Here is a 115343-nt window from a genome sequence, read left to right as displayed (position 1 = left end):
GAGCGTAGGATATGGATATAGCGACAATCAGATGATTCATGAAAAAAGTTTCAGTCTGAGCGCACAGGGAATGGAAGACTTTAATAAGATTACTGCGGAAGGGTTTTATAGATGGGAATTTGCTCCTAAACAGAAATTAAGTCTTCGACTATTTGCCGGATATTTCCTAAGAAACGATACCCGAAACAACTTGTTTGATTATGGAATTTCCAGGGTTTCAAACTATACATTTTCCTACAATCTTTTAGGGGAAAGTGCCAGCAGCGGACTTCTGTCGCAACAGTTTATTCTAGCCGACGGAGGGTTTAAGTCATTTATCCCCGGTACTGTTAACCAATGGATCACATCTGCCAATGTGGATTCCAGCGTTTGGAAAATTTTTCATGTTTATGCTGATGCAGGAATATATAAAAACAAAGATATGCCTGCAAAATTCATTTGGGACACCGGAGTTAAGGTGAGAATCATTCCGGATTTCCTGGAGGTTTATTTCCCTATACAATCTTCCTTAGGGTTTGAACCATCATTCAAGGATTATGCAAAGAGAATCAGATACACCTTGGTTCTTAATCTTGGATCAATCATCAACGCAGCGAGAAGAGGATGGTATTAAAATAAAAGAACAGCTTACAGTAAGCTGTTCTTTCTTTATCAAATTTATTTAAAAACTAATCTTTAATGATTTTTTGTGAAATAGGAGCATTATTAATTGTTCCTGTTACAATATATGTTCCCTTGGGAAGTTCTGTAATATCAAGATAGGTGGCAAATTTTGTGGGCGCTTTTTTAACAACTTGTCTAAATGTATCATATAATTTCACATCCTTTACTTCCATTCCGAAGACAATTCTGCCATCTTTTATAAATGGGTTCTGTACAAAGCCTGACTTAGCTGACCCTTCAAGGGAAAAGTCCAACATATTATCACTATTACCCTCCATGTTTCTTTTGATTGCTACCGTTGATGTTGGAGAAGGAGCAGGCCCATCTCCTTTAAATTGATCAGCGTTGGCACCATAGCCTACAAAATCTAATACGTTGGAAGAAGCAGGATTTGTAACCTGAACAATATTCCCTGCCAAAGCAATCTTTCCGGAGACGCTTGATATTCTAATCCCTGTAGTTTTATTAGTACTTCCATCAAAATTAGTAATGTTGGTTGCTATAAAATCAGGTGTTGGCAAGCTTTCAGTTCCTCCCTCTATTGCAGCTTCCTGAATAAGATACGTTTGCTCAGGACCCAGTGTAAAATCCGGTAAGGTATGATATTGAGTAAAAGCACCTATTGCCGGAGCATACTGTATACTGGCACCCGTTAAGGAAACCAGCGTCGTGCCTATATTTTTAAGCACAATATAATTATTCTTTAAAATAGCTCCTGAACTAGCATTGCCGCCATAGATCTCATTGATCACAATTTGTGCATTTGCTGAGGCTGTCACCCATATTAATCCAACAATAGTAAAGATTTTTTTCATCATAATAATTTTAGAGGTAAGTTGTGGTAAAAATATCAAAAACAATACCATCTGATTGGGAAATTTACAAAAAAAACATCATAAATAAGTATACTTTCATGAGCAAATGATCAGTTCATTGTAATAAAAAAATCCGACCATTTCTTTGAAATGGCCGGACTGTATTTTGATCTGAAAACCTGATTAGTCTTTCAAGATTTTTTGAGATACCAATTGGTTGTTTACTGTACCTGTTACGATATAGTTACCTTTTGCCAATTCAGAAACGCTTACTGTTTCATTTTGTTTTACAGAAGCTGTTTTTACAACTTGCCCTGCCATGTTGAAAACTTTTACATCCTTAGCATCTGCACCGAAAGTAATTCCGTTGTTTTTAACCAGAGTGTTTTTAACAAAGTTTACAGTCTTCGCTTTGTTAGTATCTGAAACAGCTAGAGATCCAGTAGCAACCGTTTTGATAACGATATTATCTAGGTAAGCTCTATAAGAAGTATTTAAAGTTTCGAATGTAACTGTTGAATTTGCCTGTCCTCCTGTGAAAGTCACTGTTTTAGACTCAGGAGTCCCACTCATTACTGCAGTATAAGCTATCGTTTGATTTGCCAAATTAGTAACTTTTACAACAATAGTACTTGAAGGAGCAGTCCATCCTTTAACATCAAAAGTGATTACTACATTTCCTCCATCAGTAGATAAGTCCAAAGACTTTGAAGTCATTGTTCCGATAACAGAAGATGTACCTAATTTAGCCATACCGCCTGCGCTGTATACTTTCGAACCAGCAGGAAAGTTGGCTACAGGAGGAAGAGGGTTTGTAGAAGTTCCCGGGTTGTAAACATCTGTTGCATCAGGAGCATTAGCACCCGTTGAAGCTGTATTTCCACCTGCTGTGTAAGCAGCAAAGTTTTCAGATAAAACAACTGTTTGTTGAGCATTTGCCATAAAAGCTACAGCTGTAACGCTTAAAATAGTAAAGATCTTTTTCATAAAATAATTTTTTTTAAAATTTATATTGTAAAAGTACAAAAAAAACGCCCCTTTAAAAGATTAGGGTGATATAATTAACAATTTATTAAAATTACCTTTTAATAATTTTCTCAGAAACGGCTTTGCCATTAATATTTCCCGTCACCAAATAAATCCCACTCTGTAGACTTTCTACATTTACAGATCCATTTTCAATAACGGAAGCTTTTTTTACAACCTGTCCGTTTGTATTAAAAATTTTAATATCAGATTGGGCCCCAAAATAAATTTCTTTGTCTACAGAAGTATTCTTTACAAAAGTCTTTGTAGACAATTTTGTATCATGTACAGCAAGACCTGCTTCGGTAACAACTTTGATCTCATCAATAAAGAATCGCTTTGATGTAGCTGCGGCTGAGAATTTTAATTTCGTGCTTGAGGTACCACCTACTATATTTACAGAATATTCAGAAAACGAAGAATTCACTAAAATGAAACTATTTGTTCCACTAATGCTTCCACCACCTGTAATCGTAACGGTAAGTCTGGTATTATCGTTACTGTATCCGGCAGCCTTAAAGGTTAAAGTTGCATTTCCGGAAAGCCCGTTTAAAGTTGGAGTTGTTACAGCCCCTACACTATTGGAAGAACCAGCTTTGATACATTGTGCTGCTCCACCTGCTCCGGAAAAAACCCAGCCAGCAGATGAATAATTATTTAATGAACTTGTTCCTATATTCCCTGACCATGTATTATCATTTCCTCCTGTACCGTTTAAATCATCAAAGGTTGCGTTGAAAATAGTGGTCTGGGCAAAGGCTAATGTTGCACATAAAGCTGTTGCAAATAACGAATAAAGTTTTTTCATGGTTTTTAAATTTAATTATCAATAATTTGAACCACTAAATTACATCTATTTTTAAGGCATTCACAATAATTGGATTAATTTTCTGTTAATAATGCTAAACATCTTAGCATTAACATTTTTTAATTACTTTTACCAATTATTTTTCAGGAATTGCGGAATTTTTTTATCCTATTTGTTTTATTTTTCTTAGGCATATTTTCAGGAGGTGCTCAGGTATTCTCATGGAAAAATCCTAACGTTCCTGAAGACAGTATTAAAAGAGATAGTATCCTTACAGCAAAGCTTGAACAGGATATTTTTGCAAAAGATACCCTGGATTTTATACGTACCAACAACAGGGTTATTATTGATGAGGCCGTACTGGCTAAAAATGACAAGAAAAGATTTTTAGGAGAGCTTAACTCCAAAGGATCCATTATTCGTGGGATTACATTTGGTAATAACCAGGGGCAGTCTGTACAAAGTTCTATGGACCTTCAGATTTCCGGAAGACTTTCTAAAGATGTTACCATTTTAGCAAGTATTTCAGATCATAACCTCCCTATTCAGGCCGACGGTTACACGCAAACCTTGGAGGAATTTGATAAGATCTATATGCAGCTTAATATTAAGGATAAATCTATTCTTAGAGCCGGACACTTGGATCTTGTAGAACCTAAGAACTATTTTGCCAAGTACCAGCGAAGAAGCATGGGGATACAGTTTCAGACTGAATTTGGAAAAGAAAATAAAACGTTTGTAGATATTTCTGCTGGGGTAGCCCGAAGTGAATTTCACAGAGTCCGTTTTCAAGGTATCGAAGGAAACCAGGGACCCTATCGTTTGACCGGGAAAAACGGAGAACAGTTCATCACTCTTATTTCCGGTTCTGAACAGGTATTTATTGACGGGATTTTGATGAAACGAGGTGAAAACCAGGATTATGTAATCAACTATAACACCGGTGAAGTTACTTTTACCAGTTTCCGTCCTATTTTCCAACAGAATTTTATTACTATTTCTTATAACTATGCCAATAGAAATTACTCAAGATACTTATTCACCGGAAAGCTAGAGCATCAAAGAGAAAAATTCAAGGTTGGGTTGAACTGGTTCATGGAAAATGACAACAAAAATGCCCCTCTTTCCTTAAGTTTATCTAAAGAGGATGAACAGATCCTTGCGAATGCCGGAAATGATCCTAATCTGATGTTTGCACCATCCGGAGTTGTGACGGAGTATGATGTGAATAAAATACTATACCGCCTAAGTCCTGCAGGAAATTTTTATGAATTTTCAACAGATCCAAATGAAACACTTTATACGGTTTCCTTTACTTATTTTGGACCCAATCAAGGGGATTATAAAACGGCACAAACTACCAATAATGGGCGTGTTTTTGAATATGCCGGGCCTAATGCAGGAGACTACAGAGCTGTAAGAAAGCTTCCCTCTCCTCAGAAGTCGCAGGTTTTCTCTCTTAACTCTGAATACTTACTGAATGAAGGTAAAATAGGGACAGATATTTCTTTGAGTAACTATGATGTCAATTTATTCTCATCCAAAGATTCTAATCAGAATATGGGATACGCGTGGCGTATTTTCGGAAATAAAACCTTTACAAAAAGCTCATGGAAAGGAACTCCAAGTTTTGAGTACCAATATATTGATAAACAGTTTCATATTCTTGACCGTATTAATGATGTGGAATTTTCCAGGGATTTTAACTTGGTTCAGGAATTTAATAAAAAAACGCAGAACAGATTTATATTCAGCTTTTTGAATAAATGGAATAATAAGTCTACATTAAATTATCGTGTCAATTATTTGAATGAACAGGATTCTTATAAGGGGCTTAAAAATGATCTGGACTTCGGCTGGATTACAGGAAAATTCTTTACAAAAGGAAATTTATCTTATCTGAATACCACTGCAACGCTTCAGGATACCAAGTTCATTCGTGGAGGAGTGTCTACAGAATTTACCGGCAAAAAAGGAAGCTGGGCAATTGGTGGAAGCATGGAGCATAATGAGAAAAAATACAATGACACTCAGCTTATGGATGTCACAAGTTTCAGTTGGAAAGAACTTTTTGTTCAAAAGAAAATTGGAGACAGTACCCGTACCAAATTGCTTGCAAAAGTATATATGAGAGATAATGACTCTGTACGCGACAACAGGCTTCAGAGCATGAATAATATTTTGGGAATTATGGCGGAAAGTCAGATTATCAAGACAGAAAGAACCTCTTTAAATGCTTTAATTCATTATAGAAAATTCTTTTACCAAAGTGCAGAAGCTAATGTTACCCGAAACAATGACTTTGTTGTAGGAAATATTCTTTACAACCAACAGCTTTTCAGAAACGGTATGCGTCTTCAGGCTTTCTATGAGCTTGGAAACGGACAGGAAGCTCAAAGAGAGTTCCAATACATTAAAGTAACAGATGGACAGGGTGTTTATAAATGGACCGATTATAATGGGGATGGCATTCAGCAACTTGATGAATTTGAAATTGCTGAATATTCTGACTTGGCACAATATATTAGGGTTTACACCAACTCCGTAAGATATATTCCGTCTAATAAGAACAAGATACAGCTTGCTTTGTTTGTTAATCCTGCCATTGTTTTTAATTCTGAAAATGGATTTTTAAAACGCTGGAATTTTAATATTTCTTTAAATTCTCAAAATTCATTCTATAAAAAAGATAAAGTTCTGGTATTAAATCCATTTGAAAAAAATAGTGACCAGATCCTTAAAAATCAAAATATTCTGGCCTCCGTACAATTCAACCCTACAGATAAATCGGGATGGAACGGAAATTATAGATTTATTACCAATGATAACCTCATCAATGCGAATTTTAGCAATGAAGAGCGTGAACAAACCTCTCATTTCCTGAATTTAGGATATTGGTTTAATAAGGAATTCAGAGTAGATTGGGAAAATTCCGTTCATGATATCAAAAACTCTTCACAGCTATTTGCAACAAGAGATTATCGCTTAAATAACTTTGAAACCAAGCCAAAAGCAACTTATAAATTTACAGATGCTCTTCAGACTGAGCTTTCTTCTGCATACCGTCAAAAGAAACGATTAGACGGAGAAGAAATACTAAAGGCATTTGATATTACGGGAACCATCCAATGGGAGTACAGAAAGACTTCTATCCGTGGAAATTTCTCTTTTATCAACAATAACTTTAACGGAAATAATTTCAGTATTGTCGGCAACCAGATGCTTGATGGTCTAAAGCCCGGGAAAAACCAGGTATGGAGTGTATTTATTCAGCAGGCTATTAATTCATTCATCCAATTAAACTTAAATTATGAAGGACGAAATTCTGGCGAAAGAACCATTCATATTGGAAGTATGCAGGTAAAGGCGAGCTTCTAAAAAGCTTCATTATCAAATTATTACAATTAATTTTATATTGAAATTCTATTTCTATTTCGCTATCATTGCGTCCATATCTTCATCACTTACACTAATAGATAATATCATATTTTTCACTATTTAGAATTTTGTAAATTTGCACCATGATAAAAATAGGCAACATAGAACTGCCGGAATTTCCGCTTTTGCTAGCTCCAATGGAAGATGTAAGTGATCCTCCATTCAGACGTTTGTGTAAAATGCACGGTGCAGATTTAATGTATTCAGAATTTATTTCTTCTGAAGGTTTAATTCGTGATGCTATCAAAAGCCGCAAAAAGCTTGATATTTTTGACTATGAAAGACCAGTCGGTATACAAATTTTTGGTGGTGATGAAGAAGCAATGGCCATGTCTGCAAGAATTGTAGAAACGGTAAATCCGGATCTGGTAGACATTAACTTTGGATGCCCTGTAAAAAAGGTGGTCTGCAAAGGTGCCGGAGCAGGCGTGTTGAAAGATATTGATCTTATGGTTCGCCTTACAAAAGCAGTAGTAAGCTCTACTCATCTTCCTGTGACTGTTAAAACCCGTCTAGGCTGGGACAGTACTTCCATCAATATTGATGAAGTAGCAGAACGTTTACAGGAAACAGGAATTAAGGCTCTTACCATCCATGCAAGAACCCGTGCACAGATGTATAAGGGTGAGGCAGACTGGGAACATATTTCAAGAATCAAACAAAATCCTAATATTGAGATTCCTATTTTTGGAAATGGAGATATAGACTCTGGTGAAAAAGCATTGGAGTACAAACAAAAGTATGCTTGTGACGGAATCATGATTGGTCGTGCAGCGATTGGTTACCCTTGGATATTTAATGAAATCAAACATTTCTTTAAAACAGGTGAACGTTTACCTGCTCCAACTATTTCAGACCGATTATTGGCAGTACGTCAACATGCTGAATGGAGTGCAGAATGGAAAGGTGAAAGATTGGGACTGGTTGAAATGAGACAGCATTACAGCAACTATTTCAGAGGGATTCCTCACTTCAAGGATTTTAGAAAAAAATTCCTCGAAGTTTTCACTATGGAAGAAATGGACAGCTTAATCAAAGAAACTCAACAATTCTACGAAGAATATCAAGCTCAGATATAAAACAAAAAACCATCAATTTGATTGATGGTTTTCTTATTTTTATTTGAATATCAAATTTAATATCCTCCTGATGAAGATTCATTTTTAATGAGTGCCAATGCAGAGGAGGTTCCGATTCTCTTTACCCCCATATTAATCATTTTTTCAGCATCTTCAGGAGTTCTTACTCCTCCGGCAGCTTTTACAGGAAGTTTTCCAGCATTATCAATCATGATCTTTACTCCCTCAAATGTTGCCCCATTCGGTTTACCACCTGTTGTTTCATAGAAGCCAGTTGAAGATTTTACAAAAATCCCGGACAATTCGCTTTCAGAGAAGTTTTCTTCTGCCCAGTTAGAAATATTTTTGGTAAGATCTGCAATCTGCTCATCAGTTAATGCTGCAATTTCAATAATCCATTTAGCGATTTTATGATGTTCCAAAGATAATTGGGTACATTTCACAAATTCTTCTTTTACCAATTCTGTATTCCCTTGAAGGTAAGCCGTGTAATTAATAACAAAATCCAATTCATCAGCACCGTCTTCTATTGCTTTTGAAGCTTCTGCAAGCTTTTCATCAACTGAGTACGTTCCCTCATGAAATCCTATTACAGTACCAACTGCAACATTTGAATTTCTTTCATTAATATATTTTTTGATCTCTGCTACATAATCCGGACGGATCATTACGGCAAAAATACCATTATCAATAGCTTCCTGAGCAAGTTTTTTATCTATTTGAAGAGTTTCTTCATGTGAAATACCTGATTGTTCGGGTGTCTTCAAATAAGTTGAATCCAAATATTGGGCTATGTTCATATCGTTATACTTTCAATTGTCTGTAAATACCTTGTTCCAAAGATATGAAAGTTTCTGTTCTTGTTACTCCCTTCAATTTTTGAAGTTTGTTAAGGATTTGCATCAAATGGTCGTTATCCTTACAAAGAACCTTTAAGAATATTGTATAATTACCGGTTGTATAGTGGGCTTCCACTACTTCGTTAATATCATGCAAAGATTTTACCACTTCAGGATAATGACTTGGTTGATCCAAGAATACACCAATGTACGAAATTACCTTATATCCAATTTTTTTAGGATTAAGGAATGAAATTGAGTTTTCAATAACCCCTGCATGTTCCAGTTTCTTAATTCTTTGATGTACCGCAGTGGTGGAAATTCCTACATTCTTTGAGATGTGTGCTAAAGATGTTTTAGCGTTATCCATCAGCATATAGATGATTTCCTTGTCGATTGAATCTAAATGATAGCTTGTGTTGCTCGAATTTTTCATTTTTTTTATAATTTATGTTTTTACTGTAAGTTTTTAAACTTTACAAAAACAGGAAAGTGGTCGCTGTATCCACCTAAATATCGCGTACCGGCATAAGTTCTAAAAGGTCGCCCTTCAAAATTTCTGGTTCTGCTACTGATTTTTTCAGAATTAAATATGTGAGCATCCTGAAAAGCCAGAGTTTTATTGTCAAGAAAGGATCTCGACATAATAATCTGATCATACAGCAGTCCAGACTTATAATGAAAAGTAGAATAATTTCTTGTAGAAAACAACTCCTGAAATGGGTTCATTAAAACCTTTTCATGATCATTGTCATAGAGAATTTGTACTAAATTTTCATCATCCGGATTTTCGTTAAAATCACCACACAATATGACATGCTCCTTACTATCATCTACAATCTTCAGGATCCGTTCCCGGACCTCATTCAGTATAAAGGCTCTTTTAGGTTTATTGACATCTTTCTCGCGTTTAGAGGGAAGGTGAGCGATAAAGACATTAATAATTTCCCCTTTATATTCGATTTTAGAAAAAAGTACGTCCCTAGTTGTATCGTAATTTCCTGTGTTTTTATTTACTATTTCAAAAAAGAAAGTAATGGTTTCAGAATCAATTACCTTTACTTTATTTTTGTCATATAACATGGCTACGTCTACCTTTCTTTCGTCCATAGAATTGTAATGTATAATTCCATATTCTGAATTAAAAGGTTCCATCTCCACAAGATCCTCCAAAACTTTCCTTCCGGAAACTTCAGACAATCCAATTACAAATGGCAATACCCCATTATCCTCCTTCATCAATTGAAATACGTGAGAGATTTTAAAAAGTTTGTTTTTATATCTCTTTTCATCCCAGTTTCTTAAACCTGATTGGGTAGGATCTAATTTATGAACAGGCCTAGGATCGGGTAAAAATAAATTTTCTACATTATAAAAAGAGAACAGTTCCATCAACACAAATTTCTATACTTTAATTAATATGTCCTTTTTTCTAAACGCAAATTTATTATTTTTTTCAAAATTCATTTGATCTATCTATAATATTGAAAAATCAATTTATAACAATAAATATTTCAAATATAATAAAAAATACCAATAAAAACACCTGTATTGAATTGAATTTTCAACCATTTATTTAATTTGTTTCATATATCGAAATCGAAATAACATACAAAACTTAAAATAAATAAAATAAAACCTCAACTTAAAAACAGAAATGTTAATATTTTACTTCCTATTCACAATAATAACAAATATTATTCCATTTGATATATTAGCAGGCTTGATCAATAAAAAAGAGCGTTTCAAAAAAATTTTAAAGGAGATCCGGACGTTTTTCCTTTGTAATTCTTACGGCCTCATCGTGACGCCACTCTTCAATTTTACCCCAATTTCCACTTAATAAGATCTTGGGAACATCCAATCCTTTATAACTTTCGGGTCTTGTATAGATGGGAGGAGACAGAAGATCATCCTGAAAACTGTCTGTCAGAGCGCTTTGCTCATCATTTAGAACTCCGGGAAGCAATCTTATAATAGAATCGGCAAGCACACATGCAGCCAGTTCACCTCCTGTAAGAACGTAGTCTCCTATTGAAATTTCTTTTGTAATATGCAGGTCTCTCACTCTTTGATCAATTCCTTTATAATGTCCACAAAGAAAGATCAGATTATTTTTAATGGAAAGAGAATTGGCAATTTTCTGATTCAAGGTTGCTCCATCAGGAGTCAGATAGATTACCTCATCATAGTCTCTTTGGGATTTAAGTTCTGAAATACATTTGTCTATGGGCTCTATCATCATCACCATTCCTGCACCACCTCCATAGGGTTCATCATCAACTTGCCTATGCTTATTGATTGCCCAGTCTCTTAGATGATGAAAATGTACTTCCGCCAGTCCTTTATCTATTGCTCTTTTCAAAATAGAGGTGTTAAACGGACTTTCCATCAATTCTGGAAGTACGCTTATTATATCAATTCTCATTGTAATGTTCCGTTTTTCTTAGTAGGTATAATAATTAATCTTAAAGAAGAATCTTTGTTGATATAGCTCCACATCCAATTGAAGAATATGGCCAGCTTATTTCGAACGCTCAAAATTAGCATTAAATGGAGAAACATCCAGAAATACCATGCTAAAAATCCCTGAAATTTAATGAATGGTAAATCTACAACGGCTCTGTGCTTTCCAATTGTTGCCAGTGAGCCTTGGTCATCATACTCATACTCGTTCCATTCTCCTGAAGTTTTCTTTAAAAGATTTTTACCTAGATTTTTTGCTTGATTAATCGCTACGTTGGCAACCTGAGGATGTCCTTGCGGATATTTAGGAGTCTCCATATAGGCAATATCTCCGATTGCATAAATATTGTCGTAGCCTTTTATTTTATTATATCGATCTACTATGTATCTGTTTCGCACTAATTTATCTTCGGGAAAGCCATCTATTACATTTCCCGTAACCCCTGCTGCCCAAATTACATTATTAGAGGGTATTTCCTTATCACTTTTCAGATGTACTTTTTCTCCGTCGTAATCTGTAACCACTTCTCCACTCATGAAAGTTACACCAAGATCTTTAAGATACTTTTCTGATTTTTCCTGAGCTTCAGAACTCATTACAGCAAGTGGTTTTTCTGTGGAGCTTACCAGAATAATCTTTAGCTGATCGAAGTTCATATAAGGATAATCCCTTGGAAGAATATCTTTTTTCATTTCAGCAAATGCTCCTGCAAGCTCTACTCCTGTAGGTCCGCTTCCTACAATAACGATATTCCAGTTTCCGTCATCGCTTCTGCTCTTTTCAATAATCAGTTTTTCGAAGGTCATTAAAACGTGATTTCTAATGCTGATTGCTTCCTGAGTATTTTTCATTCCGAAAGCTTTTCCTTCAAGTTCTTTGTTACCGAAAAAATTAGTTTTACAACCTGTTGCGATAATGAGTTTGTCATAAGTGAATTCTGCCTCATCGGTAATCACCTTATTGTTTGCAGCATCAATTTCTCTGACATCTGTCATTCGGAACTGAGTGTTTCTGGATTGCTGAAAAATCTTTCGGAATGGGAAAGAAATATTGGAGGGCTCTATCCTCCCGGAGGCTACCTGATAAAAAAGCGGCTGAAACATATGATGATTCATCCGGTCCAGAACAATTACTTTTTTGTTCTTATTATTCAATGTTTTTGCAAGCTGCAGCCCCGCAAATCCTCCTCCTATAATGATGATTTTTTCGCGTGTTTCCATAATACACAAATTTACTGATTTTATTTAGCAATTAGCAGTGAAAAAAGTTAGTTTTGCAAAACTTTATGACACCAAAAAAGTACACCAAAAAAACTGCCAAACAGATTCATAAGAACCGACGAAAGAATTATTTTTTCCGTCGATGGGTGATATTAGCAATTTTAATAGTTGCTTTAATTGGAACTGGTTTTTATCTTAAACAATCTGTTAGTTACTACTACGCTCTGTACTTCAATAAATTTACTCATAAAAAACTGCACAACAGCGAAAAGGAGGCTTCCCGAATTCAAAGAGTTTTAGCAAATAACCTTGATAAAACCTATGGCTTTGATGTTTCTCACTATCAAAACAGGGAAGATATCAAATGGGACAGTCTAAGTATTGGAAACAAAACGATTCCGTTGGAATTTGTGGTAATGCGTGCCACCATGGGAAACCGCAGTGCAGATAAGCACTTTGATGAATTTTGGGAAATGGCCAAGAAACATAATCTGATCCGTGGAGCCTATCATTTTTACAGAGCTGATGAGGATCCTGTAATTCAAGCCAACAATTTTTTAGCGAATGTAAAATTAGAAAGCGGAGATCTTCCGCCTATTTTGGATATTGAAAAGATCCCTAAGCGTAAAACCAATAAAAAGCTGATTGAAGACCTAAAAGTATGGTGTAAAATTGTGGAAGAAACTTATGGTGAAAAGCCCATTATTTATACCTACTACCACTATTATAAGGATTTTCTGAAAGGAGAATTTGAAGGATATCCATTATGGCTGGCCAATTATAATGATGTCCCTACCCCATCTCCAAATGATCAATGGGATTTTTGGCAATTTACTGAAAACGGAATTGTTCACGGAATTAATACCAAGGTGGATCTTGATGTCTATAATGGAAATTCCTGGTCTTTAAAAAGACTGACATTGGATTGATAGAAAAGAAACAAGAAGACAGAAATAATGACAGTTTAAGCAGGAATTTAATTTGCATTTTTTTTCTCCGGATTATAAATCCTTAAAAATCATATCCAATCCCCGTCTTCTTGTCTTGAATTTTTAATTATTTTTTTTCAAAAAATTCAGAATATCAGCATTCAGTTCATCTGCTTTTTCAAAAGGAACCATGTGTGTAGTATCTTTATAAATCTTCAACTCTGTAGTAGGAATTTGTTTTGCGATAAACTCTGTATGCTCTGGCTTAATGACATCTTTATCTCCAACAATAACCAATACCGGACTTTTTATTTTATTTAAATCATTTTTGCTGATATTGGGCTCTGTAAGCATGATTTTTAAAAGCCTGCGTTCATTGAATGTTTCGGGAACGCCTAATTGATTTAGTTGTGTCATTTGACTTGTAAATCGGTTAAACAATTTTTCTTCAATCCCTTCTGGAAAAGCATTGGCACCCATTATTATTAACTTATTAAGATGATCCGGATATTTCAAAGCGAATTCTAATCCTGTACATCCTCCATCACTCCATCCTGCAATATTCACTTTATCAAGCTTCAGATGGTCTGCCAATGCCTTTACGTCATCTGCAAACAATTTATAAGTAAAATCTTTTTTTGAGATATCCTTACTTTTTCCCTGGCCTCTTGTATCTATTGCAATTACCTTATACTGTTTGGATAAAACCGGAATTTGTTGATAATAATCTTTTATACTTCCTGAATTACCATGAAGCAAAATCAAGGGATCTCCTTCTCCATAAACCTCATAATAAAGATCCAGATCCTTCAATTTCAGATACTTTCCTGCAGATTCATTTTTCCCGTATATGGATTGATCTGCTTCCTGTATATATTTTGAGTTGTCCGAAATCCAATCCTGAAGATCATCATCCGAATATCCGCCCTCATCCTCTTTTGTATTTTTTCCGTTTTTATCCATTTTCACATCGATATTAATAGCCGGTGCAGCAATTGACATCTTCATCCAATCTCCATAAAATTCTCTTATAAAACCAGTTCTGAATAAGGCAGCACTAATTTTAATGCTCCCATTAAACTCTTTTAAAAACTGAATTCCAACAAAAAATTTCCCTTGCACCCAGATATTATGGTCATTAACATCCAGCGTATAGGTACCGTCTTTTATCATATCTTCGGTAAGTTCAACTGTAATTTCCTCATCCAGAATATTTTTATCCGGAAAACCATTTTTCTCACTGTAAATGCTGTATCGCATCAGAACCGGTTCAGTAGAGGTGTAGCGCGCAATATTCAGATTAATATTCTTGATTTTAGATCTTTTCTTTGCATTAAATTCAAGGGCTGTTTCTCCTAAAAAATCCTGTTTACCCATTGCCGGATTTACGGAATATAAGACACTTTTGGTCTTTGTATTGACTCCCCAGTTTTTATCTACCAGCTTTTTGGGCTTAATGGCAATTTCCTTAATGCTTTTAATTTTTTCTTTTAAAAATATTTTCTGCTGGTCATGCTTCTTAAAGTCCTGTACTGTTTCTTTATACAGATCATATCCAGGCACTTCAATCTTTACAATTTGCTGTGGATCTAGCTTTGAAAGATCTATTGAAAAATTTCCTTTTTCATCAGAAATGGTTCCGTTGGTCTTTTTTTCAATCCCTACTTTTACATAAGGAATAGGTTGGTTTTCATTTTTAGAAATAATTGTTCCGGAAATGACTTGTGCATTCAGGGAAGAAACAGCCAAAATAAAGAATAAGGCATTAAGTTTTTTCATGTTAAAAGTTTGATGCAAACTTATTTATTTTGAATGACCAATCTTCATAAGACCTTATTAAATTTGAAGTTATTTTAGTTAAAGTTATTTTAAATGTTCGCCATTAAGGGAAATTTCTTTTCAAAGATTTAAATTTTAACTTATTCCTACAAAATATTCATGATCTCTTCCCATGAGTTTACCCTCTTATATGTTTCATTTTCTATCAGTTCATTATGAGGCTGGGTAAAAATCAGTCTATCACCTGAAAAATGATCTAAATTTTTTGGATAATCATCAATCATTACATCTCCCGACACTACCCTTTTGCTTCCGCAAAGAACAATCTGCTCCCATGTGATGAATGGAAAATGCTCTGCCAGCCAATCATACTTTTCTCTTAGGCTGTTGGGAAACTCCATTCCTGCAGAGACAATGTAGAGTTCATATTTATTGTTTAAATATTCCATCGCTTCACGGCTCCCTTCCATTACAGGCAATGTGCGGAAAAATCCCTCCTCATTCACATGCTTTTTCCCGTTAGGAAAGACCTCTAATTCCGGTTTTCCAATCATGGTACCTACTTCAAGATCTTTTCCGGTATCTCTTTTTTCAAATTGTGCCAACTGATGATACACATCCGCCATTACTCCATCCATATCAACAATTACTTTCTTCATACTTCATTATATTATTTGTTATTAACGATTATTTTTTTCAACTGCTATCAAATTTACTGAATAGTTTTTTCTGAGAGTGGACACAGTTTATTAAAAAATCGTAAATAATCATTTTTATAAAAGAAGTTCCGGAAAGTTTTATGGTTACATTTTCGTATTTTTGCCGTTCTATTCAAAATTAAAATCAAACCATTAATTTCCAATGAATTACGTTTCTGCAGAAAATCTTACCAAATCCTACGGCATCAAAGTTTTGTTTGAAAACATTTCTTTTCACATCAATGAGGGAGACAAAATTGCCATTGTTGCCAAAAACGGAAGTGGAAAATCTACCCTTCTGAAAATTTTAATGGGTAAAGAAATTGCAGACAGTGGTACTGCGATCATCAACAAAGATATCCAGGTTGTTTTATTTGACCAGGAAATTGATTATGATCCTAACCTCAACATTGAGGAATTTATGATGACGCTGGATTCTAAACCCATTCTTGCCCTGAAGAACTACCACAAATCTCTTCATTCCACGGACAATGACTTTATTGAAAAAGCATTATCTGACATGGAAGCTCACAAAGCCTGGGACCTTGAAAATGAAATGAAACAAATCCTTTCTCAGCTTAAGATTACTGATCTTGAAGCAAAAATGGGAACTCTTTCAGGAGGTCAGATCAAGCGTGTGGCACTGGCAAAATTATTAACAGAAACAAGAGCCGAGCACAGACATACTCTACTGATTATGGATGAACCTACCAACCACCTTGATGTGGACATGGTAGAATGGCTTGAAAATTATTTGACCAAAGCAAAAATCACTCTATTACTGGTGACCCACGACAGATATTTCCTAGACAGTGTCTGCGATATTATCTGGGAAATGGAAGACGGAAATCTTTATGTTCATAATGGTTCATATGCCACTTATCTTGAAAATAAAATGATTCGTGAAGACAACCTTAATGCTACCATTGATAAAGCAAATAACCTTTACCGAAAGGAATTGGAATGGATGCGAAGACAGCCTAAAGCAAGAACCACAAAGTCCAAAAGCAGAATTGACTCTTTCTACGAAACAGAAAAAGTGGCTAAAACAGATACCAGAAAACAGGGTCTGGAACTTGACTTTGAGATGAAGCGTCTGGGTAACAAGATTCTTGAACTGAAAAACATTGATAAAAGTTTTGGCAGCAAATTATTATTAAAGGATTTCAGCTATCAATTTCAACGTGGTGAGAAAGTTGGAATTATTGGAAAAAACGGAGCCGGAAAATCCACTCTTCTTAATATCATCCAAGGTTTTGAAAAATATGATAAAGGTGAGATTGAAACCGGAGAAACTATCTCCTTTGGATATTTTGCACAAAAAGGACTTACCTACAAGGAAGATGAACGTGTAATTGATTTTATTAAAGAAATTGCAGAATTCTATCCTTTAGCTAATGGTAGAAGTCTTTCTGCATCTCAGTTTTTGAGATTATTTTTATTTGATGATCAGACGCAATACTCGCCTATCTCAAAATTATCGGGAGGAGAAAAAAGAAGACTGCATTTAATGTATATTCTTTATCAGAATCCTAACTTTTTGATCTTTGATGAACCTACGAATGATCTCGATCTTCCGACATTAACGGTTCTTGAAAATTTTCTTCAACAATTTCAGGGATCTTTGATTATTGTTTCTCACGACAGGTATTTTATGGACAGAATTGTAGATCACGTCCTAGCTTTTGAGGGAGATGGAAAAATAAGAGACTTTGTTGGAAACTTCTCAGAATATCGGGAGGCGAAAAGCCGTGAAGAAGCTCTGGAAAAAAATACAGCTGCAAGACCTGAGCCTGTTAAAGAAACAGTTCCTGTTGTGGAAGCTCCTCAATCTTCGAATGCCCCAAAAAGGAAACTAACCTTTAAGGAACAAAGAGAATTGGAAACCATTGAAAAGGAAATGCCTGAACTGGAAGAACAGCGTGCCAAAATTTTGGACCAACTGAATAATGAAAGCGATTACGAAAAAATAGCCAGTCTTTCCTCTGAACTGGAAATGATTTCCGAAAAACTGGAAAATCATGAGATGAGATGGCTGGAATTACAGGAAGCACTATAAAATTTTGAGCTAAGAATTATGAATTGGTCAGAAACATTTGAACCGATTCATAATTCTTAGTTTATATTAAAGCTTAACCACTTTTTGCTCTTGTGTACTTTTTAGGGAAGCGTCTATAATCTTCATATTCTGAATCACTTCTTTCCCCGGAGAAGGCAATGGATACCCAAAAACAATATGCTCATAGATTTGCTGGTAATAATTCATATAATTTCCGGCCTCACTAGATGTTAGGGTTCTTATCGTTTCAGAATTTTCATTTAGATAATTTAAAATTCCATCCGCCTCTTTCAAAGGCTGCATCCAATCTTCACCATAGACAGGAATTGATCCTGCCACCAGTTCATTCTCCTGATGATCTGTTCTTTCCTGTAAAAAACTACCTTTATCCCCGTGAATGGTATAGGCATAGTGAGCTTCTTTACTAAATACGGATGATTTCAGTCTTACTCTCAAATCATTTGGATAGAATAGCAGAATTTCAAAATAATCATTTGCAAACTCTGCTCCTTTCATGGAAAATACATCCGCAAAAAGCTTTTCCGGATATCCGAAATACTGTACAGCCTGATCCACAAGGTGAGCTCCAAGATCATGGAGAGATCCTGAACCTATCTGATCCGGATTTTCCTTATGCTGCTTCCCACTTGGTGTGGTACGAAAACGATCAAAACGGATTTCAGCTTCTTTAATATTCCCTAGCTTTCCGTCTGCCAAAACCTTTTGTACCTGTAGAAAATCACGATCAAATCTTCTATTCTGATACACACTTAGAAACAGTCCTTTTTCTTCAGCAAGTTTTACCAGTTCTTCAGCTTCGGCAACATTTACTGTAAATGGTTTTTCGACAATAATATTTTTTCCGGCTTCAAGTGCTTTTTTTGCATATTCATAATGTGTTTGCACAGGAGTATTCACAATAACTAGTTCTATATCTGCACTTTGAAGCATTTCTTCTATTGAACGATAGATTGTTGCCTCAGGATATTTTTCTTTGGATTCTTCTTTACTTCTTTCTACCACAGCAGAAATAAAAAACCCAGGATGTTCTTTCAAAAAAGGGGCATGAAAAACTTTGCCACTCATCCCAAAAGCGCAAAGTCCTGCTTTTACCAATTGCATAAATTTATTTTTAAAACAAATATATTCATAAAAAACTCCAGATTCCCCTATTCACAATAACGATAGAAACAATCCATTTATATATCCTTAAAAAGCATGATAAAAGTCATAAATTAATTTTTATTCATTCTAAACAAATACTTACATTTGCGCCTTATTTAAAACTGTTCTACATAAAAATAAAATGAAAAGACAACTACTTTCTTTAGGTCTTCTATTTATCGCTGTTTCAGCAAGTTCTCAGATGAAAAATGCGGAAGCAGATACTATCAGAACCCAAACGATTGAAGACATCAATCTTCATAAAACAGGAAATCCAAACCAGGCGAGGCCATTATCTACAAAGTCAAATCTTACGGTAATGGAAAACCCTCAGCCCATTGCTATTGTTACTCATGAAATCATTGAGCAGCAACAGGCAAAACAACTGAGTGATGTTCTTCAAAATGTGAACGGAATGTACGTTACTTCATCCAGAGGTAATTCTCAGGATAGTTTTGGAGGGCGTGGTTTTATCTTAGGAAATGACAATATTTTCAAGAATGGAGCAAGGATAAACAGTGGAGTTTTCCCTGAAGTAAGTGGTCTTGAAAGAGTGGAAGTATTAAAAGGAGCTAATGCAATGCTTTTTGGTAATGCTGCTGCCGGAGGTATTATTAATATGATTACTAAGAAACCAAAATTCAATTTTGGAGGAAGTATAGGATTAAATGGCGGAAGCTGGAATTCTTACAAACCAACTGTAGATTTTTATGGTCCTTTATCTAAAAATATTGCGTTTAGAATAAATGGAGCGTATGAGTATGCTGAAAGCTTCAGAGATGTTGTTGAATCTGAAAAATACTATTTTAATCCGTCATTCTTATTTAATTTAAGTCCGAAATCCCAATTAATTGTTGAGGCAGATTACCTTAAAAATAATTTCACTCCGGATTTTGGTCTTGGATCTATTATCAATCCTGATGGAAGTTTCAAAATAAACGATTTATTACCTAAAAACGCATTCTTAGGAGCAGACTGGCAATATCAGAACGTAGAACAAGTATCTACCAACGTAACTTTCAACCACCAGTTTAGCGACAGATGGACTTTGAATACCGTTGCTTCATTTCAAAGTTATACTAAAGACTACTACTCTACAGAAAGAGTACAATGGTCATATGACAAGCCGAACAACAGATATTACTGGGTAAGACCTTTAAATAAAACATTTAACGAACAAAATTATACTTCATTACAAGTTAATATTAATGGAGAGTTCAATACAGGAAAAATTAATCACAAGGTTTTAATTGGTACCGATGGGGATTATGGAGTTCAAAATAACTACACTTATACCAACCCAACCGTTTATGGAACTAATGGCAATACCTCAGCTATTAACAATAATCTTTATCTAGATGATCCATCAAGTTGGGCTAGTGGAAAAATGCCTGATGCATCTCTAAAAGACAGAACTAGAATTCCTACTCAGAGATTCGGTATTTACATTCAGGACTTCATCAGCCTTACGAAGCAATTTAAAGTAATTGCAGGTTTAAGATGGTCTTACCTGGAAACAATGACTAACACCAAGAATACCTTTGCAAATAATCTTGGGGATGTTGATCAAAAAAATACAGCTATATCAGACAGAGCGTTTTCTCCTAAAGCAGGTTTAGTCTACATGCCAAATGAAAACCTTTCGGTATTTGCAACGTATACAAACTCTTTTGCTCAAAATACAGGAAAAGATATTTTTGAACAAGCATTAAAACCTACAACAATTGATCAGTATGAAGTAGGGGTAAAGAAAAACCTTTGGAATAATGCATTAGCTGTAAACCTAACAGCCTATCAGATTGTTTATAATAATTATTACCAAACAGCTCCTCAACTAGCAAACGGACAGGCAAATTCAGATTCTTTCTATAAAGAATTTGCAGGAAAAATGAGAAGCCGAGGAGTAGAGCTGGATATTACAGGAAATCCAACAGAGAACTTATCCATCATCGGAGGTTTCTCTTACAATAATTCGGTATATATAGATACACCGGAAGGATTCGGATATGTTGAAAAACAGAGATTGGTAAGAACACCTGCTACAACAGCAAATGCTTCCGTATTCTATAAATTCACTCGTTATGCAAAAGGCTTAAAAGTAGGTGCAGGAGCCTACTTTATCGGAGATAGATTAGCAGGATGGAATGATACAAAAAATGGTTCAACCGGACTGGGTGCAAGAAACGGAATCAGTAGATCATTTGCATTAAAAGATTATACTACTGTAATGGTATCTGTTGGCTACGAATGGAAGAAATTCTCAATTCAAGGGAAAGTGGGTAACCTGTTTAACGTTGAAAACTATAACGTTCACGAGAATTATTCAGTAAACCCGATTATGCCAAGAAATTATTATTTCACATTGACGTACAAACTTTAGAATTAATTACATAATTACTTCTTCATTAAAAGTGGAAATTGCATTTTTGCAGTTTCCACTTTTGAAATTTAAAACAAACAATTAGATATGGATAAGATTAAAGACACGAGAAGTTTCATGAGAATTACACACCGTTATCTGGGGTATTTCCTTGCAGGTATTATGGCGGTGTATGCAGTAAGTGGAATTATTTTGGTCTACAGAGACACCGATTTTCTAAAGAGCGAAAAAAAGTATGAAAAGACTTTATCTGCCAACCTTACTGAAAAAGAACTGAAAAAAGAACTAAAGATGAAAGGCCTTGAAGTGGAAAAGACTGAAGGCAGTGTTCTTCATTTTAAAAAGGGAACTTATGATTCAGCAACTGGGGTAGCAAAGTATTCAAAAATGGAACTTCCTTTTGCACTGGACAAAATGGTTTCTCTTCACAAATCACAATCTAAAGATACCATAGCCCCTCTAAGTGTATTCTTCGGAGTTGCGCTTTTCTTCTTTGTTATTTCGAGTTTCTGGATGTTTAATCCTAAAACAAAAGCATTCAAACGTGGAATTAAGTTTACCATTGCCGGTCTGATCATCTCTGTGATTCTTCTATTTATTTAAATTAAACAAGTAGAAAAAGAGGCAAAAAGTAGTTTTATATACCATATATCTGTTTTTATTTAATATCATTTAATAATAAAAATGGAAATAATTATTTTTTAAACATCATCAAATTCTCTCTTTCGACCATCAACCTCAATTATTTATCATTGCAGAATCGTCAGTTATATTGTTAAAAAATTAAATTGTATATGGCTCATAATGTTAACATTAATTTGGAAAAATTGTCTAAAATTAAGAGTCTGGCATATTTATTGTTTTTTCTATAATTCGTGAATAATAAACATTTAATTATTAAAATAATAAATTATGAAAAAACTTATTTTAACAGGAGTATTAGCTATAGCAGGTTTAACAGCAACTGCAAACGCTCAGATTCAGAAAGGTAATTGGATGGTAGGAAGTAGTTTAGCAACAAGTAATTTTGGATTAAATACAGGTGGTGGATACCAAATTAACCTACAACCAAAAGGAGCTTATTTCATCGAAGATAATCTTGCTATTGGGGGATATGTAAATTTAGGTATTGGCAAATCTTCTAAAGAGTCAAGTACAAGATTTGATTATGGTGTAGGAGCTTTAGGCCGTTATTATCTTTCTCCAGGAGAACAAGGTGTTAACAACTTGTTACATCACGGAAGATGGTTCTTCGAGGGTAACGTAGGTGTTGGTGGATATTCTATCAGCAAAGGAGGTAACTCTACAACAGGTCTTGACTTTGGTGTAGGACCAGGTTACTCTTACTTTATCACTCCAAATATTGGACTAGAAGGGTTAGTAAAATATGCAGGTGTTACAGGTTTCGGAAATACTGGTTTAACTTCTAACATTACTTTTAACCTAGGATTTAGTATTTATTTACCTACTTCAAAAGGTAAGCAAATCATCAACGACGTTAAGTAATCACTGAAATACTTATAAAAAATTGAAAGCGCCCCGGAAATTTTATTTCTGGGGCGCTTTTCGTACAAATTAAAACTAAACTATAAAAAATCAAATAAATCATATATTGGGCTGAGGAGTATATCGTAAATACGGCTTTATCTCAGTAACACCCTTGGGAAATTTTTTTCTGGCATCCTCTGTAGAAATCGCAGGAGGAATAATTACATCATCACCATTTTTCCAGTTCACAGGAGTGGCGACCTGATGAGCATCCACCAATTGCAGAGAATCCAGAACTCTCAAAATTTCATTAAAATTTCTTCCGGTAGAAGCAGGATAAGTAATAATCAACCTTACTTTTTTTGCAGGATCAATAATCAACAAAGACCGAACAGTAGCTGTAGCTGAAGCATTGGGATGAATGAAGTCATACAATTCGGAGATCCTTTTGTCTTTATCAGCAATAATAGGAAACTGTACATCCGTATTTTGGGTTTCATTAATATCTTTCACCCAATTTTGATGATCCTCTACTCCATCTACACTAAGAGCAATAACCTTAGTTCCTCTCTGAGCAAATTCTGATTGCAATTTTGAGGTATAACCAAGCTCTGTAGTGCAAACCGGAGTATAATCTGCCGGGTGTGAAAATAAAATTCCCCAGGAATCTCCCAGATAATCATAAAAATGAATATCACCTAAAGATGATTCTGCCTTAAAGTTGGGTGCTGTATCTCCTAGTTTGATTGACATAATATTTCGTGTTTTTTAGTCTACAAATTTAGTAGACTTTTTGGAACTAGCAAAATTTTTACAGAAAATTTATATCTTTAATGTAAAATTTTATTCATGGAGAAAACCGGACTCAGCTACATTGACGTTGTTTATAAGGTATTGGAAAGCTGGTATGTGACTTTAGCAGAGCTCACCCCTAAATTGATTGTAGGAATTTTGGTATTTACTTTTTTTCTCATTACCAGTAAATACTTAAGCCAAATCTCAGTAAAGTTATTCCATCGATTCTTTCCTAAAAGCCAAAAGGAAAGCTCTTTAGTAACTTTAATCAGTATATTCAGGTTCCTGATTATGCTGTTTGGGACCTTTATTTCTCTTGAGATTATGGGATTCAGTGGTTTTCTCTGGAAGTTTATCGGAAGCTTGGGAGTGGCCGGGGTTATAGCCGGGGTCGCATTAAAAGATCTTGTATCCAGCATCTTTTCAGGAATGCTGATTGGAATTGATAAAGCCTTTAAGGTTGGAGATTACATTACTATTGGTGCTCACTCTGGAACCGTGCAGGAAATTGGTTTTCTGACTACAAAAATATTGACGGATGATGGTAAGAAGGCTTACATTCCTAATCAGGTAGTCTTCAATGCCCCATTTTATAATATTACGGCATCACCACAACGCAGAATTATCTTAAATTTTGAAATACCTGCAGATGAAGACATCAGTAAGGCACAAAAGAGCATTATGGAGGTGGTTCAAAATCTGGACAATGTGGATAAGTTGGATACTGCAGAAGTAATTTTTACGGATCTGAAGCAAGGATCATTTAATCTTCAGGTAAAGTTCTGGATAAAAGTAGGGGCTAACCTGGCACAGATAAAAAGTAAGGCTTATTTGGGCATTAAAGAACGTTTTGATACCGATCATATTCAGTTGGTAACGCCAACGAGTATTAGTATTACTAGCAGTGAGGCTAATCTACCGGAAAATAGCCAAGATAAGTAAGGTATATTTATTTTTATCTCACGCTGATTTTGCTGATGAAGTAAATATGAATAAAAATCTGCGTGATCTGTAGGATCTGCGTGAGAATTTAATCTAAGATATATTTTCTTTATTCTCCCGCTGATTTTGCTGATAAAGCAGATAGAAATAAAAATTTGCGTAATCTGTAGGATCTGCGTGAGAATTTAATCTAAGATATATTTTCTTTATCCTCACGCTGATTTTGCTGATGAAGCAGATAGAAATAAAAATCTGCGTGATCTGTAGGATCTGCGTGAGAATTTAATCTAAGATATATGGCTTTGTTGCCGAAAACGCACAATTTACAAACAAAAAATTGGCATGAAAAACTTTATACCTTTAGCTTTAGAATTAAAAAAACCGTTCCAAAAAATGAAACGGTTTTTTATTTTATTTAAAAATTTTAGATTACGCTAAAACTTCTTTTACTTTGTTTGCAGCTTCTTCTAAAGTAATTGCAGAGTGAACTGGAAGACCAGACTCGTCAATTAATTTTTTAGCTTCTACAGCGTTAGTTCCTTGTAATCTTACGATCAATGGAACTGGAAGGCTCCCCATAGCTTTGTAAGCATCTACAACTCCTTGAGCAACTCTGTCACATCTTACGATACCACCGAAGATGTTAATCAAAATAGCTTTTACGTTTGGATCTCTTAAGATGATTCCGAAAGCAGTTTGTACTCTCTGAGCATCAGCAGTACCACCTACGTCAAGGAAGTTAGCAGGGTTACCACCTGATAATTTGATGATATCCATAGTTGCCATTGCAAGACCAGCACCGTTTACCATACAAGCAACGTTACCATCTAGTTTTACGAAGTTAAGACCAGCTTCACCAGCTTCAACATCGATAGGATCTTCTTCTCTTGTATCTCTTAATTCTGCAAGATCTTTGTGACGGAATAATGAGTTACCATCTAAAGTTACTTTAGCATCAACAGCGATAATTTTGTTATCAGAAGTTTTTAATACAGGGTTGATCTCGAAAAGAGATGCATCAATTCCTGTGTAAGCATTGTAAAGAGATGAAATAAATTTCACAAATTCTTTGAATGCATTTCCTTCAAGACCTAGGTTGAAAGCAATTTTTCTAGCCTGGAAACCTTGAAGACCTAAAGCAGGATCAATAAGTTCATTGTGGATCAAATGAGGAGTTACTTCAGCAACGTGCTCAATATCCATTCCTCCTTCAGTAGAATATACGATTGTATTTTTCCCTTCAGCTCTATCTAAAAGAATAGAAACATAAAATTCTTTAGTTTCTGATTCTCCAGGATAATAAACATCTTCTGCAACCAAAACAGAGTGTACTTTTTTACCTTCAGCAGAAGTTTGTGGAGTTACCAACTGCATTCCGATGATATTCTGAGCGTTTTCTTTAAGTTTATCCATGTTTGGAGAAAACTTAACACCCCCACCTTTACCACGACCACCTGCGTGAATCTGTGCTTTTACAACCCAAGCCTGAGCTCCAGTTTCAGCAGTCAATTTTTCAGCAGCTGCTACAGCTTCTTCTACGTTGTTTGCTACGAAACCACGTTGGATAGCTACTCCATACTTTGATAAAATCTCTTTTGATTGATACTCGTGAAGATTCATATTATTTTTATTATTTTATTTTAATATTTAAAGGTTGACAAATTTACTAAAAACAGATGAAATATCAATTTTTATTTTAAAGAAAGCATTGCATTAGTGGGAGATAAAAATCATATTTCTTCCATAAAAAGCAAGAAAAGACCAGATGCAATTACTCAATAAATTTTTAGCTGACCATTCTCGATTTCTTATTAGATAAATCAATGATCATTATGACATTTATGAAAAAAAAGTTTCCCATAAATCTGTAAATGTATTCTCCTTCTTTAATGAAAAAAGCTCTTCAATTAAGAAAAGCTTTATCGTTATTGTAAAGGAAATTATATTATTCTTCCGATAGTTTTTCCGACTGCGATCCAATGAAAGGAATCTTCGGAGCAAGGAAATATCCAGTAAGGCTGGCAAACAATATCGGTACAAAATAAGTAAATCCAGTAAGTGTTCCCAAAATAATTGTTGTACTCATGGGTGTTCTTGTTACACATGCATTAATCGCCGCCATACAACTAACAATAGCCAAGGTTGTATCTACACTTGGGAATAAATTATGGATAATTAACCCCAATGTTGTCCCTACAAAGAACAGAGGAATAATAAATCCTCCTCTCCAGCCAGAAGTTACTGTAACAGCAATCGCAATTATTTTAAAGATAAGAACAAGGATTAAAAAGTTCAAACCAAAATTCCCGCCTATCAGCTGATTGATTTCGTTATGTCCAAAGTATCTTGTAATCGGGAAATTATAAGCAATAACTCCTAAAATGATTCCGCCTGCTAATGTTTTAATATAAATAGGAAAATTTTTGTATTCAAAAACTTTCTTGAAAAATTTTACAACAAAGATGAAGATCCATCCAAAGATAGTTCCTACTATTCCAAAGGCTGTAGCATAAGCAAAATCATAGACTCCTGTATAGTGGTAAGCTTTCAGATCCCATGTTGCACCAATTCCCAAATGGATAATCAGGGCAAACATTAAGTAGCTAAAACAACTGGCTACCAACGCAGGAATAATTGCTTTATAATATTCAACAGCGTGTTTATGATGCAAAATTTCCAGAGAAAAAAGACTTCCTCCCAGGGGTGCACCAAATAACGCGGTAAAACCTGAAGCCATCCCGGCGATACTTAAAGAACGTAATTCTTCGCCTTTTAATCTGAAAATTTTCCCAAGCCAGGTTCCTGTAGAACCGGTAACCTGTACCAAAGGGGCTTCGGGACCTAAACTTCCCCCAGATGCTACGCAAAAAAGGGAGGAAAGAATCATGGACGGGTTATTTTTCGGTTCCAGCTTTCCTTTATTGAATCTGATGTTATTCACAATCAGATGGATTTCTCCCGGATCACCAATAAAATGGATAACCAGGCCAGCCAGTAAACCACAAATTGCCATGGTAGGAATCACCTGCCATCCTTGAAAATGTCCTAAAAATTCAGTAAAATGTTCAAGTACGATCCAATATCCTCCGGCAATAATACCGCCCACCAGACCTGTAACAGCCCACATGAAAAAAGTACGGCTGAATACAAAAGGATTAAACCTCATCGGTTGATCTAAGAGATTAAATGTTCTGATTAAGCGTCTCCTTCTATTGATTTTCATTTTAATTTATTTTAAAATAGTAAAAGTACCTCATCATTTGTCTTTACTGATAATAAGAGCTTTTACAGTATACTCTTTATTTATTCGAATGTTAATACAATAGGTTGTGCAAAGGTTTGTATAATTGGTTTGCCTTTATAAATCAAAGGTTTTTCCAAACCGCCAATGGCATATAGGAACAATCCGCTGATGATACTAAATTCTGTATCAGATGACTCACTATACTTTACTTTTTTGAACTTCCCATCAACATCAATTGTAAAATTCAACTTACAACGATAGATTCCGCCGGGAAAATCTTCCATTAAATAAACAGGAAAATTCACTGTCAGCTGTTTTTTCAACTCGGCAAGTTGTTGATAATTTTCAACCTCAGCAATATCAACAGATTTCTTTTTCTCTGATTCCAGAGGGATACCCTTTGCTTGGGGTACGTTGCTTTCGATCTGTAATCCGTTGGTTGCTTTAAATGATAGGTTGGGATCTATTTTTCCAATTATTGCCTCTTTGTCATAGATGCTTTGATATAAATCTTTCAGATTTTTTAATTTTTCACCATAAAAAAGTTTATACTTTTGAGCATATAAAGCCTCATCTTTTTTGTAATCATACCGTTTAATGCTATCCGAAAAACACTTTTGTATATCTTTTATTTCTACTAAAATATTTCTGTTTAGCAATTTATTGCCTTGTGCATTTATTTTTTGAACACTTATACAAGAAATCGTGAGAGCAATAACAAGTAATAAAAAACAATGATTCATGGTTTTATTTTTCTGTAAGCAATCTACATAATATATTGTAAATCCTTTTTTTGCCTGAATTGCGCTATTAAATTCTATTTTTAGCAAAATAAAGAATCAACATTCCCCAGCTCAGGATCATCAATAATCCTCCAAGTGGAGTAATAGGGCCGAAAAATTTAAGATTTGCTCCCAAATAATCCTGTAAACTAAGAAAATAGATGCTTACTGAGAATAATAATGTTCCTGCAATCATTAAAATTGAAGTCCATTTTTCTGTGGATGTTTCAAATTTTAAAATATATCCAATGATGAGCAGAAAGAATGCTGCGTACATCTGGTATCTTACTCCGGTTTCAAAACTTTCCAGTCTTTCTACGGATAATATTTTCTTTAATGCATGCGCTCCGAATGCGCCAAGGATTACAGAAAGCATTCCGTAAACAGCTCCAAAAATAAGGGTAATTGTTTTCATTTTATAACTCTTCTAATTCTAGGGTTAAATATTTTTTTGTTTTATAATCCTGCCAGGTTCCGATAATTTTGTTTCCATTCATTTCAGCTTCAACGAATGCTCTTGGAATCCACTGGCTTGAGGCATCATCATAACGGTCGTTTTCAGTGATAGAAATATGATTTCCTTTCAATTGTCCGTCCCACTTAATCAGCTTTTTATTTTTATCATACCAATATTCAGCATTAAAGGAACTCATTCCGGAATTATCACTGTCAGGATAAAAACGCTTGATGAGAACGGTAACGGGATACTTCCCATCAATTTTTCCTTTGTACAGCTTATTTCGGAAACTTGTTTTATCTGTTTTGTCAGAACCTGAAATTAAATTTTGAGCATAGGAACTCCAATATTTATTCAGGTCCTTATAGGGTATTTCAATCTCATGGCTATCCAGATCATCCAAGGCTCTCATTGCGTGGTTGGAACATCTTCCTGCCACAAATGTTATTTTATCTTTTCCAAAATAGTATCTGATATCGTCCAGAGATTGCTCTGTGAAACATCCTTCATACATCCCGATCTGCTCTTCTGTTTCCTCTGTCCTGTTTTTCTGAGATTTTAATTCTTTAAGATAGTCATCTACCCTTTTTTTTACTTTTTGCTGAAGGATCTTTTCAACAATTTTCACTGAACTAGGCTGAAACAAATCCTGAGCATTGATAAAATTCCCTGTTCTCAGATCAAAATTTTTCCAGTCTGAAAAACCTTCAGGATACGCTCCGGAAGCTTCTCCATCCAAACCAATACTTAGAATATTTTTGGGTGTTTCCAGTTTTTTCCAGCTATAGAAATAAACGTAGTTGGAGTAAGAAGTTGTTCCTGTAGAAACCAACTTAAAAGGGTTGCCTCCTGAATTCGGAATATATTCCAGTTCATCGACCTGCAAAAAAGTATTAATTTTATGTTCCACTACCGGATTCTCAGCATAAGAGATTACCGGGAAAGTAGAATCCTCTGTTTTGGGCGGCAAGTTGCTAATCTTTACATTCTTCTGCTGTGAAAAACTTAAGCCGGAAATCAACAGAAAAAATAAAATACTATTTTTCACTATTTTGATTTTAAGTATATTAAAATAAACTTGGCAACCAATGTAGAAATCCCCAGTATGATAAACATATTGGCAAATCTCTTGGAACTTTTAAATCCCTCTAGTGTCGTCTTTTTTAAAAAGAATCCAAAAGCAAGAAATATAAGAGGTAGGATAATCTGTAGCATTAGTTTCCTCTCACTCTGTTAAACTCATTGATCACCTCGTGGTGGCTCACTGTTTTATCTTTAAAGTAGGTCACAAAATGTTGCTTTTCCTCTTCTGTAGCACCCAATTGGTTTAAGATATTCAATAAGTGCATCTTCATGTGCCCCTTCTGAATACCAGTTGTTACCAATGAACGCAATGCTCCGAAGTTTTGGGCTAATCCAGAAACAGCCAGAATACTCATTAATTCCTGAGCAGATGGTTTTCCAAGTAAAGCCAAAGAGAATTTTACCAATGGGTGAAGATTGGTTAACCCGCCTACTACTCCTACAGAAATGGGAAGATCAATCCAGAATCTGAAAACTCCGTTATCTGTTGTACAATGAGTTAACGATCTGTATTGTCCGTCTCTTGCAGCATAAGCATGGGCACACGCTTCTGTTGCTCTAAAGTCATTTCCGGTTGCAATGACTACAGCATCTACCCCATTCATCACCCCTTTATTGTGTGTGGTTGCACGGTAAGGTTCAATTTCTGCTATGGTAACGGCTTGCTTAAATTTAGAAGCAAATTCTTCAGGGGAAATTCCGCTGTCATCCTTTAAATCCTCCATTTTACAAGATACCTCAGCTCTTACAATACAATCAGGGGTAAAGTTGGAAAGAATGTTCATTACAATCTGCAATGAATTTTTCTCCTCCTGAGTAAAGTCTTCGCTGGTAGCCACTTCCTGTCTTAGCGTTTTTCCAAACTGTTCAAGACAAGAATTGATAAAGTTGGCTCCCATTGAGTCTACCGTATCAAAGCTGGCTTTCAACTGGTAGTAATTGGCCATTTCCGCCGTTTTATCAACCAGGCTTATATTCAGGATTCCGCCGCCACGTTTTCTCATATTGGCAGTGATATCGTCTGTTGTCTCCAAAAGCTTTTTCTTTAAACTGAAATTAAAGAAATGTAGCAGCTTGTGAGATTCTACATTGAAAATAAAATGGGTATGTCCTAATTTTTCAGTATTGATAATAGTTGTTTTAAAACCTCCCTTATCAATCCAGAATTTTGCGGCCTTAGAGGCTGCAGCCACTACAGAACTTTCTTCAACAGCCATTGGAAGTGCTACCAGCTTTCCGTCAATTAAAAAGTTCGGAGCAATACCATAAGGCATATAAAAATTGGAAATCGTATTTTCAGAAAACTCATCGTGAAGTTTCTGAAGGTCTGCATCTTCATTCCAATATTGCTTTAATATATTTTGATATTCCTGATTTCCTTCAAGGTATTCGTTTACGAGCCAGTCGATTTTCCCTTGCTTTGGAAGCTTGGAAAAACCTTCGATTGGTTTATGATTCATAATATAAACTTTAATGAGCCGTAAATATAATGATTTTGAGGTTTTATTTTGTTGATAACTTCTATGAAAAAATATTGATATTTATCAATTTTGGAACTAATTTTGAGCCATATTTAGATACAAAATATAACACACCTTTAAAAGCATGAACTTTGACCGCCTTAAAGAAAAGCTTGAAATCCTTGCTGATGCTGCAAAATATGATGTTTCCTGTTCTTCCAGCGGAGGAACAAGAAAAAATAAAAAAGGGGCTTTAGGAGACAGTTCCGTAAGCGGGATTTGTCATACTTATACGGAAGACGGAAGATGTGTGTCTCTTCTGAAGATTTTATTGACCAACCACTGCATCTATGATTGTGCTTACTGTGTATCCCGAAGTTCAAATGATATTAAAAGGGCAGCATTTACAGTAGAGGAAGTTGTAGATTTAACAATTAATTTTTACCGTAGAAATTATATTGAGGGCCTCTTTCTGAGTTCCGGAATCTTCAAGAATGCTGATACTACAATGGAACGCCTAGTAAGGGTTGCTAAAAAACTTCGTCTTGAAGAAAACTTCAATGGGTATATTCACTTAAAATCTATTCCGGGGGCGAGTGATGAACTTATGCAGGAAGCAGCGTTATATGCAGACAGACTATCTGTTAATCTTGAAATTCCTACAGAAAGTGGATTAAAACTTTTGGCTCCGGAAAAAAACAGGCAGGACATGATTAGCCCGATGCGATATATTCAAAAAGGAATTGATCAGTATAAGGATGAAAAAAAACTTTTCAGAACAGTTCCGAAGTTTGCTCCGGCAGGACAATCTACTCAGATGATTGTGGGTGCTACTCAGGAAAATGACCTGCAAATCATTAAGGTTGCTGATCATTTTTACAAGAATTTTAATCTTAAAAGAGTTTATTATTCAGGATATGTTCCCGTTTTAGAGGATAAAAGACTTCCATCTTTAACTACAGAGGTACCAATGTTACGCGAAAACCGTTTGTACCAGTCGGATTGGCTGATGAGATTTTACGGATTTAAGGCCGAAGAGATTCTGGATCCGAGTGTTCCATTTCTTGATCTGGAAATGGATCCCAAGTTGAGCTGGGCACTTAGACACCTGGATCAGTTTCCTGTGAATATTCAGACGGCGGATTACCAGATGATTTTAAGAATCCCGGGGATCGGGGTAAAATCAGCACAAAAAATAGTAAGTGCAAGGCGTTTTCAGATTTTAAATATGGACCACCTGAAAAAACTAGGAACTGCTGTAAACCGGGCAAAGTATTTTATTGACTTTAATACAGGGAACGCCTATTTGAAATATTTAACGGATAAAAACTTCAGAAAATTATTAGTAGGTGGAAGCTCTTCTAAATTTCACAATCAGTTTTCACAGCAATTAAGTTTATTTTAAAGATGAGCACAAAAAAAACTATACATTCCGGTGAGCAATGGAAGAGAGAAATTGAAAAAGAAGTTATCAAGTTTTCTCAACCTCTAATGTCTAATTCAAAATGGGTAAGACTAATTGATACATTAGTTGATAACAATGAAACTGTTCAAAAAATTTTCTTTAAAAAGATTCAGCATGAGAATATGGGAGAATTATACATAGCAGACAACCCTTCTTATGGATTTGAATACTGGCATGCAGGATTCGAGCTCAATAATTCTTTTGGAGAACCTCTACAATTCAATGAAATAGAATTTCTTTCTTTCCCTAGAGTTATTGATTCAAGTTCCTATCAGGATCTAGAAAAGATTTCCATAATTATACAAAACATTGGTGAGTTTTGTTTGGAGTCAGACGAAAATGAATTGAAATTAATCTGCTATAAAAAATAGCAAAGCAACAAAATTGTTACTCTTTCAAATCAAACTATGACAACCCTACTCTACGACGGAAGTTTTGATGGCCTTTTCACAGCGATATTTGAAGTTTTTGAATACCGTTATCAGGATGTGGAAATGGTAAGCAGGGAAAGATTTCATCAGGAAAATATTTTTGCTGAGATCCATGAAGTAATTACCCAAAACAATAAATCTGAAAGGGTTTTAAATAAACTAGAACAAAATCTTGGAAAACAAGGCATTTATAATCTTTTAAAAGTTTTTTTATCGGAGGATTCTGAACTCGAAAAGATAATTCTATCTGTTGTAAGACAGTCTATAAAACAGCCCACAGAAAACATTCTGGAAAACTTTGCTGATGAAGATATTCTGAAAGTCTCAAAGATTTGCAAATCCGTGGGTAGGGAAAGCCACCGAATGACAGCGTTTGTTCGTTTTGAAAAAATGCAGGATAATTTTTTTTTCTCAAAAATTGATCCTGACTTCAATGTTCTTCCTTTAATCAGAAAGCATTTTAAGGATCGATATCAGGATCAGAAATGGATGATCTACGATCTGCGTAGAAACTATGGAATTCTGTATGATCTTGAAAACTGTGATTTCTTTTATCCAGAGGAAAAATTAGACTTAAATAGATATCAGGATAAATTCCATGATGATGAGAAAAACTATCAAACGCTTTGGAAGAGGTATTTTACAAAGACCAATATTGTGGAACGAAAGAATTTGAAACTACATATTCAGCATGTTCCCAAGAGATATTGGAAATATTTGACTGAAAAATGGTAAAGGTCAATTATACTAAAATCCTTTCTCCAATTACTCTGTAATATTTGTAAACCGATCTGAGAGTTTTAATCCATATTCTCATATTGTGGATAACTTTTTTCGATCAAAAATCAGGCTAATTCTCAGAAACACCTTTTACAAAGACATTCCGTAACTCACTCAATAGATGAAAGATATAAGAGTTATTAATCTACAATCCCATATTGTGGATAACTTTTTCGTAGGATAATTGAGCTCGTTTTACGCTTTTTTCTTTTTAAAATTTTGAAAAATATTACCGCAGAAGAAAAAATAAAATTATCTCAATTAAATTTTTAAACCGATGGAAGAACCTTAATCCATATTTCCATATTGTGGATAACTTTTTCAGACCAAAAATTAGACTAATACTCAGAAACACCTTTTACAAAGACATTCCGTAACTCACTCAATGGATGAAAGATATAAGAGTTATTAATCTACAATCCCATATTGTGGATAACTTTTTCGTAGGATAATTGAGCTCGTTTTACGCTTTTTTTCTTTTTAAAATTTTGAAAAATACTGCCTACAGAAGAAAAAATAAAAATCATATTTATTACAATGAAATTTTGAATCGATGGAAAAAAAAATTAATCCATATTTCCATATTGTGGATAACTTTTTTCGATCAAAAAATTAGACTAATTCTCAGAAACACCTTTTACAAAGATATTCCGTAACTTATTCAATTAATGAAAGATATAAGAGTTATTAATCTACAATTTCATATTGTGGATAACTTTTTAGGAGAATAATTCATCAGATTTCAGGCTTATTTTCTTTTTTAAAACTTTGATAAATCCTGTCCGCTGAGGAAAAATCGAGATCATATTTATCCAGTGAAATGGCAGCAACCAAAGAGAAAATTTCAATTGCTTTTTTTGAGTTTGTGGATAACTTTTATTTACGAATGGTACGAAGTGCTTTTTTGACAATATAATTGGTTTCTTTTGTATTACTTTCTCTAAGCCAATCATCACAGGTTTCTATGACAAATTCAGGCTGTGATTTACTTGCATCATTTAGCCAGTTCCCCACGCTGTCCTGTACATATCTCGAGGAATCAGATTTCAAGGGTTCTAAAATTTCCAATGCTAATCCTGGATTTTGTTTTAATTCCAGGATATGTTCACACCACACTCCTCTTGGCCTGGTGGATTCACTTGCAAAACGTCTTACATTTTCATCTTTGTGCAGCGTCCATTCTGACAAGATTGAAAGGCTTTCTGTAAGGTTTTTTGAAATATCCGGCCTTAGCGTCATCCAACAAATTTCCCGTACTCCAAAATGATGATCCGAAGCAAACATCTGGATTCGTTCGAGCTTATCTTTCATGTTAAAAGCAGGGTTTCTTCCCACCGTGTAAGCAGCCCAGCAACGTACCAAATCAGCAGGATGTGTTGATAGGTTGAGCAGAAAATCTTCATCCGTATTTTTGAGTGCAAATTCCAGAATTCCAGTTCCAATGGTTTCATTAACTGTATTGACTGTCTGCTTTTTCAGTTCCTCAACTTTTTTCAGAATAGGTTTTAAATATTCTGTCCGGTTATTCTGGTACAATAAATTTTCCAGCAAGAGCTTTTGATCTACGGCCAGCCATTCTGTAAGATTGGCGGTTTCTATTTCACCTCTATTTAATTGTATCAAAATATCAGCGGGAATATCTTTGATGGAGCGTGCTCCTTTTCGTTTTTCTGTCATAGCGCACTTATTAATTCTTCTACATCTACTCTGTTCATGTAATTTACATCTAAAAATTTATAGGTAACCACTTTATTTTCATCAACTACAAAAACAGCAGGAACCGGTAATTTGTGGTTGGTGTTTTTATTGTAATCTGAAAGATCAATGCCCAGACTTTGATAATAGGGAAGTACAAAATCCTGTAATTGAAAAACAATCCCCAATTTTTCAGCAAAATGATTATCAGTATCCGTCAAAACTTCAAACTCCAGGCTATTTTTTTCAGTCATATTAAATGAATGATCAATATTTTGGGGAGAAATGGCTATCAGTACAGTATTTTTATCTTTTATTCTTGAAAGATTATCCTGCAAAAATTTTAATTCCAAATTGCAGTAAGGACACCAGCTTCCTCTGTAAAAGGCCAAAATCATTTTTCTATTCTTAGAAATTTCCATAGAATTTATTATTTCTCCTCGTGGGTTTAGCAGGGAAAACTCCGGTATTTCCTCACCAATCTGAATGCTATGTTCCTCGATCTTCTTGTTTTTTAAATCCTCAATAGATTGTCCAAATGTTTCTACTATTTCATTTGGAAGTTGTGATGAAAATTCTCTATTCAATTGCTCTATCTGCATGGCCAAAGTAGTATTCATTGTTTTTAATTTATTATTTTTACAAAGGTCTAAAAGCCTTTAGAAATAGGCAATACCGCATATTTTTAACCCATAGGGATCAAAAAGTCAATTTTATGAAAATAAAGGAAAGAGCTGAAGAAAATAAAATCTGTCCATTGGAAGTTGCCGTTAATACCATCAGTGGAAAGTGGAAAATTCCCATTGTTTGGCAGATCAATGAGGGAAAGAAACGTCCCAGTGAATTTTTACGTGGAATTGCCAAGGTAGACAGACGAGTACTTAATCAGCAACTTACTGAAATGGTTGAAGATGGCATTCTTACGAAGCATTCCTTTAATGAACTTCCGCCCAGAGTTGAATATACTCTTACGGATCTGGGTGAAAAGCTTGTTGCCATTCTTTGGCAGTTGAATGATTGGGGAAAACTACTGATTCCAGAAGAAGAACTTAGTGAATAATTTTATTTTTGGTGATTAAACTGATTTTCAGGCAAAAAAAATTCTAAAAAAAAATATTTTCTATCATACATATTACAAAAAACCTCATATTTGTAATTGAATCAAATGAATATGAAAAAAATTATTTCCGGAATGGTTATCGCCATTGTTCTATCAGGCTGTACCAAAGATAAGTCTCCATCGGGCCTTACTTCTCAGGAAACAAAAGATCTACATCAGGAAAGTTCAGTACAAATCAATAAGGATAAAAATACCATCAGAGAACGATTTTCACCTCCTAAAGGTTACGAATGGGTAGATGAAAAATCTGATTCTTTTGGATATTTTATTGAAAATTTTAAGTTGAAGCCCTATGGAAGTCAAATTTTAAAATATGATGGTTCTCCTATTGCCACGCAACATCTTCACGAAGCTATTTTTGATATTGATACTGGAAGTAAAGATTTGCAGCAGTGTGCTGATGCTGTTATCCGTTTAAGAGCTGAATATTTATATAAGATGAAGAGGTTTGATGAAATTAAGTTTCACTTCACGAGCGGTGACCTCCTGAGCTGGAATGACTATAAAAATGGAACAAGAGCCATCGTTAACGGAAATTCTGTAAGCTTCAGAAAAATGTCAGCATTTGATGATTCTTATCATGGCTTCAGAAATTATCTGGATTTGATCTTTAACTATGCAGGAACTATTTCTCTTAACAAGGAAACTAAGCCGGTCATTCAAAATTCAGATTTAAAAACAGGAGACATTCTGATTACTCCCGGAAGTCCGGGCCATATCGTCTTCATTGCAGGGGTTTCTAAAAATAAAGATGGAAAAAAAATATTTTTATTAGGTGAGGGATTTACTCCGGCTCAGTCTATTCATCTTCTGTCTAATCCTTTTAATAAGAATATTTCGCCATGGTATGATCTTGATATCAATGAACAGGAAACCAAAACGGCGCGGTATATTTTCAAACCGACAAACTTCAGAAGCTTTTAATTATTTATATTCAAAACTATTGAAAAGTTACTATGATAATCTGAACTTGTTTTTGTAAATTTGTGTTCGAAATTTTTTACTAGATGAAAGAGAGTGCTGTAAAAAAGATTGCAGTTCTTACTTCGGGAGGTGATTCTCCAGGTATGAATGCTGCATTAAGAGCGGTGGTAAGAACCGCTAATTACTATAATATTGAATGTTACGGAGTAAGGGAAGGCTACAATGGCCTTATCAGCAATGATTTCCTTAAAATGGGAGCCCGTTCTGTAAAAAATATAATCAACCAAGGTGGAACCATTCTAAAGTCTGCCAGATCCGCTGAATTCAGAACCAAGGAAGGGCGTCAGAAAGCCTACGATAACTGCGTAAAGTTTGGTATCGACGGATTGGTATGTATTGGTGGAGACGGAACTTTTACCGGAGCAAAGATCTTCAGTGAAGAATTTGGAATCAGGGTTATTGGTATTCCGGGAACGATCGACAATGATATTTTCGGAACGGATAACACCATAGGATATGATACCGCGTTGAATACTGCTATGGAAGCCATTGATAAAATCCGTGATACGGCAACTTCTCACAATAGAGTTTTCTTTGTAGAGGTGATGGGCCGTGATGCAGGATTTATTGCTTTAAACAGTGGATTGGCAACAGGTGCCCTGGATATTCTTATTCCTGAAAAGAAGGACAGCTTACAGGATCTTTTCTCGAACTTCAGAAAGGCTGAAAAAACAGGAAAAGCTTCCAGTATTGTAGTTGTGGCAGAGGGTGAGAAACTAGGTAGTATTTATGATATTGCCAACAGTACAAAAGAAGAGTTTCCACAATATGATATTCGTATTGCTGTATTAGGTCATATCCAAAGAGGAGGTTCTCCTAGTTGTGCAGACAGAGTATTGGCAAGCAGACTTGGATATGGTGCAGTAGTAGGATTAATGGATGGACAAACCAATGTAATGGCAGGAATGCGTTCCAACGATGTGGTATATACACCTATTGAAGAAGCCATTAAAAAACATAACGAAATCAACAAGGATCTAATGCTGATTTCAGAAATTTTAGCAATCTAATTATTTTTATAAATCTAATAAAAACAAACTATTATGTCAACAATTAAAGTAGGTATCAACGGTTTTGGTAGAATTGGACGTCTTGTTTTCAGAGCAATGACTGAAAGAGACAACATTGAAGTTGTAGGAATCAATGACCTAATCAATGCAGAATACATGGCTTACATGTTAAAATATGATTCTGTACATGGTGTTTTCCCAGGTGAGGTTTCTGTAGAAGGAAATGATCTTGTAGTAAACGGGAAAAGAATCAGAGTAACTGCTGAAAAAGATCCTAACAACCTAAAGTGGAACGAAATTGGTGCTGATTATATCGTAGAATCTACAGGTCTTTTCTTATCTAAAGATTCTGCTCAGGCTCACATTAATGCAGGTGCTAAGAAAGTAATTCTTTCTGCTCCTTCTAAAGATGATACTCCAATGTTCGTAATGGGGGTAAACCACAAGGAACTTACTGATGATATCAAAATTTTATCAAATGCTTCTTGTACTACCAACTGTTTAGCGCCTTTAGCTAAAGTTATCCACGATAAATTCGGAATTGCAGAAGGTTTAATGACAACTGTACACGCTACAACAGCTACTCAAAAAACTGTTGACGGTCCTTCAATGAAAGACTGGAGAGGTGGTAGAGCTGCTCTTAACAACATCATCCCTTCTTCTACAGGTGCTGCTAAAGCGGTAGGAAAAGTAATTCCTTCATTAAACGGTAAATTAACAGGTATGTCTTTCAGAGTACCTACTGTAGACGTTTCTGTAGTTGACCTTACTGTAAGATTAGAAAAAGCTACTTCTTACGATGAGATCTGTGCTGCTATCAAAGAAGCTTCTGAAGGTGAATTGAAAGGTATCCTAGGATATACTGAAGATGCAGTAGTATCTCAGGACTTCGTAGGAGATAAGAGAACTTCTATCTTCGACAAAGATGCTGGTATTATGCTTTCTCCTAACTTCGTGAAACTTGTTTCTTGGTATGACAACGAAATGGGTTACTCTAACAAGTTAGTTGATATGCTTGTACACGCTGCTTCTTTATAATTAAGTAATAAGCAATCTGTAATATAAAACCTTCCCGATGGGAAGGTTTTTTTATTTAGTAATTTATTTTAGTTTTAAAGTATCTTTTTGTTTTGGAGTAAGATTATAAGATAATCCTACAAATCCACCAATTTTGAAATTTCTAGTAAGAAGATCTTCATCTGCCAAAGAATTATTGAGCTGCATTCCTTCCTGATAATTAGCCTTAAGCTCATCTACCATTCGAAAAGAAGGTCCTGCTGTTAGAATTATTTTATTTCTTTTTCCCATAAGAAGACTAACGCCTGGAAAGATTGAATTAAAGCTAAGACCTGTAGTAAATGAAGCTCCTAAAGAAACTCCCCATGCAAAATCAGTTGAATTTCTAAAGCTCGCATGAAAAATCCCTGCAATGGTTGGGTTATATTTATTATTATCTAATCTTTGAATTTGATTGCTGGAATCAAGAGTATACTTTTTATCAATTGTTCCAAAATCAAATACCGTTCCTACACTAAAGTCAAATCTAATACCACCAGTTATATACTCAAAATATCTGAAGCTTTTATCATTATTTATATGGTAAGTATTGGAAAGATTTCTTTTGCTTTTAACTACCACATTAAATTCCAAGTAATCTTCTTCTCCTTGTATTGGAGCAGAAACATATTCGTAGGTCTGTGGCTCTCTAAGCAACCTGTCTAATATTTCTACTTCATTCAATTTCTTTGAAAGATTTATTTTTTGTATAACATCATCTGTTATTTTAATAGACTTTTGAATTCGTTCTACATCTTTCGTCAGCGCAGATCTTAGGACATCATTTTCACTAGAATAATTCAAGTTATCATAATTCAGAAAGGAAATAAAATCATTAACATTTGTAATTAATTCCTGATAAAGTTTTGGATAAACTTTAAATACCCCATAAGCATAATCTATATTTTCTTTGGTAAGGAAAAATGTAGTTTCAATAGGAACCCGCTTCCCTTTCAATAATTCACAATCTTTATTATTGTTGTCTTTTTGACATTTTTTGTAAAGTGCGTTATCTTCCTGATTATTAATAATTGACATATACATAGCATGGCTAAGTTCAGGACTTATCACCTTATCTATATAATTATTGTAATTTTGATTAAGTTTTATAAACTCTCTGGATATATCTATAAAGTTATTGTAAGCTGTATTGAGTTTATTTATTCTTTTATTTATGTTTTCCCTTAGCACGTCCGCATCTGTTGATTTACCAATCAATTGTTTTATTTCATATTGTACTTTCAATGCTTTTTGATTACTGGCATATATGTCATTATTTTTATTCCCAATTTCATTCTGAAGAGAATTTTTATTTTTCTCATAATTTTCATCTCTTAACGATTCATTCATTTTTAATTTCTCAGCCAGGTTATTCCTTTCATTTTCAAACTGTTTAATTTTTAAATCTAAAGAATCTAATTTGAAATATTTTTTTTGGAGGTTTAATATTTCAGGATTAGAATTAGAACTTTTTCCGGGTGATAACAAGGTTACATAACTCTCTTCAAACACAAAACTTTCTTGCATCTTGTAATAATTGTTTTGTTGTATTTCATCCAAAGTTTTCTTTGCAGCCTCTACATCCGTATTTTGATAAGATATTTCCTTATCCTCACTCTTAATTAAAATCTCATAGAAAAATGGATTAATACCTTGTATTTTAAGACTTACAGGTTTTCCTCTTTTTACTTTAAGATCTTTGTTTATAAACTCTCCGCTCGAGAAATCATAAACAACAGTTTGGCTATAAAGTACCGATAAAGGAAATAACAGAAACAGCAATAAAATTTTTGTTTTCATGATTATTTGTTTTTCAGGTTAAAGTTTTTTGATTGAAATAAAGAATAGAAAGCCTCAACCGTAAAAACAGATAGTTTCAGAAATTGAGCTTTCATGATCATTAGTTTCACATAAAGCTACAATAGTTTTAGACTCAATGAAATACCGCAAAAGGGGTATTTTTTTAACATAATTTTATTAATTTTATGAAAACATTAACCATGGATAAGAAATTTATAACCCAGCCCAAAAAGCCGCATCCCCTCACTAAAGTCTGGAATAAGTATCCGGAACTTCTTCAGAATGAGAAAACAATGCTCTCCGTTCCCTCCGTTGAGCGCATTATTGGAGAAGTTTTTGCCCCGGGACAGTTTTATCATTACGTGATCAACTTTGCAGACAGTACTATTTACAACCATCATGAAGATATTCTGAAAATACATGGATTAAGTAAATATCCTGTACACCTCAAGGAAATCATAGACCTCATCCATCCCGATGATCTTGAATTTGTGATGGAAGCCGAAAGAATGTGCATGGATAAAATGAAAGAAATAGGAGCCAATGACTATCTCCCCGAGCTGAAATTCAGCTATTGTTTTCGGATGAAGACCTCAAAAGGCAACTATGAGCTTTTTCATCATCAGTCCCTGCATACATTTAGGGATGAATACGGGAAAATTCTGCAGGCTATTAATATCCATACCAACATTGAGCATATTACCCATCAAAACTCTTACACCGTCTTAATTTCCGGTATCAACGGGCGGGAAGACTTTCATCAGATGCAATGGTTGAAATATGATAAGGCACTCCAGACCACCCCTGCTACCTTTACCAAAAGAGAAGTTGAGATTATCACTTACATTGCAAAAGGATACTCAGCCGGAAAAGTTTCTGAAATTTTGAATATTTCAGAAGAGACCGTACGTACACACAGAAAAAATATTTTGAGGAAATCTAACTGTAAAAATTGTTCAGAACTCATAAAAATGGCCTTTGAGTGGGGATACTTATGATATTTTTTTTTGAACTGATAAATCTCACCAGAGAATTTCGGTGTAAAACTTGTATTTTTATCTGTAAAGGAATGAACAATGATACAACCTCGGTTTAAAGATTCTCCCCATTTTAGAAATTTTTGGGAAAAGGGGAACGGGAAACAACTGATTGAATTTTCCGGTGCTCAGGTGAGCTTTCAGGATTTTGAAAAATTTGCTCCCTTCTTTTATCATGTGGATGAAACCGGTGATGAAGTTGTAAAAGATGTTTATTTTACGAAAAAATTCCATGAAGCTTCAAGGGAAATTGAACATTATATTCGAAACGGTGTTTCTGAAAATGATTCCATTCCTGAAAGTGTAAAAAACCTTTTTGCCCAAACACAGAAAATTCCAAACTGGCTTGATTATAATCTATTAAAAAGCGGCGCAGAACTCTGTATGAGAAGCAATCTGGATTCCTTAATTTCCCTGAGGGATTATTGTCTAATAGGAGGTTATGACTACGCGTATCTCAACAAACCCCTTATTGTTACAGAAGCTTTGAAAAAGGGAGCTGTAAAACGGCTTTCCGAAACTTTGGATTTTTGGGTAAATGCCACTCGCTATGATGCTTTGGAAATTCATGCAAAAGGATATGAATTTGCCATAAAAACCCGCTTGATTCATTCCTACGCAAGGCTTTCCATTAAAAAGCATTATAAAGATTGGGATACTGAAAACTGGGGAGAGCCCATCAATTCCTGGGATATGATGGCTACCTATATTGGTTTCAGCCTTGTTTTCCTCCACAGTCTTCAGAAATTAGGAAATACCTTTTCTATAGAAGAAGAACAGGGAATTTTTCACTTATGGAAATATGTTGGATATTTACTTGGGATTCCGGAACAACTCCTACCCGATGATAAAAAACAGGCTACAGAATATTTTTATTTATGGACCTCTCTTCAGCCGCCGTCTGATAAAGACTCTGTTCTTTTGGCTCATTCTTTACTGAATGAATCTTTGGAAAATCCCATCTTAAAGTTTGAATTCCAAAGGAAAAATCTGAGATATCTTCATATTTGTTGTACCTGGTTTTTATTGGATGATGAAGTTTGTAAAAGATTACAAATTCCTGAGGCTTCCTACAGAAATTTGTTCCCAAAATCTAAAATACTGTTCAATAAAATCTATGACAACCTTGTAAGCCGGGACTCAAGAATTAAAAGAGGAAATAAAGACCAAATGAAAGTATTGAAAGATTATCTGAATATTACTCAGAATTCAAATTTTCATTAAAAGTAACTGTTGAAAATCACGAACGCGCAAAGATTTATATGATTCCTAAATTTTTAAAGAGGAAGTATAAAATTTTTGTACCTTAAAAACATCTGACATTAAAAAAATGGTGTCTTTGCAATTTCCAACAAAAAGAGCTTATCTTATTTAGCAAAACATTTAAAAACACTTTAGATACCACGTCTTGCATCTGCTTCGTTATGAATAAGATCAGCAATAAAAAATTATCATTTTTTAACTTTAAAAACCTGTTTCAGGGATAAATAATATTAGTTTTTGATATTTAAATTATGTATTTTTGAGAAATTATTTTAATAGAGATGAGTAACATTGATGATAAGAAAAAAGCACTCGCATTAGTGCTTGACAAGTTAGATAAAACATACGGAAAGGGAACAGTAATGACTTTGGGTGATGATGCCGTAGACACTACCATAGAAGTAATTCCATCCGGATCTTTAGGATTAGACATCGCATTAGGTATAGGTGGATATCCTAAAGGGAGAATCATTGAAATATATGGTCCTGAATCTTCTGGTAAAACAACATTAACTCTTCACGCTATTGCTGAGGCTCAAAAAGCAGGTGGTATTGCTGCTTTTATTGATGCTGAGCACGCTTTTGACAGAACATATGCTTCAAAACTGGGAATTGATTTAGAAAACCTTATCATTTCTCAACCGGACAATGGGGAGCAAGCTTTAGAAATTGCTGATAACCTTATCCGTTCCGGAGCTATTGATATTGTAGTTATTGACTCTGTAGCAGCTCTTACCCCAAAAGCGGAGATTGAAGGAGAAATGGGAGATTCAAAAATGGGTCTTCATGCAAGATTAATGTCTCAGGCATTAAGAAAACTAACGGCTACGATTTCAAGAACAAAATGTACCGTAATTTTCATTAACCAGTTAAGAGAAAAAATCGGTGTAATGTTCGGTAACCCTGAAACAACTACCGGTGGTAATGCTCTTAAATTCTATGCGTCTGTAAGAATTGATATCAGAAAGGCAAGTGCACCTATCAAACAAGGTGATGAGGCTATCGGAAGCCGTGTGAAAGTGAAGATTGTAAAAAATAAAGTAGCACCTCCTTTCAAACAAGCTGAATTTGACATCATGTATGGAGAAGGAGTTTCCAAGGTTGGAGAAATTCTTGATACAGCAGTAGACATGGGAATCGTGAAGAAAAGCGGATCTTGGTTCAGCTACGAAGAAAGCAAATTAGGACAAGGACGTGATGCCGTAAAAGATGTTTTAAAAGACAACCCTGAGCTTTCCGAAGAATTGGAAAACAAAATCAAGGAAGAATTGAAAAACAAATAATTCATAAAAAAACGGTCTGAATATTCAGACCGTTTTTATTTTTATATCCTTTTTATTATTCTGCAATTTTACCCTGCAGCTGTAAAAGTCCAGCCACTTTCATTCCCTTTGTTAAGGTTTCAAATCTCATATTATCTTGATGAACAAAAACATCAATAGTGAAGAAGTCTTCCCTTTCTTCATGGGTAACTAATTTCAGTTTTACGATATAAGCCTGCACGCTTCCATCCTCAAACAATACTGTTTCCTTGAAATCAATAACCTTACCGATAAAATCAAAGCATGCATAATTAGGAAGATCTTTACTTGGCATATACGTTGTAAATTCTTCACTCATCTTGGTTCCGTCCGGTAAATCAAAATCTTGATGAACATCCAATACAAAGGCAATTCCGCTAAGATTAATTTGTAAATGAGGTTGTACCAAATACTGTTCTCTTTTCTCAGCATAATCTGTAGCAAAGAACCAAACTCCAAAGGTATCTCTCGCAGGCCCCGCTACAATTGCCTCCTCATTGGATGCATTCTCTAGCTCACTGATAACTTTAGTTTCAAAATCCAATGAAAAATCAGTCTTAATTTCCGGATAAATTGTACCAAATTCTTCATTGAAAAGAGTTTTGAATTTCACATCTGCAAACTCCATTTTGCCGGCTTTATTCTCCTCAAAATCAGGTTCGTTGGCCTTACATTCTTTTAAAAGAGTAATCAGACGATCAGCGTAAGAAGGATTATTCTGAAAGTTATCATGTCCAAAAATACCACTCCAGGTATTAATAAGACTAGGTACGTTAGATTTTCTTATTTTGATACCTGCTTCGTTAGTAACTTCAGGGGCCTTTATGGGTTCCATATTAGTAAAATAGTTTTTCCCCTCAACCAACTGAGTGTTCATGATATCATTATTTTCTTCATGAGAGAATTCTACAATTCCTTTATAGGTAATATTATCATTTTCGAAAACATAAGGTAATGCCATCTTATCCTGATTTTCACCTTCAAAGTGATAAGCCATTGTAATAGCCTTAAATTCATTCTCTCTTGTTGCCAGACTGTGATTACCATCATTATCAAATTGTGAGTGATACAAAATCATATAAGATTTAATTTTCCCCTCCTCAAGTTCACTTTCGAACTTCGTTGTCATTCTTTCTATCACCTCTCCAGCTGAAAGAGTGTACCCCTCCTCTGTCACCATGTAGGCAAACCCTTCTACTTCTCCATTTTCTTTTTCAAATGCAGAAATAGGCGCAAGATCACCCCTTAGCTGAAGAGCAATGGAATACATGATGTAATCGTTGTAAATCCTGATTTTTCTGTACTGCTCACTTATTACCACCTCTTCTATTGGCTGCGCCGAAACTTCCGGTATGGTCTCTACCACTTCTTCCACAACTTTCTCAACCACTTTTTCCTCTGGTATTTCATTATATTGAACCGGAGTACTTACATTTTCCTGTCTATTATTCTTTTTCTTAAAAAAATCAAAGATTCCCATATTGTTATTATAATTGGCGGTAAATATAATAAAAGCGATGAATTTGCCCATCATAAAAAAATGCCATTCTGTCAGTTTCTTCGATGTGGTATTTTTTTTGAGAAATATTTGAAAATTAAAAAATCTAAAATATTATGACTAAAGGAAATATTAATGTATCTGTGGAAAATATTTTCCCACTTATTAAAAAATTTCTTTACAGTGACCACGAAATATTCTTAAGAGAATTAATCTCCAATGCAACAGATGCTACCTTAAAATTAAAGCACCTGACAAGCATCGGAGAAGCAAAGGTTGAATACGGAAACCCGAAACTTGAGGTTAAAATTGATAAAGAGCAAAAAACATTACGCATTATAGACCAAGGTATTGGGATGACCGGTGAAGAGGTTGAAAAATACATCAATCAGGTTGCTTTTTCCGGTGCTGAAGAGTTCCTGGAAAAATATAAGGACACCGCCAAAGATTCCGGGATTATTGGACACTTCGGACTGGGATTCTACTCTGCATTTATGGTAGCTGAAAAAGTAGAAATCATTACAAAATCCTATAAAGATGAGCCTGCTGTAAGATGGATATGTGATGGAAGCCCTGAATTTACCCTTGAAGAAACTACTGAAAAAACAGATAGAGGAACAGAAATAATTCTTCATATCGCAGAAGATTCTGTAGAGTTTTTAGAAGAAAGCAAAATCCGTGAATTACTGCTAAAGTATAACAAATTCATGCCTGTTCCTATTAAATTTGGAACAAAAACACATACGCTTCCATTACCGGAAGACGCTCCGGAAGATGCTGTTGCTGAAACTGAAGAAGTGGATAACATTATCAACAATCCGGTACCGGCATGGACAATTTCTCCAAGTGAACTGACAAATGAGGATTACATGAAGTTCTACCATGAGCTTTATCCAATGCAGTTTGAAGAGCCTTTATTCAACATTCACCTGAATGTAGACTACCCTTTCAACCTTACCGGAGTTTTATTCTTTCCTAAATTAAGCAACAACTTAAATATTGATAAGGATAAAATCCAGTTATACCAAAATCAGGTATTCGTAACAGATGAAGTAAAAGGGATCGTTCCTGATTTCTTAATGCTTCTAAGAGGAGTTATTGACTCTCCGGATATTCCATTGAATGTATCCCGTTCTTATCTTCAGGCAGATGGTGCTGTAAAGAAAATTTCTTCTTACATCACTAAAAAAGTAGCCGATAAAATGGCTTCCTTAATCAATGAAAATCGTGAAGATTACGAACAAAAATGGAATGATATCAAGATCGTTATTGAGTATGGAATTATCACGGAAGAAAAGTTTGCTGAAAAGGCAGATAAATTCACCCTATATCCTACAACCGACGGAAAATATTTCCTTTGGAATGAGCTGGTAGAAAAAATTACTCCATCACAAACTGACAAGGATAACAAGCTGGTTATTCTATATGCTACCAATGCGGATGAGCAACACAGCTACATTCAATCTGCAAAAGACAAGGGGTATGAGGTTCTTTTATTAGACTCTCCTATCATTCCACACGTGATTCAAAAACTGGAAACGTCAAAAGAAAATATTTCATTTGCAAGAGTAGATGCAGATCACATCAATAACCTGATCAAAAAAGATGAACCTATTATTTCAAAATTAAATGAAACAGAAAAGGAATCTTTAAAGAAAAATGTAGAAGAAGCTATTCAGGATATTAAATTTACAGTACAACTTGAAGATCTTGACAGCAATGATGCTCCGTTTACAATTACTCAACCTGAATTTATGAGAAGAATGAAAGAAATGCAGGCAACAGGCGGCGGTGGTATGTTCGGAATGGGGGGCTTCCCGGAAATGTACAACCTTGTGGTGAACTCTAACAGTGATCTTTCTAATCAGATCTTAAAAACAGAGAACAATGAGGAAAAAGAAAGCCTGATTAAACACGCACTGGATCTGGCCAAGTTATCTCAAAACCTACTGAAAGGAAAAGACCTGACAGATTTTATACAGAGAAGCTATAAGCAACTTGAAAAATAATATACAAAAGGCTGTTTCATATGAGACAGCCTTTTTTCTTTCTTATATTTTTTCAACTACAAAAGTCACAAAATATTTTAACACTTTAGTATTTTTAAGTGACAAGCTGCATGCATAAAAGGGCGCTTTAGTTTTAAAAATCAAAGACTTTCTTCTTCATATGCGAACTTAGTATATTATTTTTTTGAACTTCTTAAGTGAACTAAGGTGTTAAAACAGAAAGCTTTTGTGACTTTTGTGGTTTAAAAATTCAAAGGGTTTAAATAATAATTTCTATTTCAGTGATAAAAGAAATATCAAGAGAAAATCATCAACTATTCAAGTGAATAATACACATAAAATAAACCTCATCTTCGTTTTCACTTAGTCCTCATCATTTTAAAGGATCTTTTTTCCATTTTTTATTGTATACATTGTGGTTTTTCTCCATTTTTGTATAAAATGTCGGACATGCAAAAAGAAAAATTACGCATCATTAGAAAGCAAAAAGGCTATACACAAAAGCAGGTAGCTGATTTTATCGCAACTGATGTATCTAACTACAGCAGGAAAGAAAGCGGCGATGTAAGAATTATACCTGAAGAATGGGACAAAATTGCCCGATTTTTGGAAGTTCCGCTAGATGAAATTTTTGAAGAAGAGGATGCTAAAATTATAGTTAATAATGATCATCCGGTATTTAATGATAATTCAGGAACTTCTGCTGGATTAATTAATAATCAGAGTAATTATGGAAATATTCCAGGGACTATTATTGAGAATCTACAAGGATATATTGCTTTGTTAAAAGAAGAAAACGAAAGACTTAAGGAGGAGTTAAAAAATCCAAAGGTTAAAAAATAATACGGCTTACAACCGCCATCTTTAAAAGCCATTCATATTGTTTATCAAGATGTAATGGTTTTTTTTGTATCAAAAATTGAAACCATACGACATCTCAAAATTTATTACAACTCCTCCATGGGGTCCCAAAACAACTTTTTAAAATTCTTTATTCTGAGGTTTTCCACAGTAATTCCTTCTTTTTCTAATTTCCCTTGAAATTCTGGTACAGACAACACTCCTGAACTGGAAATCACCCGATGGGCAGGAACATCTTTCGGGCAGCCTCCCATTGCCTTTCCTACATGCCTTGAATGATTGGGATAACCTACTGCCTTAGCAATAGCACCATAGGTAGAAACTCGTCCTTTGGGAATAAGTTTTGCCACTTCGTAAACCTGTTGTTTGAAAATCTCATCCATAATTTATTGAGGTATAGCATCATTTTTGAAGTCCTATAAACTTCATGATGTTTCATTAAAAGATAAAGGTATGAAAAAATCATTTTTCCGATTGCTGAATGTAATCAATAAAAAGATCCTTCCAAAGTTGAGCAACAAAGATCCCAATCAATTGACAAAGATTGAAAAGGGAATTTTGGCGTATCGTTATTTTGTGCTGGTAAATTCGCTGGATTAATTTTTTGTATATAACTATGGTTTGTTGAGAAACACAAAAGGGCAAGACTATTTTAAATAGGTGATGTTTATATGACGCAAAATTTTCTTTACGATAAATTGTATACTGGATTATCAGCAAATAAAAAAGCGCTTCAAAATAAATTGAAACGCTGTTATTTTAATCTCGTTTGAGAAGTCTTTATTTCTTAAGAATTTTCAAGAATGTAAGAGAACATCAATGGTGCACAGATCGTTGCATCACTTTCAACGATGAATTTCGGTGTAGTGATATCAAGTTTACCCCAAGTGATTTTTTCATTTGGAACTGCTCCTGAATATGAACCATAAGATGTGGTAGAGTCAGAAATCTGACAGAAGTAAGACCAGAACGGAATGTCATGCATTTCCATATCCTGATACAACATTGGTACCACACAAATTGGGAAATCTCCTGCAATACCTCCACCAATCTGGAAGAATCCTACTCCTTTTCCAGCTGAGTTTTTAGTATACCAATCTGCAAGATATGTCATATATTCAATACCTGATTTCATTGTAGTAGCGGTAAGCTCTCCTTTGATACAGTAAGAAGCAAAGATGTTACCCATTGTAGAATCTTCCCATCCCGGAACTACGATTGGCAAGTTTGCTTCTGCAGCAGCAATCATCCAAGAGTTTTCTCTAGGAATCTCATAGTACTGCTCCAATACTCCTGAAAGAATCATTTTATACATGAATTCATGCGGGAAATATCTTTCTCCTTTAGCTTCTGCATCTTTCCAGATTTCAACAATATGTTTCTGCAATCTTCTGAATGCTTCTTCTTCAGGGATACAAGTATCGGTAACTCTGTTTAATCCTCTCTCTAATAGATCCCATTCCTGCTGAGGGGTAAGATCTCTATAATCCGGAACTCTTTCATAATGAGAGTGAGCCACAAGATTCATTAAGTCTTCCTCAAGGTTAGCTCCTGTACAAGAGATGAAGTCCACTTTTCCCTGACGGATCATTTCTGCAAGAATTTTCCCCAATTCAGCAGTAGACATTGCTCCTGCCAAAGTGATCATCATTTTCCCACCATCTTTAAGATGTGCAACATACCCTTTAGATGCATCTACCAAAGCAGCTGCATTGAAATGCAGAAAATATTTTTCTATAAATTCAGAAATTGGTTTGTTCATTTTTATAATTTTTGCAAAGATAAAACTTAAAAATGGAATGCAGCCAAAGCACTCGAAGAAAGTATCATAGAGGTTGCTTTTTTATCATTTGTTAAATTAATCTGGGACTGAGCTTTTCATTGTAATTTGTTTGTATACACAAAACCGCAGTGGGTTTTATCTATTGAGGAAATTGTAATCCACAAGCAATCCAAAATTTTCAGCAGGGATCATGTTCAAAATCGAGAGCCATTGCCTTTTCAAACATAAGATCTGCTATTAAAAAAAAGCGGGGCCCAAAATGAGCCGCGCTTTCATTATCATTCAACTAAATAATATTCAACAAAGGTTTATCTTTCCCAGTTTTCTACTTTCAGGATTTCTATTTTTCTTTCACCGTCCCTGAAAGGCCAGTCTATAATATCTCCTACTTTATATCCTACTACAGCCAGTGCTATATCAGAAAGGATAGAATGTTTATTTTTCTTAACCTTTTCCTGAGCTGAGGGAACAAAAATATATTCATGTTCAAAATTCAGGGTATGATCTTTTAAGGTTACTTTTCTCTCCACTGTTACCACATCTTCCGGTAAATCTCTTCTCAAAACCTGCTTGGCTTTTCTAAGTTCTTCAGTTAATTTCTTCTCTTCAGGGATGCTTACTTTTTTTCTTCTAAGAGTATCTTTTATGGCATCATAAATTCCGGTAGTTACAATAATTTGATTGGACATTTTTCAATTTTTTAAGATTAAAATGCAGGTATTCCCGATGATCCAATGCAGAAATCAGGCGTATATCCGCTCATTTCCATGGAAAACCGCAAAAACAATAAATAAAAATCTGGAATATTCCCCTGTCTTGGATCCTGACAGGGCTTAATTGATAAAGTCCTTGGAACTTTTCAGAAAAGAATCTGTATGTAGATAAAGTAATGACAGCAACAAGCCTGCTCTTCGGCGCTCCGTTGATAAAAAGATGGTTGCTGTCATTATAATTGTTATTTCTATTCTTACAAATATAAAGCTTAAAAATGACATGCAGTTCTTTTACCCCGTAAAACCTTAGATTTCGATTAAAATTTGAAACGTCTGTTTTCCTTTTTATCAGAAAGTTTCTTTTTGGTATCCAGGCGCTTTTGCTTTTGTCTTTTCGATGGTTTTGTAGCTGTCCTTTTTTTAGGAATAAATAAGGACTTTTCTACTATTTCCATTATTTTTTCAATTGCCTTATTTTTATTCATCAACTGGGTTCTGCTTTCAGAAACGGTAAGAAATAACCACCCATCTGCATTAATTCTGTTTTTAAGTTTATCCTGAATTAATATTTTCTCATCTTCATTAAAAAAAGCAGAAGTTTCCACTTTCCAAAGCACGGTAACCGCAGTTTCCACCTTATTCACATTTTGTCCTCCTGCTCCACTGCTGCGGGAAGTTTTGAAACTGAGTTCTTTTGAAAAGTCTTTCATTGTTTTAAATTTTGAAATCCAAGATATAACTAAATATTCTCACTAACCATTTTGTATAATTCTATCCTGTTGACCTTTCCATTCGGAGTTCTTGGAATGGTATTGGTAAAAATAATCTCCTTGGGCTTATGGAATTTCTTCTCAAATAATATCTTTGAAATTACTCTCCTTAATTCCTCAGATTCATTTCCCTCAACAATCAGTACTAGCTTCTGTCCCAAACTTTCATCTGGTAAACCTATGAAAATAGCTTCATTAGGGATTTCTTTTTTGACCAAAGTTTCAAGTGCTTCCGGAAAAATTTTCGCGCCTCCGGAATTGATTACGTTGTCTATTCTTCCAAGAAATTTAAATTGCTTATCATTTTTAATTTCAACTAAATCATTAGTTTTTAAAATCTCATCATTTACATTCGGTGCCAGTAGGGTAAGGCAGCCTCTTTCATCCAATGAAATAGATACATTTTCAAAAACAGTAAAATAATCTTCAGATTTCGGCATCAGTTGCTTAAGCCCAATATGGGAAAGAGTTTCTGACATTCCATAGGTTTCAAAGATACGATTGGAACTCTTTAGATTTTTTTGAAGAATTTTATTTTTAAGGCTTTCAGAAACGGCAGCCCCGCCAATGATCAAATTTTTAATCAAATGTAACTGATCCAATGAGTTTTCCACCTGAAGTGGTGTCATCGCACAAAAATCTATTTCTTCTTCCAGATCTTGTACAGGATTTAAAGATGGTTCTGCAATCATTAATTCCAGTTTTCTTTCAATAGAACGCACCATCATCATTTTTCCAGAAATATATTCTACAGGCAGGCACAATAAAGCCTTATCTCCCTCTTTCAATCCCAAAAAATTACAGGTCATTACTGCAGAATTGATCATTTTCTTTTTCTCGATATCGAAAATTTTTGGAACTCCTGTTGACCCTGAAGTCTGCACTTTTACCATTTCACTCCCAGAAAGCCATTCTTCTAAAAAGTTTTCTACTTTTTTTTCAAATTCTGTATTGAATGATAATTTATTAATATTGAGATTATTGAAGTCTATAAGCATGATTGAGATAAATAAAAAGCGATGTAAATTTAAAAAAAACTTTAAAAAGTTCTTGTATCTAAACAAAAAAGCTGTAAATTTGCATCACCAAAATAAAACAGACCTATAGTGTAACGGTAGCACTCCGGTTTTTGGTACCGTCAGTCGGGGTTCGAATCCCTGTGGGTCTACAAACCATCCTTTTTTAGGATGGTTTTTGTTTTTTATAATATCATCTGACTTCTTTAAATTCATTCAATAAGTCAGATGATCTTGATTTAAAAATTACAGCTCGAGATAAATTTAATTAATAAAAACTGAACTCATAATTTTTTTTCAAAACAGTTTTTGCACATAAAGAAAAAATTTGTAAATTTGCACCACCAAAAATAAAACAGACCTATAGTGTAACGGTAGCACTCCGGTTTTTGGTACCGTCAGTCGGGGTTCGAATCCCTGTGGGTCTACAAACCATCCTTTTTTAGGATGGTTTTTGTTTTTTATCTCTACATTCTATTTGAATAATTTACTTTCGTTTCCTCAGTTTGGAAAAAGTGAGTTTTTATTTCTTCAATTCATCAATTTCGTCCTGTATAGACTTAATTCTTTCTCTAAGCTCATGACTTACTTTCCCGGGAATCTTTTTAACCTTTCTTAAATCCAGGGCCAGCATAATGGAAGCTATTCCCATAAAGATGAAGGAAACACCTGTAAGTGTCACTAAGGAAATCCCTGTAAACACAGGATTGAATATCAACAATAGAGAAAAGATGATTCCTCCTACACTGGCAAGGGCTACATTTCCCCAGCTCATTATTTTCATGCTTTTCAGATCAAAGGCAAAGCCCAATAACTGAAAGGAACGAAATAAGAGAGTAAATCCCACCACAAAAGGGAGTACCGTCATTGAAATTTGCGGGTAAGCTATAAGATAGCCGCCTATTGCTGTTGTTAATAATCCGCTCACGAGAAACCAGCCCCATCCTTGCAGGGATTTACTGTTCTGCAGCGAAAAGAATATCTCCGTGATCCCGGAAAAAAGAAATGAAACGCTAAAAAAAATGGAAAGCGTAATATAAGTTGCTAGGGGTACACTAAATATATAAAAACCTAAGATCAAGAAAAGAATTCCAAAAATCAATGGAATATACCAGTGTTTTACTGTGTTGGTAAGAGTTTGAAATAAATTAGCCATTGGAGTGTTTTTTTTGTTCTGCCTACTTTGTTTTGCGGTGTTCGGCTTGTCCGCCTGAGTTTCAAAAACAGATTATAATTTCACTCAAGTTTGAATAATAACCTCTTACCAATTTACAAAAAAAATACAGATACAGCAATCAAACCCTCAGCTAATTATAGAGTTTTTCATCACAAAAAAGCATCATAACAGAATAAATACTATCATGATGCCTTTTAAAAAGTCCAATACTGGATTTTACTTCATTAATTTTCCTTCAGGTTGCTGTTGGGTCACACAATGCACCATTCCCCCATTTTCATATAGATTTCTTACATCTATTCCGATGACTTTTCGGCCTGGGTATTGATCCTGAATAATTTTATTGGCTGTCTGATCATTTGGATCTCCGTAATTAGGCACCAAAACCACCGTATTGGCCACATAGTAATTCACATAAGAACCTTTTTCATCCAGTTGCTTTCCATAGGCAGTCTTTACTTTATTTTTGGTAGCGGGCAGAAATACTTTTTTATATTCCTTACCATCAACATTCGAAGCAGTGTATAATGTATTGATATCTTTATCTGAAAGGCCCAGTTCCAAAAGATCATCTTCTTTCATGGTAACCATGGTATTGTGATTTGCAAACTTCATGAAACCATCAATATGCATATCAGTAACATCCAACCCTGTAACACCGTCCAACCATATTACTTTGGATACCCCATAATAGGTTTCAAACATTTCCTCAGCTTCTTCCTGTGTAATCCCCTTGTTTCTTGTTGCACCTTTTTTCTGGCTGATTACTGAACTTTTACATGCCATCAGTACTCCATTTCCATCAGTTTCTACAGATCCACCTTCATTCACCATTTCTTCATTAAGGTCAATTACCTTTATTCCCAAATCTTTCCCGATACTTTGTGGAATTTCATCACAGTTTTCGAAATCAAATTTTTCGCCCCAGCCATTGAATCCCCAGTCCTCGATCAATACATTTCCTTTGTTATCTTTCACGAAAATAGGTCCGTTATCTCTTACCCAAACATCGTCTGTGGGATAAATCTTAAAGTCCACATTCTTCATGGGAACCTTATTTCCTTCTAAAAGGCTTACAATTCTCTTTTTTTCATCCTCATTATAGGCTATAATGTGGACTTTTTCTCCTGATTGCAGAGCCTTAGTCATATCAATCCAGGTTTGTTCTACTCTTTGACGATAGGTATTCCCGTGCTGATAGTGGTGAGGCCATTGCAGCCAGGTTCCCTCATGACGTGAAGATTCTTCCGGAAAATGATAAGTCTGTGCCATAGTGCATATAAAACTCAATACAAAAGTGAGTGTGAATAATTTGTTCATATAATTAAAATTTTTTTCCAATAAATAATCCAAAGTTAACATCAGTATCAAAGTCGCCTCCTGTTTGAGAAATATTGCTACCTATCCCCCATTGCATTTTTTTCTTATTTTCTAACCCGATACGAATGACCTGACTACTGGATTGGTGTTCCTTAAAACTAAAATCAGACTCTACGATTAGCATACTGTAAAAGTTAAGCTTTTCATTAATCTTCGGTGTATATTCCAATAAGGTGTACAATCCCAACCCAAAATTCTTTGCATCTATAGAGTAGGTAAGCGCCGGAAATACATTAATTCCAAAAACATCATTTTCTTTTCCGTAGGCCAATCCTACAGATGGCATTATATCTTCTCTTGAAATATGAACCCCCGCCGAGACACCCCAGTTTTTTCCAATTCCATAATTAACATTTTGATAAACTTCCGGGTTTACTTTTTTGGTATCATAATCATAAGATATGGTACCCGATGCAAAATAGTTCCATTTCTGATTAAAGTCTTTGCTGTAAATTCCCAGTAACTCGGTTTCTTTATTTCCTGCATAAGCCTGAACAGAAATCTGAGACTTACCATAAAAAGGAAGCAGCAAGGCTAAGAGAAATACTTTTTTTTTCATTGTTCTTTGTCTTTTTATGTTTTACATTATAAATGCCTTTTGTAATCATTTACTGGTGCAAAATTAGATTCTAAAAAAAACAATACTTGTCCTAAAAGGACATTCTAACCATAGAGCGGAAAATAAATATGAGTAACCTCTGAAGCCTCATATTCTTCAATAACCTCTGAATTATCAAGCAAAAATTGTTGGTCAGAAAGCCAATAGCGATAAAATGAACGATAGGTTTCCAAAATATCCCCATAAGGCCCGTAATGGGTAAACTTTACATACCTTCCACCAAAAATATCTCTTTTGAAAAATCCTCTTAATTCATCATCAGATATTACCGCAGCCCCATATCTGCAATGTGAATAACTTGTAATCAAAGGTTGGTCACGAATAATTCCGTAGGCTGCTTCAAATATTTCAGACTCCGGCTCTATTTCTTTCCATAATTCATCAATTTCCTGATTATTATAATCTTCAGCTTTAATAAATTTACAGAAAACTGAGACAGGGTCTTTATATTTAACCTCAAGTTTTAAATCTGCATGATTATTTTCTATAAACTTTTGAAATACCTCTTGCTTTTGTTTTCTTGCCTCTGCCGGAGAAACAGAATATTGCAGTTTAAATGCTTTTGAAAAAGACTGAATGTTGAAATACCCAACCTGCCATGCAATCTCAGAAATACGATCTTCCGTATAGATCAATTTTTTATATGAATTTTCAAGGCGCAGCCTTTTTTGAAATCCTGAAATAGTTTCATTAAAAATTTTGAAAAAAATTCTTTGAAAATTACGGTAAGAGTAATGAGATATAGATTCTATTTCGTAGGCCGTTATCTCCCTATCAAAGTTGGCTTCAATATGGCTGACTATCTTCTGGATATCATTAAAGCTAGATTCCATTACATCTAATATTAAAAATGACAACTCATAAGGAAGAATCTATTTTGAGACCAATAACAAGGATTCAAAATACTTCTTCCTGAAAATTATAAATAATCTACAACCAATTTACGAAAAAACGGCCATAAAAAAGGTGAAAATCATCTATTGACTTTCACCTTTCAAAACATATAAATATGATTTATTATTTTTTAACTGGGCTTGTACAGTTTATACATTACAAATAAAAATCCTATCCAGACCGGAATCAGAATTACCTGAATTTCCATTCCTGTAATGCTCATGAGTCCTAAAATAAGAACAAGGAAAGCAATACAGATATAATTGGATATCGGATAAAATATAGATGGGAATTTCGATTGAATCCCTGAACGATTTATTGATTTCTTGAACTTTAAATGGGTGTAACATATCATCAACCAGTTAATGATTAATGTAGAAACCACAAGTGCCATTAGATATTCAAATGCTTTTTCTGGAACCAATTTATTAATGATAATACAGATTCCTGCAAAGCAAGACGAAATAAGTATTGCATTAATGGGAACTGAATTTTTATTCAATTTTTTCAAAAACTTTGGCGCATTTCCTTGCTGTGATAATCCGAACAGCATTCGGCTATTACTATACACGCTACTGTTATAAACAGATAAAGCAGCAGTTAACACAATAAGATTAAGAACATTTGCAATCAAAGAATTGAATTGAATTACTTTACCAAAAAGACTGAACTCCAATCCGTTTAAGTTTTGAAAAACCATTACAAACGGGCTTGATCCCTCTGTAATTTCTCTCCAAGGACTTAACGAAAACAGGATTACCAAAGCTCCTACATAGAAAATCAAAATCCTGTAAATAACCTGATTGGTTGCCTGTGGAATGGTTTTTTCAGGATTTTTTGCCTCAGCAGCTGTAATCCCGATCAATTCCAAACCTCCAAAAGAGAACATAATCATTGCCATTGCAGCAAATAAACCGGAATATCCGGATTCAGTTTTATTGAATAACCCTTTGGGAAAGAATCCTCCATCATTCCATAAATTGGAAACACTAGCTTTATCACCTCCTGTTCCGCTGGCTAGCAAATAGACTCCGAAGATAATCATTGCGATAATGGCAACTACCTTAATAATGGAAAACCAGAATTCTGTCTCCCCATAAACCTTTACAGAAGCAAGATTCAAGGCATTAATTACTACAAAAAAGAATAAACTGGAAACCCAAAGAGGAATTTCCGGCCACCAAAAATGAATATAATGGCCAATAGCTGTAAGTTCAGCCATGCTTACGAGAATATAGAGAATCCAATAGTTCCATCCTGAGGCAAACCCAGGGAAATTTCCCCAATATTTATAGGCAAAGTGACTAAAGCTTCCCGATACCGGTTCCTGAACAACCATTTCACCAAGTTGGCGCATGATAAAAAAGGCAATAATTCCGGCTAAGGCATACCCTAAAATTACTGATGGGCCAGCCAATACTGCTGCAGGGCCAATTCCCAGAAACAGCCCAGTTCCTATGGCACCACCAAGGGCAATTAATTGTATGTGTCGGTTTGTTAATCCTCTAACTAAAGTTTCATTTTGTTCTGTTTTCTTCTCGCTGTCCATAGAATGAATTATTCGGTCGCTAAATATATAAAAACTTTTAACAGAAATTCTCATTCCATGGGCTAAATTGACAAATGAGGTAAAGCAAAACAGCAAAAATAAATATACAGCCCATCCTATTTACAGGGCAGTCAGAAAATAATAATAAAAAACCAGCCCTGACTCATTGGTCAGGGCTGGTTTTAAAATATATTATCTTATATGTTAAAAGAGTTTCCTCGTTTACTCTTTATCCTCTAAATATTCTTTCGGAATAGAGATATTATTCTTTTTCATATACTCCAAAAGATTTTGGTATTTATCTTCATAGCCGTCATCCGTTCCGCATTTGTGTGAAATACTACAAATATCGGACGGCTTAATGTCTAAAATATCAGATATTTTAGTCAATATCTCCAGATTGATTTTCACCTTAGAATTTTCAATATCTGAATAGGCCTTTTGGGAAATCCCCATTTCAAAAGCCATATACTCTTGCGTAAGATCTTTGCTCCTACGAATTTTCCTGATATTTTGTCCACATACTTTCATCGTTTTTGTTTTAGTAGTTTTTGGTATAGTTTAGAAGTTTATCTATTAGCCATCAACAAAGTTAATAAATACCTTTGGCAAAACATTATACACGTTACATGATATTTATTTTCGGTTGATAAAAAGGCATAAACAGAGCCTATTTTCAGAGAAAATATCACTTCGGTAAACACTATTGGAATTTATGGAGACGCAAAAATTTAATTATGACAATAATATTGTCAGAGCATTCCTCTATGCAACTATCGTATTCGGACTCGTCGGATTTCTGTTGGGGCTTACTGCCGCATTGATGCTTTTTTATCCTGAATTACCTGAATTTTTATTCGGTACAGATGATACCACCATTAAAAGTTTAGCCTCGGGTAATATTCAGGGATTAATTAATACTCAGGGAGCCATGGGCTTTGGAAGGATCAGAATGCTTCACACGAGTGCCGTAATTTTTGCTTTTGTCTGTAACTCCTTTTTCTGTGGTGCTTATTACAGCATGCAGAGACTTCTTAAAACCAGAATGTATAGTGATACTCTTTCATGGATCCACTTCTGGTCTTGGCAGCTAATGATTGTAGCTGTAGTCATTACTTTCCTTATGGGAATCAACACTTCTAAGGAATATGCCGAACATGAGTGGCCAATTGATATATTAATTACATTCTCATGGGTAATTTTCGGAATCAATATGTTCGGAACAATTGCCAAGAGAAGAGTAAGACATTTATATGTAGCGATATGGTTCTATCTGGCAACGTGGATTGCTGTGGCAATGCTTCACATCTTCAATAACCTGGAAGTTCCGTTATCTTTCACAAGCTGGAAATCTTATTCTGTATATGCAGGTGTAAAAGATGCATTAGTACAATGGTGGTATGGGCACAATGCGGTAGCATTCGTATTAACCACACCTGTCTTAGGTCTGATGTATTACTTTATGCCAAAAGCGGCACAACGACCAGTATTCTCATACAAACTATCCATTATTCACTTCTGGTCGTTAATCTTTGTATACCTTTGGGCCGGACCTCACCACCTGCAATATACAGCATTACCAGCATGGGCACAGGCTGTGGGCACAGGATTCTCTATCATGCTTATTGCACCATCTTGGGGTGGGATGCTAAATGGTCTTCTTACCTTAAGAGGAGCCTGGGATAAAGTAAGAGAAAATCCTATCCTTAAATTCTTCGTGGTAGCTGTTACCTGCTATGGTATGGCCACTTTCGAAGGTCCTTTATTGGCGACAAAATCATTAAATAAAATTGGACACTATACAGACTGGGTTATCGGTCACGTACACTTAGGAGCTCTTGGATGGAATGGTTTCATGGCATTCGGAGTAGTATATTATTTGGTTCCAATTATGTGGAGAACACCATTGTGGTCTAAAAAATTAGCCAACTGGCACTTCTGGCTGGGAACATTAGGTATTATTTTCTATGCTGTTCCGATGTATATTTCGGGATTCACACAGGGATTGATGTGGAAACAGTTCAACCCAGACGGAACATTATTGTGGAAAAACTGGTTAGATACTGTAACTGCAATTATCCCATACTTTAAAATGAGATTCTTAGGAGGTATCCTTTATCTTTCCGGAGCAATCCTGATGGTAGTTAATGTTATCAAAACTGTTAAAGCCGGTTCATTCCAGAAAAATGTTCCTGCGGAAGCTCCTGCATTAGCCAACATTGGCGGTACCAGAAAAGAAGGAGAAGGCGTACACCTTTGGTTGGAAAGAACTCCTACTCTGCTTTCTATATTAGCTTTTATTACGATAGCAATTGGCGGACTCGTAGAAATTGTTCCTACTCTATCACTTAAGCAAAGTGTTCCTACCATTACCGCTGTGAAGCCATATACTCCACTGGAGTTGGAAGGAAGAGATTTATATGTTCGTGAGGGATGTAACTCATGTCACTCTCAGATGATCAGACCTTTCCGTGATGAAGTATTGAGGTTTGAAGGGAAAAACGGACAGTATTCCAAAGCAGGAGAATTCATCTATGACAGACCATTCCTTTGGGGGTCTAAGAGAACAGGACCGGATCTTCACAGAGAAGGAGGCAGAAACCCAGACTCATGGCATTTTAAGCATATGTACAACCCAAGAATTACCTCTGCAGGTTCTATCATGCCACGTTTTCCTTGGTTGATTACCAATAAACTGGACCGTACACAAATGGTGGATAAGATGAAGCTGATGAAAAACTCTTTTGATGTACCCTACACGAAAGCTCAGATTGATTCTGCAAATCAATGGGCAGACAATCAGTCTAAAGCCATTGTACAGAGAATTTACTCAGAAGCTACTGATGTAAAAGATCAGATGACCAAAGAAAAAGGAGCTAAAGGAGCTGCCTATGTACCACTTGAACAAAGAGAAATTGTTGCAATGATCGCTTATCTGCAAAGATTAGGGACAGACATTAAAACAACACAAATTCAAACAGCAAGTGTAGAGTAATCATTAAAAATTGATGTAATGAAAACGAGAACCCCTATTTCAATATATATTGCAGCAACGATAGGCTTAACAATTATGGCCTTTGAAATGTTCGCCAGTGATTCAGGATATTTTTCCTCTCCATTTTTCTGGGCATTGATATTGATTGCCATTATACTCCTGATGATCATGAACTCTATTGGAGACATAATTGAAAACGAAAGTTTTAGCAGGCTATCCGAAGAAGAAAAAAAACAGTATCTGGCTGAAAAAAGTGTTCCTTATTATCAAAAGCTTTGGAACTCAGCATTCAAAAAGCAGTCTGTTACTGAAGAAAAAGATATTCTTATTGATCACGGTTTTGATGGAATTACAGAGCTTGACAACTCTCTTCCAAAATGGTGGATTGGTTTATTCTGGTTCGGATGTATATTCTGCGTAGTGTATCTGATGGCCTTTTCTTTCACAGATTACGCTCACCCTGAAGCTGAATACACTAAGGAAACGAAAACCATGTTGGCTTCCATTGAGGAATATGAAAAGACAGCTCCGCAAATCAATCTGGAAACCGCAAAATACAGTGCAGACAATATTGTAGAAGGTCAGGAGCTTTTCAAAACCAACTGCGTAACCTGCCACGGAGATGCCGGAAAAGGAGGTATTGGTCCTAACCTTACCGATACTCATTGGATCAACATCAAAGAAAAAAGTTTATTTAAAAATGTTTTCTGGATGCTTGAAAACGGTTCTCCAAATAATCCTACTATGAGACCTTTCATTAAGGATGGAACCATTACAGGAAGAGATGCCGAAAAAATTGCAGCCTATATTTATCATATCAATCAGGAAACTGCTCCTATTACACCAGCCCAGGGTGGCGCTACTCCGCAGGGAGAAGTCGCAAAATGGGAAAACGGAAACAACTAAAAATTTATTATCTTCTCATATAAACCATGCCAAGCCCCCTTTAGAACTACACTAACATTTGAATATTCATTTTTGCTAACTAACCTTTTCAACATTAAAAATGATTATAAAGGGGGCTTTTTATAAAAATAAAATCCGCACCTTGGCTCGTCTTACTCAACTATTCACTTGACAACTACAACACTAAAAATTCCATAATAGGGCAGCCAAGGCAGGATTTTTGCATTTGCAAAGGGTACCACAACAAAGATCAAATCAAATAGTATTACTATCTTTGTTAGAAACCACATCGCTTTTGAAACAAAAAATCAACACAACAAAAATTTTAAGGCGCACCGCCATCACCATTATTTCAATACTGGTCTTTCTTACCCTGTTGATATTGAGCCTTAGGCTTCCTGCCGTTCAAAATTTCATTAAAGACAAGCTTATTGTTTACCTTGAGAAAAAAATCAAGACCAAAGTAAGCCTTGAAAAAGTCTACATCGGGTTTCCCAACAGTCTTATAATGGAAAACCTTTATCTTAAAGGGCAGGATGTTGACACTCTTTTAGCAGTAAAAAAACTGGATGTAGGTTTACACATGTTAAAGCTCATCAACTCAACGGCAGATATTACTTCTATAGAAATGGAGGGAACACGTGCCAATGTAGTAAGAAAACCGGATGGCAAATTCAATTTCGATTATATTATTGATGCTTTTGCTACCAGTGACAAAGAGGAAAGTTCTTCCAAACCATTCCTTATTTCTCTTGATAAAATTAAATTAAAGGACATTGGAGTTACATTCAACGATCAGCAGTCGAAGAATGATATTAAGCTCTATTTTAAATCTTTTGATACCAGAGTTAAAACCTTTGACCTCAACAAAAATAAATATGCTGTCAACGATATTAACCTTGACGGATTAAAATTAAAGCTAAAACAAGGGATTGTAGAAGAAGTTTCTAAAAAGGTTGAGAAAAAAGTAGATTCTCTCAACGAGAAAAAACCTATGAGTATTGGACTGAGAGGCATCAAGCTTACTCATTTTGACATAGATTATGGTGATGAAAATACCAAGACCTTTGCCAAGGTTTTATTTAAAGAACTAAGTACAAAGGTCAATAAACTTGATCTTGAAAACAACTCCTATAATGTAGCCAATGTATTCCTTTCCGGGGCTGACATTAACGCCAACCTTTATTTGCCTGCACAAAACGCTAATCCTAAAAATAAAAAAGAACCAGAGACTTCAAAAGCTTCTGACCAAGGCAAAGCTATGAGTCTTCTTTTAGGAAAACTGGTTTTGAATGACGTAAAGGCAACTTACAACAATACGGCCATTGCCCCGACCAAACAGGGAATGGACTTCAACCACCTGAATTTTGCTAAAGTGAATGTGGAAGTAAGAAGCTTCAAAATGGAGAATAATACTTTTGCAGGAACAGTTAATTCTGCAGAAATTCGGGAAGCAAGAGGTTTGGATATTCAAAAATTTAATACGGATTTTGTGTATGCAGAAAAAGAAGCTTATCTCAAGGACCTTTATCTACAAACTCCGAAAACAATCTTGCGTGATGAGGTTATTCTAAACTATAACTCAATTGATCAACTTACTTCAAACCTTGGTGCTGTAAAGATTTCAGCCAATATCAAGGATTCTAAAATTGGCTTTTCAGATATTTTAAATTTGGTTCCTACTTTAAGAACTACAGTTCCATTCAATAAGTATCCGAATGCTATATTAAATGTAAACGCTAATGTAAAAGGAAATGTAAATGATCTTTTAATTCAGGATCTTAAAGTCTCAGGGTTGGACCAATTGAGGGTAGCTGCATCGGGAAGAATCAAAAATGCAATGAATCCTGCTCAGTTGTATTATGATGTAAGGATTGGAGAGTTTTCTTCCAATGCCAAAACTATCTTCAATCTTGTTCCGAAAAATACAATCCCATCCAATATTGCGCTTCCGTCCAACTTCAGCGTAAAAGGAAATGCAAAGGGAACTACTAAAATGGTTGCTACAGACCTTAATCTCTACTCTACCCTTGGAAATGCGGCAATCATTGCCAATGTTGATATGCGTAGAAAAAATCATGAGTTGTATGATATAAAAGCTAATCTTCAGGGAGTTCAGGTAGGAAAGATTATTCAGAATAAAGATATAGGCCCCATTACGGCTCAAATTGCTGCAAAAGGAGAAAGTTTTGATTTTAAAAATGCCAATGCAGACTTAAAAGGACATGTTGCCTCTGCAGTGTATAAAGGTTATCGCTATCAAAATATGAATTTAACAGGTAAGATCAATAAAGGAGCTTACCATGTTATTTTAAATTCAAAAGATCCAAATGCAGATTTACAATTAACTGCCTCCGGAATTTATGATGAAAAAAATCCTACCATAAAGGTAAATGGAGAAGTCATCAAGCTGGATGTAAATAAACTGGGCTTCTATGAAAAACCGATGATCCTTGCAGGAAAAATCGATGGAGATTTTACGAGCCTTGATCCTAATAACCTGAATGGTTATTTAAACCTTAAGGACTTTGCATTTTCGGATACCAAGGAGGTTTATCCTGTACAGGAAGTCCATCTGAAAGCTTCTTCAACAACAGACTCTACACAGATTCTTTTCAATTCTCAAATTGCAGATGTTGAGCTGAAAGGGAAATATAAGCTTACTCAGATCTTTGGAGCTTTAACCCAAACGATTAATCAATATTATCAGTTCCAGAAACCGGATAAAAAACAGAAAATTGATCCGGGGCAGCATTTTACATTGAATGCAAAGGTGAAAAATGATGATTTGATCAGAAAATTTGTTCCGGACCTAAAAAGTTTTGAAACGATTAATATCACAGGAAATTATGATGCCGATTCTCAAAAAATTGAAATTGACGGACAAATTCCACAGTTGCTGTATGGTGAAAATACTATTGAGAAAGGTGTTCTAAAAGTAACCAATGAAAATCAGGCGCTGCAATATAGTCTTAATGTTGCAGCTTTAAAAAGTTCAAGCTTTTCCATAAACAAGATTGATATCAATGGAGATGTTGCAGATAATACAATCAACTATAATGTTACTACAAAGGATGACAAGGACGCTACCCGCTTCCTCATTGCCGGGAATGCAAAATCCATGAATGACATTACAGAAGTTTCCCTGAATCCGAATGGTTTAAAACTAAACTATACGGACTGGAATGTTGCTGAAAACAATAAAATCCAAATTAGCAACAAAGGAATACTGGCAGATAATTTCACCTTAACGAATGGAGCCAGCCAAGTCTCCATTCAATCAGAAAGCAATAGCCCAAGTAGCCCTTTAAACATTGCATTAAAGGATTTCAAAATTGAAACTATTACTGAGCTTATTAAAAAAGATACAGTTCTGGCAAGAGGAACCATCAACGGAACGGCCCAGCTAAGGGATGTAACTAAGGATATGACTTTCACTTCTGACTTAAATGTTTCTGATCTGATTGTTTATGGAAGTCCTATTGGAAATCTTGCTGTAAAAGTGAACAATTCTTCACCGAAAATTTTAAATGCTGATATTGCCCTTTCCGGAAACAATAATGATGTGAAAATTCTAGGGGATTACAACACTTCTTCAAGTTCTTTTGATTTGAATATGGCTATCAACCAACTTCAAATGAAGAGTATTCAAGGGTTTTCAATGAATGCTCTTACCAATACGGAAGGATATCTTTCAGGAAATTTAAAGATTACAGGAACTGCTGATAAACCTAATATTTTAGGAAAAGTAAAATTCAATGATGCAGGTCTGGAAATTGCCAAAACAGGCAGTGATTTCAGAAAACTGAATGATGAAATAGATTTTACCAGCCGCGGAATTGAATTCAATAAATTTAAAATCAACGATAAAGACGGAAATGCTTTGGTTGTAGACGGGCAGGTTCTTACCCAAACCTACAGGGATTTTGCGTTTAATCTTAATGTAAATGCCAAGGACTTCAAGGTGGTTAACTCCCAAAAGTCAAATGATGCCATGATGTATGGTATTCTTGCCATAGATGCCGGACTTCGTATTCGTGGAAATCTTGATTTACCAAAAGTGGATGGGAAATTAAGTATTGCTGATAACACAGATTTCACATTTGTTCTTCCTCAGTCTACTCCATCTTTACAGGAAAGAGATGGCATTGTAGAATTTGTAGATCAGGATCAGGTTGTTTTAAATAAAACAGTTAAAGCTGACTCTCTGAATGCTCAAAGCCGTATTAAAGGAATGGATGTTAGCGTTAACATTGAGGTAAGCAAGGAAGCGAAGCTTTCAATTGTTATTGACAAAGCAAATGGTGACTTTGTACAGTTACAGGGAGAGGCAGAACTTACGGGGGGAATTGATCCTTCAGGAAAAACCACGCTAGTCGGAGTATACCAAGTAGAGAAAGGAAGTTATGATCTTTCAGTAAGCTTCCTGAAACGTAAGTTTGATATTCAGAAAGGAAGTACTATCACCTGGACTGGTGAACCTACAATGGCTATAATGGACATTACGGCTGTTTATAAAACAGAAGCCGCTCCTATTGATCTTGTAGAACAACAAATAGGAAGCGACGGCGGTGCATCTATGATAAATCAGTTTAAGCAGAGAATACCATTCAATGCTTTATTAAAAATGAAAGGAGAACTGTTGAAACCTCAACTTAGTTTTGACGTTACTACAGACGAGAAAAATAATTCTGTATCTACAAATGTGAAGGATGTTGTTGATCAAAAACTTGCCCAGCTCAGAACTCAGGAATCTGAATTGAATAAGCAGGTATTTGCATTATTGCTTCTAAACCGTTTTATCGGAGAAAATCCGTTTGAAAGCGGTGCCGGAATGTCTGCAGAAACCATGGCGAGACAGAGTGTGAGTAAAATTTTATCTCAACAGCTTAATAATCTTGCCTCCGGTCTTATTAAAGGGGTGGATCTCAACTTTGGTCTGGATTCTTCTGAAGATTATTCCACCGGACAAAAAAATACAAGAACTGATCTGAATGTAGATATCAGTAAAAAACTGTTGAATGACCGATTGAAAGTAACGGTAGGAAGTAATTTCGGACTGGAAGGGCAAGCCCGCCAAAATGAAAATATGACCAATATTGCAGGTAACGTTTCTGTAGATTACAGTCTTTCTAAGGATGGAAGGTATATGCTGCGTGCTTATCGTAAAGATGAATATCAGGTAGCTCTTCAGGGGCAAATCATAGAAACCGGGGTTGGATTTATCATTACGTTGGATTATGACAAATTCCGGGAGATTTTCCAAAAAACAAGAGAGAAAAAGCCTAAAAAGAATCAAAACAATCAAGTGGTAGAATTTAAATAATGAGTAATATATTCCATACATATTATAAATATCTGTTGGTTTCCGGGCTGGCATCAGCTGTAGTATCCTGCAGCAATACACGATTTTTAAAAGAGAATCAGATGCTCTATACTGGGGCCACTGTAAAAATTGAAAACGATACTATCTCGAAAAAAGAAAAAAAAGAACTTCAGTCTGCACTGGAAGGAAACCTTACCCCCAAACCCAATTCTACTTTCTTGGGAATGCGTCCTAAACTGTATTTCTATAATATAGCCAAGGAACCCAAAAAGGATAAGGGCTTTAATTACTGGCTTAAATACAAAATGGGTGAGAAACCTGTATTGCTGGGAGATGTAGATCGTGAATTCAATAAGGATATCATTGAGAATTATTCTGAGAACAAAGGATATTTCAATGCAAAAGCTACCTATGATACTATTTCTAAGAATAAAAAAGCACAGGTTATATATACGGTAAGACCGGGTGCCAGATATCTTGTTGATGGTGTAAAATTTCAGAAGGATTCTACCCTTATTAATCAGGAAATTCAGAATTTAGCAAACAAAACTCTTCTTAAAAATGGAAGACCGTTTGATCTTGATGTAATTAAAGCAGAAAGAGAAAGGATTGATAATAACCTGAAAGAAAGAGGATTTTATTATTTTCATCCGGATAATATTATTGTGCAGGCAGATAGTACAGTGAACAAAAATCACAAGGTAGAACTGAATGTAAAGCTTAAGGAAAATACACCCAATTTAGCAACCCAGCAATTTAGTATTGATAAGGTTATTGTATTTCCCAATTATAATATTCAGGATGTAAAAGATGGGAAGTACTCTATCCCTATGGACAAGGATTCTCTTGGTAAATATGCCTTTGATGATATCTATGTCATTGATCCGCAGCATAAATTCAAACCAAAGATCTTTGACAGGGCTTTATACTTTAAGAAAGGAGATGTTTACAACCGATCCAACCATAATCTTACCTTAAACCGATTAATTAGTCTTGGTGTATTCAAGTTTGTAAAAAATGAATTTGTAACATCGGATTCCTTAAATCATAAATTTGATGCTTATTATTTATTGACCCCAAGACAAATACAATCATTACGTCTGGAAGCGTTAGGAAGAACAAACTCTGCAAACTACGCGGGTAGTGAGCTTAACCTTAACTGGACTCACAGAAATTTCTTTCGGGGAGCAGAACAATTCAAGGCTGCTATTTATGGAGCTTTCGACTTTCAAATGGGGGGCGCTCAGAATGCCAATAATATTTTCCGTGCGGGGACGAACGTACAGCTTTCCATCCCAAGAATTGTTGCACCATTCCGTTTCCATTCTTCCAGTGAATTTGTTCCCAGAACGAATATCACATTGGGATATGAATTCCAAAACAGGACAAAATATTATACGCTTAATAATTTTACAGGGTCATTTGGATATTTATGGAAAGAAAATGCCAGAAAAGAACATGAGCTGAAAGTAATTGATATTACATTGGTTTCTCCGGCAAAGATTACTCCAGAATACGATTCTATCTCAAAATTTAACCCAGCTATGCAACGAGTGGTAGCAAGGCAACTTATTTTTGGTCCTACCTATTCTTACACCTATACCAATACCATGCTTCCAAAGGCCAATACCATTTATTATAAAGGGACACTTGATCTGGCAGGAAACATCACCGGATTGGCTACAGGAGCTGATGTAAAGAAAGATAAGGAAAGAAAAATTTTCGGGATTCCTTTTAGCCAGTATGTGAAAATTGAAAATGACTTTAGATTCTATCATAAATTTACAGAGAAATCTTCACTAGCCACTAGGTTCATTGGTGGAATTGCTTATCCTTACGGGAATTCGGAGTTTGTTCCTTTTTCCAAACAGTTTTTCTCTGGAGGAAGTAACAGCATCAGGGCATTCAGAGCAAGAACACTGGGCCCCGGAAGTTTTGATCCAAGAACGATAGACGCTGGAACTTATTTTGATCAGTCCGGAGATATTAAACTGGAACTCAATGCAGAATATAGGGCTAATCTTTATAAGTTTTTAAATGCTGCGGTCTTTGTAGATGCAGGAAATATCTGGCTGCTTCATGATGATGAGAAAAGACCAGGAGCAAAATTTACAAAAGATTTTTTGAACGAAATTGCTGTAGGTGCCGGAGTTGGCCTAAGACTTGATTTTTCTATTTTAATTTTAAGATTAGACTTAGCAATGCCTTTGAGAGTACCTTACTATGAAAAAGGAAACAGATGGGCCTTCGATAAAATTAATTTCGGAGATCCAAGCTGGAGAAAAGATAATCTTGTTTTCAATATAGCCATCGGATATCCTTTTTAATATGATCAATAACATTAAATTTTTCTGGGAAGTCCTCAGGGACACATTTACAGAATGGAACAGCTCTTCCGCATCAAAAGATTCGGCAAGTCTGGCTTATTATGCAATCTTTTCTATCCCGGGATTATTGATCATTATTATATGGGTTCTTGGAAATTTCTTTGGTGAGGAAGCTATCCGAGGGCAGATCAGCACTCAAATCAGTGGTATTATGGGGCCTGATGTAGCAAAAAGCATTGAAGGAATGCTTGCGGGTGCCCTAATCGACAAAAAAAATATCTTTATGAAAGCTGTGGGAGTTGGAGCCTTAGTTTTTGGTTCTACTACCCTATTCTTTCAACTTCAGCATACCCTGAATTCGCTTTGGGATGTAGAATCTGCTCCTAAAAAGGCATTGATTAAATTTTTACTGGATAGAGCCAATTCACTAGGTATGATTCTTATTCTGGGCTTTCTACTGATGATTACGATGATCTTATCTTCACTCATCAGTCTTTTTAATACAATTATTACCCAATATTTTGGATTTGAAACCTACCTGCTTGTTGAAGTGGTCAATTTTTCCATTGGATTTGGTCTTGTGATGCTGTTATTTGCCTTAATGTTTAAGGTTCTCCCTGATATTCAGATCACCTGGAAATCCGTTTGGAGAGGAGCATTTCTAACGACAGCACTATTCACCCTGGGTAAATTTTTGCTGAGTCTTTATTTCAGTCAGGTAAAGCCTACTTCCGCTTTCGGAGCTGCCGGAACTGTAATTTTGATTATGATGTGGATCAATTATTCCTGTATGCTGATCTTTTTCGGGGCCAAGTTCACCAAGGTGTATACCTATAAGAAAGGCTATAAGGTTACTCTTTCAAAACATGCCCGATGGAGCGCTGCCAAATTGTATGCAGACAGTCTGAAGCAGACACCCGCTGAGAATAATGAATGATAAGAGATTTGAAGTAAAAAAATAATTACATTTTATATAAATACAAAAAAATCCTCCTGAAAACTCAGGAGGATCTTTTTTTTACATTCTGTTTACTGTTCCAATTCCCAGAAGTCCCAACGATTTTTGGATCGTTTTCGCTGTGATTTCAGATACATTCAAACGGAATTGCTTTATGTTTTCATCATCCTGATTCAGAATCGGATTATTCTGATAGAATGAGTTATATGACTTCACAAGGTCGTATACATAGTTTGCTACTAAAGCAGGGCTTAATGTTTCCGCTGATTTTGCTACTACTGTTTTAAAATTTGCTAGCTGCATAATCAGTTCTTTTTCAAACTGATTTAAAGTCACCTCTGCTGTTTCTTTATATTCAAATTCAGCCTTAGATAATAATGACTGGATACGAGCAAAAGTATATTGAATAAAAGGGCCTGTATTTCCGTTAAAGTCAATACTTTCTGCAGGATTGAAAAGCATTTTTTTCTTCGGATCCACTTTTAGCATGAAATATTTCAATGCCCCCAATCCTACTGTTTCATAGGATATTTCTTTATCTTCATCAGAAAGAGTTTCCAGCTTTCCTAGTTCCTGAGCTTTAGATTTTGCTGTTTCATACATTTCCTGCATCAGGTCATCGGCATCTACTACAGTACCTTCACGGGATTTCATCTTTCCTTCAGGAAGTTCTACCATTCCATAAGAAAGGTGATACAGCTGATCTGCCCACTCATAGCCTAATTTTTTCAGAATCTTAAACAATACCTGGAAGTGATAGTCCTGCTCATTTCCTACAGTATAGATCAATTTTTGAATATCATTTTGCTTAAAACGTTCTACAGCAGTTCCAAGATCCTGTGTCATATAAACAGAAGTTCCATCAGAACGCAATAATAATTTCTGATCAAGCCCTTCATCTGTCAGGTCGCACCAAACAGAACCGTCTTCTTTCTGATACAAAACCCCATTTTCCAAACCTGTCTGGATAAGATCTTTTCCCAGGATGTAGGTATTACTTTCATATTGAACCTGATCAAAGTCAACGCCTAATCTCTTATACGTTTCATTGAATCCTTTGTATACCCAAGAGTTCATTTCTGCCCATAGGTTTCTTACTGTTTCATCACCATTTTCCCAGTCCAAAAGCATTTTTTGAGCTTCCTTAATCATTGGAGCATCTTTTTTAGCCTGTTCTTCAGTAATTCCTTTGCTTACAAGGTCTGCAATTTCAGCCTTATAATTTTTATCAAATTCTACATAGTAGTTTCCAACAAATTTATCTCCTTTTGTATTTATTGTTTCAGGAGTTTCTCCCTTTCCGAATTTCTCCCAAGCCAACATCGACTTACAGATATGAATACCTCGGTCATTAATAATCTGTGTTTTGATCACATCATATCCGGCTTCTTTTAAAATCTGTGCTACAGAGAAACCCAACAGGTTATTTCTGATATGTCCTAAGTGAAGGGGTTTATTGGTATTGGGTGAAGAATATTCTACCATTACAGTAGCATTCTTCTTTTCTATTGTTGAAAAACCGCTATATACAGATCTGAAATTATCTACAAATAATTGATTTTTCACTTTAACATTAAGGAAACCTTTTACGACATTAAAGCTTTCGAAAATGTCCGTCTGCTCTGTCAAAGCCTCACCTAATTCAACCCCAATGCTTTCAGGATTCTTCTTTAATTGTTTAACCAAAGGGAAAGTAACGATGGTAAAGTCACCTTCAAACTCGGTTTTATTTTCCTGAACTTCCAGCTTGATGTCTTTTAACTGATATACATTTAAAATAACGTCTGAAAGCTTTTGTTCTATAATATCTTTAATATTCATGTCTGTAAGTTCTCTTTTTAATAGTCAAGATGATATGCACTTTATAGAAGTGTTTCATCTTCAATTTTGAAGTACAAATATACGGAAATAAAAAAACCGCCCGAAGGCGGCTAGAATATATTAAATGTTAAAACTTGTGTGTTAAAATTTGTCCCAGAATAGTTTGGTTGTTAATTTATCTCCTCCAATAGAAGAAGAAGCAGCTGCATAGTTTGTAGGATTAGTTGTAGTTTCTCTCACAGGATATTGTAATCTCACTGGAACTTTTCCTTCTGCCTGAGAAACAGCTGTAGAAGGTGCTGAAAGAACAGGAAAATCTAATCTTCTATAGAAGTTCCATCCTACCATTCCTTGGTTAAACATTGCAACCCAAGCTTGCTCACCAACAGACTTTTTCCAATTGGCTGCATTATATGGATGAGCAGCCAAGTAGGTAGCAGCATTAGCTGTAGAAACACCCCATTCTACTAATGAAGCATTTACTGCATTAGCATAAGCTACAGCCGGAACACCTCCAATTCCCCATCTTGCAGAAGCTTCTGCAAGATAAAATGCAACTTCTGTATTACTCATAATAACTCCAGGAGTAGTCTCAGTATATGCAAATTTTCCAATGTGACTATTTGTAGCGAAACTGGATGGCGTACCAATAGTTCCACCTTTATAAGGAACAACATTTGTATCAAAAAAAGTTGCTCTTCTTGGGTCAGCATTGGTGTTCATATAATCAACCAAAGTTTTCCCGGCAACAAAATCATTTCTATTACTGGCAACTAAGTTCTCATAAAGTGGATTGAAGTTAGGTGATGAACTTAGATAATTGAACAAACAATTATCTGATGAACTAGTTATTACCCCACTACTGATTGCCTCTTTTGCAGTTGCTTCTGCAAGAGCCGGGTTAGAATCAGCAATACCTATAGCAATTTTTAATAATAAAGAGTTTCCTAATTTCTTCCATTTAGCAACATCTCCACCATAGAATATATCACCTGATGCAAAACTTTCACCAGTAGCATCCATAGAGGCTAAGTCAGCTTTTAATTTTGTGATCAGGTTTGTATATATATCTGCACCTTTATCATATTTAGGCAACGAAGTGATTTCAATACCATTTGACTCGGAATAAGGAATATCTCCATAAGTATCCACTAAAGTTTGATAGATATAAATCTGTTGAACATCTAGAATAGCTAATTGATTTTTTTTTGTTTTGGCCCAAGCACTTTGCTCCGTAGCAGTAGGAACATACTGATTAACAATGTTTTTAGCTTTCACTAAGTTCTGCATTGTATCTACATATAAATCTGACCATACATTATTAGAAATGTTTCTGTTCACAAAGTCATAGTTACTTTCATCTACATAAGTCACCTCTTGCCAATATTGTAGTATTAACCTAAAGTTATTTTCATTCACACTTGGTGTATTCAAATAATCAGCTAATTGCTTTTGAGAATAAGATAACAAAGCTTCCGGCTTAGTGGTATATGCACTGTTTGGGTCCGTATTCAATTCCTCAAAGTTACTACATGATAATGCAACTGCCCCAATGGATAGAACTCCTATATATTTAAATATTTTTTTCATTGTTAATAAAATTTAGAAATTAGCTTTAATACTAAAAGAAAAGACTCTTGATGTTGGCATGACACCAGATTGAAAACCTTGTGCATTTCCTGAGCTGAGTGCTGCTTCCGGATCAGCATATGGTAAGTTTTTATGGATGATCCAAAGGTTATTTCCAATAGCACTGAAAGTAAGTCCTTTAAAGAATGTATTTGCCAGATATTTAGTCGGAATACTGTAAGATATTGCTACTTCTCTTAATTTCACGAAACTTGCATCATATACAAATGCAGAAGCCGGAGCGTATCTATATCCATATAGTCCGTAGTTAGCTCCTGAAACTCTGATATCATTAGGAGAACCATTTGCTTTTACTCCCGGAAGAATTACTCCACCTCCTTGACTGATTGGGTTTCTAATCGGGTTTCCTAAATCATTAGTTCCAACAGTTTCCGGGTATATTCCTGTTGCCAGGCCATAATATTGGTCAAGTGAAAAGATACTTCCTCCTTTTCTCCAATCGATTTGGAAAGATAGCTGGAAATCTTTGTAAGTAAATTTATTTACTAAACCGCCAAACCAGTCGGCCTGCATATTTCCGATCACATTATTTGTAGAAGAAGAAATTAGATATCTACCGTTTGCCCCCACTGTTTTCTGTCCGTTTGTATAAACGAAATCGGTTCCTTTAATAGTCCCATACAAATCATCTAAACTAGCATTAATAGATACCCCTCCCTGAAATGTTCCTAAAGTGATATTCTCATTCCCTGGGGCTAATTTAGTTACTCTTGTTTGTGGATTTGACCAGTTTGCATTAACATCCCATCTGAAATTATCAGATTTTAACGGAGTAACATTCAACGAAATTTCCCAACCATCAGTTCTTAGATTACCCGCATTTTGAAATTTTGTAGCAACACCTGTCCCATAGGATACTGGTAATGCTAAAATCTGATCGAATGCATCATTTCTGAACCAAGCTACATCAAGCCCTATTCTGTTTTTAAAGAATTGAACATTTACCCCTAATTCGGTTTGCTTCGATCTTTGTGGTCTTAAATCAGAATTTTTCTCTGAAGTATTATAATAAATCATTGGCAAGTCCCCAAATGAAGTAGAAGTAAAATATTTGTTTTTCAGTTGGTCTGCTCCAGTATCACTCCCTACCTCTGCATATGAAGCTCTAAATTTACCAAAGTTCATTACAGACCCTTTTAAAAATTCCCAATTGGAAAATACCACACTCGCAGAACCTGAATAGTACCAGTATACATTATTATTCACTGGTAAGGCAGAAGACTGATCTCTTCTTACTGTTCCTTCTAAATAATAAGTCCCCTGATATCCTAAACTGGCCTGAGCAAAAATACCAGCGATCTTCTTAGTAGTATCAATAGTTACTGATTTTGGAGGTGTTGCTTTAGAGTTAGATAGTGTATACAATCCCGGTACATATAAACCTCCTGATGTGGATTGTGAATTACTATAAAAATTGATAACGTTTAAGTTAGTACCAATTAAGGCATTAAAATTTAAGTTATTAAAGTCTTTTTTATAATTCGCAATGAAGTCATAGTTGGTTTCTCTTTGTTTGATCTGCATTACAGCAAAACCAGATGGTTGTTCTAAATCAGTTAGCCCAAATCCCATTAATTCTGGAATTGACCCTACTGCTTTTCTATCTTCCATTCTTTGGGTAAATCCATCTGTACCTACTCTTGCTAATAAATTAAAGTTCTTGGTAACATCATAGCTTAATGAAAAGTTTCCTGCAAATCTTTCTCTGGTGTCCCGTACGGCATTTTCATATACCTGAAAATATGGGTTATTCCAATATGATGGGGTTAAATTATCCGGACTAGCAATATTCCATGTATAGTTATTACCGGAATTCATATAGAAATTCTGCTGATCTTTAAGGTCAACATTTACCGGCCACCATTGTCTAAACCCAGCCATTAGGTTACCACTATATCCCGTTGAGTTTCTTCCTTTCACATTTTGGATTACATATGTTGCCCCAATTGTTGCGGTTAAATTATCAACCAATTTATAGGAAGCATTTCCTGTAATTGTATTTTTATTTAAATATGTATTAGGCATGATATCAGATCCGTTCTGATTGTTAAATGACAACCTGAATGATCCTGTCTCACCACCTTTGGAAAAGGATATTCCATTATTAAAATTAATTCCTTTCTGAAAAAATGTAGAAGGGTCATTCTTTCCCGCCACCCAGGGAGTTGCCTTACCAAAAGTAGATGATCCGGGGATAAAGGCACCATATTGGTATACTAATGAATTTGGATCGAATGCTGCACCATAAGAAGCATCTTCCGTAGTAGGAGCCATAGGTGAACCATTATAGTCTGCAAACTGAGAGTTCTCATTAACGCCATAATAATATCCATACCCTTGCCCATATTGCTTTTGATAAGTAGGGAATGTTTCTTTATTTATGGCAGAAACACTTATGGAAGAATTAAATTCAATTCCGATATTTTTACCTTTCTTACCTTTTTTAGTAGTAATGATGATAGCTCCGTTTTGCGCTCTTGAACCATATAATGCAGTTGCAGCAGCACCTTTCAGGACGTTTAATTCTTCAATATCATTTGGATTAATATCTGAGATGGTGTTTCCAAAGTCATAGCCAGGTCTTCCTTGTGTAGACTGAGCTGAAGTATTGTTATTAGCATTAATCATAGGAACACCATCTATTACAAATAATGGCTGGTTATTTCCTGTTATAGATTTATACCCTCTTAATACAATATCAACGGATCCACCAAAATTAGATACAGATTTAACTTGTAATCCTGACACCTTTCCTGATAAGTTACTTGTGAAATTGCTTGTTGGAGATTTTGTTAAATCACTCGCCGCAACACTTTGAGTAGAATATCCCAGAGCTTTTTTCTCTCTTTTAATCCCAAGTGCAGTTACAACTATACCTTCAATCTCTTTCGTCTGTGTAGTACTATCGCTTTTCTTTTTCTGGGCATTTACAATGCCAAAAGACGAAGACAATACCAAAACAATCAGACTTGCTGTTAGTTTCTTCATATCAAATTAATTTTACGCATCAAATTTGTATTTTTTTTAAAAATTTAACAAACAAAAGACATAAAAACAATAAATAAACCAACAATCAAGTGGAAAAACACTAAAACAACTAATAAAATACATTAAAAATAAAATATTCAATAAAAAAAAATAACATCAATATTTTAATTAATGCTATTTTTTCCACAAATCAACCTGACCACATAACACACTGAATAACTGTCATATATAAATATTAAAAACAAATTTTATTTATAATATTCTTGAAAAAACATGATTGAAAATAAAAAAAACTGCCCGAAAGCAGTTTTATAGTTAAATAAGAATTTTTTATACTTTTCTAAAAACTTATGTCCTTTCAACATTTTCAGGACATAATTCAAAATTTACTGATGTCTACATTCAAATTTTAGTCTCTGAATGGAAGACATTTTTTTAAAATGGGATTAAGGGCAGTCTACCGGATAACATCTTTTTTTAACTGGATCCCAACAACCGCCTGTACCTGTACACCATTCCGGAGCATAACCTCCCTGAATATTTTTCAAATTTTGGATTGACAATTTTTTCAAATTTTTCATATTATTATTTTTTTTTGCGTGAAATTAAATATAATAATTATTTATGAAAATGTAGAGAAAATTTTAGTTAAAAATATCACCAATACACCATTCAACATACTATAAATCAATATAAACAAAAAAAACCACCCGAAGGTGGTTTTAATTTATTATAGATAAAATATTATTTAAAATTTATCCCAGAACACTTTTGCTCCTTGTACATCTCCATCTACAGATCCCCACTGTTTCACACATGCAGCAGCTCTGTGCGCACCGTTTACACTTCCTTCATTAATTGGATAATAAAGTCTTGTAGGTACATCTCTTGTTTCTGGTTTTACAAATACTCTGAAATCTAATCTTCTTGAGAATTCCCATGATTCGAACCCTCTGTTGTGAGTTGCAACCCACGCTTCATTTCCGATTTTCTGTTTCCAGGTTCCTGGTACTGTAGCATAACTATGAGCTAAAAGATAAGCATCACGATCAGCTGCTGGTACTCCCCAAAAATCCATTGAAGCTTTAATACCGTTGGTAAAATAAGTTGCCGCTGTACCTCCAACAGTGTATCCTCTTTCAGCAGCTTCGGCTAACATAAAATTAACTTCTGCAGCATCAAAAAGATAAGCATAATTATCTGGTTTTAAAATTTCAGCATTCACATGCGAGAAAGTTCCGTATACATTTTCAGAACCATACACCCCTCCTACATATTGCCCTGATGGAGCTTTTGTAAAATAGCTGGCACGTCTTGGATCTGATTCTGCGTTCATTGCATCCAAATATACATCGGATGGTATAAAGTCATTTCTACCACTAGATACCATTTCTATAAAGATAGGATTAACAAATGGACCTGCTGATGCAAATTTTAATCCGATATTTTCTGCATTGGTAAGGACAACTCCACTAGTTACAGCACTTTCAACAGTTGATTTTGCCAAAGCGTTATCTACGTCAGCTAAATTTAGACCCAATCTCAGTTTGGTACTATTTATAAATGCTTTAATTTTATTTTTGTCTCCTCCAAAAATGGCATCACTTGCTCCAAAACCTGAAGCAGAAGTAGTTGCCAATAAGGCAAGAGCTGCATCCGCTCTTTTGATAAGGTCAGCATAAATTGTTTTTCCATCATCATAAGCAGGGTTTGGATAGTCATCAACCTTAATAGACTGAGAATATGGAACATCTCCATAAGAATCTACCAATATACTGTATATGTATATTTCTAAGGCTTCAATGGTTGCTATTCTACTTGCTTTTAGAGAAGCATCTCCAATGGTATTGGTTGCAGTTTTTACCTGCTCCAATTTTAATAATTGTGCATACAGGATATTCCAATGATTGTCTGGCACTCGTCTCTTGGGAAGATTATATACAGACTCATCAGTATACTGAGTTTCAGACCATTGTTGTGTAAAGAATCTGAAGATATTAAGGTTTACACTTGGGCTGGTCATTTGTGTTACTAACCCCAATTCCGCTGATGCAAATGTAAATTCAGGATTTACGCTCGCCGGGTTTTTAGTGTCGTCATTTAATGTGGTAATGTCCCTTTCGCATGATATTAAAGCCATGCTCGCTATAAAAAGGCTTAATATTGTTTTTTTCATTTTGACTTCTTTTAAAAATTAACAGTAAAGTTAGCACCAATGGTTCTGGTTGTTGGCATTGCACCAATAGAGTAACCTCTTGAAAGGTTAGCACCTTGTACACCTGTAGCTGAACCTCCTGTATATCCTGCTTCAGGATCTGCATAAGGTAAATTCTTGTGAATAATCCATAGGTTTCTACCAAAGACTCCAAACTTCATCCCTTTGATGAAAGTATTGGCATATAAGCTCTTTGGAACATCAAAATAGATGGCCGCCTCTCTTAGCTTAATGAATGTTGCATCATATACAAATTCTTTTGCTGCATAATTTCCTGTACGTAGTAATGATCCGGACATTGTCTTTATTGGAACATTATTTTGAACATACTGTCCATTTTGCATTACTACCCCTGGCAATATTGCTCCCGGTTCTCTGATCGCCAATGTTTCAGGATAGATACCAGTATCTGTTCCATACAACATATCTCCTGAGAACACGCTTCCTCCCTGCTGTCCATCAATAAGGAAAGTAAATGTAAATGCCTTATAGCTGATGCTGTTTCTTACACTCCATGTATATTGAGGCATGATATTACCAAGCACATTGGTTTTTGATGTAGTAATCATGTATTTCCCTGTATTCGGATCAATGATTCTTTCTCCATCTGGAGAGTATACATAATCAGTTCCCCAAATCTGCCCATAGGCTTCACCTGCAGGAGCATTGAAAGTTACATCATTAACTGCTCTTCCTAACTGTAGGTTTGTCATTCCATCATTAAGGCTTAATACCTTGTTTTTGTTGACAGCCCAGTTCCAGTTCATATCCCATCTGAAGTTTTCATTCTTCACCGGAACGATATTCAATTGAACTTCTATCCCTTTATTTTCCAACTCACCGGCATTAAACCACTTACTTGTGTAACCTGATGCTCCGGATATTGGCACTAATAGAATCTGATCTTTTGAATTTGTTTTGTATAAACTCACATCAAATCCTAATCTGTTGTTAAGGAATCTAGCTTCCATACCTACTTCTACCTCTGTAGATCTTTCAGGTTTTAGGTTTGGATTATTTTTATAACTGTTTGGGTCTACAATAGGAATACCATTGTATAGGTTTTTGATATTTTGAGTATCTATCAATCTGAAGTTATCGGTAGTTTTACCAACTTGAGCCCAGTTTCCTCTCACTTTTAAGAAAGAAAGCCAATCTTGATTGATAAGATTAGATAGCACTACAGATCCTGAAATGGATGGATAAAAATAGACATTATTACCGCTTGGTAAGTTTGAAGATTTATCAACACTTCCGGTACCTTCCAAGAAGTAAGTATCTTTATATCCTAAGGAAATCTGACCATAAGCTCTAGGCAGTGTAGCAGTAGCAGTAAATTCCTGAGTAGGAACAACCTGTCCTGCAGAATTTCTAAGAGCATATAAGCCTGGAACAATTAATCCTGCTCCAGATGGGTCTGGCTGAGTAGAAGCATCAGTTGTTTCAATAGTATTTCTTCTTAGGGAAGTACCTAGTACACCTCCTAAGTTGATCCCATTATCAAACTTCTTGTTATAATTAGCAAATAAATCAAAATTGATTTCATTTGTATACATGTTACCCAAGTAATATCCAGATGAAGCATTTGCCTGTGGATTTAACGTTGATGGTAAACCAGGAACGATTCCGAAAGATTCCGGGTGGCTACCAACAGCTTTTCTAACCTCTGTTTTTTGGTATGCAAAGTCAGATGATAATCTTCCTGTTATAGTAACTGCATTAGAAACTTTATAGTTTAACATTCCATATCCAAAGAATCTGGTTCTGTAATCGCTTTGGTAATTTTGATAACGGTCAAAATATGGGTTGTTCCAATAGGCAGGTGCCTGGAAATTATCTGGATCATCATACCCGTAAGGGTTCCATGTTATATTTTGTCCACCTGTTCCAAAATAGGCATCTCTAAGTTGAAAAATATCAACATTGGTTTGCCACCATTGTCTGAAACCTGTAAGAATATTATCATTATACCCTGTACTGTTTCTACCTACTGTATTCTGCATGGTTAATGAGGAATAAACCGTTGCGGTAAGTTTATCCGTTACTTTGTAATCAAATTTTGCAGAAATCGTGTTCTTCTTTTGTTCAGAATTTGGAAGAACTCCGGTAGTGATAAAGTTATTATAGTTTAACAAGATACCTCCGTTTTCATTTCCTTTTTCAATGGTAACTGAATTGGAAGTAGTTTGTGCACTTTCAAAGAAATCAACAGGTGTATGTTTTGCAGCCACCCAAGGAGTTGCCTTATGATACCCTGATAATTGTGGATACAATGAATACCATTGATAAACCATTAGGTTCGGATCAAACGCAGCCCCTACAGAAGCATCGTTACTTGTTCCTACCACAAGGTCAAGAACTCCGTCCCCATCCACATCTCTTTTCAGAAAAGTAGAAGCCGGGCCATACCCTGCCCCATATTTATTTTGATATTTTGCAAATGTTGATCTATCAATTTCTCCGTATTGATATTCTGTAGAAAGGGTAACACCCCATTCATCATTCTTTCTGGATTTTCCTTTTTTTGTAGTAATTACCACAACCCCGGCAGATGCTCTCTCTCCGTATAGAGCAGAAGCGGCCGCACCTTTCAGTACGTTAACGCTTTCAATATCATTGGGGTTCAAGTCAGAGATCGAGTTACCTCCGTCAAAAATAGTATATGCACCGGAAATAGTGCTGTTGTTGTTACTGATCGGAACACCATCTACTACGAAAAGAGCCTGGTTATTTCCTCCAATGGATTTCATTCCTCTAATCACGACGCTGGAGGCACCTCCGAAGTTGGCACTTGTGACTACCTGAACCCCTGCTGCTTTACCTGCCATCTGACTGGAAACGTTTCCAGTATTCGCTCCTTCTCTCAAAACATCTCCCTTAATTTCCTGAGATGCATATCCAAGTGCTTTTTTCTCTCTTTTAATTCCGAGTGCAGTTACTACCACGCCCTCGATTTCTTTTGTTTTAACAGTGTCTTTCTTTTCTTGCGCATTGGCAACTGCAATAGAAGAAGACAATACTAGAACAAGAAGACCTGTTGTTAGTTTCTTCATATCAAATTAATTTTGTACCCTACAAATTTGTAAAACTTTCTTAACAACACAAAGGAATTTTTAAAAAAAATATAAACTATTCAATAATTACCAATAAAAACAACAACTAATTTATTAAATTAAGTTAAAAACATTCTTTTTAACAAAAACAAAAAAAATTAATCGATATTTTATTTAATAAAAATCAACAGTATCAATTATTGATAACGTCTATAAAGACTCATTCTAAACAAGGTAATAACAATTTGGTTTACAGGTACATAAATCACATTTATTGGAATAAAAACAGGCATTTATCAAAACATACCATGTAACACATAATTTTTCATATCATAAAAAACAGAAGAAAAAAGTTCTAAAGGCAGCGAGGAAGAGATTATAATCGTAATAAAAAAACAGAAAAAATAGGAATAACTTAAGATATCAAAACCATCAATATGACCTTTATAAAAAAACAGATTTATATTTAAAATTATTCATAATTACCAATCGTAAAAAATGGAATTATTATCTAAAATAACCAACATGATTATTCAATAATTTTCCTTTTTATAGATTGATAAAGACATAAAAAGATAGGGCGAATACTTTCGTTTTTCTTTAATTTTACCGTTTTATATCACCTATAAATATGGAATTATTAAAAAAGTGGACGGATGCCTATATTGAAGCAGGATGCGATGAAGTAGGAAGAGGTTGTTTAAGTGGACCGGTTGTAGCAGCAGCCGTTATTTTAGATGATAATTTTCAACAGAATCTAGTAAATGATTCAAAAAAATTAACCTTTAAAACCAGAATGGAACTGGACAGCTATATTAAGGATAATGTAAAAAGCTATGCTATTGCAGAACTTCCTCCTGCATTCATTGATGAACATAATATCCTTAATGCCAGCATTCATGCGATGCATCGCGCATTGGACCAATTAACAATAATACCTGAGCTGATCTTAGTGGATGGGAATAAATTTCACCCTTACAATTATATTCCTCATCAATGTATTATTAAAGGGGATTCAAAGGTTTTATCCATAGCTGCTGCATCTATTCTTGCAAAAAACTATAGAGATAAACTCATGATTGAACTTCATGAAGAATACCCTGAATATGGATGGGCCACCAATTTTGGCTATGCTACAAAAAAACATCAGGAAGCCCTTATTAAGCATGGGCCCACAATACACCACAGGCAGTCCTTCAGACTTAAATATGATTAATAAACTCTGATACTCTTAGAATTTCAGGATATATTCAAATAAAAAAAGAGAAGCAAAATTGCTTCTCTTTTTTGTATGATAGATTATTTCTTTCTATTTTTTTGTTGCTCTTGAGCCTGTTGCTGCTGTTGAGCTTTTTCCATCATTTCTCTCATTCGTTTCTGGAACTTACCTTCCGTCTTAGGCTTTTCTTTATTACTCTGAATCTGTGCATGAATTTTCTTTTCATCCAGAATCACATATTTAATAACAAGAATAATTAAGATGTTAATGGCATTCGAAACAAAATAATACCAAGAAAGACCAGACGCTGAAGTATTCAGGAAGAATAGGAATGTAATCGGGAAGATGTACATTAACACTTTCATGTTTGGCATTCCTTCTTGTTGTGGCTGCTGCATATTTCCTGAAGTCATTACTGTATAAATAAGGATAACAATGGTACATGCCAGTGCAAAAATACTTAAGTGATCTCCAAGGAAAGGAACTTTAAATGGTAACTTGATCAAATCGTCATAAGCTGTTAAGTCTTTTGCAAACCAGAATCCCTGCCCTCTCAAATCTATAAAGTTCGGGAAGAAACGGAACAATGCATAGAAAATCGGAATCTGAACCAGTGCAGGGAAACATCCTGCTAGCTGATTAACCCCCGCCTTTCTGTAAACTTCCATAGTAGCCTGCTGCTTCTTCATTGGATCAGCATCCTTGAACTTAGCATTCACCTCATCAATTTCAGGACGAATTACTTTCATCATTGCACTTAGCTTATGCTGCTTGTACATAATAGGTGAAAGGATTAGTTTCACGATAATTGTCATTAGGAAAATTACCCAACCTGCAGTTAATCCCCAATCAGCAATCAGGTTATACATCGGCATAAAGAAACCACGGTTCATCCACCCGATGAATGACCATCCTAATGGAAGAATCTCATCAAAGTTTTTATCGTAAGATTTCAATAGTTTCAAGTCTAGCGGCATGAAGTACCAAGTAAAGTCTTGATTCAGCTCACTTCCTGTCATCTGAACAAAACCTTCGTAGTTTAATTTTTTCAGATACTCACCTTCTTCAACATTTTCCTGATTTCCTTTACTTTGAGTAAATCCGTTCTTAGCTTCAATAACAGAAGTAAAGAACTGTTGCTTTACTCCAATCCAGTTAAGCGTCTCTTTTTCTTCCTCCATGGTTGTTCTTCCATCATAATCATAATCTTTATAATTATTGAAAGCATAAGAGAATTCTGAGTGAGACTGCTCCTGGGCTCTACCCTTTTCCAAGTTTCTTACACTGTAATCCCAGATAAAATCTGCTTTGTTATCAGAAGTAATATTGGCTAAACCTTGGGTTCTTACTTTAAAATCTAATGTATATTTATCCAATAAAGTATAAATAAACTGGATAACAGCACCATTATAATTTGCTGTCATGGTTACCGCATTTCCGTTAACAGTAGGTGAGAAAACTAAGTTTTTAGTATTAACAACCTTTCCTGTTTTGTCCTTAAACTGGAAACCGTAGTTTGAATTATTTTTATTGATCAGATAAAGCGGAAGATCTGCCTGATCTGTTTTGTGGTCATATGCTTTGTATTCAGAAAGCTGAACTTTAGAAACCTGTCCTCCTAAACTAGAGAATTCAATATTCAATTCTTTGTTTGACAGATTCGCTGTCTGAATGGAGCCAGGAGTTACATTTGGATTGATATTGGTTGCCTGAGTTTGTTTTACGGCATTTTTTACCTGTTCCGTTTTTTGCTGCTGAGCTTTCAACTCCTCTTCTTTTGCCTGTTTGTTCTGGAAATAGAACATAAAGCCGAAGAGAACCAGGCATAAAACCGCGAAACTAATCATCTGCTTCTTATCGATTCCGTTGTTTTGTTGCATTTTATTTTATATTAAAATTTTAAATTTAAAATGTGCGTACTGGTGTACGTAATTTGAGCTGACAAAAATACTGTTTTTTTATCAAAACTCTATGCTTTACTATGTTACTATATAACAAACTCAAGCTGAGAATAATCAGCCTGAGTTTATTAGTAGACGTTTATAATAAAAAATTACCTTATTTCTTTTCGCAAGCCTTAATGAAAGCTCTGAATAAAGGATGTGGTGTAGCTACCGTACTCTTATATTCCGGGTGATACTGAACACCTACATAGAACGGATGATCAGGTAGTTCTAAAGCCTCTACCAATCCTGTCTCAGGGTTTGTACCTGTAGCAAGGAAACCATTCTTTTCAAATTCCTGAAGATAATCACTGTTAAATTCATAACGGTGGCGGTGTCTTTCTGAAATATTTTTGCTTCCGTAGATATCAAATAATTTAGAACCATTTTTTAGGGTACATTTCCAAGCACCAAGACGCATGGTTCCTCCTTTGTCAATTACATTTTTCTGTTCTTCCATTAATGAAATTACAGGATCAGGAGTTGCTGTATCAAATTCCACAGAGTTTGCTTTTGTATGTCCTAAAACATTTCTGGCAAATTCAACGGTCATGATCTGCATTCCTAGACAGATTCCTAACATTGGAATTTTATTCTCTCTAGCATATTTTGCGGTAAGAACTTTTCCTTCAATTCCTCTGTCTCCAAAACCTGGAGCTACAAGGATACCATTCACTCCTTTCAGTACGTCCTTAATGTTTTCTTCTGTAATATCTCCACTGTATACCCATCTTACCTTTACTTCAGTTTCAAGGTCTGCACCAGCATGTTTAAATGCCTCTGCAATAGAAATATACGAATCCTGAAGAGACACATATTTTCCGACCAATGCAATTTCAACAGTTTTCTTAGGGTTCTGGAATTTCTTAAGGAAACTCTTCCAATCCTTAAGATCAGCAACTTTATCACTTTTCAGATCTAGTTCTTTCAATACTACATCATCAAAGTTTTGCTTCTGAAGATACATTGGAACTTCATAGATCGTTTCAAGATCCTTACATTCGATAACATTTTCTAAAGCTACGTTACAGAACTGAGCTAGTTTTGCTCTCTGATCTTTTGGAATTTTATGTTCTGTTCTGCAAACCAATACATCAGCCATAATTCCGCTTTCCATCAATTGACGAACGGAATGCTGTGATGGTTTTGTTTTTAATTCTCCACTTGAAGCCAGATAAGGCAATAATGTAAGGTGAATCACCATAGAATTTTTCTCTCCCAACTCCCATTTCAACTGACGAACAGTTTCAATATAAGGTAAAGATTCAATATCTCCGACAGTTCCTCCGATCTCAGTAATAATGATATCGTAGTTCTGCTTGGAAAGCATTTTAATTCTACGTTTGATTTCGTTAGTAATATGAGGAATTACCTGAACTGTTTTTCCAAGGAAGTCTCCTTTTCTTTCTTTTTCAATTACAGTTTGGTAGATTTTTCCTGTAGTAACGTTGTTATTTTGGGATGTAGGAGCATCAAGATAACGCTCATAGTGGCCTAAATCCAGATCCGTCTCCGCACCATCTTCAGTCACGTAGCACTCTCCGTGCTCATAAGGATTCAATGTTCCCGGGTCGATATTGATATAAGGATCAAGTTTTTGGATCGTTACGTTAAAACCGCGTGATTTTAGCAATAGTCCCAGAGAAGCAGACACGATTCCTTTTCCCAAAGATGAAGTTACACCTCCTGTCACAAAGATGTACTTTGTATTCTTTTTACTCATTAGATTAGGTTTGTGCAAAGTTATGGGAAAAAGAAACACAAAGCAATCTTTTACGTTTTGAAAATGAGAAAACATGCTTCAAACAATTATAAAACCTGATTAAAATTTTTATCTATATTTGATATAAGCGAATGACAAAAAGTAAAAACAACCATGATTTCCGTCTATAAATTAAAACCAAAATTCCAGCAGCTGCTCACTCCTGTTTTATTATTTTTAAATAAAAATGGGATTACTGCCAACCAGATTACCATCAGTTCAATCCTCTTATCAGTAGTAATCGGAGTATTATTTTGGAATGCAGATGTTTCGAAATGGTTTTTCCTAAGCCTTCCTATTGGACTGATTTTGCGAATGGCCCTGAATGCATTGGACGGAATGATGGCCAGAAGATTTAATCAAACCAGCAAATTAGGAGAAGTTTTGAATGAAGTAGGTGATATCGTTTCTGATGTCATTATATTTTTTCCTTTGCTCAAATTTCAATCTGAAAGTTTATACCTGATTGTTATTTTCATTGTTTTAAGTGTTATTAATGAATTTGCAGGACTGATGGGGAAAATTGTAGGAAAAGAACGCCGCTACGATGGTCCTATGGGGAAAAGTGACCGCGCCCTTATGTTAGGATTGTATGGTTTACTGATTTTTTTTGGAGTAAGCATCACCGCTATTTCAAATTATATTTTTGGTATTATTATAATTCTTCTCCTTATCAGTACCTATACCAGACTTAAGAAATCTCTGAATGAAGCCTGAAGAAAATAAATTTGCAGATGTTCCTTTAAGAGTAAAAACATGGATCTATATCATTATTGTTTTCGCTCTCGGAATTTCACATCCTCTTGCCACTGCCATTTTTGTTTCATGGATAGGCGCACAATCTTTCTTTGAATTTTCAAGGATGTTTAAAGTTCATGAAAAACCTATTATTCCATCTTTATTCATTGGAGTTTTACAGTTTTTTCTATTTTACTTTTTAAATATTGAAAATTACTTCGTGTACGGCTCCCTGTTGGGAATTGTTGTATTGCTTTATTTTTTCCTGCTCAAGGCATCTACCCAACAATTGATAGGAATTTTCATGGCTTTAATAGTCTGCCTTTTTGCTTTTCCTCATCTGTTGTGGATAAGAAATACTTCCAATGGTCTGAGCTCCATCATCTTCGTTGTTGTAGTAACAGAATTGAATGACGTTTTTCAGTACCTGATGGGTAAGTTCTTTGGAAAACATAAAATAGTCCCTAAAATTAGCCCTAATAAGACACTGGAGGGGTTTATCGGTGGGGTTTTTCTTACCATAGTATTAAGCAATATTTTAGGTTTTTTTTTACTTCAAACAGATATTATAACCAATAGCATTATTGGATTAACACTGGGAATTTCCGGATTTTGCGGAGATATATTCATGTCCTATTTAAAACGAAAAACAAATGTAAAGGATACGGGTCATCTTCTTCCCGGGCACGGAGGCCTTTTGGATAGAATGGACAGCCTCATTTTCAATGCTCCTTTATTTTTCTGGATATTATCATTTTTGATCAAGAATTAAAATCATGGGCGAAAAATTTAAAAGAGCTGTAATTTTTTCAGGAGGTGGAACAAGGTTAATGATTTACCTTGGAATTTTTGCAGCTCTGGATGAACTGAATATGAAGCCTGATATCCTTATCGCATCATGTGGTGGATCATTTGCAGCAACTGTTATCAATGCTTTTCCGGATCATATTTCAAGAAAAGAATACCTGAAATCTGAGGAATATTTTCAGTTTGTATCAAAAACTACCTTAACAAGACACAGGAAGCTTTCTGAAATAGGGATTTTTTCATTAAAAAAATGCTTTGACAAAAGAAAGGCTCCTTTTATTGAAGATATCTTCAACAGACATCTGGTTGAAATGCCTCAGGATCTTACCGAATGTTTTCCCTCCATAAAAAACACCTTATTTTCAAAAGAAATTCCATCCGTCATCATAGGTTCTGAACTTCTGTTTACCCCAAAGGATTCTCTACAGCTTAGAAATGAAAAAAAACTCTTTCAAAAAATAATTTTCACAGATCCTGAAACCGCCCAAAGAATAGATAAAGAGTACATTATCTCCCAACCCAAGAGCTTTATAAATAGTGCTGTTGAAGAAAGATCAAAAATTATCACCGATTTTTCCATTCTTGAAAGTACCAGAGCTTCTGTTTCGGATATGTTTTATGTAGAACCTCTCTCTCTTCACGATAGATATTTCATGGGCGGAGTAATAGATCTGGTACCTATGGAATTGGCAAGACATCTTTCCCAAGAAGTGATTACGGAAAAAAAGCAATCCTATACTTCAATAGAAGAGGCACTTATTCGTTCTGTTTTTGGATTCAGTGCTAATGAGAGACTGCAGGAAACGGAAAACATAATCTCCGAATTTCAAATTGATACCACCGGAATAAAGCAAGATCTTAAAGGGCATTATCTGGAAAAAAGGATCAACTGGAAAAAGCTGGAGATCGATTTTTCCTTTCCGAAAACGTATCAACAATTTGCAGAGGATATGGAAATGCAGTGGCAATATGGTTTTGATCAAACAATGAAAAATATGAGGGACCAATTATAATTTTTTACACTTAAGTTTTTTTAAGTGACAACCTTTTCGTTTATAAAGTATACTTAAATTTTTGCCCTCAACCAGTTTTTTAATTGATAAGTCTGTTTACACTTAACCGCAAAAGTCACAAAAGGTTTTATTTTTTTAACACTTTAGTACACTTTAGAAAGCGTAAGGAAATACTGCACAATTAAGTTCACATAAGATGAAAATCTTTGATTTTCAACAAAACTTGAGTGTCCTTCCTTGTACACAAAGTATATCACTTAAATAGCTTAAGTGTTTAAAAAGCTTTTGTATATCTTTTGTGGTTTAATAAAAAAGTTTAAACAGCTTTGATAATAAATCCCTCCCATTATCCTACTTTCACTTTTAAAATTTATTTTTACATAAAATTGAAAATCACAAAATACCCATGAATGTTTTTATTGCAGGCGGAACCTCAGGCATCGGCTATTCTCTGGCCAAGCACTATCTTTCAAAAGGATACTGTGTAGGAATCTGTGGAAGAAACCTTGCAAAAATACAGGAGAACAGCTTTAATAATTTACAGGCATATCAGGCAGATGTTTGTGAGATGAATTCCATTTCATCTGCATTAGAGTCTTTTCTGATGGATAAAAAAAAACTGGATATTTTTATTAACTGTGCTGGGAGCTATGCTGAAGATGTGGCAGAAAAGATTTCCTATGAAGAAGCAGAAGAAATGCTTCAGACCAATATTTTAGGGACTGTTAATTGCTTTGAGGCAGCCAGAAAAGCAATGAAAAATCAAAAAAATGGAAGCATAGCAGTTATAGCTTCAGTTTCGGGGATATTAGACTATGAAAACTCCAGCCTTTATACTAAGACGAAAAGATCTGTGATACAGATTGCTGAGGCATACCGCCGCGCATTGAAGCCTTTTGGAATTTCCATTACCACTATTGCTCCCGGATATGTAGATACCGAAAAACTAAGGCAGCTAAACCAAAATGATTTAAATAAAAAACCTTTCCTTACTAATCTGGAAACAGCCACTTATATTATTTCCGAAGCTATTGAAAACAAAGAGAGGTTAATTATTTTCCCAACAAAAATGAAATGGATGATGAGATCGTTATCCCTACTTCCCTCTTCTTTATTAAATATAATCATGTTCAGAAAAGCCAAATGGATGAAAAACGATTAAAAATAAAGCAAAAGATTTATGCACTGATTCTTTGTTCCGTTGTATTCATGTTGGTGTACAATTATACGGCATGGTATATTTCAACATTGGCGGAGGTTCCATCATTCATTTTTGATTTTGAAAAATATATACCTTTCATTCCATGGACAATTATTCCATATATGACAAGCGGATTGTTTTTCTGCGTGGTATTTTTTCTCTGTAAAAGCAAGGAACAGCTTAAGAATTTAACACAAAGAATGATTTTCGTAACCATTCTTTCCGGAATTTGCTTTTTTTTATTTCCCTTACAATTCTCTCTTCCCAAACCTGAAACTAACAATCCTTTTTTGGGATATTCTTTTCAGTTTTTAAAGACTTTTGATTCTCCTTTTAACCAGGCCCCTTCCTTACATATTGCTTATGCCTTTATTTTTTGGACTGTTTTCAGAAATAGAAAAAAAGGAAAGTTTTTTATTATGCTTTGGCTTATTCTTTTGGGAGCTTCCACATTAACGACTTATCAGCATCATTTCATTGACGTCATAACAGGAAGTTTAGCTGCCCATATCAGTTTTATTATCTTTCCTTACCGTAAAAAAGACTTCCGATACAGAAATTTTCAAGTTGCCAATTATTATTTTTTATCAAGCTGGATATTTATTTTGTTCGCCCTATTGTTGAATCAATTTTCAGGGTATCCCGGATTCATTTTACTATGGCCGGCTTTAATGACTTTTTCCATTGGATATCATTATCAAAAAAATAATATTTACTTTTTGAAGGATCAAAATGGAAACATGACGTGGATAAAAAAAATATTTTATACACCATATCTTTTAATGTATCGGGGATTTTGGAAATTTTTAAGGAAAAACAAAAACCCTGCTGGACCTATTCCCCATCTCTATATTTCATCAAGGCCTGATCGTAATATTGTTGAACGATTGAAGATTAATAAAAACACTTTCGTCTATGATTTATCCCCTGAAATGGAGGAAATATCATTATTAAAAGAGCAATCCTCTTATCATTTTCATCCTATTCTGGATATTGGAAGCTTTGATATTGAGGATACCCAAAGACTGATTGCTGAAATTTCTAACCAATATAAACACCTTCCAAAAGATGGGAAGATTCTAATTCATTGTACGATGGGCTTTACCAGAAGTTCTGTTATTGGAATTTTAGTTATCAAAAATATTTTATCTTTACCTTTAGAGGAAGCAATAACCATAATGAAAACCAGCAACAAGAATATGATCATTCATTCTTATCTGCAGGATTTTTTGAAAAAAAATTAAACTATGAACAGCGGACATTTTACGAGTTTTGATAACCATGAGATTTTTTATCGCGAATGGAATTATCAGCCACAACAAAAAAGTATCATCATGATCCACCGTGGTCACGAGCATTCCGAAAGGCTTAATGACATTGCTCAATCCGCACAGTTTTCAAAATACAATATCTTCGCATTTGACCTCCGCGGACATGGTCTTACAAAAACAAAAACCTCATCTGTTTTCATGGATTATGTTCGGGATTTGGATTCGTTTTCCAAGTTTCTTTATTCAAAATATGATGTAAAAATTTCGGATATTTTTGTAGTTGCCAACAGCATTGGTGGAGTGGTTGCTTCTGCCTGGGCCCATGATTTTGCGCCTAAAATTGCAGGAATGGCTCTTCTTGCTCCGGCATTCAGGATCAACCTTATTGTTCCTCTGGCCAATGAAATGATTACTTTGGGAACTAAGCTAAAAAAAGGCTTGATTATCAAAAGCTATGTAAAATCTAAAATGCTTACTCATGACCCCGAGCAACAAAAAGCCTACGATACAGATCCATTGATCTCAAGATCCATTGATGCCGAATTACTCATTGATCTCGCCAAAGCCGGTAAACGTTTAGTAGAAGATGCCGAAGCTATAGACACCCCTACTTTAATCTTAGCCGTTGAAAAAGATCATGTTGTTTTCAATAAGGATCAGAAAATTTTCCATGATAAATTGGATACAGATTTAAAACAATATGAGGTTCTGCCAGATTTCTTTCACGGTATCTTATTTGACTCCGGAAGAGAAAAGGTGTATGATAAAATTGTGGATTTTACAGAAAAATGCTTCAACAGATCTCCAAGACAGTCTAACCTATCACCCGACTCATTTTCTATAAAAGAATATCAGGATCTTCAAAATAATATTGGAAATAATCTGAATTTTAAGCTTCAAAAGCTTTCACTGGGAAACATCGGAAAAATAAGTAACGGAATGGCTATCGGATTAAAATACGGCTTTGACTCCGGTGCTTCATTGGATTATGTGTATCAAAATAAACCAAGTGGAAAATTCGGTTTTGGAAAAATGATGGATAAAAATTACCTCAATGCAATCGGCTGGAGAGGAATTCGTATCAGAAAACAACATTTACTTCAACTTTTAGAACAAAATATTCAAATTCTGAAACAGCAAGGCAGACCTATCAAAATTCTGGATATTGCAGGCGGCACAGGAAATTATTTATTTGACATTAAGAAGAAATATCCGGAAGCTGAGATTGTTATCAATGAATTTGTAAAATCCAATATTGAAATTGGAGAAAGGGTGATTAAGGAAAATAATTATCAAAAAGTCAGGTTTACCAATTTCGATTGTTTCGATCCTGAAACCTATAAAAAACTGGATTTTGAACCTAATATTACAATTGTATCAGGTATTCTGGAACTTTTTGGAGACAATGAAATGGCCAGCAGAGCTATTCGTGGAGTGACTTCCCTCTCAGAAAAAAACTCCTACCTTGTTTACACTGGCCAGCCTTGGCATCCACAACTGAAAATGATCGCCTATGTTTTGAATAATCATCAAAACAAAGATTGGATTATGAGAAGACGTTCACAGAAAGAACTGGACAAAATTATGGCTTTCAATGCCGTTCAAAAAGACAGCATGCTGATTGATAATTTTGGAATTTTTACGGTTTCCTCCGGGAAAATAAATGTTCCGGACTGATTTATTCTTTCCCAAAATTCACCAATGGTATAGACCAGTCATTAACAAAATTATTAAGTATAAAAAAGGCTTTTCAAACTGTTTGAAAAGCCTTTTTTATTATTTATGTAGAAATTATTTCTTAACCAATTCAAGATAAACGCTAATATCAACATCCTTTGCAATACCTGTTCCTGTTGGATCATAATTGATATCATAATCAAGACGATTGATGGTAAATTTCCCCTGAAGTCCCATTACCTCTTTTCCTTCTTTATTTTTTGCTATTCCACCCATTGTTACAGGTATACTGATATCCTTAGTTGTTTCCTTTATTGTCAGTTTTCCGTTTAATACATAAGATCCCTTATCCTTAGCAACAGAAGTGCCTACAAATTTCATATCAGGATATTTTCCGACTGCAAAAAAGTCTTTGCTTTTAAGGTGGTTATCTCTCATCTCCACCCCTGTATTGATGGTTTCTGTAGAAATATTTATATCAAATGCTGCATTATCCAGACTGGTACCTTTTGTTGCAACAGTTCCTCCAAATTTATCAAATCTTCCCTGCACAAAGCTGATTCCCATATGTTTTATGGTAAAATTCACGGAAGAATGCATGGGATCTATTTCCCAATTATTCTGTGCAAAGGAGAAAACGCTTAAAAATGTGAATACAAAGGATAAGAATAGTTTTTTCATTGTAATTATATTTTACATTAATATTTTAATTTTAGCAAAGCTAAGATATGAAAGATATTTCTATCGTTGACCTATGTTATTTTTTGATATTTAAATCCACTTAAATCTCGAAAGAAAAATGCTTTTTTATAACTTCGCAGTATGGCAAAACTGAAAACGGCATATTTCTGTCAAAACTGCGGAACACAATATTCTCAATGGATGGGGCAATGCAAAAATTGTGGAGAATGGAATACCCTGGTGGAAGAAGTTGTGGAAAAGACTTCTCACAAGGCTGTACCATTCTCAAAAACCAAGCAACATGTCATCAATATCATCGAGGTGGAAACCAGTGAAGAACCGAGAATAAAAACTCCGTCTGAAGAACTGAATCGTGTTTTGGGAGGCGGAATTGTATTAGGTTCTGTAACCTTAATTGGTGGTGAACCCGGAATCGGAAAATCTACTCTTTTGCTGCAGCTTGCCTTAAAAATGAAGAAAAAAATCTTCTATGTTTCAGGGGAAGAAAGTGCTTCTCAGATTAAAATGAGAGCTGACAGGCTAACGGATATTCAAAACCCAAACTGTTTTCTTTTCACAGAAACCTCACTGGAAAAAATTCTTCACGAAGCCAAAAAACTGGAACCGGATTTTATGATCATTGATTCTATCCAGACGCTTCAGTCACAACTTATAGAAAGTTCTCCGGGAACAGTATCTCAAATTAGGGAATGTTCCAATGAGATCATTAAATATGCCAAAGAAAACAGCATTCCTGTATTTCTGGTGGGCCACATTACCAAAGACGGCCAAATAGCAGGGCCCAAAGTATTGGAACACATGGTAGATGTAGTTTTGAATTTTGACGGAGACCGAAATCACCTTTTCAGATTGCTGAGAGCTAATAAAAATCGTTTTGGATCTACTTCTGAAATCGGAATCTACGAAATGATCTCCCAAGGATTAAAAGAAATTAAAAATCCATCTGAAATTCTTATCACAAAGAAATTTGAGGAACTTTCAGGAAATTCGGTTGCAGTAACTCTGGAGGGAAACAGACCTATGCTTTTGGAAATTCAGGCTCTGGTAAGTACGGCAGTTTATGGTACTCCGCAGAGAAGCTCTACGGGCTTTGATTCAAAAAGGTTGAATATGCTGTTGGCGGTACTGGAAAAAAGAGCAGGTTTTCAACTTGGGGCAAAGGATGTTTTCCTTAATATTACAGGAGGAATAAAGACTGATGACCCTGCATTGGATTTGGCGGTCATTGCATCTGTACTTTCTTCTAGTGAAGATATTGCTATTTCTGAACATTATTGTTTTGCGGGAGAGATTGGATTAAGTGGAGAGATTCGTCCGGTTGCCCAGGTTGAGCAGAGAATTACCGAAGCTGAAAAGCTGGGATATGAAAAGATATTCGTTTCTAATCTTAATAAAATTCCGAAAAGAAAATTTGGGATTAAGATTGAGGAAGTAAGCAAAATTGAAGATTTCCATGAAAGACTTTTTTAGAAAAAAATAAAAAATGCAACTCGAAAATATTCAGAAGTTTGTGCTTGTACTGCTTTATGGAGGATTAACCTTGCTTTCATTTGCCGTACTGATTAATCCCATGCGCGTTAACAGAAAGGCCAACTTCTTTTTCGGGATGTTTACTTTGTTGTGGTCTAGCTACTGGGTTCTGGATATTTTACATTTTTGTGGGATTTCGCCCCATCCCTTGTTTGCCTATTTTCTTTATGCGCTGCAAATCTTCACTCCCATTCTTCTGTTTTTCAGTGTGGTATTTTTTATCAATCCTGATTACAGATTTAAAAGAGTGGATTTCGTTTGTCTGATTACTCCTGTAATCTACTGGATATTACTTTGCAATATAGAAAACAACCCTGTCATCCGAAGTATTGTAATGCTTATTGATGTTTCTCATAATCTCCCATATATTGCTCTTATTTATTTTAAAATCAGAAAGCATCAAAAGAGAATAGAATCCATTTCAGCCAATACCGAAAATATCGATCTGCAATGGCTAATCAAACTGAGTCTTCTTCTTTTTGTAACCATTATTATAACGGTTGGATATGAACTGTTCAATACTTTTGTGTATAAAATGCATCAGCATCTGGTGATGGATTTACTCTTTTTATTTATTGTTTACAGCACACTATATTATGTACTTCGGCAAAAGGAAATTTATCCGGTAGATAAAAACCAGCGTGAAGAGCTTCTTTCTATAGAACAGGAAAGTGAATCTGACGAAACATCCAGAAAAAAACTAATTTCAGATCATGAATTTGAATCTTTACAACAAAGATTAATCATCTTAATGGAAACAGAAAAACCTTATCTGGATGGTGATCTTAATCTGTTGAAACTATCTGACAAGGTTCAGATGAATGCCCATCAGCTTTCTTATCTTCTCAATAATGGGTTTCAGGAAAACTTCTTTTATTTTGTAAATAAATACAGGGTAGAACATGCAAAGAAAATGCTTACTGATGATTCTTTTCAAAAACTTTCCATATTAGGAATTGCCTTTGAATCCGGCTTCAATTCAAAGACTGCTTTTAATACTATTTTTAAAAAGATGACAGATATGACTCCATCAGAATTTAGAAAAAAATGCAGTGGCACTGCTCACCTCAATAAATCTAAATAAAAATTGTAGAAGTCAGTAAAATTAAAGATCTTAACAGAAGATTTTTAAATGATGAAAACAAATATCCGGGAATATTACAGTAACCTTGCAGAATCCTATGATGACAATCGTTTCGGGAATTCCTATGGAAAATATATTGACCAACAGGAAAGATCGTTTTTAACGTCCTTTTTTCAGGGTAAAAAATATTCCACTGTTTTGGATTTGGGATGTGGAACAGGCCGACTGCTCAATTTTGCTACTCATGGAACAGACTTCAGTGAGAAAATGCTGGATGTTGCCAGACAAAAAAAACCTGAAAAAACCCTTGCTTTAGGAGAAATTTCGGACATTCCTTTTCACAATGAGTTTGATTGTATTTTCTGTTTTCATGTGATTATGCATCAAAATAAGGATGAGACAAAAGCATTTTTAAGTGAATGTTATCAGAAGTTAAATGAAACCGGAACTTTAATTTTCGATTATCCTGTGAAAACCAGAAAAAAAACTGTTTCTCCGCAGGAGGACTGGCATGCCGGCAATAGTTTTTCCGCTTCAGAAATTTTAGAGATGTCAAAAGGTCGTTGGAAAATTAAAAATACAACAGGAATCCTTTTTTTTCCGATTCACAGATTACCGAAATCTTTAAGAAAATTCTTTTTGCCACTGGATATTCTACTTTGCAGGACTTTCCTAAAAAACTGGGCATCCTATCACATTACCGTTTTAGAAAAGATATGAAAAAACAATTGAAAAACTGGATTCCTCATTCATGGAAGCTACAGATAAAGCTTTTGCAACGGTACGTTGATGAAAAGAAAAATAACCATTCTTATCCTAGTGAATATCTTTCAGAAAATATAGGCGAATATTCTGTTAAGCTCCAACAGGTCATTAAAAAGGGAGCTTTTCATCATAATAAAATTCATAATTTAAAAATTGTTGGAAATAAGGTCAATAATCTTGTGATTCATCCCGGTGAGGTATTTTCTTTCTGGAAAATGGTTGGAAAGCCAAGCGAAAAAAATAATTTTAAGGAAGGAAGAAATTTAATCAAAAATAATATTTCAAGTGATTTGGGTGGTGGAATCTGCCAATTTTCTTCAATCTTATATTTCCTGGCTCTTCAGTCCGGGTTGAAGATTTTAGAAAGATTTCCTCATTCTATGGATATTTATAAAGAGGAAGAACGTTTTACTCCTTTGGGTTCAGACTGCACGGTTGTTTATGGCTATAAAGATCTGCAGATTCAAAATCCGTTTGTTTTTCCTGTTCAGCTTAAATGCGTGATTAATGATGAAGAGCTTCACCTCAGCCTGATTTCTCCCGAAGAATTAAATCTACAGGAAATTCAATTTAAATATCTTGAAACAGAAAAAGGGGTTTGGGTGGAAACGTTACGCAATAGTAAAACTTTGTCTAAAAATTTCTATATTCGTTTATGAATTATTTGGCTCATTCCTTTCTCACTTTTACTGACGGGCAAATTGTTGGTCAGTTTTTGGAAGATTTCATCCGAAACAGGGACAGGTTTTCTTTTCCTAAGGATATTCAGGATGGAATTACTCTTCACAGAGCTATTGACACGTTTACAGACTCCCACCCTGCTATACATGAGGCTAAAAAGGTTTTCGCTCCTTTAGTAAGGCTTTATGCCGGAGCTTTTGTAGATGTCTCTATGGATTATTTTGTAGCCAATGATCTTTCCTTACATTCCCTTTCAGAATGGAAAGCGCATTCTCTTCGAGTTTACAGGGTATTGAATGCGAATGAAGAATGGCTTCCGGAGAATTTCAAAAAAATGCTGGTTAAAATGGAGCATGATGACTGGTTGTATAATTATCGTGAAGATTGGGGCATTAAGTTCAGTATTCAAAATGTTCTGAACAAGGCCCAATATCTGGATAAGGATATTCCTGTTTTTGAGGCTTTTTTAGACAACAAAAAGTATCTTCAGCAATGCTATGATGATTTTTTTCCTGATCTTTTAAGCCATGCTAAAGAAATCAACACTCTTTTATCACTAGAAAATAATTAATTTAAAATAAAAAAACACCTACCCGATAAAAGGTAAGTGTTATATAAAGTTGTGTTATTAGAATTTTTTTTTGCCTGAATATTTTATAGAAAAGCCATTGGGGAACACTTATCTATCATAGCCTTTTGTGAAAAATTATTTTAATCTCCAATTCTGAATACCAAAAGTTGGGTTGAAGCAGCAGCTAATGTCATTCCCGTACCAGAACAGTTACCGGATTGTCCTCTTCCCAGACGAATCGGCCACGTTCTACCCGCAGGAACAGTAGTGGAATATGTAATAGTACCACCATGATTGGATAATATTCCTGAATTATGATATGCCGTACTGTGAATTCTCTGAGTACCTGCAGCTCCGGTAGGGAAGTCAACAATATAGGAGCTATTTCTACATTTATCAGCCTCTACTGTAGTTCCGTTATCATTGTTATGAAGTGCTTCATATACAAAAGTGATCTGGTAAGTTCCGGCAGGAAATGTAATGGTGCTGGTACCTGCATTATAGGTCATTCCAGAAATTGAATTTTTCACAACAGCCATTGGAACAACTGATGAACTTCCTGCTGCTACACCATTAAGGAAATCAGCCTGGGCTACATCCAATCTGAAAAGAGCAGGATTGGGGATTGATAAAGCGCCGAGTGTACCAATGGTCTTCACTACACCACTGGCATCCAAAACCATAAGTGGATCTGTAGTGGTATTCCCAACTGTGGTCCCTTGTAAACGCAGAGGATCTGCCGCTGCCGTCACGTGTAATTGATTAGTAGGGGCATTATTTCCTACCCCTACAAGACCTTGTATAATTGCTCCGTTAGCAGGTGCGGCAGTCGTAATGTAGCTATTTCCAACAGAGGCATTCCCATTTACAGAAAGATTATTTCCGGGATTTGGAGCGGCATTAATTCCTAACTTTCCTGAACGTGTAAGGGTTAATATCTGGCTTACTGCAGTACTTGCATCGTCACTCACCGTTTGAAAATTCAAAATAGGTTCTGTGCTGTTCAAACTATAGTTAATTTTAAATAATCTTGATCCCACAGGCGCGCCTACATTTTCCAAATAGAATCCTGGTCCACTTATCCCTGCTGCTGCACCTACTCCTGTAACGGCCATTCCTGAAATAAAACTGGTTGTAATACCACTGGTAGAACCGGTTTCAACAATATGCAGCTGTTGTTTTGGTACTATGGTTCCTACTCCAATCCGCTTTGTGGCGGCATCTACTGACAATATATTCCCTCCAACCGAAAAAGCATTGGCTGAAGTTGCTGTAAAGGCTAATGTATTAGCTCCCTGGGTTACCACTCTGTTCCCGGTAAGTATTCCATCTGTATTATAAATATTAGTATCAATAGTATTACCCGGATTATGAAGCTTCACCCATACGGCACCATTATAGTAATAATAGCCAACAGCATCAATATTAACAGCATTTCCTGTTTGTGATCCATTCGCAACTCCATTTATGTAAATCATGGTAGAAGTTGGAATCCCTGTCATGCTCTGGGCTCTCAATCTATCTACACGTGCCACTAAAAGGCCATCTACTGCACTGGAAGTTCCGGTTGCATTCTTAGCGGTAACATCCAAAGTTGCTGCAGGGCTAGGAGTGTTAATACCTACCTGAGCAAAAATTACACTGCTGAAAGTAAGCAGTACCAATGTAAAGTTCTTTTTTTTCATTTTCATATTAAAGTATTTAATAGTTTGGGAAGTTTTTGATTTTGGTTGATACAACATATGCTACCTTAAGGAGTTGTTCCAATAGAAAAGCACTATGAAATCATCGCAAATATGGAGGTCATTATAGTTAGATTTACACCAACTATAAAAAAGGGTGACTGGTAAAAAGAGTAGAGAATAAATTTATTTCATGCCAGAATATAATTAATTTGGTTAGTACTACTAAAAAAAACATAAATAAATAATTAAAATAATATTAAAATAATCAGATAAAAAATAAATATTTAATGAAAATAAACAAAATATCAATATATATAAATAAAATAATTGTTAATAATTTAAATTTAACATTTTGTCGATTTCTCAACAAAACAAAATTAATCAATATCAAGTGAATTAGAGTTACATAATTCCAACTTTCTATAAATGGAATAAAAAAAGCAGAAACCGAAGTTCCTGCTTTTATAGGGTTTATATTGCCGATTAAGATTAGAAAGTTTTAAACAGATAACGATTAGGATAGGATAACTTCTCGCTTCTTCTCTCCCCATTCACAATGATATGAACAATATTAATTTGATCATCAAAGAGATTATACAGAAAACTGACTGCTGCTTCTACTTTCTTAGGATTAGCAACGGGTTCTGACTCAAGGAATACATTTACAGATTCCTGATCTTCTTCATATCCAATATAATTCACTTTCAAAAATTTATTGTCTGCTTTTAATTTAAAATATTCCTGACAATATTTTTGCAGGGACTCATTGAGTTTGGTCTTATATTTTTCATCATTAAAGTGAAAAGCTCCTCCATATTTTTTACTGAGTCCATTCTCCATATCATCCAAAAAAAAGCGGCCTGTCACTTCAAAAGTTTTGGACTTAGAATTATAATTGATCTCCACAGAGCCTACATGGTAAGGATGAACAGCTTTATTTTCTACAAAGCTTTGAAAAATCATCGTAAGGCATAAAAGAAATGAGAAAAAAACTTTATTAAGCATTCATTTATTTTGGGACAAATATAAAAAAAGCAGCAGTTATAGAAACTGCTGCCATTATTATTATTGAAGTGAATGAGGACTTACTCTTTAACTACCTTTTTAGTAATTATAGTATTATCGTTCAACATAATTGTAAACAAGTAGGTTCCTTTCACTAATTCTGAAACGTTGATTCTGTTTGAATTGGTATTAACACCCACAGTTTTAACCAGTTTTCCTGAAGCATCATAAATGGTTACTGTACCTTTAGAATGTCTTCCTAGCATAACATTTACAAAGTCTTTAGCTGGATTTGGAGTGATGTTTACTTCTGAATTCAGCTTCACTTCTGTTGTACCCAAAGTTGGACTTGTTTTCACAAAATAACCACCAAAACCTACTGACTGGAAACTCACTTCCCAATATTGATAGGTTTCATTCCATACAATATCAGTAATGTTAGGAGTAATAACTGCCGCCGGGCTTCCATATGAAGCTACAGTACCAGTTGTACTTGTTCCTGTATATTTTTCAATAGTAAGATTTGCTTTATTACCATTGTCATTGGCAGAAGTAGGTAATTTTACAACACTCGTCAAGTTATAGGCATCAAAATCTGCCTGTTTAAAATATAATGTTACTTTTCCTGTAGCTGTAGTAGCATTTGTTGCAGGATTTATTTCGTATCTTCTTGATACATAATCCGGCTGTACATTATCTACCCATACTTTTGAAGTTACATTTCCTGTTACTGTACTTGCCGTTTCTTTTTCCACTCTTGAAATTAACTGGCATGAATTTGTAAAATAATTATATCCGGCTGCTGCTGGAGCTGTTTTAGTTTGATTAGCTGTAGCCAGATTTTTCACTTCAGCTACATCTTCATAGACAGTAGCTCTCATTTTAAGGTCAAAAGTTCTTGTAATCCAGCTTGTACCATCTGTTGATGTTTTGCTGCGTCCGCTTACTGCGGTAGATTCATTTTTAATGGCTACTCTTCCTGCAAGACCGTTGATTACAATATAGAAATCTTTCCCAGTCACCATTTGAACATTTAAACTGGACAAATCAACATAGTTCCAGGTGAATCTTTGCACATCATTAATCCAAGAAGAAACTGTTTTTGTAGCAATAATATCTCCAGGATCCCCATTGGCATTTACTTTTCTTATTTGAATATCTACAGCCAAATCAGCAGGAATTGCACCGGATCCGGATGTAAATGAAAAGCCTCCCAATTTACCCGTTAAAGTTGGAGTGTATCGAACAGCAAGTGCCATATTATCAAAGTTACTGGCTGCACTATTGCTTTCTGTATTGGCAATAATATAAGGCTCATCATAGGTAACAACCTCAAAGTTAGATTTTACACATCCTAATTCATCCGTAACTGCTTTATAGATGTCTAATTTTCCGTATCCCCATCTTGTATTAGGAATATTTCCTGTTGCCCCATCTTTTCTTGCATTGGAAGTAAGACGCGCCTTAACCTGTGCTGCAGTTAGTGTAGGATTCGCCTGAAGCAATAGTCCCACCGCTCCGGCAACTCCAGGAGAAGACATACTGGTTCCCTGATTTTTTACATAATAATTGGTATTGGCAATAATATCCGTAGCTGCCGGTGCAGAATTACCGGATCTTGAAGAAATTACAACCTGTCCAGAACCTGTGATATCCGGTTTCTGAAAATTATCAACTCTTGGTCCTTGCGCACTAAATGGAGAGATTGATTCTTGTGGAGTAGTATACAAATATCCTCCCGCAGGCGCATACCAACTTGCTCTCCCCATATAAGAAGCTACCGTAATTGCACTGGACGCATTCCCAGGGGTTCCTACAATATACTCGTTATCACCATTCTGTAAAGTAACCCCTACATTTGTCCCCTGACTGTAAAGCCAGCCGTGGGTAGTGATGGTTTGTGTTCCATTATTTGTAATTTCCAGCGTATAGTTCCCTTGGCAGTTGGCGGTAGATCCGGCAACTCTGTTGATTACTAGCTGAACATAGCGTTTGTTATTATCTGTTCCCCAATAATTGTACATAGCAGCAGTAAATCCTCCTCCTAATATACTGTGGGTAGTATTTGTACTTATATTCTGTACATATTGCTGACCATCGGGAGCCGTTAATTTGGCGGTAACAGCCGTATCATTATTAGCATACATGATAAAGCTAAATACTGAAGCTGCTGAAGTATTACTTCCTGCTGTAAAAACGTAGGATTGTGCACCACTTGGCTCTATATCAACTTTTCTATGAAGGTTGGCACCATAATCATTTCCTGCAGAGATAACAACTACTCTTCCCGGTCCTGAAGACGTAAAATTGTTAACGGCAACTTCATGAGATGATGTACCATCATGCGCACTTGCCTGTCCTCCAATACTCATATTTACAACAATCGGTTTATTTAGGGCTGTTGCTACATTTTGGAAATAAGTCAGTGCATTAATTGTATTGGTTACAGGAAAAGATCCATTTCCCCCTTTTACAAAAACTATATCTGCATCAGTTGAAAACCCTTTATGTCTCTTATCTGCAAAAGCAGCACCATTTCCTGCTGCGGTACCTGCCACGTGAGTTCCGTGTCCATTGGTATCATTTTCACGAACAAACCCTGGAGGAGTACCATCTAATTCATCTTCAATCTGGGCTCTTGTATACTCTACCCCTGTTGAAAATCCGGTAGGAGAAACCTCAGCACCCTGTGCGGTTAAAGTCTGATCCCAGATGGAAACAATTCTACTTTTTGTCTGGTCGTCTGCCTTTCTAAAATCCGGATGTTTCCAGTCGATTCCTGTATCATAAACACCTACCAAAACACCAGTCCCATTGTAAGCCGTATTATTAAAGGCTCCGGACTGTAAAAGGCTGGCTCCGGACTGAGCTCTACTCACATCATTATGCAGCTCATCAAATGTAGGAGCCATCACAGATGTTACATATGGCAGATTCATCAGTCTTTCAATATCCTGAACAGTAACCAAAGCTGTAGAAAAAGTTGGTAACTGGCTTTGAACTAAAAATCCATCAGATTTTAGTTTTTCAGGATCTTTAGTATAAATAATACACGAGTACATTGTTTGTGCCCCTTTTGAAGTCACTACCAAATGTTGATCCAGCTTCATATCAGTGGTTTCCAAACCTTTTATGGCTTTTCCATTTGCCAGATTCTCTTTATTCTTTAACAAAATATCAAATCGAGAATCCAATTTTTGTACTTGTCCGTAAAAACCATAGGAATATAACCCTAAAAAAGCAACTGTAGCATTCTTGAGAAGCTTCGCTCCACCATAGGAAATGCTTACTTTTGTAAAAAATAATTTCTTTAAATTCATGTTGTTTTTTTTAACAATACAATAATACAAATTTTATTTAATTGTTTATTCAATAAAATATTAACAAATATTGTAATCCAAAAATCATCAATTTAAAGATTTTAACATAATAAACAAAACTAACAATCTATTACTAAATGCAGGACTTTCTATTTTATTTAAACCTTGGATGGGAACATATTATTTCTCTGGATGCCTTAGATCATCAGCTTTTTGTACTGGCGCTCATTGCTGTTTATTCTTACAGTGACTGGAAAAAAATTCTAATTCTTGTAACAGCGTTCACCATTGGGCATTCCATTACTTTAGCTCTAAGTATTCTGGATGTTTTCAGGGTTCCGTCTGATTGGGTTGAATTTTTAATTCCGCTTACTATTGTTCTGACTTCTCTGGATAATATCATCATGAAAAATCAAAAACAGACTTTAATGCGGGCTAATTATTACCTTGCTCTCATCTTTGGGCTTGTTCACGGGATGGGTTTTGCCAATACGGCAAGGGTTATGATTGCAAAAAGCCAAAGTATAGCAATTCCGTTGCTGGGTTTCAATATTGGATTGGAACTTGGGCAAATCGTTATTGTTTTTGCTATTCTGGTGGTTTTGTTTATTCTTCTCAATATTTTTAAGGTCAATAAAAAGGATTGGATCCTCTTTGTTTCATCCGGTGTATTTGCTTTATCCTTAAAAATGGCATTGGAAAGAATTCCTTTCTAAACGTGAAATATTTTCATTTTTTCAACAGCTTATTACTATCTTTGATAAATATTAAATCTTTTCGGTTATGAAACTAAAAGTTGCTATACTTTCACTTTCTGTATTCTCATATACAGGTTTCACCGCACAAAATATTCAGAATAACCCGGGCAGCAACCATGGAAACAGGTTTGAGCAGCTGGGAACTATTCTTCCAACACCCAATATTTACAGAACAGCTTCTGGTGCACCCGGCCATGGATACTGGCAAAACAGGGCTGATTACAACATTACAGCTTACCTTGATGAGGACAAAAGAAATCTGAAAGGTTCAGAAACGGTTACTTATTATAATAATTCTCCGGATGAACTGGATTATATTTGGCTTCAGCTTGATGAAAATGAACATTCAAGTATAAGAAATGCCGGATATGATACCTCCACAAAGCTCCCGGCTTCCACTAATGATACCCAATTGAAGGTAACGGAACTTCCTGTAAAGGATAATGGCTATGGGGTAAGTCTTGAAAAAGTAACGGATGCTTCGGGAACTCCATTACGATATACGGTTAACAAAACCATGATGCGTATTGATCTTCCCAAGGCTTTAAAAAAGGGAGAAAAATTCGTCTTTAAGGTAGACTGGAACTACAATATATCCAACAGAATGAAGATGGGCGGCCGTGGTGGTTATGAAAACTTCCCTGAAGACGGTAACGATCTTTACACGATGGCACAATGGTACCCAAGAATGTGTGTTTACAGTGACTTTCAAGGCTGGCAAAATCATCAGTTTACCGGAAGAGGTGAATTTGCGTTGGTTTTCGGAGATTTTAAAGTTTCTATGAATGTACCGGCAGATCATATTGTAGGCGGAACAGGAGAGTGTAAAAACTATGATCAGGTATTAACTTCTGATCAGCTTTCAAGATACAGAAAAGCTGAAAACGCTTCTGAACCTATCGAAATTGTAACATTGGATGAGGCCAAAAAAGCTGAGAAAAATCATTCAAAACAAAGAAAAACCTGGGTTTTTGAGGCGAAAGATGTAAGAGATTTTGCATGGACCTCTTCCAGAAAATTTGTTTGGGACGGTATGCGTGTAACAATCCCTGAAAACAACAATAAGGTAATGGCTATGAGCTTCTATCCAAAAGAATCTTACGGTCTTTACAGAAAGTTTTCCACAAAGGCAGTTGCCCATACCATTAAAACATATTCGGAATTTACAATTCCTTATCCATACCCCGTTGCCCAATCTGTAGAAGCTGCCAGCGGAATGGAATATCCTATGATCTGCTTCAACTTCGGAAGAACTGAAAAAGATGGCACCTATTCTGAAGGAACTAAAAATGGAATGATAGGAGTAGTGATCCACGAAGTAGGACACAACTTCTTCCCTATGATCATCAACTCAGATGAGAGACAATGGGCCTGGATGGATGAAGGGTTAAATACATTCACAGAATATCTTACAGAGGAAAAATGGGACAACAAGTTCCCATCCAAAAGAGGTCCGGCCTGGACAATTGTGGATTATATGAAGCTTCCGAAAGATCAACTGGAACCCATCATGAGTAATTCTGAAAATATTATTCAATATGGTCCAAATGCATATTCAAAACCTGCCACAGGATTGAATATTCTTCGTGAAACCATTATGGGAAGAGAACTTTTTGATAAAGCTTTCAAAACCTATGCAAAAAGATGGGCGTTCAAACATCCTGAACCTGCAGATCTTTTCCGCACGTTGGAGGATGCGAGTGGTGAGGACCTTGACTGGTTCTGGAGAGGATGGTTCTATGGAACAGATCCTGTAGATATTGCCATTGATAAGGTAACGGTAGCAACTCCCAATTTGGAAACCAATCCAAAGGCTGTTGAAGAAATAAAATATCAGGCTGAAAAGCCGCTAGTGAGCAGTTTTGAAGATATTTCAAAAATCAGAAATAGAGAGGACAAGAATATTAAGTTCTATGTAGACGCAGATAAAGATGCTCAGGATTTCTATTATCGATATGACAGAGGTCAGGAAAAGCCAAGTACAAAAGAATACACTGCTAAAACAGATGCTACTCTGCCTTTGGATGCTAAGGATAAGGAGAAATTCAAAAACATTACAGCTTATCAGATTGACTTTGTGAATAAAGGCGGACTGGTAATGCCTATTATCCTTGAATTCACATTTGAAGATGGGACAAAATTGTATGATAAGTCATCTGCACAGATCTGGAGATTGAATGAACACAAGGTTTCCAAGACTTATTATTTTGATAAAAAACTAAAATCGATTCAGCTTGATCCAATGAGAGAAACAGCCGATATTGATACCAATAATAATCTTTGGAGCAATAATGGTTCCGGTACAGAAACTTCAAAATTCCAACTCTTTAAACAAAAACAGGAAGGGGCTCCTGTGAGAGGAAGCTCAAATGGAAAAGTAAATCCAATGCAGGCTGCAGGAAAAAGCTAATACAATCATTAACAATAACCATGAAAAAACTTACTATCTTATTACTGTCCTTTGTGACAGCCTCTACCCTATGTGCCCAATCTCTGCAGTTTTATACCGGCAAAAGAGATTTTCTACCGATTGAAATCCTTATGGAAGACGGTAGTACAAAGAAAGGAGTAGCTCAGGATTTTTTGCTGCCTGATGTTGCAACTTTCCAGTTTATAGGAGGAAATAGTGAGAAAAGTGCCCATTTAGACAGGAAAGAAGTTAAGTTCAAATCCTCAAAAGAAGATAAAAACATACAACTGATTCCCATATCTGAAATCAAAAGTCTTATGTATACCAACGAGGACACCCATGAAGTATTTCAACTGGATAAAAGAATTGTAAAGGAAATCAATAACGACTTGAAAATGGAATCTGAAGGAAGAGTATTGATGCTTCCTTTGATGGAGAAAGGCCCCATTAACCTTTATGGGTACAGAAGTATGATGTGCAAAGCAAACTATGGAAATAACTTTGCTTCAGGATTTGACGGAAATGAAGACAGCTGCCAGTTAATGTATGTTATGATTTACCTCAGCAAACCTGGTGAGACAGTTGCCGTTGCCCCGGTAGATTACAGCTCATTAAGTCCTTTGGCATTATTCAATATGAAAACGCTCTATAAAAAGTTTTATACCGCTTATGAAATTGTAGGTGCCGACTGTCCTGAGTTTCTGAAAAAAGTAGATGAAGCCAGAAAGAATGATTATTTTTCCAATAAAACCTTTAAGGAAAATAAAAAAGAATCTGATGTGGAAAGAAAGGCAATGGTAAAGGGCAAAAAAGGAGCCGAAGCTGCAAGAATCAATATGCATTACAAAACTGAGTTATATACGAAAATGTACAAAAAACTCCTTGACGATTATAAGCAGTCATGTCCTTAAACTATATTACAAAAGCTCACTGATACGGTGAGCTTTTTATTTTTCAATAAGATTATCTACAAAAAAAGTTAAACTTTGCTTTTCAACTTTTATCCAAAATATTCTTTCAGTTGTTTTTTATAGGTTCTTCCCAGTGGAAGCTGCTCCCCGCCTTTCAGGTAAATGGTATTAGCATCATAGGAACTGATATGTGAAAAGAGAACAATATATGATTTGTGAATTCTGATAAATCCCAGATTTTGAAAATTTTCTTCGAAATTAGACATCCTTTCCAGAATCATATATTTTTTCAAATGGGTGATCAAAATAATATATTCTCCAAAACCTTGTATCCATTTTATATCCTGTAGCAGGACTTTATTCATGATATAATTAGACTTAAACATAATAAAATCTTCCTGCTTTTTATCTTCGGCAGACTTCTTAAATTGTAAAAAATCTTTTGCTTTATAGACCGCCCTTTTAAAGGTTTCAAAATCTACGGGCTTCACCAGATAATGTACAACATCCAATTCAAATGCCTTTACTGCATATTGAGTTTCTAACGTAAGAAATATACATAGAGGTTTATACGGTAGTTTTAAAAGAAGATCAATCCCATTAATATAAGGCATATTAATATCCAGAATAACAAGGTCTACCCTATTCTTCTGTAAATATTGAAGGGCTTCTTCCGGATTCTGAAATATCTCCAGCAAATCCACATCCTCTATCTGATCACAATAATGTCGGATAAGCTCTAATGCTGGGTATTCATCATCTACTCCTACGATGGTAAGGTTTGCCATTATAATTTAATTTTTAACATAGTCTCGTATGTATTATTTTCAATTTCTTCAGATATAAAAGTAAACCTTTCGGGATAATATTTTTCCAAAATACTGATAACCGCTTCATTCCCGAGTCCATTATCATTAAAGTTGCCGATAAGATTACGGTTCCTGGCAACAGAATTTTTTATTTCAAATACAAGTTCCTGATTCTGTATTTTATAATACACCTTGATAAAACTATTGTCCTCTATTCCCACCGCCGAATGCTTCAGAGCATTTTCAAATAAGGTAAGGCAGATAGACGGAGGAACCTCAATAATTTCCAGCGTTTCCTCATCTTCTATTCTAAAATTGATATCCAGCAAATTATTATACTTCAACTGATAAAGGCCTATCAGAGATTTAATGGAAGAAAACTCCTGCATAAGTGTAATTTTCTCTTTATTGGTATCATAAATAACATATTGCAACAATCTGCTTAGTTGCAAAATAGATTCAGAAGTATTCTCGGACGGGTTAAAACTTTTAGAATAAATATTATTAAGAGTGTTCAGTAAAAAATGAGGATTCAGCTTTGATTTCAACAGGTTCAGATACAGCTGATCTTTTTCCTCACCCAATTCTTTAAAGTCCTGCTCAATTAAAAATTTATCTTTCGTGATTCCTAAAAATGATGCCACAAGTATCACAATTCCTTGCGCAGTGTATACATTATAAAGAAATTTTGTATTGGAAAGAGTTTCATTAAACTTCATATGAAATACCGCAGGCTCCAGCAAAATCCTGAAAAGACTTGAAACCAAAAAACAAATAAAGGCATACAAAATAAACTCAGGATACTTATTGGAAAGATAAAACCTGGGGACAAGATAAAAATAGACCAGATAGTAAATTCCCACATTGAAAATTATAACAAATAATACAGACCAAATGAGTTCGGGGACATCCAAAAAGTAATTTTCGGTGAAAAAAGTGATGATAAAAAAGAATAAAAAGAATAAAGCATGCTGAAATTTCAGCAAAAACCCCCAATGATATTCCATCAGTCTTTTTAAAATCTTACCATTAAGTAAAACCCTAAAAACCAATAATATAAATACAATATTTATAATAAAAAACATCTAAAATATCCAATTTTCAATCTTTCAAATATAACACCTTTTTCTCCCCAAATTGCAGTTCACTGATAAAAACTGCCATTGATTGAAAAATAAATCCACGGCTACATCTTATAAATATATTTGGAAAAGCAGGATATTAATTCAGTATTACATGAAAATTAAATTATCATTAATCATCTTTCTCTTACTCGGGTTCAGCCAGTTCATCTATGCTCAAAGTAGAGACAATTATAATATGTGGTTCCAGTACCTTATGTCTGCAAAACTGACAGACAAAAGTACATTAACAGCCCTTTCTCAATACCGATCTTTCGATCTGGCCTATGACACGAGACTCTTTCTTGTTTCCGCTTATGTAGATTATGAAGTAGCCAATGACGTAAGGCCTGCTTTAGGAATGATGTTCCTTATTCTGGACTCGTACAAATCTGATAATTCCAAAAAAGAAAGGTATGAAAAAAGGCCTTTCCAACAGGTAAGCCTGGGAGGCAATATAGGAAGAACCTCTATCTCACACCGCTTCCGTGTAGAAGAACGGTTTATCAGTAATCCCGATGAGTTTATCGTAAGACTCCGCTACCTTATCTCTCTAAGAATTCCATTCAATAGAGCCGGTGAAAAAGAAAAATTCTATGGCATTCTAAAAAATGAAATCAGAATGAATGCCAGCAAAGAAGAGACTTTTGACAGCAATCGTTTAACAGCGGGTATAGGAATAAAAACAGGAAAAAACTCAGCCATTGAAGTGGCTTTTATCAACCAGCTGGAAACCGGATCTACCAGTAACTATGCCTACGTAGGTTTCCGAAACAATTTTGACTGGAGAAAAAATAAAAATAAATAACTAAAAAATACCCCTTATGCTTACACTCCTTGGATTTTTGATGATCATCATTTTTATGGTGCTTATCATGAATAAAAAAATGACACCCCTCACCGCCTTAGTTATTATTCCCGTGGCAATCGCATTTTTAGCCGGTTTTGGGCCTCAATTGGGAGAAATGATGAAGAACGGGGTAAAGGAAATAGCCCTCACGGGTGTTATGCTCATTTTTGCCATCCTTTATTTCAGCTTAATGATAGATACCGGGCTTTTTGAACCGTTAGTCAATCTTATTTTAAAAGCCGTTGGAGACAACCCAATCAAGACAACTATTGGAACAGCCATTCTTACCACACTGGTTTCTTTGGATGGTGATGGTTCTTCTACTTACATTATTGTAGTTGCCGCTATGCTTCCACTATATAAAAAACAAGGAATGAACCCTCTTACCCTAACCTGCATCATTATGCTGGCGGGCGGAATTATGAATATTTTACCTTGGGGCGGTCCCACTGCAAGAGTGATGAGCTCTTTGAAGCTAGGGCATACGGAAATTTTTGTTCCTATGATTCCTATTATGGCTTTAGGCATTATCTGGGTGATATTTGTGGCCTATATTCTGGGAAACAAAGAAAAAAAACGCATCGCAAAATATGGAAAATACACCAAATACAGCGCTGGTGATATTGCCGGAGAATCTGACCCGAAGCTTCTCCGTCCAAAACTAATCTGGGTGAATCTGATTTTAACCCTTGTTCTATTAACAGTGATGATCTTAGATATTGTTCCATTGGGTATCGCTTTTATGATTGCCTTTTGTATTGCTTCTGTTATCAATTATCCTAAACTTAAAGATCAGCAGAAAATTATTTCAAAACACGCTGGGAATGCATTGTCTGTAGCAGGAATGATTTTTGGAGCAGGGATTTTTACAGGGATTTTAAATGGAACCGGTATTATGCAGGCCATGGGTAATAGCATGATCGATATTGTTCCTAAAAGCTGGGGCGGTTACCTGAATATTATTACAGCAATCTTCAGTGTTCCTTTGACTTTTTTCCTCACAAATGATGCTTATTATTTCGGGATACTACCTATTATTGAGGCAACAGGACATCAGCTGGATATTGCTCCGGAAATATTAGGAAGAGCAAGTCTTGTAGGACAGGCTTCCCATTTATTAAGCCCATTGGTTCCTTCCACCTATCTGTTGGTATCATTAGCTGGAGTAGAATATTCAGATCACTTGAAATATACATTGAAGTGGGCCATCGGATCTTCCATTATCATGCTGATTGGAGCCTTGCTTCTTGGAACCATATGATCATAATTTGATGAATAATTGTTATCTTCAACTTCATAAATAATAATTAAACTTAAAAATTAGTTTTGTAAAGACAGCCTATTTTTCCAGATGAATCCGTTACAATCTCAAAAAACATTCACCGGCAGATATCTCAAAAACCTCACCTTGTATGTATTTACAGCAATGATGGGCGGAGTATTGG

At 35.2% G+C, this 115343-nt stretch carries 92 protein-coding genes and 2 tRNA genes (2 of these 94 only partly in view); 47 read left to right on the top strand and 47 right to left on the bottom strand.

Annotated elements, in window-relative coordinates:
* Nucleotides 1-613 carry the end of a gluzincin family metallopeptidase gene (locus C7D53_RS01800; protein ID WP_228422145.1) on the top strand. Its footprint begins 2210 nt before the window's first position, so 613 of the gene's 2823 nt are visible here — the last part of the coding sequence; the start codon falls outside the window, past its left edge; its stop codon occupies nucleotides 611-613.
* Nucleotides 614-668: 55 nt separating this feature from the next.
* Here the strand turns inward: C7D53_RS01800 and C7D53_RS01795 are convergent, their stop codons facing one another.
* From C7D53_RS01795 to C7D53_RS01785, 3 genes are all read right to left on the bottom strand, one after another.
* Nucleotides 669-1478 (bottom strand): lamin tail domain-containing protein, encoded by an 810-nt coding sequence (locus tag C7D53_RS01795; RefSeq protein WP_106915544.1) that lies wholly within the window; start codon nucleotides 1476-1478, stop codon nucleotides 669-671.
* Between the two features lie 183 nt (nucleotides 1479-1661).
* Nucleotides 1662-2465, bottom strand: a complete 804-nt coding sequence (locus tag C7D53_RS01790) for a T9SS type A sorting domain-containing protein (RefSeq protein ID WP_106914690.1) — start codon at nucleotides 2463-2465, stop codon at nucleotides 1662-1664.
* Nucleotides 2466-2556: 91 nt separating this feature from the next.
* Nucleotides 2557-3312, bottom strand: a complete 756-nt coding sequence (locus tag C7D53_RS01785) for a T9SS type A sorting domain-containing protein (protein ID WP_106914689.1) — start codon at nucleotides 3310-3312, stop codon at nucleotides 2557-2559.
* Between the two features lie 150 nt (nucleotides 3313-3462).
* On the opposite strand from C7D53_RS01785, the gene C7D53_RS01780 reads away from it, so the two are divergent.
* Nucleotides 3463-6690 carry a hypothetical protein gene (locus C7D53_RS01780; RefSeq protein WP_106914688.1) on the top strand — a complete coding sequence of 1076 codons (3228 nt, stop codon included), beginning with the start codon at nucleotides 3463-3465 and terminating at the stop codon, nucleotides 6688-6690.
* A 143-nt stretch (nucleotides 6691-6833) separates the two neighbouring features.
* A complete protein-coding gene (gene dusB, locus C7D53_RS01775) occupies nucleotides 6834-7829 on the top strand; it encodes a tRNA dihydrouridine synthase DusB (protein ID WP_106914687.1) in 996 nt (331 codons plus the stop codon).
* 56 nt (nucleotides 7830-7885) lie between these two features.
* On the opposite strand, the gene deoC is transcribed toward dusB, so the two are convergent.
* The 5 genes from deoC to C7D53_RS01750 all read right to left on the bottom strand — a co-directional run bounded on the left by deoC (nucleotide 7886) and on the right by C7D53_RS01750 (nucleotide 12355).
* Nucleotides 7886-8629, bottom strand: a complete 744-nt coding sequence (gene deoC / locus C7D53_RS01770; protein ID WP_106914686.1) for a deoxyribose-phosphate aldolase — start codon at nucleotides 8627-8629, stop codon at nucleotides 7886-7888.
* A gap of 4 nt (nucleotides 8630-8633) precedes the next feature.
* The gene (locus tag C7D53_RS01765; protein ID WP_047379047.1) at nucleotides 8634-9104 is read right to left on the bottom strand and encodes an Lrp/AsnC ligand binding domain-containing protein; all 471 of its coding nucleotides are present in this window, start codon (nucleotides 9102-9104) and stop codon (nucleotides 8634-8636) included.
* Nucleotides 9105-9124: 20 nt separating this feature from the next.
* A complete protein-coding gene (locus C7D53_RS01760) occupies nucleotides 9125-10060 on the bottom strand; it encodes an endonuclease/exonuclease/phosphatase family protein (protein WP_106914685.1) in 936 nt (311 codons plus the stop codon).
* A gap of 364 nt (nucleotides 10061-10424) precedes the next feature.
* Entirely contained in the window at nucleotides 10425-11096 is a 672-nt protein-coding gene (gene trmD / locus C7D53_RS01755; RefSeq protein ID WP_106914684.1) for a tRNA (guanosine(37)-N1)-methyltransferase TrmD, read from the bottom strand.
* A complete protein-coding gene (locus C7D53_RS01750; RefSeq protein ID WP_106914683.1) occupies nucleotides 11093-12355 on the bottom strand; it encodes an NAD(P)/FAD-dependent oxidoreductase in 1263 nt (420 codons plus the stop codon). The genes trmD and C7D53_RS01750 overlap by 4 nt, the downstream gene beginning before the upstream one ends.
* A 65-nt stretch (nucleotides 12356-12420) precedes the next feature.
* On the opposite strand from C7D53_RS01750, the gene C7D53_RS01745 reads away from it, so the two are divergent.
* The gene (locus C7D53_RS01745) at nucleotides 12421-13284 is read left to right on the top strand and encodes a glycoside hydrolase family 25 protein (protein ID WP_106914682.1); all 864 of its coding nucleotides are present in this window, start codon (nucleotides 12421-12423) and stop codon (nucleotides 13282-13284) included.
* A 123-nt stretch (nucleotides 13285-13407) separates the two neighbouring features.
* Here the strand turns inward: C7D53_RS01745 and C7D53_RS01740 are convergent, their stop codons facing one another.
* Nucleotides 13408-15063: an alpha/beta fold hydrolase gene (locus C7D53_RS01740; RefSeq protein WP_106914681.1), complete on the bottom strand. Its 1656-nt coding sequence runs from the start codon at nucleotides 15061-15063 to the stop codon at nucleotides 13408-13410.
* A 146-nt stretch (nucleotides 15064-15209) separates the two neighbouring features.
* Complete coding sequence (locus tag C7D53_RS01735) at nucleotides 15210-15722, bottom strand: 5' nucleotidase, NT5C type (protein WP_106914680.1); 513 nt, start codon at nucleotides 15720-15722, stop codon at nucleotides 15210-15212.
* 202 nt (nucleotides 15723-15924) lie between these two features.
* On the opposite strand from C7D53_RS01735, the gene C7D53_RS01730 reads away from it, so the two are divergent.
* Complete coding sequence (locus C7D53_RS01730) at nucleotides 15925-17820, top strand: ABC-F family ATP-binding cassette domain-containing protein (protein WP_106914679.1); 1896 nt, start codon at nucleotides 15925-15927, stop codon at nucleotides 17818-17820.
* 66 nt (nucleotides 17821-17886) lie between these two features.
* Here the strand turns inward: C7D53_RS01730 and C7D53_RS01725 are convergent, their stop codons facing one another.
* Nucleotides 17887-18942: a Gfo/Idh/MocA family oxidoreductase gene (locus tag C7D53_RS01725; protein WP_106914678.1), complete on the bottom strand. Its 1056-nt coding sequence runs from the start codon at nucleotides 18940-18942 to the stop codon at nucleotides 17887-17889.
* A gap of 184 nt (nucleotides 18943-19126) precedes the next feature.
* On the opposite strand from C7D53_RS01725, the gene C7D53_RS01720 reads away from it, so the two are divergent.
* The 3 genes from C7D53_RS01720 to C7D53_RS01710 all read left to right on the top strand — a co-directional run bounded on the left by C7D53_RS01720 (nucleotide 19127) and on the right by C7D53_RS01710 (nucleotide 22870).
* Nucleotides 19127-21364 (top strand): TonB-dependent siderophore receptor, encoded by a 2238-nt coding sequence (locus C7D53_RS01720; protein WP_106914677.1) that lies wholly within the window; start codon nucleotides 19127-19129, stop codon nucleotides 21362-21364.
* A gap of 87 nt (nucleotides 21365-21451) precedes the next feature.
* Nucleotides 21452-21967 (top strand): hypothetical protein, encoded by a 516-nt coding sequence (locus C7D53_RS01715; protein ID WP_106914676.1) that lies wholly within the window; start codon nucleotides 21452-21454, stop codon nucleotides 21965-21967.
* Between the two features lie 393 nt (nucleotides 21968-22360).
* Nucleotides 22361-22870 (top strand): hypothetical protein, encoded by a 510-nt coding sequence (locus tag C7D53_RS01710; protein WP_228422143.1) that lies wholly within the window; start codon nucleotides 22361-22363, stop codon nucleotides 22868-22870.
* A 99-nt stretch (nucleotides 22871-22969) separates the two neighbouring features.
* On the opposite strand, the gene C7D53_RS01705 is transcribed toward C7D53_RS01710, so the two are convergent.
* On the bottom strand, nucleotides 22970-23605 hold the full coding sequence (locus tag C7D53_RS01705; RefSeq protein ID WP_106914674.1) for a peroxiredoxin: 636 nt from the start codon (nucleotides 23603-23605) through the stop codon (nucleotides 22970-22972).
* A 96-nt stretch (nucleotides 23606-23701) separates the two neighbouring features.
* Here C7D53_RS01705 and C7D53_RS01700 point away from each other — a divergent pair, with 96 nt between their 5' ends.
* Nucleotides 23702-24589, top strand: a complete 888-nt coding sequence (locus C7D53_RS01700) for a mechanosensitive ion channel family protein (protein ID WP_106914673.1) — start codon at nucleotides 23702-23704, stop codon at nucleotides 24587-24589.
* 429 nt (nucleotides 24590-25018) lie between these two features.
* Here the strand turns inward: C7D53_RS01700 and sucC are convergent, their stop codons facing one another.
* The 6 genes from sucC to C7D53_RS01670 all read right to left on the bottom strand — a co-directional run bounded on the left by sucC (nucleotide 25019) and on the right by C7D53_RS01670 (nucleotide 31615).
* Entirely contained in the window at nucleotides 25019-26209 is a 1191-nt protein-coding gene (gene sucC / locus C7D53_RS01695) for an ADP-forming succinate--CoA ligase subunit beta (protein ID WP_076354598.1), read from the bottom strand.
* A gap of 325 nt (nucleotides 26210-26534) precedes the next feature.
* Entirely contained in the window at nucleotides 26535-27812 is a 1278-nt protein-coding gene (locus tag C7D53_RS01690) for a chloride channel protein (RefSeq protein WP_106914672.1), read from the bottom strand.
* An 80-nt stretch (nucleotides 27813-27892) separates the two neighbouring features.
* Nucleotides 27893-28663 carry a hypothetical protein gene (locus tag C7D53_RS01685; protein WP_106914671.1) on the bottom strand — a complete coding sequence of 257 codons (771 nt, stop codon included), beginning with the start codon at nucleotides 28661-28663 and terminating at the stop codon, nucleotides 27893-27895.
* Nucleotides 28644-29030, bottom strand: a complete 387-nt coding sequence (locus C7D53_RS01680) for a DUF423 domain-containing protein (protein WP_106914670.1) — start codon at nucleotides 29028-29030, stop codon at nucleotides 28644-28646. The genes C7D53_RS01685 and C7D53_RS01680 overlap by 20 nt, the downstream gene beginning before the upstream one ends.
* Before the next feature lies 1 nt (nucleotide 29031).
* Nucleotides 29032-30120 (bottom strand): hypothetical protein, encoded by a 1089-nt coding sequence (locus C7D53_RS01675; protein WP_106914669.1) that lies wholly within the window; start codon nucleotides 30118-30120, stop codon nucleotides 29032-29034.
* Nucleotides 30121-30286: 166 nt separating this feature from the next.
* Complete coding sequence (locus C7D53_RS01670) at nucleotides 30287-31615, bottom strand: hydroxymethylglutaryl-CoA reductase, degradative (RefSeq protein WP_106914668.1); 1329 nt, start codon at nucleotides 31613-31615, stop codon at nucleotides 30287-30289.
* A 145-nt stretch (nucleotides 31616-31760) separates the two neighbouring features.
* Between C7D53_RS01670 and C7D53_RS01665 the strand changes: the two genes are divergently transcribed.
* The 3 genes from C7D53_RS01665 to C7D53_RS01655 are packed head-to-tail and all read left to right on the top strand — an operon-like array spanning nucleotide 31761 to nucleotide 34246.
* Nucleotides 31761-33020, top strand: coding sequence for a putative DNA modification/repair radical SAM protein (locus tag C7D53_RS01665; RefSeq protein ID WP_106914667.1), 1260 nt, complete (start codon nucleotides 31761-31763; stop codon nucleotides 33018-33020).
* Between the two features lie 2 nt (nucleotides 33021-33022).
* Nucleotides 33023-33451 (top strand): hypothetical protein, encoded by a 429-nt coding sequence (locus tag C7D53_RS01660; protein WP_106914666.1) that lies wholly within the window; start codon nucleotides 33023-33025, stop codon nucleotides 33449-33451.
* A gap of 36 nt (nucleotides 33452-33487) precedes the next feature.
* Complete coding sequence (locus C7D53_RS01655) at nucleotides 33488-34246, top strand: TIGR03915 family putative DNA repair protein (RefSeq protein ID WP_106914665.1); 759 nt, start codon at nucleotides 33488-33490, stop codon at nucleotides 34244-34246.
* A 921-nt stretch (nucleotides 34247-35167) separates the two neighbouring features.
* On the opposite strand, the gene C7D53_RS01650 is transcribed toward C7D53_RS01655, so the two are convergent.
* Complete coding sequence (locus C7D53_RS01650; RefSeq protein WP_106914664.1) at nucleotides 35168-35968, bottom strand: DNA alkylation repair protein; 801 nt, start codon at nucleotides 35966-35968, stop codon at nucleotides 35168-35170.
* On the bottom strand, nucleotides 35965-36606 hold the full coding sequence (locus C7D53_RS01645; RefSeq protein WP_106914663.1) for a peroxiredoxin-like family protein: 642 nt from the start codon (nucleotides 36604-36606) through the stop codon (nucleotides 35965-35967). The genes C7D53_RS01650 and C7D53_RS01645 overlap by 4 nt, the downstream gene beginning before the upstream one ends.
* A gap of 95 nt (nucleotides 36607-36701) precedes the next feature.
* On the opposite strand from C7D53_RS01645, the gene C7D53_RS01640 reads away from it, so the two are divergent.
* The 4 genes from C7D53_RS01640 to gap all read left to right on the top strand — a co-directional run bounded on the left by C7D53_RS01640 (nucleotide 36702) and on the right by gap (nucleotide 40138).
* Nucleotides 36702-37046, top strand: a complete 345-nt coding sequence (locus C7D53_RS01640) for a winged helix-turn-helix transcriptional regulator (RefSeq protein ID WP_106914662.1) — start codon at nucleotides 36702-36704, stop codon at nucleotides 37044-37046.
* 111 nt (nucleotides 37047-37157) lie between these two features.
* Nucleotides 37158-38030, top strand: a complete 873-nt coding sequence (locus C7D53_RS01635; protein ID WP_106914661.1) for a DUF4846 domain-containing protein — start codon at nucleotides 37158-37160, stop codon at nucleotides 38028-38030.
* An 83-nt stretch (nucleotides 38031-38113) separates the two neighbouring features.
* Nucleotides 38114-39100, top strand: a complete 987-nt coding sequence (gene pfkA, locus C7D53_RS01630) for a 6-phosphofructokinase (protein WP_076354621.1) — start codon at nucleotides 38114-38116, stop codon at nucleotides 39098-39100.
* A 33-nt stretch (nucleotides 39101-39133) separates the two neighbouring features.
* The gene (gene gap / locus C7D53_RS01625) at nucleotides 39134-40138 is read left to right on the top strand and encodes a type I glyceraldehyde-3-phosphate dehydrogenase (RefSeq protein WP_106914660.1); all 1005 of its coding nucleotides are present in this window, start codon (nucleotides 39134-39136) and stop codon (nucleotides 40136-40138) included.
* A 63-nt stretch (nucleotides 40139-40201) separates the two neighbouring features.
* Here gap and C7D53_RS01620 read toward each other — a convergent pair whose 3' ends face one another.
* Entirely contained in the window at nucleotides 40202-41956 is a 1755-nt protein-coding gene (locus C7D53_RS01620) for a hypothetical protein (protein WP_106914659.1), read from the bottom strand.
* 200 nt (nucleotides 41957-42156) lie between these two features.
* Between C7D53_RS01620 and C7D53_RS01615 the strand changes: the two genes are divergently transcribed.
* From C7D53_RS01615 to recA, 3 genes are all read left to right on the top strand, one after another.
* Nucleotides 42157-42954, top strand: coding sequence for a response regulator transcription factor (locus C7D53_RS01615; RefSeq protein ID WP_106915543.1), 798 nt, complete (start codon nucleotides 42157-42159; stop codon nucleotides 42952-42954).
* A 78-nt stretch (nucleotides 42955-43032) separates the two neighbouring features.
* Nucleotides 43033-44217, top strand: a complete 1185-nt coding sequence (locus C7D53_RS01610) for an oxygenase MpaB family protein (RefSeq protein WP_106914658.1) — start codon at nucleotides 43033-43035, stop codon at nucleotides 44215-44217.
* Between the two features lie 320 nt (nucleotides 44218-44537).
* The gene (gene recA / locus C7D53_RS01605) at nucleotides 44538-45539 is read left to right on the top strand and encodes a recombinase RecA (RefSeq protein WP_106914657.1); all 1002 of its coding nucleotides are present in this window, start codon (nucleotides 44538-44540) and stop codon (nucleotides 45537-45539) included.
* A gap of 55 nt (nucleotides 45540-45594) precedes the next feature.
* Here the strand turns inward: recA and C7D53_RS01600 are convergent, their stop codons facing one another.
* Nucleotides 45595-47091, bottom strand: a complete 1497-nt coding sequence (locus C7D53_RS01600; RefSeq protein ID WP_162926053.1) for a hypothetical protein — start codon at nucleotides 47089-47091, stop codon at nucleotides 45595-45597.
* Nucleotides 47092-47171: 80 nt separating this feature from the next.
* Between C7D53_RS01600 and htpG the strand changes: the two genes are divergently transcribed.
* Together htpG and C7D53_RS01590 are read left to right on the top strand one after the other, a co-directional pair.
* Nucleotides 47172-49064 carry a molecular chaperone HtpG gene (gene htpG, locus C7D53_RS01595; RefSeq protein ID WP_106914655.1) on the top strand — a complete coding sequence of 631 codons (1893 nt, stop codon included), beginning with the start codon at nucleotides 47172-47174 and terminating at the stop codon, nucleotides 49062-49064.
* A gap of 450 nt (nucleotides 49065-49514) precedes the next feature.
* The gene (locus C7D53_RS01590) at nucleotides 49515-49907 is read left to right on the top strand and encodes a helix-turn-helix domain-containing protein (RefSeq protein WP_106914654.1); all 393 of its coding nucleotides are present in this window, start codon (nucleotides 49515-49517) and stop codon (nucleotides 49905-49907) included.
* A gap of 104 nt (nucleotides 49908-50011) precedes the next feature.
* Here the strand turns inward: C7D53_RS01590 and C7D53_RS01585 are convergent, their stop codons facing one another.
* On the bottom strand, nucleotides 50012-50308 hold the full coding sequence (locus C7D53_RS01585; RefSeq protein ID WP_106914653.1) for an MGMT family protein: 297 nt from the start codon (nucleotides 50306-50308) through the stop codon (nucleotides 50012-50014).
* Nucleotides 50309-50378: 70 nt separating this feature from the next.
* Between C7D53_RS01585 and C7D53_RS01580 the strand changes: the two genes are divergently transcribed.
* Entirely contained in the window at nucleotides 50379-50525 is a 147-nt protein-coding gene (locus C7D53_RS01580; RefSeq protein WP_162926052.1) for a hypothetical protein, read from the top strand.
* Nucleotides 50526-50712: 187 nt separating this feature from the next.
* Here C7D53_RS01580 and C7D53_RS01575 read toward each other — a convergent pair whose 3' ends face one another.
* From C7D53_RS01575 to C7D53_RS01560, 4 genes are all read right to left on the bottom strand, one after another.
* Entirely contained in the window at nucleotides 50713-51687 is a 975-nt protein-coding gene (locus tag C7D53_RS01575) for a deoxyhypusine synthase family protein (RefSeq protein WP_076354641.1), read from the bottom strand.
* 329 nt (nucleotides 51688-52016) lie between these two features.
* Nucleotides 52017-52397 (bottom strand): GreA/GreB family elongation factor, encoded by a 381-nt coding sequence (locus C7D53_RS01570; protein WP_106914651.1) that lies wholly within the window; start codon nucleotides 52395-52397, stop codon nucleotides 52017-52019.
* A 341-nt stretch (nucleotides 52398-52738) separates the two neighbouring features.
* Nucleotides 52739-53131, bottom strand: a complete 393-nt coding sequence (gene arfB / locus C7D53_RS01565) for an alternative ribosome rescue aminoacyl-tRNA hydrolase ArfB (protein ID WP_106914650.1) — start codon at nucleotides 53129-53131, stop codon at nucleotides 52739-52741.
* 29 nt (nucleotides 53132-53160) lie between these two features.
* Nucleotides 53161-54189 (bottom strand): AMP-binding protein, encoded by a 1029-nt coding sequence (locus C7D53_RS01560; protein WP_106914649.1) that lies wholly within the window; start codon nucleotides 54187-54189, stop codon nucleotides 53161-53163.
* Between the two features lie 99 nt (nucleotides 54190-54288).
* On the opposite strand from C7D53_RS01560, the gene C7D53_RS01555 reads away from it, so the two are divergent.
* Nucleotides 54289-54359: transfer RNA gene (locus C7D53_RS01555), tRNA-Gln, on the top strand.
* A 205-nt stretch (nucleotides 54360-54564) separates the two neighbouring features.
* Nucleotides 54565-54635: transfer RNA gene (locus tag C7D53_RS01550), tRNA-Gln, on the top strand.
* Between the two features lie 95 nt (nucleotides 54636-54730).
* On the opposite strand, the gene C7D53_RS01545 is transcribed toward C7D53_RS01550, so the two are convergent.
* The 6 genes from C7D53_RS01545 to C7D53_RS01520 all read right to left on the bottom strand — a co-directional run bounded on the left by C7D53_RS01545 (nucleotide 54731) and on the right by C7D53_RS01520 (nucleotide 60357).
* A complete protein-coding gene (locus tag C7D53_RS01545) occupies nucleotides 54731-55363 on the bottom strand; it encodes an HdeD family acid-resistance protein (protein WP_106914648.1) in 633 nt (210 codons plus the stop codon).
* Between the two features lie 237 nt (nucleotides 55364-55600).
* On the bottom strand, nucleotides 55601-56704 hold the full coding sequence (locus C7D53_RS01540; protein ID WP_106915542.1) for an agmatine deiminase family protein: 1104 nt from the start codon (nucleotides 56702-56704) through the stop codon (nucleotides 55601-55603).
* A 4-nt stretch (nucleotides 56705-56708) separates the two neighbouring features.
* On the bottom strand, nucleotides 56709-57323 hold the full coding sequence (locus C7D53_RS01535; protein ID WP_106914647.1) for a hypothetical protein: 615 nt from the start codon (nucleotides 57321-57323) through the stop codon (nucleotides 56709-56711).
* Between the two features lie 104 nt (nucleotides 57324-57427).
* Nucleotides 57428-58216, bottom strand: a complete 789-nt coding sequence (locus tag C7D53_RS01530; RefSeq protein ID WP_106914646.1) for an AraC family transcriptional regulator — start codon at nucleotides 58214-58216, stop codon at nucleotides 57428-57430.
* 191 nt (nucleotides 58217-58407) lie between these two features.
* Complete coding sequence (locus C7D53_RS01525; RefSeq protein WP_106914645.1) at nucleotides 58408-59826, bottom strand: amino acid permease; 1419 nt, start codon at nucleotides 59824-59826, stop codon at nucleotides 58408-58410.
* Nucleotides 59827-60048: 222 nt separating this feature from the next.
* Entirely contained in the window at nucleotides 60049-60357 is a 309-nt protein-coding gene (locus tag C7D53_RS01520; protein ID WP_106914644.1) for a helix-turn-helix domain-containing protein, read from the bottom strand.
* A gap of 184 nt (nucleotides 60358-60541) precedes the next feature.
* Between C7D53_RS01520 and ccoN the strand changes: the two genes are divergently transcribed.
* From ccoN to C7D53_RS01495, 5 genes are all read left to right on the top strand, one after another.
* Complete coding sequence (gene ccoN / locus C7D53_RS01515) at nucleotides 60542-62821, top strand: cytochrome-c oxidase, cbb3-type subunit I (protein ID WP_106915541.1); 2280 nt, start codon at nucleotides 60542-60544, stop codon at nucleotides 62819-62821.
* A gap of 18 nt (nucleotides 62822-62839) precedes the next feature.
* Complete coding sequence (locus C7D53_RS01510; RefSeq protein ID WP_106914643.1) at nucleotides 62840-63727, top strand: cytochrome c; 888 nt, start codon at nucleotides 62840-62842, stop codon at nucleotides 63725-63727.
* Nucleotides 63728-64022: 295 nt separating this feature from the next.
* Nucleotides 64023-69053 carry a translocation/assembly module TamB domain-containing protein gene (locus C7D53_RS01505; RefSeq protein WP_106914642.1) on the top strand — a complete coding sequence of 1677 codons (5031 nt, stop codon included), beginning with the start codon at nucleotides 64023-64025 and terminating at the stop codon, nucleotides 69051-69053.
* The gene (tamL, locus tag C7D53_RS01500) at nucleotides 69053-71380 is read left to right on the top strand and encodes a translocation and assembly module lipoprotein TamL (RefSeq protein ID WP_106914641.1); all 2328 of its coding nucleotides are present in this window, start codon (nucleotides 69053-69055) and stop codon (nucleotides 71378-71380) included. Before C7D53_RS01505 ends, tamL begins: the two co-directional genes overlap by 1 nt.
* 1 nt (nucleotide 71381) lies before the next feature.
* Nucleotides 71382-72317 carry a YihY/virulence factor BrkB family protein gene (locus tag C7D53_RS01495; protein WP_106914640.1) on the top strand — a complete coding sequence of 312 codons (936 nt, stop codon included), beginning with the start codon at nucleotides 71382-71384 and terminating at the stop codon, nucleotides 72315-72317.
* An 81-nt stretch (nucleotides 72318-72398) separates the two neighbouring features.
* On the opposite strand, the gene argS is transcribed toward C7D53_RS01495, so the two are convergent.
* The 6 genes from argS to C7D53_RS01470 all read right to left on the bottom strand — a co-directional run bounded on the left by argS (nucleotide 72399) and on the right by C7D53_RS01470 (nucleotide 84065).
* Nucleotides 72399-74159 (bottom strand): arginine--tRNA ligase, encoded by a 1761-nt coding sequence (gene argS, locus C7D53_RS01490; RefSeq protein WP_106914639.1) that lies wholly within the window; start codon nucleotides 74157-74159, stop codon nucleotides 72399-72401.
* Nucleotides 74160-74300: 141 nt separating this feature from the next.
* On the bottom strand, nucleotides 74301-75749 hold the full coding sequence (locus C7D53_RS01485; protein WP_106914638.1) for a SusD/RagB family nutrient-binding outer membrane lipoprotein: 1449 nt from the start codon (nucleotides 75747-75749) through the stop codon (nucleotides 74301-74303).
* A gap of 12 nt (nucleotides 75750-75761) precedes the next feature.
* Nucleotides 75762-78797, bottom strand: coding sequence for a SusC/RagA family TonB-linked outer membrane protein (locus C7D53_RS01480; RefSeq protein WP_106914637.1), 3036 nt, complete (start codon nucleotides 78795-78797; stop codon nucleotides 75762-75764).
* Nucleotides 78798-79243: 446 nt separating this feature from the next.
* Complete coding sequence (locus C7D53_RS21190; RefSeq protein ID WP_262497848.1) at nucleotides 79244-79378, bottom strand: bacteriocin-like protein; 135 nt, start codon at nucleotides 79376-79378, stop codon at nucleotides 79244-79246.
* A gap of 167 nt (nucleotides 79379-79545) precedes the next feature.
* A complete protein-coding gene (locus tag C7D53_RS01475) occupies nucleotides 79546-80973 on the bottom strand; it encodes a SusD/RagB family nutrient-binding outer membrane lipoprotein (RefSeq protein ID WP_106914636.1) in 1428 nt (475 codons plus the stop codon).
* Between the two features lie 11 nt (nucleotides 80974-80984).
* Entirely contained in the window at nucleotides 80985-84065 is a 3081-nt protein-coding gene (locus C7D53_RS01470; RefSeq protein WP_106914635.1) for a SusC/RagA family TonB-linked outer membrane protein, read from the bottom strand.
* 631 nt (nucleotides 84066-84696) lie between these two features.
* Here C7D53_RS01470 and C7D53_RS01465 point away from each other — a divergent pair.
* Nucleotides 84697-85281: a ribonuclease HII gene (locus C7D53_RS01465; protein ID WP_106914634.1), complete on the top strand. Its 585-nt coding sequence runs from the start codon at nucleotides 84697-84699 to the stop codon at nucleotides 85279-85281.
* A gap of 83 nt (nucleotides 85282-85364) precedes the next feature.
* On the opposite strand, the gene yidC is transcribed toward C7D53_RS01465, so the two are convergent.
* Nucleotides 85365-87164 (bottom strand): membrane protein insertase YidC, encoded by a 1800-nt coding sequence (yidC, locus tag C7D53_RS01460; protein ID WP_106914633.1) that lies wholly within the window; start codon nucleotides 87162-87164, stop codon nucleotides 85365-85367.
* 178 nt (nucleotides 87165-87342) lie between these two features.
* Nucleotides 87343-88950 carry a CTP synthase gene (locus C7D53_RS01455; RefSeq protein WP_106914632.1) on the bottom strand — a complete coding sequence of 536 codons (1608 nt, stop codon included), beginning with the start codon at nucleotides 88948-88950 and terminating at the stop codon, nucleotides 87343-87345.
* Between the two features lie 153 nt (nucleotides 88951-89103).
* On the opposite strand from C7D53_RS01455, the gene C7D53_RS01450 reads away from it, so the two are divergent.
* The 6 genes from C7D53_RS01450 (at nucleotide 89104) to C7D53_RS01425 (ending at nucleotide 95696) form a co-directional block, all read left to right on the top strand.
* On the top strand, nucleotides 89104-89706 hold the full coding sequence (locus C7D53_RS01450) for a CDP-alcohol phosphatidyltransferase family protein (protein ID WP_106914631.1): 603 nt from the start codon (nucleotides 89104-89106) through the stop codon (nucleotides 89704-89706).
* Nucleotides 89696-90499, top strand: coding sequence for a phosphatidate cytidylyltransferase (locus tag C7D53_RS01445; protein ID WP_106914630.1), 804 nt, complete (start codon nucleotides 89696-89698; stop codon nucleotides 90497-90499). The genes C7D53_RS01450 and C7D53_RS01445 overlap by 11 nt, the downstream gene beginning before the upstream one ends.
* A gap of 4 nt (nucleotides 90500-90503) precedes the next feature.
* The gene (locus C7D53_RS01440) at nucleotides 90504-91547 is read left to right on the top strand and encodes a patatin-like phospholipase family protein (RefSeq protein ID WP_106914629.1); all 1044 of its coding nucleotides are present in this window, start codon (nucleotides 90504-90506) and stop codon (nucleotides 91545-91547) included.
* Between the two features lie 406 nt (nucleotides 91548-91953).
* The gene (locus C7D53_RS01435) at nucleotides 91954-92709 is read left to right on the top strand and encodes an SDR family NAD(P)-dependent oxidoreductase (RefSeq protein ID WP_106914628.1); all 756 of its coding nucleotides are present in this window, start codon (nucleotides 91954-91956) and stop codon (nucleotides 92707-92709) included.
* The gene (locus tag C7D53_RS01430; RefSeq protein WP_106914627.1) at nucleotides 92622-93992 is read left to right on the top strand and encodes a phosphatase PAP2 family protein; all 1371 of its coding nucleotides are present in this window, start codon (nucleotides 92622-92624) and stop codon (nucleotides 93990-93992) included. The genes C7D53_RS01435 and C7D53_RS01430 overlap by 88 nt, the downstream gene beginning before the upstream one ends.
* Nucleotides 93993-93995: 3 nt before the next feature.
* Nucleotides 93996-95696 carry a bifunctional alpha/beta hydrolase/class I SAM-dependent methyltransferase gene (locus tag C7D53_RS01425; protein ID WP_106914626.1) on the top strand — a complete coding sequence of 567 codons (1701 nt, stop codon included), beginning with the start codon at nucleotides 93996-93998 and terminating at the stop codon, nucleotides 95694-95696.
* Nucleotides 95697-95810: 114 nt separating this feature from the next.
* On the opposite strand, the gene C7D53_RS01420 is transcribed toward C7D53_RS01425, so the two are convergent.
* Entirely contained in the window at nucleotides 95811-96377 is a 567-nt protein-coding gene (locus C7D53_RS01420) for a YceI family protein (RefSeq protein ID WP_106914625.1), read from the bottom strand.
* Nucleotides 96378-96518: 141 nt separating this feature from the next.
* Here C7D53_RS01420 and radA point away from each other — a divergent pair, with 141 nt between their 5' ends.
* The 5 genes from radA to C7D53_RS01395 are packed head-to-tail and all read left to right on the top strand — an operon-like array spanning nucleotide 96519 to nucleotide 101029.
* Nucleotides 96519-97868, top strand: coding sequence for a DNA repair protein RadA (gene radA / locus C7D53_RS01415; protein WP_106914624.1), 1350 nt, complete (start codon nucleotides 96519-96521; stop codon nucleotides 97866-97868).
* A gap of 13 nt (nucleotides 97869-97881) precedes the next feature.
* Nucleotides 97882-99012: an AraC family transcriptional regulator gene (locus tag C7D53_RS01410; RefSeq protein WP_106914623.1), complete on the top strand. Its 1131-nt coding sequence runs from the start codon at nucleotides 97882-97884 to the stop codon at nucleotides 99010-99012.
* A gap of 48 nt (nucleotides 99013-99060) precedes the next feature.
* Nucleotides 99061-99732 carry a class I SAM-dependent DNA methyltransferase gene (locus C7D53_RS01405; RefSeq protein WP_106914622.1) on the top strand — a complete coding sequence of 224 codons (672 nt, stop codon included), beginning with the start codon at nucleotides 99061-99063 and terminating at the stop codon, nucleotides 99730-99732.
* Nucleotides 99729-100436 carry a VanW family protein gene (locus C7D53_RS01400; RefSeq protein ID WP_106914621.1) on the top strand — a complete coding sequence of 236 codons (708 nt, stop codon included), beginning with the start codon at nucleotides 99729-99731 and terminating at the stop codon, nucleotides 100434-100436. The genes C7D53_RS01405 and C7D53_RS01400 overlap by 4 nt, the downstream gene beginning before the upstream one ends.
* Nucleotides 100433-101029, top strand: coding sequence for an acyl carrier protein phosphodiesterase (locus C7D53_RS01395; RefSeq protein ID WP_106914620.1), 597 nt, complete (start codon nucleotides 100433-100435; stop codon nucleotides 101027-101029). Before C7D53_RS01400 ends, C7D53_RS01395 begins: the two co-directional genes overlap by 4 nt.
* Before the next feature lie 140 nt (nucleotides 101030-101169).
* On the opposite strand, the gene C7D53_RS01390 is transcribed toward C7D53_RS01395, so the two are convergent.
* From C7D53_RS01390 to C7D53_RS01380, 3 genes are all read right to left on the bottom strand, one after another.
* A complete protein-coding gene (locus C7D53_RS01390; protein ID WP_162926051.1) occupies nucleotides 101170-102720 on the bottom strand; it encodes a hypothetical protein in 1551 nt (516 codons plus the stop codon).
* A gap of 483 nt (nucleotides 102721-103203) precedes the next feature.
* Nucleotides 103204-103719 (bottom strand): DUF6702 family protein, encoded by a 516-nt coding sequence (locus C7D53_RS01385; protein WP_106914618.1) that lies wholly within the window; start codon nucleotides 103717-103719, stop codon nucleotides 103204-103206.
* An 80-nt stretch (nucleotides 103720-103799) separates the two neighbouring features.
* Entirely contained in the window at nucleotides 103800-107039 is a 3240-nt protein-coding gene (locus tag C7D53_RS01380) for a S8/S53 family peptidase (protein ID WP_106914617.1), read from the bottom strand.
* A gap of 137 nt (nucleotides 107040-107176) precedes the next feature.
* On the opposite strand from C7D53_RS01380, the gene C7D53_RS01375 reads away from it, so the two are divergent.
* The 3 genes from C7D53_RS01375 to C7D53_RS01365 all read left to right on the top strand — a co-directional run bounded on the left by C7D53_RS01375 (nucleotide 107177) and on the right by C7D53_RS01365 (nucleotide 111118).
* Nucleotides 107177-107755, top strand: coding sequence for a HupE/UreJ family protein (locus C7D53_RS01375; RefSeq protein WP_076354798.1), 579 nt, complete (start codon nucleotides 107177-107179; stop codon nucleotides 107753-107755).
* Between the two features lie 67 nt (nucleotides 107756-107822).
* Entirely contained in the window at nucleotides 107823-110207 is a 2385-nt protein-coding gene (locus C7D53_RS01370) for a M1 family metallopeptidase (RefSeq protein ID WP_106914616.1), read from the top strand.
* Between the two features lie 20 nt (nucleotides 110208-110227).
* Entirely contained in the window at nucleotides 110228-111118 is an 891-nt protein-coding gene (locus C7D53_RS01365; RefSeq protein ID WP_106914615.1) for a hypothetical protein, read from the top strand.
* A gap of 89 nt (nucleotides 111119-111207) precedes the next feature.
* Here the strand turns inward: C7D53_RS01365 and C7D53_RS01360 are convergent, their stop codons facing one another.
* Together C7D53_RS01360 and C7D53_RS01355 are read right to left on the bottom strand one after the other, a co-directional pair.
* Nucleotides 111208-111906, bottom strand: coding sequence for a LytR/AlgR family response regulator transcription factor (locus C7D53_RS01360; protein ID WP_106914614.1), 699 nt, complete (start codon nucleotides 111904-111906; stop codon nucleotides 111208-111210).
* Entirely contained in the window at nucleotides 111906-112934 is a 1029-nt protein-coding gene (locus C7D53_RS01355; protein ID WP_106915540.1) for a sensor histidine kinase, read from the bottom strand. Before C7D53_RS01355 ends, C7D53_RS01360 begins: the two co-directional genes overlap by 1 nt.
* A 229-nt stretch (nucleotides 112935-113163) precedes the next feature.
* On the opposite strand from C7D53_RS01355, the gene C7D53_RS01350 reads away from it, so the two are divergent.
* The 3 genes from C7D53_RS01350 to C7D53_RS01340 all read left to right on the top strand — a co-directional run.
* Entirely contained in the window at nucleotides 113164-113856 is a 693-nt protein-coding gene (locus tag C7D53_RS01350) for a DUF2490 domain-containing protein (protein ID WP_106914613.1), read from the top strand.
* Between the two features lie 16 nt (nucleotides 113857-113872).
* Complete coding sequence (locus C7D53_RS01345; protein WP_106914612.1) at nucleotides 113873-115159, top strand: CitMHS family transporter; 1287 nt, start codon at nucleotides 113873-113875, stop codon at nucleotides 115157-115159.
* 90 nt (nucleotides 115160-115249) lie between these two features.
* On the top strand, nucleotides 115250-115343 hold the start of the coding sequence (locus C7D53_RS01340; RefSeq protein ID WP_106914611.1) for a cation:dicarboxylate symporter family transporter. 1127 nt of this gene lie beyond the right edge of the window; only the first 94 of its 1221 coding nucleotides appear in the window; its start codon is at nucleotides 115250-115252; its stop codon lies off the right edge, out of view.

This window comes from Chryseobacterium aurantiacum (assembly GCF_003020585.1).
GTDB classification, from domain to species: domain Bacteria; phylum Bacteroidota; class Bacteroidia; order Flavobacteriales; family Weeksellaceae; genus Chryseobacterium; species Chryseobacterium aurantiacum.
Note: the sequence above shows the minus strand (reverse complement) of the source record. Positions and strands in the feature narration are given on the sequence as shown.

Excerpts from the sequence above, each read along its gene's own strand:
- C7D53_RS01795 (WP_106915544.1), bottom strand. The coding sequence starts at position 1,478 with ATGAAAAAAATCTTTACTATTGTTGGATTAATATGGGTGACAGCCTCA.
- C7D53_RS01790 (WP_106914690.1), bottom strand. The coding sequence starts at position 2,465 with ATGAAAAAGATCTTTACTATTTTAAGCGTTACAGCTGTAGCTTTTATG.
- C7D53_RS01785 (WP_106914689.1), bottom strand. The coding sequence starts at position 3,312 with ATGAAAAAACTTTATTCGTTATTTGCAACAGCTTTATGTGCAACATTA.
- dusB (WP_106914687.1), top strand. The coding sequence starts at position 6,834 with ATGATAAAAATAGGCAACATAGAACTGCCGGAATTTCCGCTTTTGCTA.
- deoC (WP_106914686.1), bottom strand. The coding sequence starts at position 8,629 with ATGAACATAGCCCAATATTTGGATTCAACTTATTTGAAGACACCCGAA.
- C7D53_RS01765 (WP_047379047.1), bottom strand. The coding sequence starts at position 9,104 with ATGAAAAATTCGAGCAACACAAGCTATCATTTAGATTCAATCGACAAG.
- C7D53_RS01760 (WP_106914685.1), bottom strand. The coding sequence starts at position 10,060 with ATGGAACTGTTCTCTTTTTATAATGTAGAAAATTTATTTTTACCCGAT.
- trmD (WP_106914684.1), bottom strand. The coding sequence starts at position 11,096 with ATGAGAATTGATATAATAAGCGTACTTCCAGAATTGATGGAAAGTCCG.
- C7D53_RS01750 (WP_106914683.1), bottom strand. The coding sequence starts at position 12,355 with ATGGAAACACGCGAAAAAATCATCATTATAGGAGGAGGATTTGCGGGG.
- C7D53_RS01745 (WP_106914682.1), top strand. The coding sequence starts at position 12,421 with ATGACACCAAAAAAGTACACCAAAAAAACTGCCAAACAGATTCATAAG.
- C7D53_RS01740 (WP_106914681.1), bottom strand. The coding sequence starts at position 15,063 with ATGAAAAAACTTAATGCCTTATTCTTTATTTTGGCTGTTTCTTCCCTG.
- C7D53_RS01735 (WP_106914680.1), bottom strand. The coding sequence starts at position 15,722 with ATGAAGAAAGTAATTGTTGATATGGATGGAGTAATGGCGGATGTGTAT.
- C7D53_RS01730 (WP_106914679.1), top strand. The coding sequence starts at position 15,925 with ATGAATTACGTTTCTGCAGAAAATCTTACCAAATCCTACGGCATCAAA.
- C7D53_RS01725 (WP_106914678.1), bottom strand. The coding sequence starts at position 18,942 with ATGCAATTGGTAAAAGCAGGACTTTGCGCTTTTGGGATGAGTGGCAAA.
- C7D53_RS01720 (WP_106914677.1), top strand. The coding sequence starts at position 19,127 with ATGAAAAGACAACTACTTTCTTTAGGTCTTCTATTTATCGCTGTTTCA.
- C7D53_RS01715 (WP_106914676.1), top strand. The coding sequence starts at position 21,452 with ATGGATAAGATTAAAGACACGAGAAGTTTCATGAGAATTACACACCGT.
- C7D53_RS01710 (WP_228422143.1), top strand. The coding sequence starts at position 22,361 with ATGGTAGGAAGTAGTTTAGCAACAAGTAATTTTGGATTAAATACAGGT.
- C7D53_RS01705 (WP_106914674.1), bottom strand. The coding sequence starts at position 23,605 with ATGTCAATCAAACTAGGAGATACAGCACCCAACTTTAAGGCAGAATCA.
- C7D53_RS01700 (WP_106914673.1), top strand. The coding sequence starts at position 23,702 with ATGGAGAAAACCGGACTCAGCTACATTGACGTTGTTTATAAGGTATTG.
- sucC (WP_076354598.1), bottom strand. The coding sequence starts at position 26,209 with ATGAATCTTCACGAGTATCAATCAAAAGAGATTTTATCAAAGTATGGA.
- C7D53_RS01690 (WP_106914672.1), bottom strand. The coding sequence starts at position 27,812 with ATGAAAATCAATAGAAGGAGACGCTTAATCAGAACATTTAATCTCTTA.
- C7D53_RS01680 (WP_106914670.1), bottom strand. The coding sequence starts at position 29,030 with ATGAAAACAATTACCCTTATTTTTGGAGCTGTTTACGGAATGCTTTCT.
- C7D53_RS01670 (WP_106914668.1), bottom strand. The coding sequence starts at position 31,615 with ATGAATCATAAACCAATCGAAGGTTTTTCCAAGCTTCCAAAGCAAGGG.
- C7D53_RS01665 (WP_106914667.1), top strand. The coding sequence starts at position 31,761 with ATGAACTTTGACCGCCTTAAAGAAAAGCTTGAAATCCTTGCTGATGCT.
- C7D53_RS01660 (WP_106914666.1), top strand. The coding sequence starts at position 33,023 with ATGAGCACAAAAAAAACTATACATTCCGGTGAGCAATGGAAGAGAGAA.
- C7D53_RS01655 (WP_106914665.1), top strand. The coding sequence starts at position 33,488 with ATGACAACCCTACTCTACGACGGAAGTTTTGATGGCCTTTTCACAGCG.
- C7D53_RS01650 (WP_106914664.1), bottom strand. The coding sequence starts at position 35,968 with ATGACAGAAAAACGAAAAGGAGCACGCTCCATCAAAGATATTCCCGCT.
- C7D53_RS01645 (WP_106914663.1), bottom strand. The coding sequence starts at position 36,606 with ATGAATACTACTTTGGCCATGCAGATAGAGCAATTGAATAGAGAATTT.
- C7D53_RS01640 (WP_106914662.1), top strand. The coding sequence starts at position 36,702 with ATGAAAATAAAGGAAAGAGCTGAAGAAAATAAAATCTGTCCATTGGAA.
- C7D53_RS01635 (WP_106914661.1), top strand. The coding sequence starts at position 37,158 with ATGAAAAAAATTATTTCCGGAATGGTTATCGCCATTGTTCTATCAGGC.
- pfkA (WP_076354621.1), top strand. The coding sequence starts at position 38,114 with ATGAAAGAGAGTGCTGTAAAAAAGATTGCAGTTCTTACTTCGGGAGGT.
- gap (WP_106914660.1), top strand. The coding sequence starts at position 39,134 with ATGTCAACAATTAAAGTAGGTATCAACGGTTTTGGTAGAATTGGACGT.
- C7D53_RS01620 (WP_106914659.1), bottom strand. The coding sequence starts at position 41,956 with ATGAAAACAAAAATTTTATTGCTGTTTCTGTTATTTCCTTTATCGGTA.
- C7D53_RS01615 (WP_106915543.1), top strand. The coding sequence starts at position 42,157 with ATGGATAAGAAATTTATAACCCAGCCCAAAAAGCCGCATCCCCTCACT.
- C7D53_RS01610 (WP_106914658.1), top strand. The coding sequence starts at position 43,033 with ATGATACAACCTCGGTTTAAAGATTCTCCCCATTTTAGAAATTTTTGG.
- recA (WP_106914657.1), top strand. The coding sequence starts at position 44,538 with ATGAGTAACATTGATGATAAGAAAAAAGCACTCGCATTAGTGCTTGAC.
- C7D53_RS01600 (WP_162926053.1), bottom strand. The coding sequence starts at position 47,091 with ATGATGGGCAAATTCATCGCTTTTATTATATTTACCGCCAATTATAAT.
- htpG (WP_106914655.1), top strand. The coding sequence starts at position 47,172 with ATGACTAAAGGAAATATTAATGTATCTGTGGAAAATATTTTCCCACTT.
- C7D53_RS01590 (WP_106914654.1), top strand. The coding sequence starts at position 49,515 with ATGCAAAAAGAAAAATTACGCATCATTAGAAAGCAAAAAGGCTATACA.
- C7D53_RS01585 (WP_106914653.1), bottom strand. The coding sequence starts at position 50,308 with ATGGATGAGATTTTCAAACAACAGGTTTACGAAGTGGCAAAACTTATT.
- C7D53_RS01580 (WP_162926052.1), top strand. The coding sequence starts at position 50,379 with ATGAAAAAATCATTTTTCCGATTGCTGAATGTAATCAATAAAAAGATC.
- C7D53_RS01575 (WP_076354641.1), bottom strand. The coding sequence starts at position 51,687 with ATGAACAAACCAATTTCTGAATTTATAGAAAAATATTTTCTGCATTTC.
- C7D53_RS01570 (WP_106914651.1), bottom strand. The coding sequence starts at position 52,397 with ATGTCCAATCAAATTATTGTAACTACCGGAATTTATGATGCCATAAAA.
- arfB (WP_106914650.1), bottom strand. The coding sequence starts at position 53,131 with ATGAAAGACTTTTCAAAAGAACTCAGTTTCAAAACTTCCCGCAGCAGT.
- C7D53_RS01560 (WP_106914649.1), bottom strand. The coding sequence starts at position 54,189 with ATGCTTATAGACTTCAATAATCTCAATATTAATAAATTATCATTCAAT.
- C7D53_RS01545 (WP_106914648.1), bottom strand. The coding sequence starts at position 55,363 with ATGGCTAATTTATTTCAAACTCTTACCAACACAGTAAAACACTGGTAT.
- C7D53_RS01540 (WP_106915542.1), bottom strand. The coding sequence starts at position 56,704 with ATGAACAAATTATTCACACTCACTTTTGTATTGAGTTTTATATGCACT.
- C7D53_RS01535 (WP_106914647.1), bottom strand. The coding sequence starts at position 57,323 with ATGAAAAAAAAAGTATTTCTCTTAGCCTTGCTGCTTCCTTTTTATGGT.
- C7D53_RS01530 (WP_106914646.1), bottom strand. The coding sequence starts at position 58,216 with ATGGAATCTAGCTTTAATGATATCCAGAAGATAGTCAGCCATATTGAA.
- C7D53_RS01525 (WP_106914645.1), bottom strand. The coding sequence starts at position 59,826 with ATGGACAGCGAGAAGAAAACAGAACAAAATGAAACTTTAGTTAGAGGA.
- C7D53_RS01520 (WP_106914644.1), bottom strand. The coding sequence starts at position 60,357 with ATGAAAGTATGTGGACAAAATATCAGGAAAATTCGTAGGAGCAAAGAT.
- ccoN (WP_106915541.1), top strand. The coding sequence starts at position 60,542 with ATGGAGACGCAAAAATTTAATTATGACAATAATATTGTCAGAGCATTC.
- C7D53_RS01510 (WP_106914643.1), top strand. The coding sequence starts at position 62,840 with ATGAAAACGAGAACCCCTATTTCAATATATATTGCAGCAACGATAGGC.
- tamL (WP_106914641.1), top strand. The coding sequence starts at position 69,053 with ATGAGTAATATATTCCATACATATTATAAATATCTGTTGGTTTCCGGG.
- C7D53_RS01495 (WP_106914640.1), top strand. The coding sequence starts at position 71,382 with ATGATCAATAACATTAAATTTTTCTGGGAAGTCCTCAGGGACACATTT.
- argS (WP_106914639.1), bottom strand. The coding sequence starts at position 74,159 with ATGAATATTAAAGATATTATAGAACAAAAGCTTTCAGACGTTATTTTA.
- C7D53_RS01485 (WP_106914638.1), bottom strand. The coding sequence starts at position 75,749 with ATGAAAAAAATATTTAAATATATAGGAGTTCTATCCATTGGGGCAGTT.
- C7D53_RS01480 (WP_106914637.1), bottom strand. The coding sequence starts at position 78,797 with ATGAAGAAACTAACAGCAAGTCTGATTGTTTTGGTATTGTCTTCGTCT.
- C7D53_RS21190 (WP_262497848.1), bottom strand. The coding sequence starts at position 79,378 with ATGAAAAATTTGAAAAAATTGTCAATCCAAAATTTGAAAAATATTCAG.
- C7D53_RS01475 (WP_106914636.1), bottom strand. The coding sequence starts at position 80,973 with ATGAAAAAAACAATATTAAGCCTTTTTATAGCGAGCATGGCTTTAATA.
- C7D53_RS01470 (WP_106914635.1), bottom strand. The coding sequence starts at position 84,065 with ATGAAGAAACTAACAACAGGTCTTCTTGTTCTAGTATTGTCTTCTTCT.
- C7D53_RS01465 (WP_106914634.1), top strand. The coding sequence starts at position 84,697 with ATGGAATTATTAAAAAAGTGGACGGATGCCTATATTGAAGCAGGATGC.
- yidC (WP_106914633.1), bottom strand. The coding sequence starts at position 87,164 with ATGCAACAAAACAACGGAATCGATAAGAAGCAGATGATTAGTTTCGCG.
- C7D53_RS01455 (WP_106914632.1), bottom strand. The coding sequence starts at position 88,950 with ATGAGTAAAAAGAATACAAAGTACATCTTTGTGACAGGAGGTGTAACT.
- C7D53_RS01450 (WP_106914631.1), top strand. The coding sequence starts at position 89,104 with ATGATTTCCGTCTATAAATTAAAACCAAAATTCCAGCAGCTGCTCACT.
- C7D53_RS01445 (WP_106914630.1), top strand. The coding sequence starts at position 89,696 with ATGAAGCCTGAAGAAAATAAATTTGCAGATGTTCCTTTAAGAGTAAAA.
- C7D53_RS01440 (WP_106914629.1), top strand. The coding sequence starts at position 90,504 with ATGGGCGAAAAATTTAAAAGAGCTGTAATTTTTTCAGGAGGTGGAACA.
- C7D53_RS01435 (WP_106914628.1), top strand. The coding sequence starts at position 91,954 with ATGAATGTTTTTATTGCAGGCGGAACCTCAGGCATCGGCTATTCTCTG.
- C7D53_RS01430 (WP_106914627.1), top strand. The coding sequence starts at position 92,622 with ATGGATGATGAGATCGTTATCCCTACTTCCCTCTTCTTTATTAAATAT.
- C7D53_RS01425 (WP_106914626.1), top strand. The coding sequence starts at position 93,996 with ATGAACAGCGGACATTTTACGAGTTTTGATAACCATGAGATTTTTTAT.
- C7D53_RS01420 (WP_106914625.1), bottom strand. The coding sequence starts at position 96,377 with ATGAAAAAACTATTCTTATCCTTTGTATTCACATTTTTAAGCGTTTTC.
- radA (WP_106914624.1), top strand. The coding sequence starts at position 96,519 with ATGGCAAAACTGAAAACGGCATATTTCTGTCAAAACTGCGGAACACAA.
- C7D53_RS01410 (WP_106914623.1), top strand. The coding sequence starts at position 97,882 with ATGCAACTCGAAAATATTCAGAAGTTTGTGCTTGTACTGCTTTATGGA.
- C7D53_RS01405 (WP_106914622.1), top strand. The coding sequence starts at position 99,061 with ATGATGAAAACAAATATCCGGGAATATTACAGTAACCTTGCAGAATCC.
- C7D53_RS01400 (WP_106914621.1), top strand. The coding sequence starts at position 99,729 with ATGAAAAAACAATTGAAAAACTGGATTCCTCATTCATGGAAGCTACAG.
- C7D53_RS01395 (WP_106914620.1), top strand. The coding sequence starts at position 100,433 with ATGAATTATTTGGCTCATTCCTTTCTCACTTTTACTGACGGGCAAATT.
- C7D53_RS01390 (WP_162926051.1), bottom strand. The coding sequence starts at position 102,720 with ATGAAAATGAAAAAAAAGAACTTTACATTGGTACTGCTTACTTTCAGC.
- C7D53_RS01385 (WP_106914618.1), bottom strand. The coding sequence starts at position 103,719 with ATGCTTAATAAAGTTTTTTTCTCATTTCTTTTATGCCTTACGATGATT.
- C7D53_RS01380 (WP_106914617.1), bottom strand. The coding sequence starts at position 107,039 with ATGAATTTAAAGAAATTATTTTTTACAAAAGTAAGCATTTCCTATGGT.
- C7D53_RS01375 (WP_076354798.1), top strand. The coding sequence starts at position 107,177 with ATGCAGGACTTTCTATTTTATTTAAACCTTGGATGGGAACATATTATT.
- C7D53_RS01370 (WP_106914616.1), top strand. The coding sequence starts at position 107,823 with ATGAAACTAAAAGTTGCTATACTTTCACTTTCTGTATTCTCATATACA.
- C7D53_RS01365 (WP_106914615.1), top strand. The coding sequence starts at position 110,228 with ATGAAAAAACTTACTATCTTATTACTGTCCTTTGTGACAGCCTCTACC.
- C7D53_RS01360 (WP_106914614.1), bottom strand. The coding sequence starts at position 111,906 with ATGGCAAACCTTACCATCGTAGGAGTAGATGATGAATACCCAGCATTA.
- C7D53_RS01355 (WP_106915540.1), bottom strand. The coding sequence starts at position 112,934 with ATGGAATATCATTGGGGGTTTTTGCTGAAATTTCAGCATGCTTTATTC.
- C7D53_RS01350 (WP_106914613.1), top strand. The coding sequence starts at position 113,164 with ATGAAAATTAAATTATCATTAATCATCTTTCTCTTACTCGGGTTCAGC.
- C7D53_RS01345 (WP_106914612.1), top strand. The coding sequence starts at position 113,873 with ATGCTTACACTCCTTGGATTTTTGATGATCATCATTTTTATGGTGCTT.